107 protein-coding genes and 1 pseudogene (2 of these 108 only partly in view) are annotated in these 113117 nt (G+C 59.4%); 61 read left to right on the top strand and 47 right to left on the bottom strand.

The window, feature by feature from the left end; translation table 11 throughout:
• The 9 genes from BLJAPNOD_RS31645 to BLJAPNOD_RS31605 form a co-directional block, all read left to right on the top strand.
• On the top strand, nucleotides 1-1739 hold the 3' portion of the coding sequence (locus tag BLJAPNOD_RS31645) for a glycosyltransferase (protein ID WP_115422699.1). The gene continues 1501 nt to the left of window position 1, outside the view; 1739 of the gene's 3240 nt are visible here — the last part of the coding sequence; its start codon lies off the left edge, out of view; its stop codon occupies nucleotides 1737-1739.
• A gap of 310 nt (nucleotides 1740-2049) precedes the next feature.
• A complete protein-coding gene (locus BLJAPNOD_RS31640) occupies nucleotides 2050-2895 on the top strand; it encodes a class I SAM-dependent methyltransferase (RefSeq protein WP_115422698.1) in 846 nt (281 codons plus the stop codon).
• Nucleotides 2840-3952, top strand: a complete 1113-nt coding sequence (locus BLJAPNOD_RS31635) for a hypothetical protein (protein ID WP_244611166.1) — start codon at nucleotides 2840-2842, stop codon at nucleotides 3950-3952. Before BLJAPNOD_RS31640 ends, BLJAPNOD_RS31635 begins: the two co-directional genes overlap by 56 nt.
• Nucleotides 3953-4034: 82 nt before the next feature.
• Nucleotides 4035-5252, top strand: a complete 1218-nt coding sequence (locus BLJAPNOD_RS31630; RefSeq protein ID WP_147294618.1) for a capsule biosynthesis protein — start codon at nucleotides 4035-4037, stop codon at nucleotides 5250-5252.
• An 11-nt stretch (nucleotides 5253-5263) separates the two neighbouring features.
• Nucleotides 5264-5917 (top strand): ABC transporter ATP-binding protein, encoded by a 654-nt coding sequence (locus tag BLJAPNOD_RS31625; protein ID WP_115422763.1) that lies wholly within the window; start codon nucleotides 5264-5266, stop codon nucleotides 5915-5917.
• Nucleotides 5918-5958: 41 nt separating this feature from the next.
• A complete protein-coding gene (locus BLJAPNOD_RS31620; RefSeq protein WP_115422696.1) occupies nucleotides 5959-7221 on the top strand; it encodes a capsule biosynthesis protein in 1263 nt (420 codons plus the stop codon).
• Nucleotides 7218-8342, top strand: coding sequence for a hypothetical protein (locus BLJAPNOD_RS31615; RefSeq protein ID WP_115422695.1), 1125 nt, complete (start codon nucleotides 7218-7220; stop codon nucleotides 8340-8342). The genes BLJAPNOD_RS31620 and BLJAPNOD_RS31615 overlap by 4 nt, the downstream gene beginning before the upstream one ends.
• Nucleotides 8339-9160 carry a capsular biosynthesis protein gene (locus tag BLJAPNOD_RS31610; protein WP_244611165.1) on the top strand — a complete coding sequence of 274 codons (822 nt, stop codon included), beginning with the start codon at nucleotides 8339-8341 and terminating at the stop codon, nucleotides 9158-9160. The genes BLJAPNOD_RS31615 and BLJAPNOD_RS31610 overlap by 4 nt, the downstream gene beginning before the upstream one ends.
• Before the next feature lie 5 nt (nucleotides 9161-9165).
• Complete coding sequence (locus BLJAPNOD_RS31605) at nucleotides 9166-11343, top strand: glycosyltransferase family 2 protein (RefSeq protein WP_115422693.1); 2178 nt, start codon at nucleotides 9166-9168, stop codon at nucleotides 11341-11343.
• 72 nt (nucleotides 11344-11415) lie between these two features.
• On the opposite strand, the gene rfbA is transcribed toward BLJAPNOD_RS31605, so the two are convergent.
• From rfbA to rfbC, 4 genes are read right to left on the bottom strand one after another with little or no spacing between them, the layout of a single operon-like run.
• Nucleotides 11416-12282: a glucose-1-phosphate thymidylyltransferase RfbA gene (gene rfbA, locus BLJAPNOD_RS31600; RefSeq protein WP_115422692.1), complete on the bottom strand. Its 867-nt coding sequence runs from the start codon at nucleotides 12280-12282 to the stop codon at nucleotides 11416-11418.
• Between the two features lie 24 nt (nucleotides 12283-12306).
• A complete protein-coding gene (rfbD, locus tag BLJAPNOD_RS31595) occupies nucleotides 12307-13200 on the bottom strand; it encodes a dTDP-4-dehydrorhamnose reductase (RefSeq protein WP_115422691.1) in 894 nt (297 codons plus the stop codon).
• Entirely contained in the window at nucleotides 13197-14258 is a 1062-nt protein-coding gene (rfbB, locus tag BLJAPNOD_RS31590; RefSeq protein WP_115422690.1) for a dTDP-glucose 4,6-dehydratase, read from the bottom strand. Before rfbB ends, rfbD begins: the two co-directional genes overlap by 4 nt.
• A gap of 58 nt (nucleotides 14259-14316) precedes the next feature.
• Nucleotides 14317-14880, bottom strand: coding sequence for a dTDP-4-dehydrorhamnose 3,5-epimerase (gene rfbC, locus BLJAPNOD_RS31585; RefSeq protein ID WP_115422689.1), 564 nt, complete (start codon nucleotides 14878-14880; stop codon nucleotides 14317-14319).
• A 1831-nt stretch (nucleotides 14881-16711) separates the two neighbouring features.
• On the opposite strand from rfbC, the gene BLJAPNOD_RS36270 reads away from it, so the two are divergent.
• Both BLJAPNOD_RS36270 and BLJAPNOD_RS31565 read left to right on the top strand, forming a co-directional pair.
• Complete coding sequence (locus tag BLJAPNOD_RS36270; protein WP_244611178.1) at nucleotides 16712-16810, top strand: hypothetical protein; 99 nt, start codon at nucleotides 16712-16714, stop codon at nucleotides 16808-16810.
• On the top strand, nucleotides 16807-17178 hold the full coding sequence (locus BLJAPNOD_RS31565) for a hypothetical protein (RefSeq protein WP_115422687.1): 372 nt from the start codon (nucleotides 16807-16809) through the stop codon (nucleotides 17176-17178). The genes BLJAPNOD_RS36270 and BLJAPNOD_RS31565 overlap by 4 nt, the downstream gene beginning before the upstream one ends.
• A gap of 307 nt (nucleotides 17179-17485) precedes the next feature.
• Here BLJAPNOD_RS31565 and BLJAPNOD_RS31560 read toward each other — a convergent pair whose 3' ends face one another.
• The 9 genes from BLJAPNOD_RS31560 to BLJAPNOD_RS31520 form a co-directional block, all read right to left on the bottom strand.
• The gene (locus tag BLJAPNOD_RS31560) at nucleotides 17486-18511 is read right to left on the bottom strand and encodes a sulfate/molybdate ABC transporter ATP-binding protein (protein ID WP_115422686.1); all 1026 of its coding nucleotides are present in this window, start codon (nucleotides 18509-18511) and stop codon (nucleotides 17486-17488) included.
• Nucleotides 18508-19401, bottom strand: coding sequence for a sulfate ABC transporter permease subunit CysW (gene cysW / locus BLJAPNOD_RS31555; RefSeq protein ID WP_199566078.1), 894 nt, complete (start codon nucleotides 19399-19401; stop codon nucleotides 18508-18510). Before cysW ends, BLJAPNOD_RS31560 begins: the two co-directional genes overlap by 4 nt.
• Entirely contained in the window at nucleotides 19398-20219 is an 822-nt protein-coding gene (gene cysT / locus BLJAPNOD_RS31550) for a sulfate ABC transporter permease subunit CysT (protein WP_115422684.1), read from the bottom strand. The genes cysW and cysT overlap by 4 nt, the downstream gene beginning before the upstream one ends.
• Before the next feature lie 91 nt (nucleotides 20220-20310).
• Nucleotides 20311-21297 (bottom strand): sulfate ABC transporter substrate-binding protein, encoded by a 987-nt coding sequence (locus tag BLJAPNOD_RS31545; RefSeq protein WP_115422683.1) that lies wholly within the window; start codon nucleotides 21295-21297, stop codon nucleotides 20311-20313.
• Between the two features lie 159 nt (nucleotides 21298-21456).
• Nucleotides 21457-22275, bottom strand: coding sequence for a sterol desaturase family protein (locus BLJAPNOD_RS31540; RefSeq protein ID WP_077505065.1), 819 nt, complete (start codon nucleotides 22273-22275; stop codon nucleotides 21457-21459).
• A gap of 85 nt (nucleotides 22276-22360) precedes the next feature.
• The gene (locus BLJAPNOD_RS31535; RefSeq protein ID WP_115422682.1) at nucleotides 22361-23158 is read right to left on the bottom strand and encodes a 3-methyl-2-oxobutanoate hydroxymethyltransferase; all 798 of its coding nucleotides are present in this window, start codon (nucleotides 23156-23158) and stop codon (nucleotides 22361-22363) included.
• 52 nt (nucleotides 23159-23210) lie between these two features.
• On the bottom strand, nucleotides 23211-24437 hold the full coding sequence (locus BLJAPNOD_RS31530) for an FAD-dependent oxidoreductase (protein ID WP_115422761.1): 1227 nt from the start codon (nucleotides 24435-24437) through the stop codon (nucleotides 23211-23213).
• 69 nt (nucleotides 24438-24506) lie between these two features.
• The gene (locus BLJAPNOD_RS31525; RefSeq protein ID WP_077505063.1) at nucleotides 24507-24824 is read right to left on the bottom strand and encodes a MocE family 2Fe-2S type ferredoxin; all 318 of its coding nucleotides are present in this window, start codon (nucleotides 24822-24824) and stop codon (nucleotides 24507-24509) included.
• A gap of 36 nt (nucleotides 24825-24860) precedes the next feature.
• Nucleotides 24861-25952 (bottom strand): fatty acid desaturase family protein, encoded by a 1092-nt coding sequence (locus BLJAPNOD_RS31520; protein WP_115422681.1) that lies wholly within the window; start codon nucleotides 25950-25952, stop codon nucleotides 24861-24863.
• 161 nt (nucleotides 25953-26113) lie between these two features.
• Between BLJAPNOD_RS31520 and BLJAPNOD_RS31515 the strand changes: the two genes are divergently transcribed.
• Both BLJAPNOD_RS31515 and BLJAPNOD_RS31510 read left to right on the top strand, forming a co-directional pair.
• Entirely contained in the window at nucleotides 26114-27145 is a 1032-nt protein-coding gene (locus BLJAPNOD_RS31515; RefSeq protein ID WP_115422680.1) for a LacI family DNA-binding transcriptional regulator, read from the top strand.
• Between the two features lie 369 nt (nucleotides 27146-27514).
• Nucleotides 27515-28804 (top strand): ATP-binding protein, encoded by a 1290-nt coding sequence (locus BLJAPNOD_RS31510; RefSeq protein WP_115422679.1) that lies wholly within the window; start codon nucleotides 27515-27517, stop codon nucleotides 28802-28804.
• Between the two features lie 149 nt (nucleotides 28805-28953).
• On the opposite strand, the gene BLJAPNOD_RS31505 is transcribed toward BLJAPNOD_RS31510, so the two are convergent.
• Complete coding sequence (locus BLJAPNOD_RS31505) at nucleotides 28954-30003, bottom strand: capsular biosynthesis protein (RefSeq protein WP_115422678.1); 1050 nt, start codon at nucleotides 30001-30003, stop codon at nucleotides 28954-28956.
• 346 nt (nucleotides 30004-30349) lie between these two features.
• Here BLJAPNOD_RS31505 and BLJAPNOD_RS31500 point away from each other — a divergent pair, with 346 nt between their 5' ends.
• The 4 genes from BLJAPNOD_RS31500 (at nucleotide 30350) to BLJAPNOD_RS31485 (ending at nucleotide 35097) form a co-directional block, all read left to right on the top strand.
• Nucleotides 30350-31162 carry a TIM barrel protein gene (locus tag BLJAPNOD_RS31500; protein WP_115422677.1) on the top strand — a complete coding sequence of 271 codons (813 nt, stop codon included), beginning with the start codon at nucleotides 30350-30352 and terminating at the stop codon, nucleotides 31160-31162.
• Between the two features lie 237 nt (nucleotides 31163-31399).
• Nucleotides 31400-32329: a sugar ABC transporter substrate-binding protein gene (locus tag BLJAPNOD_RS31495; protein ID WP_077505057.1), complete on the top strand. Its 930-nt coding sequence runs from the start codon at nucleotides 31400-31402 to the stop codon at nucleotides 32327-32329.
• A 166-nt stretch (nucleotides 32330-32495) separates the two neighbouring features.
• On the top strand, nucleotides 32496-34037 hold the full coding sequence (locus tag BLJAPNOD_RS31490; protein WP_115422676.1) for a sugar ABC transporter ATP-binding protein: 1542 nt from the start codon (nucleotides 32496-32498) through the stop codon (nucleotides 34035-34037).
• A gap of 34 nt (nucleotides 34038-34071) precedes the next feature.
• Entirely contained in the window at nucleotides 34072-35097 is a 1026-nt protein-coding gene (locus BLJAPNOD_RS31485) for an ABC transporter permease (RefSeq protein ID WP_115422675.1), read from the top strand.
• A 645-nt stretch (nucleotides 35098-35742) separates the two neighbouring features.
• Here BLJAPNOD_RS31485 and BLJAPNOD_RS31475 read toward each other — a convergent pair.
• The 4 genes from BLJAPNOD_RS31475 to BLJAPNOD_RS31460 all read right to left on the bottom strand — a co-directional run bounded on the left by BLJAPNOD_RS31475 (nucleotide 35743) and on the right by BLJAPNOD_RS31460 (nucleotide 39616).
• A complete protein-coding gene (locus tag BLJAPNOD_RS31475) occupies nucleotides 35743-36384 on the bottom strand; it encodes a phosphoribosyltransferase (RefSeq protein ID WP_115422673.1) in 642 nt (213 codons plus the stop codon).
• A gap of 276 nt (nucleotides 36385-36660) precedes the next feature.
• A complete protein-coding gene (locus BLJAPNOD_RS31470) occupies nucleotides 36661-37644 on the bottom strand; it encodes a zinc-dependent alcohol dehydrogenase family protein (protein ID WP_115422672.1) in 984 nt (327 codons plus the stop codon).
• Nucleotides 37645-37748: 104 nt separating this feature from the next.
• Nucleotides 37749-38090, bottom strand: coding sequence for a DUF5335 family protein (locus BLJAPNOD_RS31465; RefSeq protein ID WP_115422671.1), 342 nt, complete (start codon nucleotides 38088-38090; stop codon nucleotides 37749-37751).
• Nucleotides 38091-38896: 806 nt separating this feature from the next.
• Nucleotides 38897-39616, bottom strand: coding sequence for a CBS domain-containing protein (locus BLJAPNOD_RS31460; RefSeq protein ID WP_343215835.1), 720 nt, complete (start codon nucleotides 39614-39616; stop codon nucleotides 38897-38899).
• Between the two features lie 220 nt (nucleotides 39617-39836).
• Between BLJAPNOD_RS31460 and BLJAPNOD_RS31455 the strand changes: the two genes are divergently transcribed.
• From BLJAPNOD_RS31455 to BLJAPNOD_RS31440, 4 genes are all read left to right on the top strand, one after another.
• Nucleotides 39837-40235, top strand: a complete 399-nt coding sequence (locus BLJAPNOD_RS31455) for a hypothetical protein (protein WP_147294617.1) — start codon at nucleotides 39837-39839, stop codon at nucleotides 40233-40235.
• Nucleotides 40236-40253: 18 nt separating this feature from the next.
• A complete protein-coding gene (locus BLJAPNOD_RS31450; protein ID WP_244611164.1) occupies nucleotides 40254-40598 on the top strand; it encodes a cytochrome c in 345 nt (114 codons plus the stop codon).
• Between the two features lie 261 nt (nucleotides 40599-40859).
• On the top strand, nucleotides 40860-41441 hold the full coding sequence (locus BLJAPNOD_RS31445; protein ID WP_244611163.1) for a universal stress protein: 582 nt from the start codon (nucleotides 40860-40862) through the stop codon (nucleotides 41439-41441).
• A gap of 338 nt (nucleotides 41442-41779) precedes the next feature.
• On the top strand, nucleotides 41780-42370 hold the full coding sequence (locus tag BLJAPNOD_RS31440) for a CYTH domain-containing protein (RefSeq protein ID WP_115422667.1): 591 nt from the start codon (nucleotides 41780-41782) through the stop codon (nucleotides 42368-42370).
• A 16-nt stretch (nucleotides 42371-42386) separates the two neighbouring features.
• Here the strand turns inward: BLJAPNOD_RS31440 and BLJAPNOD_RS31435 are convergent, their stop codons facing one another.
• Complete coding sequence (locus BLJAPNOD_RS31435) at nucleotides 42387-43838, bottom strand: DUF6880 family protein (protein WP_115422666.1); 1452 nt, start codon at nucleotides 43836-43838, stop codon at nucleotides 42387-42389.
• Nucleotides 43839-43978: 140 nt separating this feature from the next.
• Nucleotides 43979-44506, bottom strand: a complete 528-nt coding sequence (locus tag BLJAPNOD_RS31430; RefSeq protein ID WP_115422665.1) for a hypothetical protein — start codon at nucleotides 44504-44506, stop codon at nucleotides 43979-43981.
• Between BLJAPNOD_RS31430 and BLJAPNOD_RS31425 the strand changes: the two genes are divergently transcribed.
• From BLJAPNOD_RS31425 to BLJAPNOD_RS31405, 5 genes are all read left to right on the top strand, one after another.
• Complete coding sequence (locus tag BLJAPNOD_RS31425) at nucleotides 44505-45029, top strand: Hsp20/alpha crystallin family protein (RefSeq protein ID WP_115422664.1); 525 nt, start codon at nucleotides 44505-44507, stop codon at nucleotides 45027-45029. The genes BLJAPNOD_RS31430 and BLJAPNOD_RS31425 overlap by 2 nt on opposite strands.
• 68 nt (nucleotides 45030-45097) lie before the next feature.
• The gene (locus BLJAPNOD_RS31420; RefSeq protein WP_115422760.1) at nucleotides 45098-45928 is read left to right on the top strand and encodes a universal stress protein; all 831 of its coding nucleotides are present in this window, start codon (nucleotides 45098-45100) and stop codon (nucleotides 45926-45928) included.
• Nucleotides 45929-46467: 539 nt separating this feature from the next.
• Nucleotides 46468-47187, top strand: a complete 720-nt coding sequence (locus BLJAPNOD_RS31415) for an ABC transporter ATP-binding protein (RefSeq protein ID WP_199566070.1) — start codon at nucleotides 46468-46470, stop codon at nucleotides 47185-47187.
• Nucleotides 47188-47238: 51 nt separating this feature from the next.
• Nucleotides 47239-49560, top strand: coding sequence for an ABC transporter permease (locus tag BLJAPNOD_RS31410; RefSeq protein ID WP_244611162.1), 2322 nt, complete (start codon nucleotides 47239-47241; stop codon nucleotides 49558-49560).
• Nucleotides 49561-49563: 3 nt separating this feature from the next.
• The gene (locus BLJAPNOD_RS31405) at nucleotides 49564-50763 is read left to right on the top strand and encodes an HlyD family efflux transporter periplasmic adaptor subunit (RefSeq protein ID WP_115422662.1); all 1200 of its coding nucleotides are present in this window, start codon (nucleotides 49564-49566) and stop codon (nucleotides 50761-50763) included.
• A 17-nt stretch (nucleotides 50764-50780) separates the two neighbouring features.
• Here BLJAPNOD_RS31405 and BLJAPNOD_RS31400 read toward each other — a convergent pair whose 3' ends face one another.
• On the bottom strand, nucleotides 50781-51896 hold the full coding sequence (locus BLJAPNOD_RS31400; RefSeq protein WP_115422661.1) for a site-2 protease family protein: 1116 nt from the start codon (nucleotides 51894-51896) through the stop codon (nucleotides 50781-50783).
• A gap of 51 nt (nucleotides 51897-51947) precedes the next feature.
• Nucleotides 51948-53339: a trypsin-like peptidase domain-containing protein gene (locus BLJAPNOD_RS31395; RefSeq protein ID WP_244611161.1), complete on the bottom strand. Its 1392-nt coding sequence runs from the start codon at nucleotides 53337-53339 to the stop codon at nucleotides 51948-51950.
• Nucleotides 53340-53923: 584 nt separating this feature from the next.
• Here BLJAPNOD_RS31395 and BLJAPNOD_RS31390 point away from each other — a divergent pair.
• Nucleotides 53924-54304, top strand: coding sequence for a hypothetical protein (locus BLJAPNOD_RS31390; RefSeq protein WP_199566079.1), 381 nt, complete (start codon nucleotides 53924-53926; stop codon nucleotides 54302-54304).
• Here the strand turns inward: BLJAPNOD_RS31390 and BLJAPNOD_RS35750 are convergent.
• Together BLJAPNOD_RS35750 and BLJAPNOD_RS35745 are read right to left on the bottom strand one after the other, a co-directional pair.
• A pseudogene (locus BLJAPNOD_RS35750) lies at nucleotides 54277-54507 on the bottom strand (hypothetical protein); the annotation flags it as partial. The gene BLJAPNOD_RS31390 and the pseudogene BLJAPNOD_RS35750 sit on opposite strands and share 28 nt — an antisense overlap.
• Before the next feature lie 177 nt (nucleotides 54508-54684).
• Nucleotides 54685-54834 (bottom strand): hypothetical protein, encoded by a 150-nt coding sequence (locus BLJAPNOD_RS35745; protein WP_199566069.1) that lies wholly within the window; start codon nucleotides 54832-54834, stop codon nucleotides 54685-54687.
• Nucleotides 54835-55177: 343 nt separating this feature from the next.
• Between BLJAPNOD_RS35745 and BLJAPNOD_RS31380 the strand changes: the two genes are divergently transcribed.
• Both BLJAPNOD_RS31380 and BLJAPNOD_RS31375 read left to right on the top strand, forming a co-directional pair.
• Nucleotides 55178-55651, top strand: coding sequence for an Rrf2 family transcriptional regulator (locus BLJAPNOD_RS31380; protein ID WP_115422660.1), 474 nt, complete (start codon nucleotides 55178-55180; stop codon nucleotides 55649-55651).
• Between the two features lie 154 nt (nucleotides 55652-55805).
• On the top strand, nucleotides 55806-56270 hold the full coding sequence (locus tag BLJAPNOD_RS31375) for a group III truncated hemoglobin (RefSeq protein ID WP_115422659.1): 465 nt from the start codon (nucleotides 55806-55808) through the stop codon (nucleotides 56268-56270).
• A gap of 733 nt (nucleotides 56271-57003) precedes the next feature.
• Here BLJAPNOD_RS31375 and BLJAPNOD_RS31370 read toward each other — a convergent pair.
• Both BLJAPNOD_RS31370 and BLJAPNOD_RS31365 read right to left on the bottom strand, forming a co-directional pair.
• Entirely contained in the window at nucleotides 57004-58383 is a 1380-nt protein-coding gene (locus BLJAPNOD_RS31370) for a sensor histidine kinase (RefSeq protein ID WP_115422658.1), read from the bottom strand.
• The gene (locus BLJAPNOD_RS31365; RefSeq protein ID WP_115422657.1) at nucleotides 58380-59057 is read right to left on the bottom strand and encodes a response regulator transcription factor; all 678 of its coding nucleotides are present in this window, start codon (nucleotides 59055-59057) and stop codon (nucleotides 58380-58382) included. The genes BLJAPNOD_RS31370 and BLJAPNOD_RS31365 overlap by 4 nt, the downstream gene beginning before the upstream one ends.
• A 77-nt stretch (nucleotides 59058-59134) precedes the next feature.
• On the opposite strand from BLJAPNOD_RS31365, the gene BLJAPNOD_RS31360 reads away from it, so the two are divergent.
• A complete protein-coding gene (locus BLJAPNOD_RS31360) occupies nucleotides 59135-60202 on the top strand; it encodes an ABC transporter substrate-binding protein (RefSeq protein WP_115422656.1) in 1068 nt (355 codons plus the stop codon).
• Between the two features lie 66 nt (nucleotides 60203-60268).
• On the opposite strand, the gene BLJAPNOD_RS31355 is transcribed toward BLJAPNOD_RS31360, so the two are convergent.
• Nucleotides 60269-61183, bottom strand: a complete 915-nt coding sequence (locus BLJAPNOD_RS31355) for a LysR family transcriptional regulator (protein WP_115422655.1) — start codon at nucleotides 61181-61183, stop codon at nucleotides 60269-60271.
• Nucleotides 61184-61277: 94 nt separating this feature from the next.
• Between BLJAPNOD_RS31355 and BLJAPNOD_RS31350 the strand changes: the two genes are divergently transcribed.
• Nucleotides 61278-62075 carry an NAD(P)H-dependent oxidoreductase gene (locus BLJAPNOD_RS31350; protein WP_115422654.1) on the top strand — a complete coding sequence of 266 codons (798 nt, stop codon included), beginning with the start codon at nucleotides 61278-61280 and terminating at the stop codon, nucleotides 62073-62075.
• Nucleotides 62076-62317: 242 nt separating this feature from the next.
• On the opposite strand, the gene BLJAPNOD_RS31345 is transcribed toward BLJAPNOD_RS31350, so the two are convergent.
• Together BLJAPNOD_RS31345 and BLJAPNOD_RS31340 are read right to left on the bottom strand one after the other, a co-directional pair.
• The gene (locus tag BLJAPNOD_RS31345) at nucleotides 62318-62755 is read right to left on the bottom strand and encodes a type II toxin-antitoxin system VapC family toxin (RefSeq protein ID WP_115422653.1); all 438 of its coding nucleotides are present in this window, start codon (nucleotides 62753-62755) and stop codon (nucleotides 62318-62320) included.
• Nucleotides 62755-63000: a type II toxin-antitoxin system VapB family antitoxin gene (locus BLJAPNOD_RS31340; RefSeq protein ID WP_115422652.1), complete on the bottom strand. Its 246-nt coding sequence runs from the start codon at nucleotides 62998-63000 to the stop codon at nucleotides 62755-62757. The genes BLJAPNOD_RS31345 and BLJAPNOD_RS31340 overlap by 1 nt, the downstream gene beginning before the upstream one ends.
• A gap of 488 nt (nucleotides 63001-63488) precedes the next feature.
• On the opposite strand from BLJAPNOD_RS31340, the gene BLJAPNOD_RS31335 reads away from it, so the two are divergent.
• From BLJAPNOD_RS31335 to BLJAPNOD_RS31320, 4 genes are all read left to right on the top strand, one after another.
• On the top strand, nucleotides 63489-64433 hold the full coding sequence (locus BLJAPNOD_RS31335; RefSeq protein ID WP_077499119.1) for a tripartite tricarboxylate transporter substrate binding protein: 945 nt from the start codon (nucleotides 63489-63491) through the stop codon (nucleotides 64431-64433).
• The gene (locus BLJAPNOD_RS31330; RefSeq protein ID WP_077499121.1) at nucleotides 64430-64921 is read left to right on the top strand and encodes a tripartite tricarboxylate transporter TctB family protein; all 492 of its coding nucleotides are present in this window, start codon (nucleotides 64430-64432) and stop codon (nucleotides 64919-64921) included. The genes BLJAPNOD_RS31335 and BLJAPNOD_RS31330 overlap by 4 nt, the downstream gene beginning before the upstream one ends.
• 14 nt (nucleotides 64922-64935) lie before the next feature.
• Entirely contained in the window at nucleotides 64936-66453 is a 1518-nt protein-coding gene (locus BLJAPNOD_RS31325; RefSeq protein ID WP_077499123.1) for a tripartite tricarboxylate transporter permease, read from the top strand.
• 255 nt (nucleotides 66454-66708) lie between these two features.
• Nucleotides 66709-66876 carry a hypothetical protein gene (locus BLJAPNOD_RS31320; RefSeq protein WP_115422651.1) on the top strand — a complete coding sequence of 56 codons (168 nt, stop codon included), beginning with the start codon at nucleotides 66709-66711 and terminating at the stop codon, nucleotides 66874-66876.
• 508 nt (nucleotides 66877-67384) lie between these two features.
• Here BLJAPNOD_RS31320 and BLJAPNOD_RS31310 read toward each other — a convergent pair.
• Nucleotides 67385-68488: a DUF475 domain-containing protein gene (locus BLJAPNOD_RS31310; RefSeq protein WP_077499127.1), complete on the bottom strand. Its 1104-nt coding sequence runs from the start codon at nucleotides 68486-68488 to the stop codon at nucleotides 67385-67387.
• A 448-nt stretch (nucleotides 68489-68936) separates the two neighbouring features.
• On the opposite strand from BLJAPNOD_RS31310, the gene BLJAPNOD_RS31305 reads away from it, so the two are divergent.
• The 3 genes from BLJAPNOD_RS31305 to BLJAPNOD_RS31295 all read left to right on the top strand — a co-directional run bounded on the left by BLJAPNOD_RS31305 (nucleotide 68937) and on the right by BLJAPNOD_RS31295 (nucleotide 71237).
• Entirely contained in the window at nucleotides 68937-69845 is a 909-nt protein-coding gene (locus BLJAPNOD_RS31305; protein WP_077499129.1) for a DMT family transporter, read from the top strand.
• 90 nt (nucleotides 69846-69935) lie between these two features.
• A complete protein-coding gene (locus BLJAPNOD_RS31300) occupies nucleotides 69936-70331 on the top strand; it encodes a VOC family protein (protein ID WP_077499131.1) in 396 nt (131 codons plus the stop codon).
• 129 nt (nucleotides 70332-70460) lie between these two features.
• On the top strand, nucleotides 70461-71237 hold the full coding sequence (locus BLJAPNOD_RS31295) for an ABC transporter substrate-binding protein (protein ID WP_077499133.1): 777 nt from the start codon (nucleotides 70461-70463) through the stop codon (nucleotides 71235-71237).
• Between the two features lie 41 nt (nucleotides 71238-71278).
• Here the strand turns inward: BLJAPNOD_RS31295 and BLJAPNOD_RS31290 are convergent, their stop codons facing one another.
• The gene (locus tag BLJAPNOD_RS31290) at nucleotides 71279-71737 is read right to left on the bottom strand and encodes a GNAT family N-acetyltransferase (protein ID WP_115422649.1); all 459 of its coding nucleotides are present in this window, start codon (nucleotides 71735-71737) and stop codon (nucleotides 71279-71281) included.
• A 1246-nt stretch (nucleotides 71738-72983) separates the two neighbouring features.
• On the opposite strand from BLJAPNOD_RS31290, the gene BLJAPNOD_RS31280 reads away from it, so the two are divergent.
• Together BLJAPNOD_RS31280 and BLJAPNOD_RS31275 are read left to right on the top strand one after the other, a co-directional pair.
• Complete coding sequence (locus tag BLJAPNOD_RS31280) at nucleotides 72984-73736, top strand: hypothetical protein (protein WP_115422647.1); 753 nt, start codon at nucleotides 72984-72986, stop codon at nucleotides 73734-73736.
• Nucleotides 73723-74607 (top strand): DapH/DapD/GlmU-related protein, encoded by an 885-nt coding sequence (locus BLJAPNOD_RS31275; protein ID WP_115422646.1) that lies wholly within the window; start codon nucleotides 73723-73725, stop codon nucleotides 74605-74607. The genes BLJAPNOD_RS31280 and BLJAPNOD_RS31275 overlap by 14 nt, the downstream gene beginning before the upstream one ends.
• Before the next feature lie 130 nt (nucleotides 74608-74737).
• Here the strand turns inward: BLJAPNOD_RS31275 and BLJAPNOD_RS31270 are convergent, their stop codons facing one another.
• Nucleotides 74738-75250 (bottom strand): acyltransferase, encoded by a 513-nt coding sequence (locus BLJAPNOD_RS31270; protein WP_244611160.1) that lies wholly within the window; start codon nucleotides 75248-75250, stop codon nucleotides 74738-74740.
• Nucleotides 75251-75407: 157 nt separating this feature from the next.
• Between BLJAPNOD_RS31270 and BLJAPNOD_RS31265 the strand changes: the two genes are divergently transcribed.
• From BLJAPNOD_RS31265 to BLJAPNOD_RS31235, 7 genes are all read left to right on the top strand, one after another.
• Complete coding sequence (locus BLJAPNOD_RS31265; RefSeq protein WP_115422644.1) at nucleotides 75408-76448, top strand: Gfo/Idh/MocA family oxidoreductase; 1041 nt, start codon at nucleotides 75408-75410, stop codon at nucleotides 76446-76448.
• Between the two features lie 40 nt (nucleotides 76449-76488).
• The gene (locus tag BLJAPNOD_RS31260) at nucleotides 76489-77466 is read left to right on the top strand and encodes an NAD-dependent epimerase/dehydratase family protein (protein ID WP_199566077.1); all 978 of its coding nucleotides are present in this window, start codon (nucleotides 76489-76491) and stop codon (nucleotides 77464-77466) included.
• Complete coding sequence (locus tag BLJAPNOD_RS31255; RefSeq protein WP_115422642.1) at nucleotides 77463-78611, top strand: DegT/DnrJ/EryC1/StrS family aminotransferase; 1149 nt, start codon at nucleotides 77463-77465, stop codon at nucleotides 78609-78611. Before BLJAPNOD_RS31260 ends, BLJAPNOD_RS31255 begins: the two co-directional genes overlap by 4 nt.
• Nucleotides 78611-79102: an acyltransferase gene (locus BLJAPNOD_RS31250; protein WP_077499142.1), complete on the top strand. Its 492-nt coding sequence runs from the start codon at nucleotides 78611-78613 to the stop codon at nucleotides 79100-79102. Before BLJAPNOD_RS31255 ends, BLJAPNOD_RS31250 begins: the two co-directional genes overlap by 1 nt.
• Nucleotides 79099-80214, top strand: coding sequence for a DegT/DnrJ/EryC1/StrS family aminotransferase (locus BLJAPNOD_RS31245; RefSeq protein WP_115422641.1), 1116 nt, complete (start codon nucleotides 79099-79101; stop codon nucleotides 80212-80214). Before BLJAPNOD_RS31250 ends, BLJAPNOD_RS31245 begins: the two co-directional genes overlap by 4 nt.
• Before the next feature lie 3 nt (nucleotides 80215-80217).
• Nucleotides 80218-81849, top strand: coding sequence for a glycosyltransferase (locus tag BLJAPNOD_RS31240; protein ID WP_115422640.1), 1632 nt, complete (start codon nucleotides 80218-80220; stop codon nucleotides 81847-81849).
• Nucleotides 81850-81964: 115 nt separating this feature from the next.
• On the top strand, nucleotides 81965-82714 hold the full coding sequence (locus BLJAPNOD_RS31235; RefSeq protein WP_115422639.1) for an SDR family oxidoreductase: 750 nt from the start codon (nucleotides 81965-81967) through the stop codon (nucleotides 82712-82714).
• Here the strand turns inward: BLJAPNOD_RS31235 and BLJAPNOD_RS31230 are convergent.
• Complete coding sequence (locus BLJAPNOD_RS31230; RefSeq protein ID WP_115422638.1) at nucleotides 82705-83601, bottom strand: LysR substrate-binding domain-containing protein; 897 nt, start codon at nucleotides 83599-83601, stop codon at nucleotides 82705-82707. The two genes, BLJAPNOD_RS31235 and BLJAPNOD_RS31230, sit on opposite strands and share 10 nt — an antisense overlap.
• 105 nt (nucleotides 83602-83706) lie before the next feature.
• Between BLJAPNOD_RS31230 and BLJAPNOD_RS31225 the strand changes: the two genes are divergently transcribed.
• The gene (locus tag BLJAPNOD_RS31225; RefSeq protein ID WP_115422637.1) at nucleotides 83707-84117 is read left to right on the top strand and encodes a 4-oxalocrotonate tautomerase family protein; all 411 of its coding nucleotides are present in this window, start codon (nucleotides 83707-83709) and stop codon (nucleotides 84115-84117) included.
• 71 nt (nucleotides 84118-84188) lie between these two features.
• Here BLJAPNOD_RS31225 and mmsB read toward each other — a convergent pair whose 3' ends face one another.
• The 4 genes from mmsB to BLJAPNOD_RS31205 all read right to left on the bottom strand — a co-directional run bounded on the left by mmsB (nucleotide 84189) and on the right by BLJAPNOD_RS31205 (nucleotide 89005).
• The gene (gene mmsB / locus BLJAPNOD_RS31220) at nucleotides 84189-85085 is read right to left on the bottom strand and encodes a 3-hydroxyisobutyrate dehydrogenase (protein WP_115422636.1); all 897 of its coding nucleotides are present in this window, start codon (nucleotides 85083-85085) and stop codon (nucleotides 84189-84191) included.
• Nucleotides 85086-85140: 55 nt separating this feature from the next.
• Nucleotides 85141-86205 carry an enoyl-CoA hydratase/isomerase family protein gene (locus BLJAPNOD_RS31215; RefSeq protein ID WP_115422635.1) on the bottom strand — a complete coding sequence of 355 codons (1065 nt, stop codon included), beginning with the start codon at nucleotides 86203-86205 and terminating at the stop codon, nucleotides 85141-85143.
• Between the two features lie 15 nt (nucleotides 86206-86220).
• Nucleotides 86221-87363: an isobutyryl-CoA dehydrogenase gene (locus tag BLJAPNOD_RS31210; protein ID WP_199566068.1), complete on the bottom strand. Its 1143-nt coding sequence runs from the start codon at nucleotides 87361-87363 to the stop codon at nucleotides 86221-86223.
• Between the two features lie 223 nt (nucleotides 87364-87586).
• Nucleotides 87587-89005: an XRE family transcriptional regulator gene (locus BLJAPNOD_RS31205; protein ID WP_115422633.1), complete on the bottom strand. Its 1419-nt coding sequence runs from the start codon at nucleotides 89003-89005 to the stop codon at nucleotides 87587-87589.
• A 141-nt stretch (nucleotides 89006-89146) separates the two neighbouring features.
• Between BLJAPNOD_RS31205 and BLJAPNOD_RS31200 the strand changes: the two genes are divergently transcribed.
• From BLJAPNOD_RS31200 to scpA, 4 genes are all read left to right on the top strand, one after another.
• The gene (locus BLJAPNOD_RS31200) at nucleotides 89147-90679 is read left to right on the top strand and encodes an acyl-CoA carboxylase subunit beta (RefSeq protein WP_115422632.1); all 1533 of its coding nucleotides are present in this window, start codon (nucleotides 89147-89149) and stop codon (nucleotides 90677-90679) included.
• An 11-nt stretch (nucleotides 90680-90690) separates the two neighbouring features.
• Nucleotides 90691-90981, top strand: coding sequence for a hypothetical protein (locus tag BLJAPNOD_RS31195; protein ID WP_077499163.1), 291 nt, complete (start codon nucleotides 90691-90693; stop codon nucleotides 90979-90981).
• Nucleotides 90982-91011: 30 nt separating this feature from the next.
• Entirely contained in the window at nucleotides 91012-93012 is a 2001-nt protein-coding gene (locus BLJAPNOD_RS31190) for an acetyl/propionyl/methylcrotonyl-CoA carboxylase subunit alpha (protein WP_077499165.1), read from the top strand.
• A gap of 178 nt (nucleotides 93013-93190) precedes the next feature.
• Nucleotides 93191-95329, top strand: a complete 2139-nt coding sequence (gene scpA / locus BLJAPNOD_RS31185) for a methylmalonyl-CoA mutase (protein WP_115422757.1) — start codon at nucleotides 93191-93193, stop codon at nucleotides 95327-95329.
• A 40-nt stretch (nucleotides 95330-95369) separates the two neighbouring features.
• Here the strand turns inward: scpA and BLJAPNOD_RS31180 are convergent, their stop codons facing one another.
• The 3 genes from BLJAPNOD_RS31180 to phnF form a co-directional block, all read right to left on the bottom strand.
• Nucleotides 95370-95996, bottom strand: a complete 627-nt coding sequence (locus BLJAPNOD_RS31180; protein ID WP_115422631.1) for a hypothetical protein — start codon at nucleotides 95994-95996, stop codon at nucleotides 95370-95372.
• Nucleotides 95997-96029: 33 nt separating this feature from the next.
• Nucleotides 96030-97424: a selenium-binding family protein gene (locus BLJAPNOD_RS31175; RefSeq protein ID WP_115422630.1), complete on the bottom strand. Its 1395-nt coding sequence runs from the start codon at nucleotides 97422-97424 to the stop codon at nucleotides 96030-96032.
• Nucleotides 97425-97677: 253 nt separating this feature from the next.
• Nucleotides 97678-98409: a phosphonate metabolism transcriptional regulator PhnF gene (gene phnF / locus BLJAPNOD_RS31170; RefSeq protein WP_115422629.1), complete on the bottom strand. Its 732-nt coding sequence runs from the start codon at nucleotides 98407-98409 to the stop codon at nucleotides 97678-97680.
• 122 nt (nucleotides 98410-98531) lie between these two features.
• Here phnF and phnG point away from each other — a divergent pair, with 122 nt between their 5' ends.
• The 8 genes from phnG to BLJAPNOD_RS31130 all read left to right on the top strand — a co-directional run bounded on the left by phnG (nucleotide 98532) and on the right by BLJAPNOD_RS31130 (nucleotide 104747).
• The gene (gene phnG, locus BLJAPNOD_RS31165; RefSeq protein WP_115422628.1) at nucleotides 98532-98999 is read left to right on the top strand and encodes a phosphonate C-P lyase system protein PhnG; all 468 of its coding nucleotides are present in this window, start codon (nucleotides 98532-98534) and stop codon (nucleotides 98997-98999) included.
• Nucleotides 98999-99607, top strand: a complete 609-nt coding sequence (gene phnH / locus BLJAPNOD_RS31160) for a phosphonate C-P lyase system protein PhnH (protein WP_115422627.1) — start codon at nucleotides 98999-99001, stop codon at nucleotides 99605-99607. The genes phnG and phnH overlap by 1 nt, the downstream gene beginning before the upstream one ends.
• A 3-nt stretch (nucleotides 99608-99610) precedes the next feature.
• Nucleotides 99611-100717: a carbon-phosphorus lyase complex subunit PhnI gene (locus tag BLJAPNOD_RS31155; RefSeq protein ID WP_115422626.1), complete on the top strand. Its 1107-nt coding sequence runs from the start codon at nucleotides 99611-99613 to the stop codon at nucleotides 100715-100717.
• Nucleotides 100714-101592 carry an alpha-D-ribose 1-methylphosphonate 5-phosphate C-P-lyase PhnJ gene (locus tag BLJAPNOD_RS31150; protein ID WP_077499181.1) on the top strand — a complete coding sequence of 293 codons (879 nt, stop codon included), beginning with the start codon at nucleotides 100714-100716 and terminating at the stop codon, nucleotides 101590-101592. The genes BLJAPNOD_RS31155 and BLJAPNOD_RS31150 overlap by 4 nt, the downstream gene beginning before the upstream one ends.
• Nucleotides 101589-102365 (top strand): phosphonate C-P lyase system protein PhnK, encoded by a 777-nt coding sequence (gene phnK / locus BLJAPNOD_RS31145; RefSeq protein WP_077499183.1) that lies wholly within the window; start codon nucleotides 101589-101591, stop codon nucleotides 102363-102365. The genes BLJAPNOD_RS31150 and phnK overlap by 4 nt, the downstream gene beginning before the upstream one ends.
• A 65-nt stretch (nucleotides 102366-102430) precedes the next feature.
• Nucleotides 102431-103138, top strand: coding sequence for a phosphonate C-P lyase system protein PhnL (gene phnL, locus BLJAPNOD_RS31140; RefSeq protein WP_115422625.1), 708 nt, complete (start codon nucleotides 102431-102433; stop codon nucleotides 103136-103138).
• Nucleotides 103135-103749 (top strand): DapH/DapD/GlmU-related protein, encoded by a 615-nt coding sequence (locus tag BLJAPNOD_RS31135; RefSeq protein ID WP_115422624.1) that lies wholly within the window; start codon nucleotides 103135-103137, stop codon nucleotides 103747-103749. Before phnL ends, BLJAPNOD_RS31135 begins: the two co-directional genes overlap by 4 nt.
• A gap of 314 nt (nucleotides 103750-104063) precedes the next feature.
• Entirely contained in the window at nucleotides 104064-104747 is a 684-nt protein-coding gene (locus BLJAPNOD_RS31130) for an SH3 domain-containing protein (protein ID WP_115422623.1), read from the top strand.
• A gap of 217 nt (nucleotides 104748-104964) precedes the next feature.
• On the opposite strand, the gene BLJAPNOD_RS31125 is transcribed toward BLJAPNOD_RS31130, so the two are convergent.
• The 6 genes from BLJAPNOD_RS31125 to BLJAPNOD_RS31100 form a co-directional block, all read right to left on the bottom strand.
• Nucleotides 104965-106683: a dihydroxyacetone kinase family protein gene (locus tag BLJAPNOD_RS31125; RefSeq protein WP_115422622.1), complete on the bottom strand. Its 1719-nt coding sequence runs from the start codon at nucleotides 106681-106683 to the stop codon at nucleotides 104965-104967.
• A gap of 14 nt (nucleotides 106684-106697) precedes the next feature.
• The gene (locus tag BLJAPNOD_RS31120; RefSeq protein ID WP_115422621.1) at nucleotides 106698-107636 is read right to left on the bottom strand and encodes a sugar phosphate isomerase/epimerase family protein; all 939 of its coding nucleotides are present in this window, start codon (nucleotides 107634-107636) and stop codon (nucleotides 106698-106700) included.
• A 43-nt stretch (nucleotides 107637-107679) separates the two neighbouring features.
• Nucleotides 107680-109233, bottom strand: coding sequence for a tripartite tricarboxylate transporter permease (locus tag BLJAPNOD_RS31115; protein WP_077499195.1), 1554 nt, complete (start codon nucleotides 109231-109233; stop codon nucleotides 107680-107682).
• Between the two features lie 36 nt (nucleotides 109234-109269).
• On the bottom strand, nucleotides 109270-109770 hold the full coding sequence (locus tag BLJAPNOD_RS31110) for a tripartite tricarboxylate transporter TctB family protein (RefSeq protein ID WP_115422620.1): 501 nt from the start codon (nucleotides 109768-109770) through the stop codon (nucleotides 109270-109272).
• A gap of 105 nt (nucleotides 109771-109875) precedes the next feature.
• On the bottom strand, nucleotides 109876-110862 hold the full coding sequence (locus BLJAPNOD_RS31105; RefSeq protein ID WP_115422619.1) for a tripartite tricarboxylate transporter substrate binding protein: 987 nt from the start codon (nucleotides 110860-110862) through the stop codon (nucleotides 109876-109878).
• A 74-nt stretch (nucleotides 110863-110936) separates the two neighbouring features.
• Complete coding sequence (locus tag BLJAPNOD_RS31100) at nucleotides 110937-111980, bottom strand: 4-hydroxythreonine-4-phosphate dehydrogenase PdxA (protein WP_115422618.1); 1044 nt, start codon at nucleotides 111978-111980, stop codon at nucleotides 110937-110939.
• Between the two features lie 205 nt (nucleotides 111981-112185).
• Between BLJAPNOD_RS31100 and BLJAPNOD_RS31095 the strand changes: the two genes are divergently transcribed.
• On the top strand, nucleotides 112186-112872 hold the full coding sequence (locus BLJAPNOD_RS31095; RefSeq protein WP_115422756.1) for a GntR family transcriptional regulator: 687 nt from the start codon (nucleotides 112186-112188) through the stop codon (nucleotides 112870-112872).
• Between the two features lie 175 nt (nucleotides 112873-113047).
• On the opposite strand, the gene BLJAPNOD_RS31090 is transcribed toward BLJAPNOD_RS31095, so the two are convergent.
• On the bottom strand, nucleotides 113048-113117 hold the 3' end of the coding sequence (locus tag BLJAPNOD_RS31090) for an ABC transporter ATP-binding protein (protein WP_115422617.1). The gene runs 647 nt beyond the window's last position; 70 of the gene's 717 nt are visible here — the last part of the coding sequence; its start codon lies off the right edge, out of view — the gene reads right to left on this strand; the stop codon is at nucleotides 113048-113050.

Here is a 113117-nt window from a genome sequence, read left to right as displayed (position 1 = left end):
GCTGCCTTGAGTCCGTCAAACTGTGGACGTCAACTGAAATAGCAGATGTACTGGTTATTAACGACGGAAGCTCCGATCCTGCTATTTCGCCCTTGCTCTTCTCATTTGAAGAGACTGGTCGAATACGAATTGTAGAAAATGAAAAGAATCTTGGGTACACGAGTACTATCAATAGAGCAATCAAGCTTTGTGCACCCAACGACGTTATACTTCTGAATAGTGACACACTTGCAACCCCGCGGTGGGTCGAGGGGCTTCATGAAACAGTTTATGGCGCAAACGATGTCGGCACAGCTACGGCGATGGGTGACAATTCTGGTGCCTTTTCCTTTCCTACAGCCAACCGACCTAACCCTAAACCGGAGCATGCGTCACATGCGCTCTGGGCAGCAACGCTCGTTCGTGCAGCAGAAAAATGTCCGCCAGTCGAAGTTCCAACTGGGAACGGCTTCTGCATTTACATCCGCCGGAAATTATTTGATCAAATTGGCTTGTTCGATGAAACTCTCTTTCCGAGAGGCTATGGCGAAGAGAATGACTTCTGTATGCGGGCGAAAGATGCTGGCTGGCGCAACTTAATCTCACCAAGGAGCTATATCTTTCACGAGCGCACGGTCAGTTTTGGGGCAGAAAAGACAAAACTTATCGAGCATGCCAATGACGTTCTGAGAAAGCACCATCCGAGCTATTTTGGTGAAGTAAAGACGGCGTTTTCGTCCGATGGCATGGAAAGCCTTCGAAAAGCCGTCGGTCGCATTGCTCACCTTGCGACGACAGCCTCTTGTGATCGCGGGCAGTCAGGATCCGTCACGTCTAAACTCTTGTGCTTAAACGAACAACTCATCAATTGGGGTGAACTGATCCACGCAGCACCTCACCGCAATAGCGAACTGGTATCGATCGTTGTATGCGTTTATAATAATCCTGAACTAACAGAAAAGTGCGTTCGCTCGTTAATGACTCATACGGTCTCAAATCAAATTGAGATCATACTGGTCGACAACGGCAGCACCTCCGAAACGATCTCTGTTCTCAATGATTTGGAACAAGAATTCTCGGAAGTACGAGCGATTTTCAATTATGAGAACCTAAATTTTTCGCTTGGAAACAATATTGGATTTGCATCGTCCAGCGGTTCGAAGGTCGTTTTCCTGAACAACGACACTCAGGTAACCTCGAATTGGTTGGGTCCATTATTGGAGCCGCTCGAACACGATTCGATAAAGGGTGCTCAGCCGCGGCTTCTGTACCCGGACGGAACGATTCAATGCGTGGGAGTCGTCTTCTCGGGCCGTAGCCCTCTCGGCTATCCCATTTACAGCGGCAAACCAAATTTGGATAAGTATGCTGGAAAGAAACGTACCTTCAAGGCGGTCACCGCTGCCTGCCTTGCGATGCGAGCTTCGGACTTCGCGAATGCGCGGGGGTTCGATCCTAACTTCCTAAATGGTCAGGAAGATATCGATCTCTGTCTCCGCCTCGGCCAGGGGGCCGCGTCCTTTGTTTATGTACCGAACTCAGTTGTCTATCACTTCGAAGGAAAGAGCCAAGGACGAGGACGGCACATCCTACACAACCGCACCGAGCTTCTTGCTAGGTGGAACAAACGTGTCGCGGGCGATGACACTAACTACTATCAAGAAGACGGCTTCAGGCCCGATGAGTATGAAGCAGACATTCCGCAGTTTGTGGAACAAGGCATCGCTTGTTGGAGACCAAAGGCCTTGATTGAGGTCTGAAGTTTAACGAACACCCAAGAGCGCTTGGCTGTGCTTTAAGAGAAGGCATTCGCAATCTGCAAATGATGATACCGTGCCATCGATGGAGCGACTTATCTCAGCTGCGATCGCCTGAAGGAGTCTAGTGCCTAGGGAGTTCACAGGCTTCAAGCACCATGTTCGATATATAAGAGGGTGAGCGCGAGGCGTCGCCTTCGTGTCCGAGCAGGGTTCCTGCCTCATTGAAACCCGTCGGGTTGCCTTTGAAGATGGGCCTGACTATAAGATGTCCCCGTCGATTGGCGGTAGAACGCATTAGAGGAATGGGCCCATGTTCGGGTTGAGAAAACTTACTCGCCGCAATCAAAATATTGCAAAACGTACAACGGAACAAGTATTCGACCAATATAACCGTGAGTTTCCGCGCCATCAAAATGCGGTAGACGCGCTATCTGGATGGAATTCTGCCTTTCCACCTGAAGTGGGTTTGAAGGCGGGGACTCATCCACTTTTTGCCGATGGACGAATAACGTGGGCCATCGATCAAGCCGGCTCGCTGGTGAACATGAATGTCATCGAGATCGGACCGCTTGAGGGCATGCACACCTACATGCTCAACAAACATAAACCAAGGTCTATCGACGCAATTGAGGCAAACAAGGGGTGTTTTCTGCGTTGCCTTGTTACCAAGGAAGTCCTCGGTATAGATCGAGCGAATTTTTACCTCGGTGACGCTCTCAGATGGTTACAAGAGACGAAGACTCACTACGACTTGGCGATCGCTTCCGGTGTGCTCTACCACATGCCTGACCCCGGACAATTCTTATGTGAGATCACTCGCCGCTGCGACAAGCTCTTCATTTGGACGCACTACTTTGATGATCTCGCAATGCCAACGTCTGACAGTCGAAGACAAGCATTTAGCGGGAATGTGGAGACGCGAACTTTCTCTGGAGTATCGGTGCGATACTATGAGCGTGGCTATTTTAACGCGAATGCGAATGAGAACTTCTGCGGAGGTATGAAGGACCGACACTATTGGATGCATCGAGATGACATCATATCCCTTCTGAATGCGCTTGGGTTCGGAGATATCTGCATCGGCCAAGAGGATTTAGCTCATGGAGGGGGGCCATGCTTTTCGCTTTTCGCGCGGCGAAGCGAGCCAGCACGGTAGGCCAGAATTGCTATTCAATGTTCAACGCGACACCGGCCACCTTGTTGAAGGCTATCTAATTCCCGACGGCTTTTCGGATGCACCAAAGGTCCTCGTCTCCGATAACGATGGCAAAATTGCCGAGATTCCGTGCGACCAGTTGCACAAGTCCGTACTTGCGGCAGGCCGCCACGAGACGGGTTTGGTTGGATTTAAGCTCACAGAGGAAAATATCCCGCAGCTTGCGCGCCGTTCCACGCTTTGCATTCGCGATAGTAAATCGGAGCTTCTTATCTATCGTAGACCGTTTCAAACCAAACAGATCGATATGAAAATCGTGCGGTTTGAAACGCAACTGCTCCCACACGTCGCTATTGATCGCCAAATGTATAACCTCTTTCAGTACGCGCTGCCGTCACTTGAGCGCTTCGGAAACGAAACAACACTTCAAGCATTTCATTTAGACAATATGACTTCGATGTACTTGAGTGGACGACTGCAAGTTCGTAATTATCAAGAGTTCCTTGATAAAGGTTTTAAAGCCATCGCTTTACTTACTGACCCATACTACGAAATGGCCTTACGGATAGCTATGCTCAAGCGACTTGCGTCCATCAAGCCTGCCTTCCTGGGCGACCGCGACCAAATGACGTTGTCACCTGCTATTGAATATTTCGGGGACGTGGATATCAAAGATACGAGCGCGATCGGCAAGGCCCTAAAGAAGGCGCCACCGAAAGTTCGCATGGCCCTCCTTTCGCCAACGACGCGACAGTTTGCCTGCTCGGATGCGGATCAACCGTCCACGCGACGAGACATCGCTGCTGCTATGGACGTGATTTCTCGATTTGAGGTGATCGGGCATATTAATGACACACTCGCATTTACTTCTTCACTGAGCGAACTGTTAAACGTCGACATGGGCGTCATTCCGATCGTACAACGCAATCAGACAATTGATGGCATTGCGTCTGAACTGCGGACGCTCGCCGTGGCGGAAACATACCTCGAGGATGATCTTATTCTAGATTACTACATACGCCAGGCGATGGAGATAAGTTCGTCGCATGAACTCTGACCCGACAAATCGGAAGAATGTCCCGACTTCCGGCCTAAGAGAGCCTTTGTCCGAAACTTTGGTGAGAGCAAAGTCGTCACTCGTGAGCAAGCTCCGCAATACCGGAGCACTCCGCGTTCGAGAGTCCGGGTCGAAGCTAATCGAAGTCGAACCGGAACTTCCTGCGCCGGCCGGAGGCGGTCATCCGAGTCCGCGAACTCAGACGAGCGGCAAACTACCATTCTCCGTCGTGAGTTTTATTGGCTTTGTGATTGTACCGTTCTTAGCCAGCATCGTATATTTTGCGTTTATTGCATCAGATCAATATATCGCCGAGGCGCGTTTTGCGGTTCGATCTCTTGCAGAGGATCAGGCGAAGGACGGCGTCGACACCAATATATTGTCGATGTCTACCATGTCTCAAGATGGTTACGTTGTCACCAGCTTCATACACTCGACAGAAATTTTAAAGAGGCTTGGCAAAAGCATCGACTATCGTCAGATGTTCTCGCTCGACAGTGCTGATTTCCTTTCGCGCATCGACAAAAGTGAATCAACTGAAGAGTTTTTGAAATACTGGGAAAAGCAGGTTTCAACTTATGTGGACGGCCCCTCCGGGATTATTACACTGAAAACTCGCACATTTTCGCCGGAGGACTCGAGACAGCTAGCGTCTATGATCATTCGCGAAAGCGAGAGCCTAATCAACGAACTATCTGTACGAGCGCAGCGCGACATGACGGCGCGCTTCGCAGACGAGGTGCAGCGGTCGACTGAAAACTATCGCCAAGCGCTAGCCGCGCTCAACGAGTTTCAGAATACGATCGGATTTCTTACACCAGAAGCGCGCGCCACAGAGACTGGTTCACTATTGGTCGGACTACTAGCGCGTAAGCTCGATCTCGACACACGGCTGTTTGTTCTCAAAGAGTCAAAAGCGGAGTCGTCACCAGCGCGTCAACAATTGGTGCTGGCGAGCAAGAACCTTGAGGATCAAATCGTAAAGCTTCGGAAGGAGCTGGCCGGGGGGACCCGAAACGACGAAAATATTGCAGGGGCAATCAAAACTTTCGCACATCTTGAGACCGATCGCCGCGTTGCAGAGAGCCTTTACGAGGCGTCACAAAAGAACCTGGAGATGGCCCAAGCGGAGGCAACGCGCAAAGCTCTTTATGTCGTTGTATTTGTGCCACCAACCGTACCGGAGGAATCTCTATATCCTCACCGATGGTCGTCTCCGCTTCTTATTTTGCTTGCGCTCTCGGTCGCATGGGTGACGCTGGCCCTCATATGGGCATCGGTCGAAGATCATCGTCTGTGATTGAGGGCGCGATGATAAAACTCAGGAACGTCTCAAAGTATTTCAAAACCGAAGGCCACAAGAAAGTGATCTTAGATCGCGTCAGCATGGAGTTCCTGTCTGGCTACTCGTACGGAATGCTTGGAGTAAATGGAGCGGGCAAATCTACGACGATGAAGATGATTGCTGGGTCAGCCCTCCCAAATTCGGGCAGGATCATCAAAGATCTTCGGGTTTCCTGGCCACTAGGATTCGCAGGTGGCTTCCACCCACAAATGACTGGCAGGGACAATCTCGCCTTCGTTGCCCGTGCATACGGGGAAGACGTGCGGCGTGTTTCGGATTTCGTTGAGGATTTCGCAGAATTGGGCGACTATATATTTGCCCCTGTGCGCACATATTCCTCAGGTATGATGGCTAGACTTGCGTTTGGTTTGTCTATGGCTATCGAATTTGACTGTTACCTAGTGGACGAAATCACGGCAGTCGGAGACGCGCGGTTTCAGGCCCGCTGCCGCACTGCCTTCGAGAACCGTCGCAAGGATTCTGACATAATTATGATTTCTCACAGTATGTCGACGATCAGCGCGTATTGCGACAAGGGGATTGTTCTCGTCGATGGGCAGATGCTCTTGTTTGACAAGGTTACGGACGCGATTGAGACTTACTACCGACTAAATCGGTGAGAAGAACGGCCTCCAAACTACGAGACGAAAATTCGCCAAAGATGACAAACCTGAAACAGGATATTCAGAGGTCAACGGCCCTACAGAAGAGCCGTTCCGCGACAAAGGCGTTGTCCGCAACCGCTCGAAAGCTGCGCTTTTCTACCTCTAATCGAAGCAAGCTTTACGAGGCCGCGGGGCTTCGACCACGGCTGACGGACAGAGTATTTCGATTGGCGACGATATGCGTCACCTTTTGTTTTCTTATACTTCCAATTGCTTGCGCGATAATGTATTACGGCTTGATTGCCTCTGATCAATACCAGTCTGAGGCTCGCTTCGTCGTCCGGACTTCAGCTCCTGCAATAGGCAAGGATCAGTTGGGCAAGATTACGGGTTTGCCGTCAGCGAAGATCGTTCAAGACACTCAGATTGTCACAAACTTCGTACACAGCCGCGCGATCCTTGAGGCACTCGAACAGCAGATTGGCGTTCGGGAGCGTTTCATGGTGAAGGATGCGGATTTCTTCGCGCGGTTGAAATCGGATGCCACATACGAAGAGTTCTTGGAATACTGGGATAGCATGGTGAAGACGTCCGTAAGCCCGTCGAGTGGCATTATCACAGTGACGACCCGCGCATTTTCGGCCGCGGACGCGCGGGATATTTTGACCGCGATCATCGCCGCATCGGAGCGGACGATCAACCAACTAAGCGACCGGATCTGGAAAGACGTCATCGCAACGGCAAAAGCCAATCTAGATCGAGCATCCGAGAAACTCCGCGACGTCCGGGAGCGCGTAGCTACTCAGCAAAACAAAACGGGGGTACTTACCATCGAGGGGTCTTCCTCAATGCTATCAAATCTGATCACGACTTTGCAGAAGGAGAAGATTGAGCTTGAGCAATCCTACACCGTGAAACTCGAAAGTGTCTCGAAGGAAGCGCCGCAGATGCGCGTGCTTGCAAGAGAGATCCAGAGCAAACAGGCACAGATCGATGGCCTTCAGCGGCAGATAGCAGGTCCCAACCAGTCTTCGGAGCAGAATCTAGCAAACGTGTCAGCTGAACTCTCTAGCCTCCAGTTCGAACTGCAACTCGCAGAACAGCAATTTACCGCAAGTGTCAGATCATTCGAGCAGGTCCAGTTCATCAGTAAGCAGCAATTGATGTATCTCGATAGTTTCCTCGAGCCGAGCTTACCTGACGAGGCACTTTACCCAAGACGAGCGTTTTGGGTGTTAATAGTGGCGATTAGTTCTCTGGTCGCCTGGGTATCGTCCATCGGCGCGCTTGCACTTACACGAAACAAATTAGCCGGATGACTTGGCTCGAAGACCAATTCCACAACACTGTCGGAGCTGCTATATGCGGAAAAATCTCTGCATTTCTGCCGCAGCCTAGAACACGCAAGAGCACTTTTACCGAGGCTGTCCCGCGCTCAATCGTCGTCTTTCGCCAAGGAGAGAATCCCAGTTTCAGCTATTTTCTGGAAGAGCGTTTGCACTTCTATAATGCACACATCCCGGTAAATGTGCGTTGCCTCGACCACGATATTGCAGATATCAATCCCGAGGGTTGTTTTGTAATTATTTGCCGGTATCTAGGTTGGCGGCAACTGAACTGGATTGAGAGACATGCGGCCAAGCTAGCTGGCGTTGGCATGTTTATCGATGACGACGTTTCGGCTATTGTGTTGGATCCGGACACGCCCTTGCCGTACCGCGTAAAGCTAGCTCGCTTGCATCTGTGGCCACTGCGTCGGCTCAATGCACATCTCGACATTGTATGGGCACCTACACCCGCACTAGTTGGTGTTCTGGAGTCGAATGCTGCTGTCGTTCGGCTGCTACCTCCGTTGCCCACCCGTGCCGACGTGCTCCCCGCCAAGCGAACTGGGTGCGATCATAGTTTGATTATCGGATACCACGCAACAGGCATCCATCGCGGCGAACATGCCTTCTTAAAACCTATTATCGATGAAATTCTATCCTGTCACGAGAACGTAATATTTGAAGTGACGGCCGATGGACGCAACGCCAGCATGTGGCAGGATAAAAAGTCTACTGAATCAAGGTTGCGGATACTACCTCCCCTTCCCTGGAAGGAGTTCGCACTGCGAAGCCGCCATTCTCCGGCCGACATTGCGTTGGTGCCGCTTTTGGAAGGGCGCATTAACAGTGCCCGTGCCGACACAAAGCGGATTGACGTCAGCCGTATGGGGGCCGCGGCTATTTACTCTAACTCGGAAGCCTACAGTCGAAACCAGAGCGCAGGTGAGATGTTAGTAGAAAATAACCACGCTGCATGGATCGCCGCAATACAAGCGCTCTTGAACTCAGAATCTGCCCGCGACATTGCGCGGTCGGCAACCTTTAGGGCGGTTGAAAGAATGCGCGCCGCGCAACCAACCATTCCGGGTCTTCTTCAGGTGGGATCGAAATGACGAAAGGCGTCGCTTATGAAGTGGGCAAAGACCCGCGATCGATCAGCTATGCCCTTAGGCAAAAGGCAAACGTTATGCGCGCGGTCATCTTGCGCGACATGCGAACACGTTTCTTCAATCACGGTCTAGGATTTCTGCTGGTATCCGTTTGGCCCCTAACGCACATGTTTGTGCTCCTCCTGATCTATGCGTTTGCTGGGAGAAGGACACCGTTTGGGGACAGCATGAGGCTATTCTTCGCGACGGGGCTACTTCCCTGCCTGACGTTCATGTACGTATCACGGTTCATGGCGCTGTCGATTGTCATGAACCGCCCAATGCTTGCGATACCGGCCGTGAAAGTTCTCGACATTCTTTTCGCAAGAGCTTTTCTCGAAACGATCGCAGCCTGTTTCACAGTCTTTTTGACGTTTATGATTCTGCTATCTTTGGGTGACAAGCCATTTCCATATGATTGGTCTGAAGCGGCCAAAGCGTTCTTGTCCACAATTTTACTGGCTGTTGGTGTTGGCGTCGTCACGGGTGTAATCACCGCGTTATTCACATTTTTCGCAACAGTTTACGCGCTATGTCTAATCGTTATCTACATATCGTCTGGCACGCTGTTCGTCGTGTCAGCGCTGCCGACACAAATCGCTTATGCCCTGTCCTGGAATCCGGTAGTCCATGCAGTCGAATGGATGCGTTCTGCGTTCTATCCGACTTACAACAGCCAAGTTCTTGACAAACCGTATCTTTTGTCGTTCGGCCTTGGTGCTCTGTGCATCGGTCTTCTGCTGGAGCGGATCGTTCGCCGGATTACTCTGGAAGGGAAATAGGTGACATGCTCAATGTCATTGCTCAGAATGAACTCGTTGCCGACGCTGACGGGCGCGGTCTTTGGCTGGCGGAGGGTGACGACCCCTATTTCTTGATACGCTTTGCTCCACTCCGTGAACGCTACGTCGTCATCAAGCTGGCTTCTCGCACGGGAGAAATTCAACCTAAGCTTTACATCAACCGCGGTCAGGGATTCCGTGAGGAAGAAGCGTTGACGGCCGGGTCAGGGAGAGAGTTTCTGATCGTCGCGGATGTAGGCTCCTTCGGTACAATCTGCACTCTCAGACTGGACCCCTCCAGCGAGCCATGCCAACTGTCTCTAGAAGTCGGAGCAATTCGATCAGCCATTGCTTTGGAGCATTTCATCTCGAATCAGCAACGTCAGAACAGTGAATTGATAATCGCCCGATTTTCACGACTCCCACGGTTCTGGAAGAAGCTGCCAACGATCAGGCTTGGAAGACGAAAAACCGTTGCGGCGCGTTATGTGGAGCAGGCCCGCATACTTGCTTATAAGCTTTTGCCGGGTCAACCAGGCCGCACAGATCCGTGGCTCAGCATCGTTGTTCCTGTTTACAATGCTCCAGTTCGCTACTTGAATGAATTGGTCTCTTCGTTTGAACAACAAGACATCGAAGGCGTCGAACTTGTTCTCTCGGACGATGGTTCTGATTCAACAGACACGCTGGGCTGGTTCACTTCGCAACCAGCGAAACCGGACATTGTAATCGTCCGCAACGCTATCAACAAAGGTATAGCTTTGACGACCAATTCTGGCATCGATGCTGCGCGGGGTGAATGGGTCGCGCTGCTCGACCATGATGACGTCATCGCGCCCAACGGCTTGACTGTCCTCCGGAACGCCATTGCTACGCATCCGAATGCGGAATTCTTCTATACGGATGAAGTGGTTGTCAATGACGCGTTAGAACCGATCGGTCTTATGCTCAAGCCGGCCTATGATCCGGTGCTTTTGACCGGTGTGAACTATATAAATCACTTCTCCGTCTATCGCCGGGGGCGGCTGAATGAAATCGGGAAGCTTCGTAGCGGCTTCGAAGGCTCTCAAGACTACGACCTGCTACTTCGTTATCTCGAAGGACTAGACGACGCGAAGATCATCCACGTGCCATATCCGGCGTATTGGTGGCGGCGGACTGGAACAACCTACTCTCGCAAATTTATTGATCGAGCGACGGACAACGCACGCGCAGCCCTTAAGGAAAAATTCGCGCGCGCGGGAAAAGCAACCGAGGTCACGGAGGCTCTGACAACCACGCTTCACCGTATCCGGTTCGGAACAGCCGCTACAAACCGCCCGAAGATATCCATAATCATTCCGAACAAAGACTCTTACGTGCTGATGGCAACGTTGTTAAGGGGAATCTATGAACAAACCGCGTATGACAATTTCGAAGTCATCGTAGTCGACAACGGTTCCACAGAGTCCGCAACGCTGGCCCTATACAAAGAGTATGAGCGGCGGTTCTCCTCTTTTTCGTTCTACGTCAAGGAAGCCACTTTCAACTTCTCTAGGGCCATCAATGAGGGCATCGCACGCGCTCGCGGAGAACACTTCCTCCTGCTCAACAATGATGTCGAGATAATCGAGGGCGAGTGGCTTGGCGAGCTTGTCGATTGCCTAGCCTATGATCACGTCGGCATTGTGGGTGCCAAGCTCCTTTATCCGGATCGGCGACTTCAACACGCTGGCGTCATTAGCGGCTTCGGTGGCCTTGCCGGCCACTGGTATTTGAACAAGCCTGAAAATTTCGGTGGGCCAATGAATCGCCTGCATGTACGGAATTCGATGACATGCGTAACTGGTGCGGTAATGCTGATTTCTGGCGAATGCGCGCGGCAGATAGGACAGTGGGACGAGGAGAACTTTGCTGTCGCTTACAATGACGTTGATTACTGTCTTAGGGCTCACAAGGCGGGCTTCCGCATTGTCTGGACGCCATTTGCGTGCCTCATACACCACGAATCCGTTTCTCGTGGATCCGACCGGGGTGGCGAAAACCGCAAGCGGTTTGAGCGGGAGAAGGAGAACCTGAAGCGCCTACATCAAACGCACCAGTTCGATGACCCTGCGAGCAATCCCGGTTACAGCAAGGATCGTTCGGACCCAAAGATTACACCGTTTGTTTCTCTCCCCTCGCCGCGACGTTGGTTCACTTAGGAACCACTCGCCGGCGAAATTTGCTGCCGGCGCGCGCAAACTGCTGCGCGTCGGCCATTCCCGCTACAGAAGCTAACTTCCAAGGACACTTGTCAGGTAGCGGCCATAGGCGCTCTTGCCGTATTGGCCTGCAAGTGACTGTAGTTGATTGGCATCAATAAAGCCGAGACGATACGCAACTTCTTCAGGGCATGCAATTTTGAAACCCTGCCTGCGCTCCAGAGTGGCAACAAACTCTGACGCTTCCAAGAGACTGTCGGGAGTTCCGGTGTCAAGCCACGCATATCCTCGCCCCATTTTCTCGACATGCAGCTTACCACGCTCAAGATATGTGCGATTAACGTCTGTGATCTCATACTCACCGCGAGCAGAGGGCTTGAGGTTGGCGGCGATATCGACGACATCCTGGTCGTAGAAATACAACCCCGTGACAGCCCAATGGGAACGAGGCCTCTCGGGTTTCTCCTCAATCGTCAGCGCCCGCATGGCCGGGTCGAATTCGACCACTCCATAGCGTTCGGGATCGTTTACATGGTAGGCGAAAACTGTCGCGCCATCCGTACGTTCCATAGCGCTTTTAAAGAGCTCGGTAATTCCATGGCCGAAGAAGATATTGTCACCGAGAATCAAGCACGATGGACTGTTCCCTACGAAGGAAGCACCAATGACGTAGGCTTGAGCAAGACCATTTGGCGACGCCTGCTCGGCATACGACAGCGAAAGCCCCCATTTGGAGCCATCCCCCAGCAAGGCCTGAAAATCAGGCAGGTCCCTCGGCGTCGAGATAATCAATATTTCTCGAACCCCCGCCAACATCAATGTTGACAATGGATAGTAGATCATTGGCTTGTCGTAGACGGGAATTAATTGTTTCGAACTGACCAATGTCATAGGATGCAGACGAGTGCCACTGCCGCCGGCAAGTATTATGCCCTTCATTCAATAAACTCCGATTTAAACCTATTATCGTGTTAGACGGCCGACAACATCACCAGTAGAAATCTTCCAGTTGGGCAGGACTACCCCGTGATGTTCGGCGATGCGCTCGCAGCTAAGCTGTGAATTAGCAGGACGTTGTGCCGGCGTCGGATATTCGCGCGTGGAAATGCGGTTTATCTTGGCAAACGGCCCACCCAACGTTTTGGAAACTCTAAATATTTCCTCGGCGAACTCGGCCCAAGTTGCGGCACCTCGTCCAGTTAGATGGAAGATCCCGCGCAGGGCAAGATCGTTCGAACCCAAGAGGTTTCGTCCAACCGTCAAGATTGCATCCGCAATATCGAGCGCCGAGGTCGGATTGCCGACTTGATCGTCAACAACGCTCAATTCCGGCCGCGTCTCGGCTGCACGAAGCATTGTCCGTAAGAAATTCTTGCCAAATGGGCTGTAGACCCAGGCGGTGCGGAGAATTGCGTGGTTCTCTTGCGAAGACGCTACCAGTTGCTCGCCCAACAACTTGCTTCTCCCATAAACGCCCAACGGAGCCACTGGGTCGCTCTCGACATAGGGTCCAGCTTTGCTGCCGTCGAACACATAATCGGTCGACAAATGAACAACCGGAACATCAAGTGTTTTTGCGACCCGTGCAACCACAGCTGGCCCTTCGGCATTGACTGCAAAGGCATCGCCTTCGTTGCTTTCGGCCTGGTCGACAGCCGTATAGGCAGCGGCCGACACGATCAGGTCGGGCCGCGCCGTTTTGATAGAACGCGCTATCGTTTCAGCATTCGCCAAATCAAAGTCTGGGCGCCCGATCGCAACAATCTGCACATCCTCACACTGCGAACTGCGCACTGCGAGTGACTGAACAACTTGCCCAGTCAGCCCGGTCACAACAAAGCGCCAGGGGCGGCTCATTGTGCGGTACCGGTCTTCAGCAACCCAAGACGCGTACCTTCGTAGCCTTCACGAAGAGGCGCCCACCACCAGACATTGTCGAGGTACCAGCGCACTGTCTTTTCGATGCCGGTATCAAAAGTCTCTTGCGCCCTCCAACCAAGTTCATTCTCCAATTTGGTCGCATCAATTGCGTAGCGGACGTCATGGCCTGGCCGGTCCGTCACAAACTGGATCAAGTCCTCGTGAGGCCTACTCGAAGGGTTGAACTCATTCATCAGCGCGCAAATGCGCTTGACCACATCAATGTTGCGGCGCTCATTGCGCCCGCCAACATTGTAAGTTTCGCCGATTCTGCCCTTGGCTGCGATCACATCGAGAGCGCGGGCGTGATCATCAACAAACAGCCAATCTCGAATGTTGGCGCCGTTGCCATAGACTGGAAGGGGCTTTCCCTCGAGCGCATTCAGAATAACCAACGGGATCAGTTTTTCAGGGAAGTGGTAGGGACCATAGTTATTCGAACAATTCGATACTAAGATCGGCATGCCGTAGGTATGCGCCCAAGCCTTTGCGAGATGATCAGATGCAGCTTTGGACGCCGAATAAGGAGAACTTGGGTCATAGGCTGTCGTCTCGGAAAACAACCCATCTTCGCCAAGCGAGCCGTAAACCTCATCTGTCGAAACATGCAGAAAGCGAAACCGGCTTTGCAACTCCCGCGTTAGCCCCGCCCAATAACTACGCGCGCATTCGAGCATATTGAAGGTACCGAGTACATTGGTCTCCACAAATGCCCTTGAGCCGGTAATAGAACGATCCACGTGGCTCTCGGCCGCCAAGTGCATTACACGGTCAGGCTTGAATGTCGAAAACGCCTCCGAGATCGCGCTTGCATCACAAATATCCGCCTTGAGGAAGCGGTATGAAGACGCGGACTCCACTTGCTTCAGCGATGAAAGCGTCGCGGCGTAGGTGAGCTTGTCGACGTTCAGTACCTCGTAGCCTTTATCAAGAACGAGATGACGAACGAGAGCCGATCCTATGAAACCCGCCCCACCTGTGATCAGAACGCGCATGTTTCGATGTACTCCGATAATTTGATTGAATTGGCGTCAAACCGCCGGTCCTTGCCGGTTAGGAGGCGAAGACAAAGTTGGTTTGAAGATCTGCCAACACTGGTTGCCTCTGATCTTTGTCGGAAAGAATGGCGGCATCCGTCGTCACCGGCCACTCGATCGCAATATCTGGATCGTTCCATAGCAGTCCGCGGTCATGCTCAGGAGAGTAGTAGTCTGTTACCTTGTAGCTGATCACAGTATTCGGCTCTAGTGTGCAAAATCCGTGTGCAAAGCCAGGCGGAACCCACAGCTGACGAGCATTACTTGCAGTCAGTTCGGCCGTCACGAACTGCCCATAAGTTGGCGATCCGTTTCGAATATCTACGGCTACATCAAGCAGCGCACCCGCTGCGCAGGACACAAGCTTTCCTTGAGCACGGGGGTTGAGCTGAAAATGCAGCCCTCGAACGGTTCCCGTTTCGGCAGAAAATGAACGATTATCCTGAACAAAGGAGAAGGCTCCGACCTCCGCCTCGAACTGATCTACCCGAAACGTTTCCATGAAATAGCCGCGAGAATCGCCGAACTTCTTAGGCGTAATTATTACAACATCCTGAATAGCCGTCCGTTCGAAAAGCATTTAGTCCCCATCGACAATGAATCCAGTGGGTGCGTTTCAACCACACCAAAGACCCAAGCGCAACATGGATGTTAATGAGATGTCGTGAGGGGCCTGCAACTCTGATGTGCACATAGTGCCTATATCCACTGCACCCACGAATTCGCACCATGGCCCGACGCCAAGAAATACAACCCTGAGTAAGCCTCTTACCCCCCCCGTAGAAAGTGCAAGACTAAGCATTGAGCTTCACCAGGATGGGCCGCAACAGCCGCATGACTTCAACCTGAAAAACGTGTGAAGAATTTCAAGGTTTGGCTATTTGGGTGGGGGAACCCAGCACGAAATACCATCATAGGCTTTTGAGTATCTGCTGGCCGAGGGGGAGTTGAACTTTCGATCGGAAGCATCGGCGAGAGCTAGGACGGTGATTTCGCGGAAACGAGCAACGGACTCAACGAGACCTATGTCATTCCCCGAGGCGCCGAGGTGCGCGTCTGCTTCGATCGGGCCTCAATGTCCGTCAGCTGTTTCCTACAAACCTTGCTAATCTCCGGCGTCGGCGGTGGTGGTTAGAGGCGCTTGGCGGCCGGCAAGGGCCGCCAGTTGCGGATTGGCTCATGGTGGTGGACTTCTGGGGTGGTTACATCGGGCGAGCGCCCCCCGCCGAAGAGGTTGCGATCAGGGTGTGCTAGGAATTAAAAGGCCCCATCTCCTACAAGTAGCAGATGAGGCCACGTCTGAGCGTTCGAATTCACAGACAACATGATTCTGCCTCTTTTCGAGCGTCGCTGCAACACGGTTTATACGAGAGCTTCAAATTTGTGGTGGAAGAGAGCAGAAATATCTATATCCACAGACGGACGCCCGCACCAATAAGCACGACGGGAATTCTGGGTCCCAGTGCTCCAGGAGGCCATATGGCACAATCCCCTCGGGCGGAACGCCCATGCATATCTGTGTACTCCGAAGCATCAACAATCAGTCCTGCGACCGCGAAGATCAAGCGAAAGGCTTCTTTGCTGAACGGAAGAATTCGCTCGAGTGTCTGTGGACCGGGAAGCATCACTGGACGTCAAGTCAGCTCAAGTTTGGCCGTATCGCGCGCGGATCACGAAACTTAAAATGGGCCGCAAGCGTCGGGTCTCGATCGACCAAATCGCGCCATTCGTTTTCGGTGATGAGGCCTAGTCGATACTGCTTGACCATAAACTTTCGCTCGTGATCGAGAGGAGGCAGTTCGGACGACTCAGTCGATCCGAACATGAAGACGTCTATAATTGTACGCAGGAGGTGCCGCATCGCGCTACTATGGTCTGGACGAGCGTTTTCAGCAATCCTCGAAACCTGATTACCCGCCGACTGTCACGCGGCTTGGAACAAACTCGGCCGGCGGACTGGCAGGAGAGACGCAAAGCACATTCCGCGTGATTGAGTCTTAACCAGTGAGCGGAAGAGGTGCTGGAAGAAGCCGCCGACCACTTTGCCGAAGCACGCCTATCAGCGTCGTGATCGTTGCGTATTCGACAAATTGGCCTTCCCACCAATGAGGCGATCTTTCCAAGCACACAATGTAGACGCCCGTAAGATCTGCGCGTGCAGGAAGGCTCGCGACAAACGGCTGGCCTCCCCCCCTGCCAACTTCATTCCACGTTGGCATTTTAGCCAACATGGATGCGCAATAAATCACCGAGCACAAAGACGTTGAAGCAGAGGGCAGCATCATCCAGTTTGTCATCTGGAAGGTGCCGGAACCCGTTCCCCCGACCACGCACGGTTTCAAGTATTGCATGGTCTATATTCGAAACCGCGCGTCGTCGGTTTCGATAACGAGCGCGGCAAGGGTGATCATATGCATTTGGACGGCAAGGAGTACCCTTACCAGTTCACGTCGCTTGAGCAACTCATTGAGGACTTCATGTCCGAGATCGAAAAACGGAGGCAGTCATGAGGACATTGACCATCACGACGAACACCGATTGGAAATCGGCCCTGCGCGCCGCCGGAGAGAAGGCCAAGGCGGGTCTTGCCACCGGGACCTATCAGGGCGAGACGCTGAATTTTGCTACTCCCGGAGCCTTTTTCTCCCACCTTACCGAACGTCGATGGGAGATGCTGAACGAGCTTCTCAGGAGTGAAACGATCGGAGTCCGTGAACTTGCGCGCCGGCTAGGGCGAGATGTCAAGCGCGTGCATGAAGACGCTGCGGTGCTTGTCAATTTAGGACTAATCGAGCGTGATGAACGTGGTGCACTTACATGCCCCTTCGCAAACATTCACGTTGACATGGTAATGACGTCCGCAAAATCGGCGGCGTAGGTGTCCTCCCCAAAAAGGGATGCTGAGAAGACCTAAGGCCGTTGTCCTGATCTTACCGCGCAGGCGCTTTAAGTAAGGACAACCGGCCGGATTTCCACTCACCGCCGCGCGCCGATTCTCGTTGCGTTACCGCCGGCTCCGCTGATCGCCAAAACGCCGTGATCTTCTCTTCTCGATCTCACTGCGATGTTCTGTTGGAGACGTGTCTCTCCCCACTTTCATGGAGATCGATTCAGAATGATACCTGCGCCAGGCCTCCGACGCCGGTTAATTCGCCGCTTTTTGAGGTCTTGCATGCGCACCCGATTCAAACAGCTCTCGGGAAAACCTGCGCGTTCCTAAGGCTAATCCCAGCCCCCCGAGACAGATCGGGTTCAGCTTTTTCAAAGATTTCAAACTCCACGCGAACACCATCTTTGGTCGTACCAACGACGCTCAACCCATCGGGCCGATGGAGGAAACGTTCGATATCCACCGGAATTCCTCCCCCATTCTTCTGCCAAACCACATCACGTGGCCTCACCAAGACGTCGACCGGACCATCTTCGGTAGATGCGACACCTGTTGCTGTCTCGCCGACAAAAACGAAACCGTCCCGCGCCACGCCTGGAAATTTGTTCACGTCCCCGAGAAACTGCATGACAAATGCCGAGCCCGGATGTCGACAAACGTCCGCAGGCGTGCCCTCCTGGACGATCTTGCCTTCGTTGAGGATGACCACTTGGTCGGCGAGATCTAGCGCCTCTTCCTGGTCATGCGTCACGAACAAGGTCGTAATGCCCAGTTCATCGTGAATCTCGCGAAGCCAGCGGCGGAGATCACGGCGAACATTGGCGTCAAGCGCGCCGAAAGGCTCATCGAGAAGCAGCACCTTCGGATCGACAGCAAGTGCGCGGGCAAGGGCCACACGCTGACGCTGGCCGCCGGAGATCTGCCCGGGGAAGCGGTCGCCAAGTCCTTCGAGCTTTACCAGCCGCAGGAGTTCCAGAACACGCGTGGCGATCTCGGGCTTGCTGCGCTTGGTTTTGGATACCTTCATGCCGAAGGCGATGTTCTCCGCGACGGTCATATGCGGGAACAGCGCGTAGTGCTGAAACACGAAGCCGACGCCGCGGTCGCGCACCGGGATGTCGGTCGCGTCCTGGTCGCCGAAATAGATGTGGCCGCCATCGGCATATTCGAGCCCGGCCACCATGCGCAGGATCGTCGTCTTGCCGGAGCCGGAGGGACCAAGGAGGGCCACCAGCTGTCCGCTCTCGATCTCGAGCGAGACGCCGTGCACGGCGCGGAACGTGTCGAAGGTCTTTACGACCTGATCGAGACGGATCTTCATGGGCGGTTTCCTGCTTTGGGTTCGTTGGTCGCTGCGGCAAGCGCCGGCCGGCGACCGGCACCGCGGCGCTCGAGCGCGACCTTGGCGATGATGGTGACGACGGCAAGCGTCGCGAGAATCGAAGCGGCAGCGAAAGCGCCGGCCGCCTGGTAGTCGTGATAGAGCAACTCGATATGAAGCGGCAGCGTGTTGGTCTGGCCGCGAATATTGCCGGAGACGACCGAGACCGCGCCGAACTCGCCCATGACACGGGCGTTACAGAGAACGACGCCGTAAAGCAGCGCCCATTTCACGTTGGGAAGCGTGACGGAGAAGAATGTGCGCCAGCCGGATGCGCCGAGCGAAGTTGCTGCCTCTTCGAGGTCCCTACCCTGCGCCTGCATCAATGGAATGAGTTCGCGCGCGACGAACGGCGCCGTCACGAACATCGAGGCGAGCACAATGCCCGGCAGAGCGAAGAGGATCTTGATATCGGCCGCCTCGAGCATCGGCCCGAACAGGCCCTGCAGGCCGTAGACGAAGAGATAGGCGACGCCGGCAACGATCGGCGAGATCGAGAACGGGATTTCGATTACGACCAGAAGCGCGCGCCGCCCCCAGAAATCGAACTTGGTGATCGCCCAGGCGGCAGCGAGGCCGAAGGCGGTATTGATGGGAACGGCGATCAGCGCGGTCGCGACCGTCATAAAAATCGCGTGGCGCGTGTCCGGATGCGCGATGGTGGCGCCGTAGGCTTTCAACCCCTGACTGAAAGCTTCGACCGCAATCACGATTAGTGGCGCCAGCACCAGAATGGCGCCGAATAGCAGGGTCGTGCCGATGAGCACGCGGCGGATGATCGGTCCGTCGCCGACGCGCGGCGGCTTGCGTCTGGTCGGGGTCATCGTCAGGACCTCGCGGTGTAGCGCAAGGCACGCGCCTGCAGGAGATTGGTGGCGGCTAGCATCAGGAAGGCAGTAATCAACAGCACCGAGGCGATCGCGGCCGCCGCCTGATAGTCGTATTCCTCAAGCCGGATGAAGGCGAGCAAGGCGGTGATTTCGGTTTCCATCGGCTGGTTTCCGGCGATGAAGATGATTGCCCCGAACTCGCCGAGCGACCGGGCGAAAGACAATGAGAGGCCCGCAAGCAGCGCCGGCATCAGTAACGGCAGGATGACACGCACGAAAATCGCGCTATCCGATCCGCCGAGCGATTGGGCAGCCTCCTCCAATGCGGGGTCGAGATCTTCAAGCACCGGCTGCACCGTGCGGACGATGAAAGGCAGGCTCGTAAAGCACATCGCCACCATGATGCCGAGCGGCGTGTAGGCCACCTTGATACCGAACGGTGCGAGAAGCGCGCCAAACCAGCCGTTCGAGGCAAAGAGCGTCGTCAAGGCGATGCCGGCGACAGCCGTCGGCAGGGCGAAAGGCAGATCGACGATCGCGTCGACAATGCGTCGTCCCGGAAAGCGATAGCGAACAAGCACCCAGGCAAGCGCCAGGCCGAAGACGAGGTTGAATGCGGTGGCAACAAGCGCTGAGAGCACGGTGACGCGGTAGCTGGCGACAGCGCGCGGCGAAGAGACGATCGCCCAGTATTCTGCTGGGCCCAGGCTCGCCGCCTTGAAGACGAGTGCCGCCAAAGGCAGCACGACGATCAGCCCGACATAAAAGAGGGTGATGCCCAGCGACAAGGGAAGACCGGGCAGGACATTGCGTTTCAAGGGATCGCCTCCACGGCGGCATGGCTTTCGTTCATGGCAGAACCCGGCGAGCAGAGCTCGCCGGGCAAAAGGTTCGGTCTGCTATCGCTCGTTAGCGATTACCATAGATCTGGTCGAGAGCGGCACCGGCGGCAAAGTGTTCGTCCTTGATCTTGCCCCAACCACCGAAGACATCTTCGACCTTGACCAGGCGGATCTGCGGAAACTGGTCCTTGAACTCTGCCGCGACTTTCTCGTTGTGGACACGGTGGCCGTATTCAGCGGCGATCTTCTGGCCCTCCTCGGTATAGAGGAAATCGAGATAGGACTTTGCCAATTCGCGCGAACCGCGCTTGTCTGCCACCTTGTCAACGACGGCGACAGGGAATTCTGCCAGCAGGCTGACCGAAGGCACGACGCTTTCGAACTTGTCGGTCCCATATTGTTTGGCGATCGATCGGGTTTCCGCCTCGAAGGTGATGATCACATCGCCGATTTCGCGCTCGACGAAAGTCGTCGTTGCCGCACGGCCTCCTGTGTCAAAGACCGGAACGTTGTCGAAGATCTTCTTGACGAACTCGGTGACCTTGGCCGGATCGTCCTTGAAAGCTTCCTTGGCATAGGCCGTGGCCGCCAGATAGGTGTAGCGGGCATTGCCTGATGTCTTCGGGTTCGGGAAGATCACCTTCACGTCGTCACGGGCGAGATCACCCCAATCCTTGATGCCTTTCGGGTTGCCGGCGCGCACCAGGAAGGACGGGAAGGAGTAGAAGGGCGACGCGTTGTTGGGAAATTCCTTCTGCCATCCCTCGGCGACGAAACCGTTCTTTGCCAGGAAGTCGATGTCGGTCACCTGATTGAAGGTGACGACGTCAGCCTCAAGACCTTCGACGATGGCACGCGCCTGCTTCGAGGTGCCGGCATGCGACTGGTCGACCGTGACGCCCGGATGCGCCTTGATGAAGGCTTCGTTCTCGGCCGCAAAGATTTCCCGGGCGATATCGTAGGAAGCATTGAGAAGGGTGGTCGGCGCATCGGCAAAAGCCGGGCCGCTCAGCAGCGCGACAAAGGCAGCGCTCGCAATCAGCAGTTTCTTCATGGGTATCTCCGGTGGAATAGAGGCGGTAGGTTGCATGAAACCTAGCGGCCGCTACGGGAGACGACGAGGCACGGTGATCTGAGGTTGTTTCCCGAACGGGAAAAATCACCTAACGATCTCGGATATCAGAGAAAATGGCTTTGCAGTGAGGGTCGCGGATTACCGATCGGAGGTAGCCGTTGCTTCCTGCGCAGCGGCAGATTGCGACGGTCGCTTGAGGTTGATGGCCGGCGCCTCACCCTCAAACGTCTCCACCCGACGGTCGTAGACCGGCGAGATCGTGCCGAGCACGCGGTCCCAGAAGGAGAAATAATTCGCGAAATTGTATTTGAACTCTTCGTGGTGCTGGTCGTGATAGGTGGTGCAGAGCAGCGGCGACGGGTAGCGCGCCGTCGATGAGGCGAAATACTCAAAGCCCGCGTGCCCGAACGTGCCATTGATCTGGTCGAACAACCGGTGCGCCAGCAGAATCAGCGGCGGAAACGGCACCACAAACGTGATGACGGCATAATAACCCTGCGACAGGGCTGTATCGACCAGGCCGATCGAATCGTTGCTCCACACCGTCGGTGCGACGCTGCGGTGATGCAGAAGATGATATTTGTAGAACAGCTTGGTGTGCAGCAGCCGGTGCGCAAAATAGAACCACGCGTCGAACAGCACCATGCAAAGCAGGAAGAGCGGCACGGCCGTCCACCAGCTGAAGTCCCACGGTGAAAACAGGGTCCATCCCTGATACTGGACGAAGAGGCCGATCGCAACGGACGTGCAGGTCACAAGGATAGACGCCATGCTCTGGCGGATCTCGATCGCCTTGCGTTTCTCGCCTCGCCGCCCCTTTTGGATGCGCCGCTCCGGATTACGATCATTGAGCCAGGTGATGCCGTAACCGAGCGCAAAATAGACGAGCACCGTGGCGGCGTAGATGACCGCGAGAATGGTGAGAAAAGTCAGGGTACCCTCGACGAACGCGCTCAAGTGGAGATCCGGTGCTACAGCGTGGGAGATGGACAGACAGGCTGAATACACCAACCGGACCGCGCAAGGCAAGGCAAGCCCCGGTTTACATACGCTCCAGATCCGACAAGAACGCGTTCAACTCGGATGTGTCGATCCCGACGAGATGGCTCTTCTGCGGATAGGCCCCGGACCGCACGTCGTCGGCAAACTCCGAGTAAGCGGCAATGCGTTCGCGTTGCAACCGCTCATGTTCGGCGGCAAAGTTGCGGTAAATCTTGGCGTGGCGAGGAACATGGCCACGGTTGGCGCCAAGCACATCATCACTGAAGAGGTATTGCGCGTCGCAGCCCGTACCCGCGCCCATAGACAGCATCAGCATCGACGTCTTGGCGCTGATCGCTGCCGCAACCTCGCCCGGCACCACTTCGATCTCGGCGGCAAAGGCGCCCGCCTCGTCCAGCGCCTTGACCTGCCGCCAGATTTCGAGCGCACTGGCCGCTGTCTTGCCCACCGCGCGAAACCCACCGGTCCAGGTGGCCTTGGACGGAATGAGGCCGACATGGCCGCAGACCGGAATGCCCTCGTCGCGCATGCGGCGGACGGTCGAAAGGCTTGCTGCACAATAGACTGCATCCCCTCCCGCCTTGAGCGCCTTGAATGCGGCGCGGATATACTCGTCGGCCGTGACAAGGTCGCCGTATTCGAGACCCGGAAACGCAAAACACGTCGGGGCAACTTCGCGAAATTCCGGACCGAGCAGGGCCGGCGGCACGGAGACGAGGTCGATACCGGCCGCTTCGGCCGCCTCGGCCTCCTCAAGCGTTTCCACCCGCAACATCGTCAACTGTCTCTTGCCTTTGGTCGACAGGAGGTCGGCAACGGTGGGGCGGCGGTTTCGCATCGGGAACTCCGGATATCGGTTGTTGTTATAGAAACGGGGAATGCATCCCGCCTCAGGCGGCAAGCAGCGCCTTCAGCTTGGTTTCGGTCGAGCCAAGCGCCTGCGGACTTGGCCGCTTGCCGGCAGCAATGAGCATCTCGGCAAGGCGGATATCGCGCGCAACGGCGTTTCCCTTACCGATGCCGCTGGCACTGATCAGCCTGCCGCTTGCGTCAAGATGGAAGAGAATGAAGGCACCATCGCCAAGGTCGCGCCGCACTGTCGTCACAGCCCCTTCGGCGAGGCCTGCAATCTGCAGGGTGAGGTCGTATTGATCCGACCAGAACCACGGCACGCTGGCGATCGGTTCGGCTGCCCCCATAAGGTTGGCGGCAGCGAGCGTTCCCTGATCCTGCGCGTTGCGCCAGGCCTCAAGCCGTATGCGCCGGCCGCCATAGTGTCCGAGCGGAAAGGAGCAGCAATCGCCCGCCGCAAATATGTTGGGGTCAGAGGTGCAAAGCGTCTCGTCGACGGCAATGCCATTGTCGACGACAAGGCCTGAAGCCTCGGCCAAGGCCGTATTCGGCACGGCGCCAATGCCGACAACGACCAGGTCGGCGACAAGGCTGTCGCCATCGCCAAGCTGAATATGCGCCCTCTTCTCGCGCGCCTCGATGCCAACGATCCTGGCGTTGCAGCGGATATCGACGCCTTCCAGCCTATGTCTTTCGGCAACGACGGCGGCGATTTCTTCCGGCACGCCGCGGGAAAGCACGCGTGGCAGGCCCTCGAGGAGAACGACCTCCGCGCCAAGCTTGCGGGCGGTCGCCGCAAGTTCCAGGCCGATAAACCCACCACCGATGATGGCAAGTGTGCTGCCAGGCGCGAGCTTCGCGCGGATGGCTTCGGCGTCGGCATGCGTCCGCAGCGTCAGGAAAAGCGGTGTTGTCTGCGGTTGTCCGGGAAAATGCCTGGGGCTTGCACCGGTCGCAAGCAGCAGCCGGTCATAGGAAAGTTCCCGCCCATCGGCCATTCTAACCGTCTTGGCGCCACGATCGATACCCTCGACGGCTGCGTCGGTGAGCACCTCTATCCCGGCGGACCGATAGCGGTCGGCATCGGCAACATGTTTCGGACCCCGCTGCTCGGCCATACCTTCCTTTGAGAGCGGTGGCCGCTCGTACGGCAGATGCGGCTCGGCGCCAATGAGCGTGATCTCGCCCTGGTAGCCCTTTTCCCGAAGGCCGAACGCCGCCCTTGCGCCACACTCGCCCGCGCCGACGATGACAATTTTGTTCATGGGCCCATTCATGTGCGGCCTGTTCATGTGCCTCTCCCAATTTTCGTGTCGGCCGCCATCAGCGCCCGCTCAAGCGACAGCGATGAAAACGCTGCCCGCCTCGACCTTGACCGGATAGGTCTTCAGGTTGACGCAGACGGGCGCGCCCTTGGCCTGGCCGGTCTTGTAGTTGAAGCGACCGTTGTGTTTCGGACATTCGATGATGTCATCCATCACCAGGCCGTCTGCGAGGTGAATATGCTCGTGGGTGCAGAGACCATCGGTCGCGAAATATTCGTCGTCCGGACTGCGGTAGACCGCAAAGGTCCGTCCCTCATGGTCGAAGCGGATGACGTCCTCCTCGTCGATCTCATTGGCCGCGCAGACTTCGATCCAGTTGGCGCTCATGGTTTTCCTCCCAATGTTGGTTGTTTGCTGGTCTACCTATTCGGCGGCGTGCACCAGGACATCGCTGTGAAACTCTTCGCGATAGGGTTTTGCAGTCGGCGGCAGTTCACGCTTCAGGAAATAGTCCTCATTCCTTAGTTGCCGCAGGAAGGCCGGAATCATCTCGCGATAGCCGTGAAACATGGATGGGTTCGGTTCTGGCAGATCGTGCCTGATCATCGCGTGAAGGCGCGGCAGCGCGTGATAGGGCACCATCGGGAACATGTGATGTTCGACGTGGTAGTTCATGTTCCAATAGATGAAGCGGCTGATCGGGTTCATGTAGACCGTGCGGCTGTTCAGCCGGTGGTCGGTGACGTTGTCGGCAAGCCCACCATGCTGCAGCAGGCCTGTCAGCACGTGGTGCCAGGCGCCGTAGAGGCGCGGCAGGCCGATCAGCATCAGCGGCAGGATCGAGCCGAGGTAGAAGGACAGGCCGATCGTGACGAGATAGACCGCAAGCCAGATGCGGGCGACGCGGATTGCCTTCGACTGCTCCATTTCGGGGATGAAAGTCTTCTCGGCAGCACTGACGACGCCGAAGGCATTGCGCACCATGTCGACGACTGCATGCCATACGTCGAGAATGCCGAAGAAATTCAGCACCAGCCGTAGCAGATCGGGTGGCCGCATGACGGCGATTTCCGGGTCCCGGCCGACGATGACAGTATCGGTGTGGTGCCGGGTATGGCTCCAGCGCCAGGTCACCGGATTGCGCATGATCATGAAACAGGCGACCTGATAGACGACGTCGTTCATCCACATCGTCTTGAACGCCGTACCGTGACCGCATTCGTGCCAGCGGCTGTCGGAAGCCGAGCCATAAAGAACGCCGTAAGCGAGAAAGAAGGGCACGGCCCACCAGGTCCCCCAGAAGTAGACACCGAGGCCGCCGAAAAGGATGAGGCTGCCGAACCAGATAGCGGTGTCGCGAATGGCAGGGCCATCCTCGCGCTTCATCAGTTCCTTCATCTGCTTGCGCGGAATGTCGGTGTGGTACCACTCGGCTGCTGACAGCCCGTTTGCAACGGCTGCCTGGGCATCCCGTCCGAGCAGGCTGTAGTCACGCTTTGTCGGAACCACCGTCATCACTCTCTCCTCGCCGTTCGACCGCATCAGGGCCGCTCCTTGTCTCTTGGCATTGACGATAGGTTGACTTTTGCAAGCCTTCAATGCAGTGATGATATATTCTATCAAATGCCATCAGATCTTGCATTTCATGAATGATGGAATCATTTCAGGTGCTACCCATGAGCAACAGACCGACGATCGCCGATCTCGCCCGCGCTGCAGGGGTGAGCGTTGCCACCGTGGACCGCGTTCTCAACGGCCGTCATCCGGTGCGCGAAGAGACGGCGCGCCGGGTCTATGACGCCGCCAAGGGCATCGGCTATCACGCGGTCGGCCTGCTGCGGCAGCGCGTCTTCGAGGATCTGCCGCAATATCGTGTTGGCTTCCTGCTGCAGAAACCGCAGCAGGCCTTTTATCAGATTGTCGCCAAGGAGATGGAAAACGCAGCCCTTGCGCTTTCAACCGTCCGCGCCCTGCCCCAGGTCGAATTCGTCGCCAACTCAACGCCAACAGGTATCACCGAGAAGCTGCGAGCAATGGCCTCCCGCAATCAGGCGATTGCGCTTGTGGCGCCGGATTATCCTGCGGTGACAGCCGTAGTCGAAGAGTTGAAGGAGCGCGGGATCCCGGTTTTCTCGCTGCTTTCCGATTTTGCCGCAGGCGTGCGTGAAGGCTATGTCGGCCTCAACAATCACAAGGTCGGCAGGACCGCCGCCTGGATGATTGCCAAGGCCGCAAAAAAGCCGGGAAAGGTCGCAGCCTTCGTCGGCAGCCATCGCTTTCTCGGCCATGAACTGCGCGAGATCGGCTTCCGGTCCTATTTCCGCGAGCACGCCCCGGATTTCGAAGTGCTCGACACCATGGTCAATCTCGATACCGCCGAGATCACCCACGAAGCGACGCTCAATCTGTTGCAACGCCACCCGGATCTGACCGGCTTCTATGTCTGCGGCGGCGGCATGGAGGGAGCAATCTCGGCGATCCGCGAGGAAAAGCTCGAAGGCAAGCTGATTGTCGTCGTCAACGAACTGACCCCGGAATCGCGTGCGGCACTTGCCGACGACGTCGTGACACTCGCGATCTCGACGCCGACCGCAGCCTTGGCGCGAGAGACGATCAACCTGATGATACAGGCGATCGACAAAGGGCCGACAGGTGCGCCCGGACAGACCTTCCTGCCGTTTGATCTTTTTACGCCTGAGAACATCTGACGAAGTATGTCGGTGGCCACATCAAACCGGAGTACAAGAAGGTGGACCGCATCGACCGCCGCCGCAAGGAGAACCAGAACGGCAAGCGGTGCTTTCCCTGTGCGAACACAATCCCGATCGCCGAACCGCACGATCACCCGTGTCGTCAAGGGCGGCGAAACGCATCGTAGACAAGGTGTGCACGGCGGAAATGACGGTCGGGAAACAGCACCACCTGAGGTGAACGATTTTGGCTTCGTCACTTCCCCAAGGCCTATTTACATTTTCACCACGACTCTATTGACACTTTCCCCGGCTTTCTATTGACACTTTCCCCGCAGGTCTATTACAACTTTCCCCGCATAGCTTTTTGCCGAGAAATGAAGTGACATGGACGACAGTCTCTTACCGCGTCATCTGCAATCCCAACTGAAGGCTGCTCTTACATCAGCGCGAGTGGTTAACATCATCGGGCCACGGCAGGTCGGGAAGACGACGCTTGTACGCGATCTATTGAGCGTCGGAAAATTCATTACACTAGATGACGAGGGTGTGCTTGCAGCTATCGAGGCTGATCCAAAAGGACAGCTGGACGCTCTGCTGGCTGAGACGAAAGTAGGCCCGCTCATTATCGACGAAGCCCAGCGATCAACGAAATTGGCCTTGGCATTGAAGAGGATTGTGGACGAAAATCGAGCAATGGGCCAGTTCGTCCTGACAGGTTCGTCCAACGTCTTCATTTCCGCGCACGTGGCGGACTCGTTGGCAGGTAGAGTCCATACAATGACGATGCTTCCAATGAGCGTCGCCGAGACAAAGCGCATGGGCGCTGCAAAAATTCTCGACTGGGCGTCGATGGATGCCCGTCCCGATCCGCTAGACCTGCCTAAAGCAGAAACCTTGTCCCGAGCACAATACATCGACTTGATAGTAGCAGGCGGTTTTCCCGAGATACGAACTCTGGAAGAGCACTGGAGACAAAATCGATACACAGACTACGTTGACAGTGTCGTGGAACGCGACGTTGCGTACATCTTAAAAATAAGAAAATCGGACGCCATGAGGCGAATGATCGATCAACTAGCTACGCGCGTCGGAAACGAGCTGAACATAGACGAACTCTGCTCGAACATCAGCTTACAAAGGAATACCACCGAGACCTACCTCGATATTCTAACCAAACTTTCTCTTTTGCAACGATTGCCTGCGTGGACATCGGGAGAGTCCGGGCGCGACATCCGCCAACCAAAAATCCATCTTGTGGATACCGGGATCGTCGCCGCCTTGAGGAGTATGTACGCCCAGAGCTTCAATATTGGCGCGAATCCCACAGCGCTTGGCGGCGTTTTCGAAAATTTTGTTCACAACGAATTGTGGAAATCCCTCCCCCACCAGAGGCGTCGGTGGCGACTTTATCATTGGAGGCATCAACGAGGACGCGAGATAGACATAATTGCTGAATCAGACAGAACGATAGTTGGCTTCGAGATGAAGACATCCACTGCGGTTGAAGCAAAGGACTTTCAGCATCTGCGATGGTTTCGAGATGAAGGCCCAGGTAAAAACCGTCCCTTCGTCGGCATCGTCGTCTATATGGGAGAGCGCGTACTCAGTTTCGGCGAAAACATGGTCGCGCTCCCTCTGTCGACATTTTGGTCGTTCAAGGAAAGTTCCGTCTGAATGGGCGATTGGACAGCCCCTTTCAGGAAAAAGAACGGAACGTGAGGCGGAACCGTGCAACTTTTAACAGAGCAAAAGAATCGGAATGGCGCACAATCAATGACTTGAGCCGTGGATTCGCTGATCAAGAAATCGAGGTGATCAACAAATCAGGAATTCCGTCTCGTTGCTGCGATTTCTTCGAGTAGATAGTCAATCGCCTGGAGCGGCTCCAGCACCGCCCACGTCTTTGGATGTCGATAGACGGGGTAGAGGCTGAAAGCTGCGAAGGTTAGCTGATCGACTGTGGGGCGCGCGGTTGCCCGCCTCGCATGCGCCGCTTGCGCCCGATCCTCCACGCGGTCTTCAGTCTGCCCCCAACCCGCATAAAACGGAGTTGCATAACAACGGACGGGAAGCCCCCGCAAAAGCGCGTCGAAGCCCATTTGGCTGGAGACGGTCCACACTTCGTCGACGACGGCGAGGATTGCGGCCGCAGAGACCTTGTCGGCCATAAGGGTCACGCCTGGCAATTTCGATGCCCGCTCGGTCATATAGCCCTTGCGGTGCCCGGCGATCACGTCTGGATGCGTTCGAACGATGACCTGGGCACCGCTTCCAATCGCATCGTCCAACATTCTGTCAAAGGCGGAAGCCGTACCCAGCGCCTTTGCGACGGAAACATCGCCAAAAACCTGATCGACCAGCAGGAGCCTGCGCCGTGTCGAGCGATCGAGCCGGGGCTCGGTGTGAGGGAGATTGTTGTACTTCGACAGCTTATGCTCAACCAGCGCCTCACGGATTGGCGCACCGACATCATGCGCAAAGCCGCCAGCCGCATCGTGGACCAGCAATTCCAATCGCGAGGCGCGACCAGCATCGACAGGCAGCGCCTTGTCATCGACGACAATCGAGATCGGAATACTTCCATCCTTGCCGAGACCGACGGAGCGCAGGAAACCATCCTCGAGATGCCAATGCGGTAGCCTGCGCAATCGCGCAATTCGCATTGCAGTCTTTGCCGGCAACCGGCCACCCCATGAGACGATACCGTCGAGCCCAGGCGCAAGCGTCGAACGAAGCGGCGCCTCTCCGAAATACTGGCCCAGCCAGGGAAAAGCCTTGTGCACGAAGTAAGTCGCTCCGAGCCTTGCTCCCCATTTCGGGTGCCAAGGGCGGGCTTGCATCACGGCAAGCGTTGAATTGTCGAGCACGTCCATTTTTTCACTCGGCCATCGCGGTGGATTGCGCCAAGAACCACCTTGCAAAGGCAAATGCAAACCGAACTTTCAACGTGATCGCCGTTTGACGGGAGCTTTGTTGCTCCGAAGGGCGATGGGCGCAAGACCAAGCCTGATTGATCGCGAACACGGGATGCCGGCGCAACTGCTATGAAGTTGATTGAATCCCATCATTGACGAGCGACAATCTTGCAGCGATGCAAGTGCTTTGACGGCGCGTTTGCTCGCCACCTCCTAGCCATTGGCATTTTGTAACGCTAGCAATAAATGGAATGAACGTTCCATTTATTGCTAGTAACAAACCGGACTTGGAGGAGACATTCCCGTGACCACCCTACCCTTCGCACTCAACCACATGACCACGCCCGCTCTGCCGCTCGACGCCTTTTTTGCCCTTGCGCGCTCGCTCGGCATGACGTCCGTCGAAATCCGCAACGATCTGACCGGCAACGCCATTCTCGACGGACCGCCCGCAGCAGACGTGGCTGCACTTGCGCGACGTCACGGCGTAACGATCATCTCAATCAACGCCCTGCAGCGCTTCAACGAATGGAACGAAACCCGTGCGGCCGAAGCCGCCCACCTGATCTCCTATGTCAAGGATTGCGGCGCAAAGGCGCTCGTTCTGGTGCCTGTCAATGACGGTAGCGGCCAGGCGGACGGCGAGCGCCAATCCAACTTTAAGCAAGCGCTTGTCGCACTGAAGCCGATGCTCGATGCCGCCGGCATCATTGGCCTTGTCGAGCCTCTCGGCTTCGCGATCTGCTCGCTTCGCTCCAAAACAGAAGCTGTTGACGGTATAAAGGCAATCGGTGGCGACGCTACGTTCCGCGTCGTGCACGATACCTTCCACCACCATCTCGCTGGCGAACCGGCAATCTACCCTGAGATGACCGGCCTCGTGCATATCTCCGGCGTTACCGACCGCGATGCGGCGATCGTAGATCTTCGCGACTCGCATCGCGTTCTGGTCGACGAAAACGACACCCTCGACAATGTCGGACAGCTCCGTCGGCTGCGGGCTGCGGGCTACGCCGGCCCGTTCTCGTTCGAGCCCTTTGCCGATGAAGTCCAGGCACTTGTCGATCCAGCCGCACACCTCAAGGCCAGCATGGATTACATAGAAGCAGGGCTCTGACCATCGACAGCGATCGGTCACTGGAAAACGAAGCGAGGCGCCGAAAGACACCCTTGACGGCGCCTGCATAAAATGGAATACATATTCCGTAATTGCAAATCACTGGTTCTTTTATTCCGTTTTGATTGGAGCGTGGCGGGAGTACCGCTTCCGATCAGGGATGGGCGCAACCCGATGTGGTCAGCGTTTCCGGCTGGAGAAGGTGTAGCCGGGCACCGAATGTGGAGGAGAAAGACAATGAAAAAGTTCCTGCTGGGTACAGCCATGGCCGTGATGATGTCGACGGCGGCACATGCCGAGACCATCGGCGTCTCCATGGCGCAATTCGACGACAACTTCCTGACGGTTCTGCGCAACGGCATGTCCGACTACGCAAAAACGCTCAGTGGCGTCGACCTGCAGATCGAAGACGCACAGAACGACGTTTCGAAGCAGCAGAGCCAGATCCAGAACTTCATCGCAGCCGGCGTCACCGCAATCATCGTCAACCCGGTTGATACCGATGCGACCGCTGCAATGTCGAAGATCGCCGCCGACGCTGGTATTCCGCTCGTTTACGTCAACCGCGAACCTGTCAACGTCGACACCCTGCCGGAAAAGCAGGCCTTCGTCGCGTCGAACGAACAGGAATCCGGCACGCTGCAGACCCAGGAAATCTGCAAGATGCTCGGCGGCAAGGGCAAGGCCGTGGTCATGATGGGCGAGCTTTCCAACCAGGCTGCCCGCATGCGCACCAAGGACATCCATGATGTGCTGGCGACCGAAGCCTGCAAAGGCATCGAGATCGTCGAAGAACAGACCGCCAACTGGTCGCGCACGCAGGGCTCTGACCTTGTGACCAACTGGCTTTCCGCCGGCCTCGAGTTTGACGCCGTGATTTCCAACAACGACGAGATGGCGATCGGCGCGATCCAGGCGCTCAAAGCTGCTGGCCGCTCGATGGACAGCGTCGTCATCGGTGGCATCGATGCGACCCAGGACGCGCTTGCTGCCATGGCTGCCGGCGACCTCGACGTGACCGTGTTCCAGAATGCCGCCGGCCAGGGCAAGGGCTCGGTTGACGCAGCCCTCAAGCTCGCCAAGGGCGAAGCCATCGAGAAGAAAGTCTACATCCCCTTCGAGCTCGTCACCAAGGACAACATGGCCAGCTATCAGGCGAAGAACTGATCCGTTGCATCGAGAGCGCGGGATATCCCCGCGCTCTCATTCAAAAACAGTCCCGCGGCAGTTGCGCTGATCCTGTAGACTGGCGCCTGCGAGGAATATGGCTGGTTGACCCACCAGCTGCGAGGACTTTTCCGCGAAAGCCGGAATTGACGGGGAGGCAATGACAATGACGCTCAGTCCGACAACGATGGCCGCCGTGCGCGCCAGCGGCGCGGTACCCAACGCCGAATACCTTCTCAATGTCGAAGGCATTCGCAAGGAATTTCCAGGTGTCGTCGCACTCGACGACGTGTCCTTCCGGCTGAAGCGCGGCACTGTCCATGCGCTGATGGGCGAAAATGGCGCCGGCAAATCGACGCTGATGAAGATCCTTGCCGGCATCTATACGCCCGACAAGGGCGAGGTGCAGTTGAAGGGTGTCGACATCCGACTGAAGTCGCCGCTCGACGCGCTGGAAAACGGTATCGCCATGATCCATCAGGAACTGAACCTGATGCCGTTCATGACGGTTGCCGAGAATATCTGGATCCGGCGCGAGCCGAAGAACCGCTTCGGCTTCGTCGATCATGGCGAAATGCGCCGCATCACTGCCCGGCTGTTCGATCGTCTGAACATCAAGCTCGATCCCGAGATCGAAGTCCGCCACCTCTCGGTTGCCAACCGCCAGATGGTCGAGATCGCCAAGGCGGTCTCCTACGAATCCGATGTGCTGATCATGGACGAGCCGACCTCGGCCTTGACGGAGCGCGAAGTCGCGCACCTGTTCGAGATCATCCGCGATCTGCGCTCGCAGGGCATCGGCATTGTCTACATCACCCACAAGATGAATGAACTCTTCGAGATTGCCGACGAATTCTCGGTCTTCCGTGACGGCAAGTACATCGGCACCCACGCCTCGAGCGACGTCACCCGCGACGATATCATCCGCATGATGGTCGGCCGCGAAATCACCCAGATGTTCCCGAAGGAAGAGGTGCCAATCGGCGACGTCATACTTTCGGTCAAGAACCTGACGCTCGACGGCGTCTTCCGCGACGTCTCCTTCGACGTGCGAGCCGGTGAGATCCTGGGCATTGCCGGCCTGGTCGGCTCCGGCCGCTCGAATGTCGCCGAGACGCTGTTCGGCGTCACCCCGACAAGTTCGGGCACGATTGCCATCGACGGCAAGACGGTTTCGATCGACAGTCCCAACACCGCCATCCGCAACCGCATGGCCTTCTTGACGGAAGACCGCAAGGATACCGGCTGTCTGCTGATCCTCGACGTGCTCGAAAACATGCAGATCGCCGTGTTGCAGGACCGCTTCGTCAAGGGCGGCTTCGTGGCGGAGAAGGACATCACCGCTGCCTGCGAAGAGATGAGCCGCAAACTTCGGGTCAAGACGCCCAATCTGCAGGAGCGGATTGAGAACCTCTCCGGCGGCAATCAGCAGAAGGTGCTGATCGGTCGCTGGCTGCTCACCAACCCGCGCATTCTCATTCTCGACGAGCCGACGCGCGGCATCGATGTCGGGGCCAAAGCCGAGATCCACCGCCTCGTCACCGAACTCGCTCGAAACGGTGTCGCCGTCATCATGATTTCTTCGGAAATGCCGGAGGTGCTCGGCATGAGCGATCGCATCATGGTCATGCATGAAGGCCGCGTCACCGGCATCCTCGACCGTGCCGAGGCAACCCAGATCAAGGTCATGGAACTCGCCGCCAGCTAGCGCGAACCGAACGGACCACAGGGAGGAACGAACAATGGAAACCAACGTCGCCGCACAAGGCACCGGCTCGGCCATTCCGGCTGCCAAGCGCCGGATGCCGCCCGAATTCAGCATCTTCCTGGTGCTGATCGGCATCGCGCTCGTCTATGAAATCCTGGGCTGGATCTTCGTCGGACAGAGCTTCCTGTTGAACCCGCAGCGCCTGACGATCATGATCCTGCAGGTCGCCGTGATCGGCATCATCGCCGTCGGCGTGACCCAGGTCATCATCACCGGCGGCATCGATCTCTCATCCGGCTCCGTCGTCGGCATGACCGCCATGTTTTCGGCAAGTGTAGCGCAGGCCTCCACCTGGCCACGTGCGCTCTATCCGTCGCTGACGGACCTGCCCGCGATCGTCCCGATCGGGCTTGGCATCGGTGTCGGTCTGATTGCCGGCCTCATCAACGGCCAGCTGATCGCCAGAACCAAGATCCCGCCCTTCATCGCCACGCTCGGCATGATGGTTTCGGCGCGCGGCATCTCCAAGTGGTACACCAAGGGCCAGCCGGTTTCAGGCCTCACCGAGCAGTTCAATTTCATCGGCACCGGCATCTGGCCCGTGATCGTGTTCCTGGTCGTGGCGATCATCTTCCACATTGCGCTGCGCTACACCCGCTACGGCAAGTTCACCTATGCAATCGGCGCCAACGTTCAGGCGGCCCGCGTCTCGGGCATCAATGTCGAGGCGCATCTGATCAAGGTCTACGCCATTGCCGGCATGCTGGCGGGCCTTGCCGGCGTCGTCACCGCGGCCCGTGCCCAGACCGCACAGGCCGGCATGGGCGTCATGTACGAACTCGACGCGATCGCTGCGACCGTCATCGGCGGCACGTCGCTGACCGGTGGCGTCGGCCGCATCACCGGCACGGTCATCGGCACGATCATCCTCGGCGTCATGACATCAGGTTTCACTTTCCTCAGGGTGGACGCCTACTATCAGGAAATCGTCAAGGGCCTGATCATCGTCGCCGCCGTCGTCATCGACGTCTATCGACAGAAGAACCGCAAGAAAGCCTGATCCTCCAAAGAAGACCTCTCCTCCCAGTGAGCCAACTGGCCGGGATGATGAAAATCATCCCGGCTTTTTTTGCACCTACGATGGTACCAGTTGACGGTCAGCCAGCAGCAAGCCGAGCTCTTGGCCCCTCACAAGAATTGCGTCCCCAATCCGATTGCAATACGCTCACATGATCCTGAGTGTTGATCGAATGAGCGCTCGGTCCCGTTCGAGGCGGGCTGACGGCGCTGCGATGTCGTGTCCAGCCGAGTGGTGTTGTTCGGCGCCAGCACAGCCACTCGCGAGCGCGCGCCCAATCGCGCTGTCGCGAGTGAGGGGCTGTGCGGGCGGCCTCGACCAGCAACGGCTTGTGCGGGAAACAACCTTCCCGACACCCCTGCTTTCCCGGATCCCAATGAGGTTGGCAATCTCTACGCCTTGCTCCAGCAAGTCACTGAGCCTGACGCAATCGATGAAACGTCTGTCCAGCGCCGGGCCCCTGCGACCCGCACGTAGACTCCCTGACTCAATCAATCGACCGATCTTTGGTGAAGACGTGTACCTGAACGGCATGCTGCTCCACGTCGACGACGTCCACAATCGACTGGACGGGAACGACACCAAGTGATCGGCCGCCGAAGAGGCGAAAAGGAGCGCCGGCGATTTTCACTTCTGGAACGCGGCGAGCAAACGAACAACGTCGTCGTCGCTCACTTGAGCAAACTCGTCGTAGTAGTAGCCGACCGCGCCCATTGCCGGCGGCATATAGAGGCAAACGACCTCGTCAACCTCGGCTTGCAGGTTCGAAATCGCCTGTGGTGAAGCGACCGGCACAGCAACGACGATCTTCAATGGCTGACGTTGTCTGATGCCGTGGACAGCCGCCCGCATGCTGGAACCGGTTGCGATCCCATCATCGACGACGATAGCGATACGTCCTGCAATCGGAAGGGGAACGCACCCGGAAAAATAGCGCCGACGGCGACGCTCGATCTCGACGAGTTCCCGTTGGCAAAGCGTTTCGAATGCAGCCTCGGAAATACCAGCCAGTCCGGCGACTGCCTCGTCACGCACGACAATCGGCCTGGCACCGTCGACGACGGCGCCCATTGCCACTTCCGGCTGCCAGGGGACGCCGATCTTGCGCACCAAAAGCACCTCGAGCGGCGCATCGAGAGCGTTTGCGACTTCTGCACCGACAGGAACACCGCCACGTGCGAGAGCGAGTACGACCACGTTCAGTTCGCGGTAGTGTTTAAGGGCTATCGCCAGCTGTTTGCCTGCCTCCGACCGGTTGGAGAATCGCATGGTAGGTCCATCCTATTGATCTGCGCGGCGCCTGGTACACGCCGGAAGCCCGTCAAACCGCTATCGCGCATCCAGCTCGGCGCATTTGCCGAAATGCCAGCCTTTTTATTCTCTGTCCGGGTCCGTCATATCGGTCGCGACAGATCGCACGCGGCTCCGGCCCAAAGCCTGTCGCGCAAAAGTGTGGAGCGTGCAGCGGAATTGCGATGGCAGCATGTGCAAAAACAAGATGTTAAAACGCTTAAAACGGACCCCTGGAGCTCGCGGCGCGACACTTTACGGGACAAGAACGGCTGCACCGTTCAACCGGCCGCAGCGCAGATCGTCCAGGGCCTGGTTCGCCTTCTCCAAGGGGTAGATCACTGTATGCGTCTTGACGCCGACCTCTCTTGCAAGCGGGAAGAACTCCCACGCATCCGCGCGTGTCAAGTTTGCAACTGATACAATCTCACGCTCCTGCCATAGGATCGAATAGGGCATTGAAGGAATGTCGCTCATGTGGATGCCCCCACACACCACGCGCCCGCCCTTTCGCACCGCCCGCAATGCTGTCGGAATCAACTCGCCAGCCGGCGCGAAGATGATGGCTGCGTCCAGAAAGTCGGCTGGCGCCTGGTTCGAGCCTCCTGCCCATGCCGCACCGAGACTGATTGCAAAGTGCTGAGCTCGAAGGTCATCCGGCCGAGTGAATGCGTAAACCTCACGCCCCTGCCAGACACAGATCTGTGCGATGATGTGGGCTGCTGCGCCGAAGCCATAGAGGCCGATACGCTTTCCGGCTCCAGCCTTTTTCAAGGCCCGCCACCCAATGAGGCCGGCACAAAGTAGTGGCGCCATCGCCACGGGATCGGCTGCATGATCGAGGTCGAAGGAAAAACGTTCGTCGGCGATAACATGAGTGGCAAACCCGCCATCGCGCGTGAAGCCCGTAAAGAGCGGTGCATCGCAGAGGTTTTCCGAACCGGAACGACAATAGCAGCAAGCCCCGCAGGTGTAACCGAGCCAAGGAACTCCGACACGGCACCCAAGCCGAGACTGTGCCACGCCAGGACCAACAGCCTCAACAATCCCCACAATCTCGTGGCCGGGGACAAGCGGAAGTTTGGGACGATCCAGCTCGCCGTCAATCACGTGCAAGTCGGTGCGGCACACGGCACATGCCTCGACGCGCAACCGGATCTCGCAAGGGCCAGGTTGTGGATCGGCAAGTTCCTTCAAAACCAATGGCGTTCCGGGTTTTTCAAGCACCATCGCCTTCATCGAACACCTCAACGGACACAACGAGCACTGAGGGGAGACCAAAGAACACGCGCACGAGGGCTACGGCGGTGACCAGCGTGTGAACCGCTGCTCTTTTGCTCCTGCTACGCTCCTGGCGGCGGTAGACGGACCGGGCTCATCAATGTGACGATCTGTCGGTTCTGATCGGCATCCACAATCTCCAATACGCTGAGCCCATCGGGACCCTCGAGAACCGCAATGCTTGTCGGCTTGTGAATGAGATGATCAAGACCTTCCATGGCGATTTCAAGCAGATCATCCTTGTGGTCAAAAGTTATGCCAAGCAGTGGGACTGATTTTGCCTGGATCTGGTCACCGAGATGAATCCCCGTCACTTCGACGTCGGCGCGCTTGCCTTGGAGCGCTTTCGCCACCCGTTCGAAGAAGGAATGCCATTCCGACCTGGCCAATACACGACTAGTCATGGTTCATGCTCCTCTTGCTGATCTGTAGGATGGCCGGCCACCTATTTCGACGGGCCAGCCATTTCTTGCCGAACTTCGTTTAGCGACGTTTCGCTGCCGCACAGGCGCTCCGGCACTACGCTTCTTTGCGGCGCCGATCGCCAAGGCGAGAAACAAGAGCGCGACCGAAACTCACGCGGTATTTTGCCTGTCCGCTCTTAGGTGAGGAACCTCTTGGTGACGCCGGCAGGCCCACATTGCCAGCGTCGCCCATCGGCTTTACCCACCCGACTTCAGACGCGAGGTTCCGACACAGGACGTCTACGCTCGCTTCTTATATCCGCATGTCGGCACCGCGAACGTTCCTGCGGAGATCTGGTGCAATGACGCTGTGCGTAGGGACGGGGCAGTGGTTCATCGGCAATACGCATTCTCGTTCTCGTAGAATTAACATAGTAACTCTCGAAGGAGCCGACGGCTTTGTCGCAGGTCAATAATCCGGCCGGCAATTGGCTCCCGGGGAGCAAACCGCCCCAACAGCCTGCCAGGACGGCTCCCACCTGCACAGTTCGTCGTCCGTCGCCGTTGCGACCGCTGCGGCGACGGCAAGCCGGAATGGCGGTACGGCTACCGCGCCTCTCGCCACCGGCAAGACTGATCAATTTGGGCCTGCCACCGCGCTTTGCGATTGCGCTTGCGATGTTGCCCCCTGCACTCCGACGTTGCCGAGCATGACGAATGGGGATCTTGCTCGTCGAGGAAATGCGCGCCGCCTGGCCGGAAATGTCGCCGATTGGGTTGAGCGCGATCGCAAGCACGCGCATCGCTCACGGCTTCGGCTTGGGCGACGCACGCTCAGTTTCATGGGCAACCCGAAGCTCATTTCTCACGCATCCGACGCCATCGACGGCCTCCGCTGCCACGCGTGCAGCCAAGCGCTTCACCCCGCTTTCGACCGTGCCACACAAGGTAACGACACCGCGATCGACCCTCACCTCGATGACGTTCCGATCAAGCCCCAAATCAGATGCAAGACGCGCCAGCACGGCGCACTTGATCGCCTCGTCACCAGCGGCGAATCTTTCGGGTTCAGCCGCAGCAATCAGTTCGAGAATGTCACGACGGCTGACGATACCGACGATCCGGCCATCACGAATGACGGGAACTCGCTTTATGGCTCTTTTTGCCATCAACTCAGCGATCTGGCCTACTGGCGCATCGGTCCCGACAGTCAGGGAGCCTCGTGTCATCACGTCGTCGACGCGCCAGCCATGCCCTTTGATGTATGCCTCGGCGACTTGCGTTGGCGAGCTTGTTTCCTTTTTTCCAAGTGCCGCCGATCCCAACTCGGCACGTCGCAGCAAGTCGCCCTCGGACAGCATGCCCACCAGCACCCCTTCATCGTCGCAAACCGGCAATCCACTGATATGGTTGTCGAGCATCAGCTGTGCGGCATGTCTTACACTGTGGTCGGGGCTGATGGTTATGACCGTTCTGGTCATGATGTCCGCGGCGCGCATATGGGCCTCCTCGGTTCTGAATGACAAGTACTATATCCCCAGGAGCGGTAGTTCAGATTGATACCCGTCAAATATTGGACGCAGGATTCTTAATCGCGCCGAGTGGCGGCACATTGATCGGCATCAAAGATGCGGATGCCGGACCTCGATAGGATAGTTGCAATCTGCCGGTACCGCTCAAGCGGGTACCGATGCAGCAAACGTGTGTGCGCCAAATCGATCAACTTCGGCGAGAAGGAGCTAGACCATGCAAGCAGCACCCATTCCCCAAACGAAGCCGTCCTTCTGGCCGAACCCGTCATCCGAATTTGCTTTGGCCGACATTGCGAGTGCGCAATTGCCAGTCGCACGCGCTCAAATGGCGGCGATCGAGGCGACCCTGCGCTATCAGATCGAGGGGTTGAAGTTTCTTGGGAAACGCCTCGATAGCCACTTGCGCCTCCTCGAAAACAGCCAACAGCCCGATCACATCAACGACCTGTTCGATGTTTGGTGCAGCTTTTACCAGAACGCCTTTATTGATTATGCCCAAGAGGGAGCCCGGATCGCCGAGATCGGCGCATCGCTCGCCAAGAAAACCGCAAATCGTCTTCATCAAGATGAGAAGCACCTGGTCGAAAATTTGGCCGTACAGACTGCCATCTAGCGAGGCAAGATCGTGCCAATGATCCGGGCGGAAAGTCTTAAGAAGGCAGTCGTCATCGCCTTCTTCCTGCTGTGCTTCAAGGAGGGTGCCGCGGCCGACCTCGTCCGTGGCCACAGCATCGCCGTTCGATGGTGCAGCGAATGCCACGTGGTCGCCCCCGGGCAGGGTCACGGCTCCGATGCCGTTCCGACATTCGCGGAGATGAAGGCTTCAGATCGGCTCGACGAAGCCCAGCTGAAGGCCTTCCTGGCAGCTCCCGAACATTCGCGCATGCCCAATCTGTCGCTGACGCGCTCCGAAATTTCCGACCTCGTCGCCTATATCAGGGCGCAGCGTAAGGACGGCCAGAACTCAGGAGACTAGATGCATCAAAGGCAAGGCGACGCGTCTATCGGCATTCAGCGCCGAACCGTCACGTCACCTTTAGCCGTCATAGACAGGCAACGGATCGACCAGCGCTGCGAAGGAGAGACCGACCGCGGAACAGGCGATCGTTGATGTTGTCACCGTCATCGCCGTTCACCCCTTTGAGCCGGCGCTACGACATCACGTCTGACGGCCCGCCGCCTTGACGCTATCCAACCGGTCAATGGGTCTTTCACATGGTCAATCGAGGGCGTTGTTTTGACCACGGTCAATGCCATCCAGCTGAAGTCGGGCAGACTTGCAAAAGGGAAAATGGCCATGATCAGACACATACTTGTCGCAACCGACGGCTCAGAAAAGGCGCAAGAAGCTGTAGTCCTTGCCGCAAACTTCGCGAGGGCTGTCGAGGCTCGCGTTACGATTCTGCACGTCATCCTGCACGGAGTGAGGGCAGACGAGATGAACCGGCTGGCTCGATCCGAGAATTTGGTACGGAGCGTGTCGGGCGTTGTATTGCCTGGCCAGGAGCAACGCTTCATCTCGATGCATGATTTGTTTCAAAGTGCGCAGGTCGACATCGGCGAGACGGTAACGGCGCTTGGAGAGCGCATCGCAGAAGATGCAGCGGAAGAAGTCCGAGCTATCGGCGTCAAGGACGTGAGCCAGCGGGTCGAACCGGGCGACTATGCCGATACCGTTCTGGCGGTGAGCCAGGAGATTGGTGCAGACCTGATCGTCGTCGGCAGTCGCGGCCTCGGACGACTGTCCGGCATGGTGCTTGGGAGTGTTTCGCAAAAGATCGTCCAGCGCGCCCTTTGCTCCGTCATGCTCGTGCGCTGAAACGGCAGCGCGCTGATGGCTGTCCCTCCGCGCGCGGCTTCGGATCCATCAGGATCATTTTTAACCGGATACAACTGCCCAGAGCTGACCCGGGAAACCTTGGCGGAACAGAAATCCAAGACGCAATCGATCGGGTTGACAGCAGTCAATGCGTTGCAGTGAACAGACGTGTTCAAATGCTGGCTTGGCGCTTACTGCCCGACCGGGTTCGATGCGAACCAAGCCCTGCCGAACTCCAGATCGGCGGCAAGCCGATCCAGCCAACCCATGCCGCTGCATGATGGCAAACGCCAAACTGAGTAGAGACTTCAGCACATGGTTTAACTGGTGAGGCAAAGATGGCGGCGGAAATAGAAAGGAAATTTCTGATCCTTGACGATCGCTGGCGGCAGCATGCTTGCGGAGGTTCCGTGTTGCGACAGGCGTACCTCGTTTCGACGAAGGCACAGATTGTTCGGGTAAGAACAATTGATGCACGGCGCGCGACGCTCTCTGTGAAGATCCGAACCAGCCGGACCAGACGCGAGGAATTTGAATATGACATCCCTTATGCGGACACGTGTGAGATGTTTCAACATGCTCGGGGGATCGTCGAAAAGACACGCTACGAAGTGAACCATCAAGGTTTCGTCTGGGAGGTTGACGTCTATTCCGGCCAAAACCGTGGCCTCATTGTTGCTGAAATCGAACTCGATAGCTGCAGCGACAATCCCCCGCTGCCCGAATGGCTTGGCCCCGAGGTTACTGGAAACCCGCACTTTTCAAATCGCGCCCTGGCAAAAAGGCGTCACATCCCTGCGATCACGACCGCCCGTTTCGGCCTGTCGCTCCCGCTTCCGGCGAGCAACACCAATCCACACATATCAGCGCCAACGGAGGCGCTGGCTGGCATTTCTGGATCGGGCCGGCGTGAGGACGAAGAGGTTTGAGGCGAATGCAGTGTCTTCAGATGCCATGCTGCAACACCAAGCTCCAGAAGCCATACTTCTTGTCGTGTCGAAGTCTCAGATCGGCAATATAGGCGTCGTGAGATGCAATGCCGCCGAAATCAACTATGTTTCGGGCGAGCGACGTACATTCTGCAAGGTGGCGCGCCGCATGCTTGTAGCGGCTCGAGCGAGCGGTATCGAGGGTGAAGTCGATCATGGCGCGCAACACGATCGTTGCAGCGACCGGGTGCTTTTGCGCGAGTGCCTCCGCTGCCGGCGTCATAAGTTCGTAAAGGTCGCCGTCAAGTTCGATCCCTCGCCGACAGACAAGCTTGGCAGCCTCCGCAGGTGACGGCCACCGCAGGAAGAAGACGAGCGCCAGGTGGACATTGGGGAAACCCTGGGCATAGCTGAATGCCTTTTCCTCCGCTTCGAGATCATCGAAGTCCGGCAAACGCCGCAAATAGCTACGCAGGTGTTCATCGTTGAGCGACTGTTCAAAGCACTTCCAGCGAAATGCCTGTGCCTCCTCGCCACGCTCAAGAGCCTCCAGCGCCTCGGCGCGGGCAAGCTGCCATTCGAAGGGGACTTCGGAGCGACCTTTCGTGTCGACCTTGTCCAACGCCTTTAGCGCCTCGTCAGGTCGCCCCGCAGACAGCAGGCGATTGGCGATGTCCACCGCGACCATGGGCGCCCTGCGCGTCGTTTCCGGCTGCTGCGCGATGTAGGCATCGACGTCACCCTGCACGTCGGCGATCTCCTGAATTGCAATGCGCACTGTCAGATCCCGATGGCTGCCGTAGACCTCGTCTTCAAACATAGGCCCCTGGCTGCCCCAGCCGATGACCTTGCGCTCATCTCCCACTGGCTTCTTCTCGTTCGCCTCCTTTCCCCACCGCACGAACCCAGTCTTGAGGCGTTCAAGGCCATCGTTTCCCAGCGCCGGCGCCATCGCAGTGATTAGCGGGTCAAACTGACCGTAGCCGTTATTCTGCACGGCAGCGCAGACCTTGTCGGCCAGGCCATCAGTATCCACTTTGGCCGCCTTGGCGATGAGGCCGGCATCTCTGCATGCTTGGTGGAAGCTCTGGATGAGCGCGCCGCTGCCATCGTCGGATCGCTCGAAGATCGGCTCGGCGAGCGCGAGGAATTGCCAGATCAACCCGAACGCTTCTTTCGGATCGTCGGGGGCGATGACTTCCACGATCATTTTGCGCTGCGCCTCCAGATCGGTCTTGAGCGCCTTGACCTTTCGCCAGTCGACAAACGTCCGGGCGCGGGCAATACTTGCCAGACGTTTGCGAACCTCGCGGGCGGCCTCCGCACCACCGTGACTACCGGCAAGCTCGTTGCGCAACCGACGTTTTGTCGCGGCACTACCGGTGCTGATCTCCATCACCAATTCAGCCAGTCTCTTGGCGCCCAGAGTTTCTAGGTTCTTGGCGTTCAACGTCGTCTTCGGTGCCATCTATTTTTCCAGGTTTTTGATCGAGGAGAGGATATAAACCGCCAGCATCGGGGGCGACAACTGGGTGAGCTTTCGCGATCGGTAACGTCGTTGCGAAACAAGGCTGTGCCAGTTCGGTCTTGGCGCACCGCCGGGCCATCCTACGCGTGATCTTGGAACAGCGGTCCCGTGACTGCTACCTTGACGAACAACAGCCCGACCTGGAATACGAGCCGGCGGTCGAACGGGCTTTCTTTGCCCTTCGCGAACTTGAATTTACTATCCAATTCGACGCTCTCTTGCCTATCTTTGAACAGTGCGCCCTTGATTATTAGCACGCTGAAAAGCGAAGCAATCATCAGAATAGTCATGACCAGCAGCAGCCTGTTTAACAGGGCCGTTCTTATCATGTGAAATATCCGACGCCTGGACATCTTGGCTTCCCAGAATGCTGGTTCGCGTTTCCAACAACGACACATCCAGCGACGCTCTGCATTGCTCTTCGTCAAAGCGATGCCGACCCACCTTTGACGGCCATCAATGCGCGTCGCTTCCAAACGCGCTCTAATTGCCATGTCCGGTGCTGACACGGCGCAAAGAGCAAGGCGAAGTCCGTCAAATCGAACTGCCCATTTGCTCACCTCTGTCGCAACCCGCACCCGTATTAGTTCGAAGGAGATAGCAATCATGGCTGAGACTTCAACCAAACTTCCAATTAAGCAAGAAAAGGAAACCCCGGCTCGCACGGAATCGTGGATGCCCTTTGACAGCCTTCGGGCCGAAATCGACCGCCTGTTCGATGACTTTACCCCGAGCTTCTGGCGCCGCTCGTTTGAGCCTAACCCTGCTCGTCGGGCACCTCTTTTGCCGAGCTGGGCCATCGCACCGGCCGTCGACCTGGTGGAAAAGGAGGCAAGCTACGAGATCACCGCCGAGCTGCCGGGTATCGAGGAGAAGGATATCGAGGTGAAGGTTTCAAACGGCAACCTGTCGATCCGCGGCGAAAAGCAGGAGGATCGAGAAGAAAAGGACAAGGAATATGTGTTGTCGGAACGGCGCTACGGCTCGTTCCAACGAACCTTCAAGCTGCCCGAGGGCATCAAAGCTGACGACATCACAGCGACCTTCTCCAAGGGGGTGCTGACGGTGACGCTGCCGAAGAGCAAGGAGGCTCTCCAGAACGATCGCAAGATTCAGGTGAAAGCAGCTTGAGAACCCGACGTCCGGCTCCACAAGGGACACGCTTCGTTTGTGGAGCTGCGCGTAAGATGGAGGAAGACATGCCCTTCAAGACAATTCTAAATGTGCTCGGCGAGCACGGTGCAGCCGAGGATCTTCAGATCGCGATGAAACTCGCAGGCGAGGTAAGTGCACATTTAACCGCCCTGGTGGTTGCTATGGCGCCTGTACCGAGCGGGCGCTATCAGACGCTATCGCCGAGCTGGTTGGAAGTGCGCGAACGCAACCTGCAGAAGCTTGCCGGAAGCCTCACGACTATCCGCGAGCGGATCGCAGCGAGCGATTTGTCGTTTGACGTCGACAGTGTCTACGCGGAAGTCGCCGGACCAGCCTATGACATCGGTGAGAGGGCGCTCTACGCCGACTTGCTTTTGGCCGGACCCGCCGCCTTCATGAGCGAGGACCTGAAGCCACAGATCATAAGCGGCGGGCTCTTTCAGGCGGGACGCCCCGTCCTGTTCGTTCCACCCGATGTCGACGTGACCCTGCGGCCAAAGACTATCCTGCTCGCGTGGGATTCGCGCCCGAGTGCAGCACATGCGGCAACGGATGCGCTCGAAATGATGAAGATGGCCCAGTCCGTACACGTCACCATGGTCGACCCAGTTGCCGCTTCGAGAGTGAGTGGTGACGAACCGGGTGCGGACATCGCGACCTATCTCGCGCGCCACGGCATCAATGTCTCGGTCGATACACTGCCGAGCTCGGGCCGGTTGGTAGTGGAGACCCTGCACAGACACGCAATTGACATCAACGCCGACATGATCGTCATGGGTGCCTATGGGCATTCCAAACTGCTGCAGCTGATCCTCGGCGGCGTCACGAAATCGATGATTAATGAGGCCAAGTTTCCCATTTTAATGGCGCATTGAAGGCCAGGTGGGAGGCGCCTGCAGATGATGGGTCAGGCATGAAGCCGGGAACTCCCCGCAATTGTCGGGTTTTGGCATTTGACGTCCAGGGCCCTTGTCGTGCGGAACGCAAGGATTGCTGAATTCCTCGACCTCGCCGCGATGGATTCCGTGATAAACCTTGAACCATAGGCACAAATGCTTGGAAGCGGTCGCGAAAACACAGCGTATCAAGCAGGGGCCGCGCGGGTAGCCAGGTGGCTCAGCCCCACTGGCAAGTGCAAGCGGAAGTGAGGTTGGTCGCCAGCCTTGCCATAGGACTGCCGGGCCTCGCACGCGATGAGGACATCAAGAACTTCGCGCTTGTTGCGCCCGTGCGCGTGCTTGGCCGGTCGCGGGGCAAATCGCCCGCCGCGCGCCGTGCGTGGTCAGCGCAGAACCGGTAAAAAGAGCTTTCAAGTTTGAGATATCGCATATCGAAGAGTATGTCTCCAGCTGATGCGTGGAGGCTGTGACAACAGTCGGCATATCCAAACCTCACGCATCACAGAGGGTGACCGGTGGAAACAGACACGGCAGCCGTCGCGCTGGCAGCGCGCAATCTCACGAAGATCTATCGAATGGGGGCCATCGACGTCCCTGCCCTTCAGGGTATCGATGTCGATCTTCACAAGGGAGAACTGCTTGTCCTTCTTGGACCATCCGGAAGCGGCAAGTCCACCCTGCTCAACATCCTCGGCGGCCTCGACAGGCCGACCAGCGGTGAAGTCCGGTTTGGCAACCAGTTGCTCGAGATGGACAGCGAACGCGCGCTCAATCGCTACAGACGCAACCATGTCGGGTTCGTCTTTCAATTCTACAATCTTATACCGAGTTTGACCGCACGCGAAAATGTCGCCCTTGTTACGGAGATCGCCAGGGATCCCATGCCGCCAGTCGACGCACTGACCCTTGTTGGGCTGCGCGACCGGCTCGATCATTTCCCGGCACAGCTCTCGGGCGGAGAACAGCAACGGGTAGCAATTGCCCGCGCGATCGCCAAGCGGCCCGACTTGCTGCTTTGCGATGAGCCGACGGGCGCGCTCGACAGCAAGACCGGAATTCTCGTGCTTGAGGCCATCCTCAAGATCAATCGAGAGTTCCAAACGACGACCGCGCTCATCACCCACAATGCTGTGATTGCCGAAATTGCAAATCGCGTCCTATATTTTGCGGACGGGCGCATCGTTGAAACGCGATGCAACGAAGTGCAACGTGCGCCCGGCGAGCTGACCTGGTGAGTAGCCGCGATGACGAGCCTCGACCGAAAGCTACTGCGACAGCTCTGGAGAATGAGGGCTCAGCTGCTGGCAATCGCACTGGTGATCGCGTCAGGCACGGCACTTTTGACCATGTCGTTGACCACGATCGAAGCACTTGAAGAAACGACTGCCGCTTATTATGAGCGCACCCGCTTTGCCGATATCTTCGCTTCCGCCAAACGCGTACCCGATTACCGCAGCCGCGACATAGCGGAGATTCCCGGCGTCAGGCTGGTCGAAACACGGCTCGACGAGCGTGCCATCCTCAACGTCTCCGGGTTTCTCGACCCAGTCGTTGCGCGCGTAATCTCCCTGCCCGAACGGGGCCCACAACTCTTGAATGCACTTGTGATCCGATCTGGACGTTTGATCGACCCCACTCGACCGGACGAGGTTGTGGTCAGCGAGCCTTTTGCGCAAGCGCATCGGTTGAAGCCCGGCGACAGCTTCGATGCCATCTTGCGAGGTCGCAAGCGCACATTGCAGATCGTGGGAACCGCGCTTAGCCCGGAATTCGTATATGCGATCGCTCCGGGGGGATTGATGCCGGATGACGAGCGCTTCGGCATTCTTTGGATGGGGCGGGACGCCTTGGCGGCCGCTTTCGACCTCAAGGCTTCCTTCAACAGCGTCTCGCTGAGCCTATTGCCAGGAGCTGACGTCAACGACGTCATTCGTCGGCTCGATGACATTCTCGTAAAACACGGTGGCATTGGGGCCTATGGCCGAGCAGACCAAACTTCAAACTGGTTCCTGGAAAGCGAAATAGCGCAACAGAAAAACCTCTCTCGCGTCATGCCCGCGATATTTCTGGCGGTGGCCATCTTTCTCACGAACCTGGTGATGGCACGTCTCGTCGATACCGAGCGACGGGAAATCGGCCTGTTGAAGGCTCTCGGCTATGCCAACTGGACGATCGGATGGCATTACTCCAAGCTGGTGTTCGCGATAGCAGCCACGGGCATCATGATAGGATCGCTCATCGGCGCATGGCTTGGTCATTGGAACACCGAACTCTACACCAATTTCTACCGCTTTCCGTTCCTGCTCTATCGTCCCGGCCCTGACGGCTTCGTCTTTGCCGGTACGATTAGTCTAGCCGCGGCACTGGCCGGCAGCCTTATGGCAGCCTACCGTGCCGTTCGGCTGCCGCCGGCCGAGGCAATGAAACCGCCCTCGCCGCCCGCCTATCAGCGGACTTGGGCGTCGCAGACCGCACTCACCGGTGCGCTCGACGAACCAACACGCATGATCTTGCGACGGATCATCAGGTGGCCTGTGCGCGCATTGTTGACAAGTCTCGGGCTGGCGATGTCAACCGCGGTCATGATCATGGCCTTTCAATGGGTCGATGCCGTCGACACTCTGGCCGAAACTGTCTTCGAACGCGGCCAGCACCAGGACGCGACGATCGCTTTCAACGAACTCCGCCCGCTCAAAACCGTTGGAGACTTCGAGAACCTGGATGGCGTGCTTTCGGCCGAGCCCTATCGTTACGTGTTCGCTCGCATCAGCCACGGGCATCTTGGCGAGCGCCAAGGCATCATCGGCGTGCCGGATGGCGCTGTCCTCAGCCCGGTGTTCGATGTTTCGCACGGACGGATCGACGTCCCTCGTGACGGGTTGGTCATCTCCAGCAAGCTTGCCGATTTGCTCCGCCTCGAGATCGGCGATACTGTCCTGATCAAGCTCTTGGAGGGGCGCCAACCCCTCGTCAGCATGCCCGTCGTTCGAGTGTTCGAGACCTTTATCGGCAAGCCGGCCTATATGAACATGGGCGCGCTCAATCGCCTTGCCGGAGACGGTCGTGTTGCAAGCGGTCTGCACATCCGCGTTGACGCGGCTGACCGTTCCGCCCTCATGACAAAGCTCAAGGGCTTGCCGGGCATCTCTTCCATTCAGTTTCGTCAGGCCGCCATCGACACCTTCTATAGAACGATGGGCGAGACGATCTTCATCTTCATCGGCTTTTTTGTCGCGTTCTCGATGACCCTATCGGTCGCGGTGACCTACAACTCCATCCGCATCGCCCTTTCGGAGCGAACGCACGAGCTTGCAACGTTGCGCGTCCTCGGTTTCACGCGCTGGGAGATCTCCTACATTCTCCTGGGAGAAGTCGGCCTGCTCACATGGCTAGCCGTTCCTCTCGGGGCCGCAATTGGCTTTTGGCTTGCGTGGTGGATGACGAGTGCTTTCGAAACCGAACTCTACCGCGTGCCATTGGTGCTTCGCGATGCAACTTACGCCAAGGCAACCATCATCATGCTTGTCTCGGCAGTGGTTTGCGCCGCGGTCGCGCGCCGGAGGCTCGATAAATTGGACCTGATCGCGGCGCTGAAGACAAGGGAGTAGCAGGTGCGCACGGCACGAAAGCGACTGGCAATCTGGGGAAGTCTGGCAGCATTGCTGGCAATCGGACTTGCCTATGCATTGCGCCCGCAGCCGATCCAGGTGGACCTTGCGACGGCGCAGACCGGACTTCTACGCGTTACGGTCGACGAAGAAGGGGAAACCCGCGTGCGTGAAGTGTACACACTTCATGCTCCCCTTCGTGGCCAGTTGCAGCGCGTAACGGCCGAAGCCGGCGATCCGGTCAAGGCAGGAGAAACCCTGCTTGCTCAGATTGAACCAGCAGCTCCAGCCTTCCTGGATGTGAGAACAGAGGCAGAGCAGCGGGCAGCGGTAGAGGCTGCAGGGGCAACCTATAACCTTGCGGCCGCCGAACTCAACAAAGCAAAGGCGGACCTGGCCTTTGCCGAGGGCGAACGCGCGCGTGCGCGTCTGCTGATAGAGCGAAATACCATCTCGAAACGGGCACTTGACGATGCGGAGCGCATCTACAACGTCGCTCAAGCCAACCTCGCTACGGCCGAGGCGGCACTCAATGTCAGGCGGCATGAACTTTGCCAAGCACGCTCCCGGCTTTTGTCACGCCAGGAGATCAGGGACCGCAGTGGACCTTGCGAGTGCGTTCCATTGACTGCACCCGTCAATGGCGTCGTCCTAAGGGTCATGCGCCGCAGCGAAGGTGTGGTTGAAGCAGGTACCCCACTGCTGGAGATCGGCGATCCAGATGACAAGGAGATCGTCGTCAATCTTCTCTCAGAGGACGCCGTAAAGATCAAACCGGGTCTAAGGGCTATCGTGGGCGGCTGGGGCGGCGATGACCTGAATGCCGTTGTGCGCCGGATCGAGCCGTTCGGCCAAACCGAAGTGTCGGCGCTCGGCATAGAAGAACAGAGAGTGGACGTCATCCTCGATTTTGCCGACGCACCGGATCGTTGGCGCCCGCTCGGGCACGGATATCACGCGGACGTCGAAATCATCCTGTTCGAGGACATGGTCCTGAAGCTGCCGCTTGGAGCATTGTTTCGCCAAGACGACAGCTGGGCCGTCTTTGTTGCGGGCGAAGGTCGCGCACGATTGACGCCCGTCACCCTTGGCCAGCGCAACAGCCTGGAGGTAGAGATCAAAAACGGGGTGACGGCGGGCGAAAGGGTCGTCCTCTACCCGAGCAACCGTTTAGCGGACGGGACTGCCATCGTTGAGCGATAGGCACTCAGCGGCGTAAGCTATTGGCGCGGTTGGCGATTACGGTGGCCTGGCTGAAACTGCTCATCTGCCTCGCGAAGCATCAGCAATTCCCGAACGGTCTCGTAATTCATGAGGCCGACGACGCGCTGACTGCGATCGACGACCGCTACGGCGGGCGCACTGGCTTCCTGCATCAGCCGGAGACTGACGTCGATATGCGAGCGCACGTCGACCGTGGGGATGTCGCGCCGCATGATACCTAGAACTGGTGCGTTCGTCCCTCTTTCTCTCATCGCCTGAACGATGCCCTCGCGCGTCATTAGCCCCTCGAACCGGCCCGCCTTGTCTACAACGGGAAACTCACTTTGGCTGGTGGCGAGCAAAAGCTCAACTGCATCTCCGACACGGGCCTGCGGGTCCAACGTTGCGAAGCGGGTAATCATCACGTCAGCAATGCTCGTGCCGTCGGAGATCGCCTGCAGCTCGTTTCCTTGTGCTTCCGTTTCCGCAGCGAAATAGACGAAGATGGCAATCAGGATAAGAAGCGGATTGACGAATACGCCAAAGATACCCATTGCCAAGGCGATCGCCTGCCCGACCCTAGCTGCAAGCTTGGTGGCACGCGTCCATGACAAGCGCCAGGCAAAAATGGCCCTCAAGACGCGACCACCATCCATAGGAAAGGCAGGTATCATGTTGAACAAAAACAGGAAAATATTGACGCCGGCAAGCCTGGCGAGAAAGTTGATACGAGGATCCTGGGGTGCCACTATTTGTTCCCAACCGAGCGTGCCTCCGATTAACGCAACAAGAAGTGTGGCAATCACGATATTGACCAGCGGCCCTGCAACAGCAGTCACAAACTCTTCGAATGGCTTGGTTGGGCTGCGTTCCAACCTTGCAACACCCCCGATCGGCAGCAGGGTAATATCCGGTGTCTTGATGCCAAAGCAGCGGGCAGCGGCGATATGCCCAAACTCATGGAGCAGCACACACAGGAAGACACTGATGATGAAGGCAACTCCCTCCCAGGCGGCAGGCAAGCCTCCGATCCGGTAGTGCATGACCCAGATCCAGATGAGCAACAGGGCGAATGTCACGTGCACGCGGATCTCTGTTCCCGCGACAGTTCCAAGTTTGATGGACCATTGCATAGCGTTCCCGTTCCTGCGTTTCCTGGCTTGCAGCGAACTTGCGAGCGATCGCTACTCGGCCTCTATGCGATAGGCAGTGCCGGCGCGCAGGATATCGATTGCGATCTTTCCGTCGTTCGTTTCCAAAAGCTCCTGAATCTGAGCGCCGGAGAGAGCGGGATCGCCGTTGATGGCTGTGAGATAGTCCCCGGTCCGCAGGCCAGCCGCATATGCGGCGCTATCGGAGGGAACCGCCAAAAGCACCGGTCCGGAAGGCATGCACGCGCGCGAAGTGGGCGATACAGGCAAGCCAAAGACCACCGCGTGAAGCACTGGATGCATCGGCACAGTTTGGATAAAGTCGGGATTTGAGAGCGTCAGTGCCAATGTCTGCGTGGCACCTCCACGGCGAATGTCCAGGCTGATGCTTGCGTCGGGGGGAAGAAGGCTGACTGAATTGTTGAAGGCGGCCTCTGTCGAAAGTGTGCGACCATTGAGGGCTGTGATTATATCCCCGAGCCTTACACCTTGACGTTCTGCTGCCGAATTGCAGGCAATTTGGTCAACGACCAGGCCACTGGCGTTGCCTTCGTCGGTGCGGGCGAGTGTGACGGAAACCCCGAGCCACCCTCGTTTGATCTCACCATCCTTTATGAGAGCTTGGACGACCTGTGCCGCGATGTCGGAGGGTATCGCAAAGGCGATGCCCTGGCTTGCTTCATTGGGTATGGGCACGCCGCGCATCACGCCCAAAAGCTTGCCAGCCGCGTTCACGAGCGCGCCGCCCGAACTGCCGGGATTAACGGCTGCATCTGTCTGGATATAGTCTTCGTAGTCGTCGACACCGAGGCCGGAACGCCCCAGTCCACTCACGATCCCGAAAGTGGCGGTCTGCTCCAGACCGAGTGGACTACCCACTGCAGCCACGAAGTCCCCCACTTTCAAGTCGGATGATCGGCCCCAGTCAAGGGCGACGAGGGGCAAGGCGCCAATTTTGATCACGCCTAGATCCGTCGTCGCGTCGCTTCCAACGATTTCCGCCGGCAAGACCCGGCCGTCCTGAAGTGTAACGACAACGTCATCGGCATCGGCTATCACGTGTCGGCTGGTGACGATGTAGCCTTGATCGCCATCAATGATCACACCGGAACCGGTTGTCGTTGCGTTGGTCTCGACGATAAAAGCGCCCTCAGGCAGCCCCAAAATTCTGCGGATCTTCTCGTCATCGAGCAGTTCGTTCGTCAGTACGCGATTGGCGGTAGTGCTGATGCCGACGATGGCCGGCCTTACGCGATCGAGCGTGCCGGAGAAACTCAGGTCGAACCCGCTTGCTGAGGCAAAGGTGACTGCGGCCATGTGGATCACGAAGACCAGCAGCAAACCCGGGACATTCGGCATCTTTCGCGCTCCTTGCAATAGCGTCAGCATCTCAGCTTCGCGTACCAGCGCATTGACGCGCGTCAATCCGACCCTCTCTCCGCGGATGAAGGTTCCCGATTGCGACGATTTTCTTGCAGATGAGCGACAACAACATGTTGTCCGCCAGGGGCATCGATGATGGAAGCGGCAGGCGATCCTCCCCGGAAATGGCAATTTCGTTTAATTGATGACCTTCCGTTCGGAAGCCCTCTGTGCTCCATACGAGGATCTTCGTCTTGCCGCGCTTTACGAAAGGCTTGACGTAGGCTGACGGCATGAGGCTCACCTTAAGGCTGAGCTTCGTGACCTCGCGTGCCCATCAGTGCGCCGCGCTGCTTCCTCCACGCCGATCGGACGGCACTGTCCGGTTGGCACGACCGCAATATCGGTCTGAACTGTGCCCTTCGGCGGTGAGCGTCAGAAAGGGTTGCCAAGGCGAGTACAAAGTAGAGGGGTCTACCTGCATCAGCCCGGCAGTTCTAGCGCGCGGTTGAGCCCGCCGAAATTCAGCCAAACGCCGTGCAACTCGCCCCTCTCACGCAATCGGTTCTATCGCGCTACTATGCGATAGCGTTCCTGCAGCGACCTTGCTGTGGGATGCCAATCGTTCTTGCGGAGGGATTGTGTTGATGGGGCTATTTCAGCTCAATGCATTTCGGCCCGCGATACGCCCGTCGGACCTGACGAGCACGTCAGTCGACACGGTATTCTGGGAATCGGAGCATGAAGCAGAATATACGATCGGGTGGGTCCGGATTACGCTTGGTCTTGCCTTGTTTGCGAGTGGTTTCCTGGTTTCCTCCGAAACGGCCGACCTCGCTCAAGAGTACAATCTGAACCAGCTTCGCCTCACGGCGCTGATGACAGTCGCCGCCTTTCTGGCCCTCGGCATCGTGTCTTTCCTGCTCGTTGTCAGCCGCCGGTTCAGGCCCTGGATGGCGTTTGCCCTGGTTACAGGAGACGCAGCGATCCTTGGGACCAGCGAAACGACATTGCTGAAGGTCTCATGATCGCCAAGCACCTGCAGGACGTCCTGGTGACGGAAGAGAGACCATCCCAGATAGTCGCTGTGGGCGACCGGACATTCTTCGCGCATTTGGTCGTAGGCCCGGATCTGGTTCTGCTGGACCTGCGGGCTGCGCGGATCCCAATCGTGCGCAGGACCAGGGCTTGGCCAGGCCGTTTGGTAGGGCTTCCGATTATTCGTCGCCATTTGTCGCGTCCATGTTGTGCTGGCGACAACCAACACACGAGACGGGCGCGAAACTCTTTGTCCTTACTCAAAGAAATCTGCGCCGGGCCTTTTGATCCGTCAAAAATCGGGACGATCCCGTCAGCGCATACTCGACACTGGAAACCGGGATACCGAACCGAACTCGGTTGCCTCCCGCTAAACGAAGACCATGATCGCGGTATAACCTATCGCAATCAATATGAGCCCAGCGATAAGCATCGGCATCAAGCTGCTGCCGCCCAGATCTCTTCCGCTCACGTGTTCGCCGGAGAACACCAAAGGTTTGCGTGTTTCATTCGTGTCCATATTGCCCTCGCTTATTGTGGTAAGTGATATACCACTTTATGGGTTATGTGACATGACAAATTATCGCAGCACCCAACACCGCATCGAGGGGGCATTCGCCCGCTTTTTGGGCACACCTCGGATGGCCTGATCGTGTTGGGACGCGGCATACTTGCATCGAGGCTCCACCGGTGTCCGGGTTACCATATAGGCGATCCTAAACTTCGCGGGTCACCGCAGTTTAGACTGCGCCCCGGCAGGCATGAAATGAGGCTGCGACGCTAATGCACTTTCGGCCGCTCGAGACTTTCGATAAAAGTGGTATTTGAAATGCAGCTTAATGAGCCTGCCGGGAGACGACTGAATGCGCATGACGCTTCATACGGACTACGCTTTGCGCATGCTGATCTACGTGGCCACACGACCCGACAGAATGTGTACCGTTAACGAAGTTGCCTCAGCTTATGACCTTTCGCGCAATCACCTGCTCAAGGTGGCACAGACGCTGCGAGATCTCGGCCTCGTGGAGACGACGCGCGGGCGCTCCGGCGGGATCCGCCTCGCCAAGGTGCCGGAAGAAATCGCAGTCGGCGCCTTGGTACGGGCAACAGAGGAGGAATTCTCGCTCGCCGAATGCATGCAGGCTGGAGGTCGCGCCTGCGCGATCTCGCCGGCGTGCCGGCTCAAGAGCATGCTTCACGAGGCGCTCGGCGCTTTCCTTGCGGTTCTCGACAAATACACGCTTGCCGACATTGTCGTGAACCGGGCCGCGCTCGGCCCGCTGCTCGGGATCGACACAACGACGGCACACCAAGCCAAGGGAGAACAGGCCAAGTGAGTGCGGGAATGTTATCGGAATTGACCGCTGCGGACCCACTGGCCATGCTTTTTCCGGCCCCCGCCGCACGCAGCGTCGCGACCGAATTGCTCGGGCCCATGGTCGTCTTCCTCCCGCTCGCTCACGACACCTCATACAACGATAGGACAATCCGATGAAAGGCAGAACCGCCCCGGAACGCACCATTGTCATCGATGGCAAGCCCCTGCCGGAGGTGCTTGATGAAGCGATGGTCCACGCCGTCGTGCACGGCTTCTACGGCGAGGTCCGCAAGGACGACCTTCTCGGACCAATCTTCAACGGGCATATCGCGCCGCAAGACTGGCCGGCGCATCTGGCCACGATGTGCGACTTCTGGTCTGCAACGCTTTTGCGCACCGATCGCTACGCGGGCCGCCCGCTACCACCTCATCTTGCCATACCGGGACTCCAGGAACAGCATTTCCGTCGCTGGCTAACGCACTTCCGCACCGCCGTTGAGCAAACCTGCCCAGCGGATGTGTCCGACCTCTTCCTGGACCGGGCGTTGCGCATCGCCCATTCCTTCCGCCTCGCCATTGCCTTCAACCGCGGCGAAGATTCCACGGCAATAACGCCGATCTGGAAAGAGGCGCTATGAGGTGCAATCAGGTAGCAAAGACCACCGAAAACGGCTTAAACATATGAATTGCCATAGGAATTTTCGTCGAAACTTCCGCTATGAGATAGTGCCACTAATCAATGCGCCCAACGCTTGGTTTGCGGAAGCAAATTTGACCTCACCATGTTGGCAAGACGGTAGCGAACGTCATCGACGAATTCCTTTGAGACCATTCCATCGTCAATCCTATGCGGATCATTCGACATTGGGCGTAAGTGGTCTCCGGGCCATTGGTATTTGCCAGTCACGTCTTGCAGAATTAGCAAGCGATCCCTTCACGTCGACGAGGCAGGCCTTTCTTTTGCACTGTGGCCATCGAGCGCGCTTCCAACATGCGAATGCTCCCGCCAAGCGTCGATAGGATCTGCCAGCCAAGTCCAAATTCGATCCGTCACGCAAGCTACGTAGAGTCCAAACGAACATATGCTCGCCGCGCAAGGCTGCCACGACACTACTGCTCTGGTAATTGAGCCCGGGATCGACTATACGTCCGCCATCCAAAACTATCGGAGATTTATCATGTTGTCGCAGCGCAAGCTTGCGAGCCAGTTCCAGCCGCGTTTCGTTCTTCAGCTTTGGAACGCGATGCTTCGGGTTCAGACCCGCGAAACAGCTTCCCTCTTCGGCCAGCGCAGCCGCTAAAGCGCTTACTGCAGTCCTTGTCCGGCCTGCCCTATCTGTGGCGCTGGATGAGGACTGACCGGCTCCTTGCTCATCCGGCCGGAAACAGGATGGCAACTTTAAGCCCTCGACCACCCGCCCCATCGCCAAGGCTCGTTCGTGCGCCATAAAGTGCTGCAATTTCCTCGACGATCGGCAGGCCCAGCCCCGTTCCCGGAGCCTCGCTGGCGCCGCGCTGAAACCGTCTGAGCACGCTCTCGCGCTGTTCCGGCCTGATCCCAGGCCCGTTGTCTTCGACCTCCAGGGAGACGAAACCTTCGTTTTCGCTGACGCGCGTCGTCACCTCGGCACCGCGCCCGGCATAAAGCAGCGCATTGCCGATGAGGTTCTTCAGCATCTCGCCGACCAGCAGGGGCTCGCCACGAACGAAGGCTTCGCCCTCGCCGTCGAACCCGAGATCGATGCCGGCGTCGCCGGCGGCCGGCACATGCTCGGCGGTGATGCCGCGCGTTAGCTCGACCAGGTCTATTCGCTCGAGCTTCCGCGCCTCGTCCTTGCCGGCAGCATCAATCTTTGCCATCAGCAGCAATTGCGCCAGAATGCGCTCGGCGTTCGCCACGGCCTCATCGGCCTTCTTCACCGCTACCTTTATGTCTTCAATCGACCCTGCGCGCAGCGCGAGAGCCAGTTGCGTGCGGATGATCGCGAGCGGTGTGCGCAGCTGGTGACTAGCGTTGCCGGTAAAATTGCGCAGCGCATCGAGCGCCGACTGTAAGCGCCCCATGAACGAGTTGACCGTATCCACCAGTCCCTGGACTTCGTTCGGCACCCGCTCGCCGATTGGATGCAGATCGTCCGGGCTGCGCTCGGCGATCGCATCGCCCAGGCGATAGAGAGGCCTCAGCGAGAAGGTAACCGCAATCCAGACGATGACCGCTGCACCGGCGATCATCAGGCCAAGGCGCAAAGCGGAGCGAACGAGGATCGTCTGCGCCAATTGCCGGCGCGCGATCGTCGTTTCGGCAACGGTCACGACGAAGGGCACCGAGTTGATGCCGGTCGAGGCCGAACGGCGAAGGGCCGCGATGCGGATCGGCTCGCCGCGGAAGGACGCGTCGGCGAAGCTCGTCGAGCTACCCGGAACCTCGTCAATCGAAGGAAGCGTCTGGTAGCCGGTGATGAATTGCCCCGGCGGGCCGTCGACCCGGTAGAAAACCCGGTCCTGCGCAGCCGATGTCAGCATTTCCAGCGCCACATAGGGAATGTCGACCTCGAGCGATCCATCCTCGGCGACGACCACGCGCTCGGCGATCGCGAGAGCCGAACCGGCAAGAACACGGTCCGAGACGACGTTGGCCGTCGCGACAGCCTCGCGATAGGTATCCATCAACGCGATGACGCCGATGACGGCAGTGGAAATCAACAGCCAGCCAAGCAGCCTTCGGCGTAGGGAGTAGACCGCCGACCTCATTCGGGGTCGGCCGTCTTGTCGAGATAGTAGCCGATACCGCGCGCCGTTCTGACCGTCAGACCATGGGGCGCGAGCCGCTTCCTCAGACGGCTGACATATTGCTCGATCGCGTTCGGGCTCAGGTCGTCGTCGAAACCGGTCAGCGACTGCATGATCGCCTCCTTGGCGACGACCTTGCCGGCCCGCATGAACAGGACTTCGAGCAGCCCCAGCTCACGCGCCGGGATTTCGATCGGCACACCGCCGGACGAAAAGCTGCGCGCATTGAGATCGAGCGACACATTGCCGTAGCTGACCGTCGATGCCCGCAAACCCGCCTGTCGGCGCAGCAGCACGCGCACGCGCGCTTCGAACTCGCCGATATCGAACGGCTTGATCATGTAATCGTCGGCGCCGAGATCGAGGCCCTTCACCCGCTCCTCCGGCGTGCCTCGTGCCGTCAGGATCAACACGGCAGCGCTGTTCTGCCGGGCACGCATCGCCCTCAAGACATCGAGCCCGTCCATCTCGGGAAGGTTCAGGTCAAGGATCACCAGATCAAATGTCTCGGCGGCGGCAACCGCGTGGGCCGATGCGCCATCGCTGACGACATCGACGGCATAGCCGCTACCGCGCAGGATGGCTGACAGGCCCTCGGCCAGGACCTGATTGTCTTCAACAAGCAATATACGCAATTGTCTTTACTCCCCGCTCCACTCTATCCGCCGTCGGCTTGCTTGTGAACGGTGGCGCGCTGAGGCATTGTGGATTTATGCGGTACTTGATTTCTTTTCTCTTTTTCGTTCTCTGTCCCCAGTTGCTTCTGGCGGCACCGGTCATTTTCCCGGCGCTCTCCGGCGCCTCAGATGCCCGTACGCTGGTCGTCTATTCCTCGCTCGACGAGCCACTCGCCAAACCCATGATCCTCGGCTTTCAACAAGCCAACCCGGATGTTGCCGTGCGCTATGAGGACATGCTGACGGGTGAGATCTACGACCGTATCGTCAAGGAAACCGACGCGGGACTGAAGACTGCGGACTTCGCCTTCTCGTCCGCAATGGATCTGCAAGTCAAGCTCAGCAACGACGGCTACGCCCAGCGCAGCGACATGCCGATGAGCGGTCGCTGGCCGGCCTGGGCAAACTGGCGCAACACGGCCTATGCGCTCACCTTCGAGCCGGCTGTCTTCGTCTACCACAAGCCGAGCTTTACCAGGGAAGCACCGCCTTCGACCCGCGCCGAATTCGTCGAATACCTGAAGCGCCAGGGCGCCGATGTCTTCGGCCGGATCGGCACCTATGACATCGAGCGTTCGGGCGTCGGCTTTCTCTTCATGTCGCGCGACCAGGAACAGTTCGGCGACATCTGGGATGTCATCCAGGCAATGGGAGCCGCCGGCGTCAAACTCTATTCGACCAGCCAGGCCATTCTGGAGCGTGTCGCCGACGGGCGGTTCGTGCTCGGCTACAACATCCTCGGCTCCTATGCTGCCGATTGGGCAAAACGGCACCCGGATGTCGGCATCGTGCTGCCCAAGGACTATACCGTCGTAATGTCGCGCATCGGTCTCGTGCCGCAGGCCTCCGCCTCCCCCGACCTCGGTCGCCGCTATCTGGAATTCTTCATGTCGAAGGAAGGCCAGACCATCATGGCACGTCAATTGCAGATCCCTGCCGTCAGCCCCGATGTCGCGGGCGAGAATACTGCCAACACCATGCAGGAAATGCTTGGCGCGCAATTGCGCCCCGTTCCCGTAAGCCCAGGTTTGATGGTCTATCTCGATCAGGTGAAGCGGTCGCGGCTGATTGCTCGCTGGAACGAGGTTCTGCGGCTCCACTAGCTTGAGCCTTCTTCACCCGCGAAATGTGCTTGTTGGTCTGGTCGGCATGGGCCGTTCAGTGCCAGGCTACTCCAGACCCGGAATGTCGTCGATCCGCTCGGCCAAATAGTCGACAAGCAACCGCACGCGGGCAATGCCCGCACGCTCCGGTGCGATCAGCATGCTCAACGGCACGGCCGGCAGAAGATAATCAGTAAGGATGGGCACCAACCGGCCGGCGGCGAGCAGGTCGTCGACGAGCCAACGGTGTGCCGGGGCGATACCGCGGCCAGCAACAAGCGCCTCGCGGGCTGCCAGTCCATGATCAACCCGCAGACGGCCATGGAAAGGCACTCTATGCCGTTCGCCGCTCTTGCCGTGAAGCTCCAGCAGGTCGCTGCCCGTCACATTCGACATGCGAATGCCCTCGTGCTCCGATAGATCGCGGGGAACGATCGGCGTTCCTCGCTTGGTGAGATACTCCGGCGCGGCGACCAAAAGACGCTGGCTTTCTCCCAGTGCCCGCAACTTCATGGAGCTGTCTGTCAGCGGCCCCAGTCGCATCGCGATGTCGATCCCCTCCCGCACAAGATCGATGCGCTCGTCCGTAAGGTTGAGATCGACGCCGATATCCGGGTACTGCTCCTGAAAGGCAAAGATCAATCGCGTGGCGTGCAGCACGCCGAAAGCCGCAGTACAGGAAACCCGGATCGTCCCGGCCGATGCGCCACGGCTTCCGCGGGCCTCATCGCCGGCCTGCTCCACCAGGCGCAGGATCTGGACGCTGTTGGCATAGTATTGGCTGCCCTCGTCCGTCATCGTTACGCGCCGGGTCGTGCGGCTGATGAGTGGGACGCCCAGCGCCTCCTCCAGTTCACGCAACTGTCGCGTCACGGTCGACTGCCCAAGCCCGAGCTCCCGCGCGACGGCCGACAGGCTGCCGCGCTCGGCGACGCGCACAAAGGTCCTGATACGTTCGAGCGTGATATCGGATTTATCCATTTTTCGGCACAATCATATGCATTCCTGAGACATAATAGGGCGATACGCGGCTGTCTATATCCAAGGTCGGTTTCTCATCACAGGAATGCTGATCATGAAAGTCTTGCTTGTTTTCGCCCACCCGGAGCCGCGCTCACTCAACGGTTCCCTTCGCGACGTCGCCGTCCGTGAGTTGGAGGCCCAGGGGCACGAAGTCAGGGTATCCGACCTTTACGCCGACAAGTGGAAATCAGAAATCGATCGCCCCGACTTCCCGTCTCTGGGCCACGATACGCCGTTCCAACCAAGCCGCGCCTCGAAAGCCGCCTTTGCAGCTGGCCAACTGACCGGGGATGTGAAGGCTGAACACGAGAAGCTGTTATGGGCCGATACGCTCATCCTGCAGTTTCCGCTCTGGTGGTACACGATGCCGGCGATCCTGAAGGGTTGGGTGGATCGGGTATACGCCTATGGATTTGCCTACGGTGTGGGTGAGCACAGCGACGCGCATTGGGGCGACCGGTTTGGCGAGGGCACGTTCAAGGGCAAGCGGGCCATGCTGATCGTCACCACCGGCGGCTGGCAGGAGCATTACTCGGCCCGCGGGGTCAACGGACCGATCGACGACCTCTTGTTCCCCATCAACCACGGCATCCTCTACTATCCGGGATATGATGTCCTGCCGCCTTTCGTCGCCTACCGGCTCGATCGCATCGACGAAGCCGGCTTCGACGATATTGCTGAAAGCCTGCGCGAGAGGATGCGAACCCTTTCGACCACACCGCCCATCCCTTACCGGCGCCAGAACGGAGGCGACTATCTGATCCCGAGCCTCGAGCTGCGTCCAGACCTCGCCAACCCGAGTGATCGAGGCTTCGCCCTCCACATCGATCGGCGAGATGCAGCTGAGTAACCGTGCAGCATTGCGGACGAAATTTCCCGACGGATTTACCAGCTCTTGCGCATCGCCAGCCATCCGTTTCGCGGTCTCTAATCGGAGGAGGCCGGACGTAACTCCGACCTCCCTTTTGGGCGCCGAGTGCCGACACGCCACGTTGCATTCCAGCGACGGTGCCGGGTTCAGGACGTTGGCTGCTACTCAAGACAAGGAATTCGTCGACTGTCTACAGCTTGACTTCGTCCCAAGCGGCGATCTCAGGCAGCATCGATATCTGTCCTGGAAAAGTCATCGCCTTTGAACAGAAGCGGAATATTTTGGGACTTCGCACACGCATAAGCAAAACAATCACCGAAATTCAGCCTAGCCGGATGACCAACAAAGCGACCATAGTTGCGTGCCGCCTCAATTGCGGCGCGATGCAGGGATCCGCTAATAGGCATTTCATGGCCATCGATTGCTTCAAGGAATTGCGCAACGCTCTCCTGCGCCAGTTCGATGATCTCCGGAGGCGTTGGGACCTGGTCACCGTTGTGCGAGATGGCAATGATACGTGCCAGGCTGATCACCGCTTCGAACACAGCAAGTGACGAGTAAAAGATTGGCGTCTTTGACATTTCGATTTTGGCGAGATGGTAGCCAGCATCCTCCTCGCCGGCCAACACCGCCACGATCACAGAGGCGTCCAGAAACATCAGAGTTCCCACATCTCGTCGGTGAAGCGCTTCATGTCGAAGCTGGGCTTCCTCGAACCCATACGCGCTCGGAAATTCTCTTGAATTTTCGCGACGCGCTCGCGTAGCGGCACTTCTTGCCGTATGCGATCGAGTTCATGCTGCAAAGCACGCCGAACGGCCTCTGTCTTGTTAGGAGCCTTGGACAGCTTCTGAAGTTCGGAAGCGAGATCGTCGACTGTGTCGTCACGAATATAGAGTGCCATGGCTTTTCTTCGAATATGCAACAGGGAATATTGGAATATTCTATTCTGAATATTCAAACATCACAAGACTGACAGTTTTACAATGCGCCATAAAACGAAGATTTGAGCCCGACCTACCTCCCCGCGGCGGCTCGCCCATTCGTAAGCAAATGGGGCGAGAACATTCACGATTCGCGCACTAACCGGAAAAGGAAGGGACGCCTGCCCCATAGCGAGCCAATTCGCGCCGCGAGCGGTAAGTAAAGCCCTGAGATTTCGTAAACACTGCGCTTCATTTGCGCATTGAGGGCTTGATGTCAGCTTAATGTCAGCTTTCTATGATGGCTTAGCAGTCACCGGCGCCCCGTGGAGGCGGGCCCGCCGGTTGCGCACTGGGAGGAAGCCACCAATCCGGTCAGCGACAAGGGTCCTCGGGCACCGTCGCGTCTTCCCGTTCGCACGCAGAAACAACGTGCGCGTGGAAAATCGCGCCTCATGGAGGACTGACCTTGAAACACTTTTTCCTGGCATCCATTCTCGCCGGCGCTATGGCATTGCCGGCCTATGCGGCTGACTACACCATCATCGCTCCGGCAAATCCGGGCGGCGGCTGGGACCAGACCGCTCGCTCGCTCCAGACCGTCATGCAGCAGGAAGGCATTTCCGGCAACGTTCAGGTTCAGAACGTACCGGGCGCCGGCGGCACCATCGGTCTCGCCCAGTTCGCAAGCCAGCAGAAGGGCAACCCGAACGCGCTCATCGTCGGCGGTTACGTCATGGTCGGTGCAATCCTGACCAACAAGTCGCCGGTTACCCTGAAGGACGTCACACCGATTGCGCGCCTCACCGGCGAGTATGAAGCGATCGTCGTTCCGGCCGCTTCCGAGATCAAGACGATGGCCGACCTCGTCGAAGCCCTCAAGAAAGATCCGGGCGCCGTTTCCTGGGCTGGCGGCTCTGCCGGCGGTACCGACCACATCGCCGTTGGCCTGATCGCCAAGGCAGCTGGTGTCGACCCGACCAAGATCAACTACATCGCCTATTCCGGCGGCGGCGAAGCCCTTGCAGCCATCCTCGGCAGCCAGGTCACGGCCGGCATCTCCGGTTACGGCGAGTTCGAAGCCCAGGTCAAGGCGGGCACGCTGCGCCTGATCGCAGTTTCGAGCGGCGAGCGCCTGCCCGGCATCGACGCGCCGACGCTGAAGGAATCCGGCCTCGATGTCGTCGTTGAAAACTGGCGCATGGTTGCAGCCGCTCCGGGCCTGACCGACGAGCAGAAGGCAGCCGTTTCGGCTGACGTCGAAAAGCTCGCCAAGTCGGCCGGCTGGCAGGAAGTCCTAAAGACCAAGGGCTGGCAGGACAGCTACCTCTCTGGCGACGCTTTCGCCGCCCAGCTCGACAAGGACGTTGCGGCAACCGAAGGCGTCCTCAAGGACATTGGACTGGTGAAATGACCAAGGGGCTCAACCCTTCAACCACAACGCGTCGCCCGGATCGGGCGGCGCTCTTCATCGCGGCCGTGCTCGCCGCCATCGCTGGCCTCATCTTCTGGGACGTGTCACGCCTTTCGGGCGCTGCCGGTTACTCCCAGGTCGGACCGACGACAGTCCCCTATGCCATCGCCTGCTGTCTCGCGGGCCTTGCCGTCTGGACCGTCTTTGCGGCATTCCGCAACGATTTCCCCGAGCGCGAGCGCCAGGAAATCTCGCCGGTCATCTGGATCGTCGCCGGGCTTGCAGCGCAGATGCTGCTCTTGAACGTCGCAGGCTTTTCGATCGCCACCGGCATTCTCTTTGCGCTCACCGCACGCGGCTTCGGCAAGCGCAAGCTCTGGTTCTCCTTGCCAGTCGGCATCGCGCTCTGTTTTGCCGTCTGGGTGATTTTCGCCAAGCTCCTGCAGTTGTCGCTGCCCGCAGGGCCGCTTGAACGCCTGTTCTTCTAAGAGGGCCGTCGACCATGGCTACTTTTGATTTCCTGCTGCAGGGACTGTGGGTTGCTGCCCAACCGATGAACCTGCTCTACGCGCTGATCGGCGTGACGCTCGGGACCGCCGTCGGCGTTCTCCCTGGCATCGGCCCGGCTTTGACCGTGGCCCTTCTTCTGCCCGTCACCTACCAGCTCGATCCGGCCGGTTCTCTGATCATGTTTGCCGGTATCTATTACGGCGGCATGTATGGCGGCTCGACCACGTCGATCCTGCTCAATACACCGGGCGAAAGTGCCTCGATCGTCACCGCCCTCGAAGGCAACAAGATGGCGCGCGCCGGACGGGGCGGACCCGCCCTTGCCACCGCCGCCATCGGCTCCTTCGTTGCCGGCCTGATCGCCACACTCGGCCTTGCCTTCATCGCGCCCTATATCGTCAAGCTGGCGCTGGTCTTCGGTCCACGCGAATATTTCGCGCTGATGGTCCTCGCCTTCGTCACCGTGTCTTCGGCGTTCGGCGATTCGACCCTTCGCGGGTTGACCGCCCTCTTCGTCGGCCTGGCGCTTTCCGTCGTCGGCATCGACCAGCTGACCGGCCAGGCGCGCCTCTCCTTCGGCGTCCCGGAACTGCTCGACGGCATCGAGGTCACCACGCTCGCCGTGGCGATGTTCGCGATCGGCGAGACCCTGTTCATCGCCGCCCAGGGCGAAAAGGGTCCTGACAAGGTCGAGGCCGTGCGCGGCTCGATCTGGATGAGCAAGCTCGATTGGGCGCGCTCGTGGAAGCCCTGGCTTCGCGGCACGTTCATCGGCTTCCCGATCGGCGCGATGCCGGCCGGCGGCGCCGAGATCGGCACCTTCCTGTCCTATGCGGCGGAAAAGCGCCTGGCAAAACATCCAGAAGAATTCGGCCATGGCGCCATCGAAGGCGTCGCTGGACCGGAAGCCGCCAACAACGCATCGGCTGCCGGTACGCTCGTTCCGCTCCTGACGCTCGGCCTGCCGACGACGGCGACCGCCGCAATCATGCTTGCCGGCTTCCAGCAGTATGGCTTGCAGCCAGGCCCGCTGTTGTTTGCGACCAACCCGCAGCTCGTCTGGGGTCTGATCGCCAGCCTTCTGATTGCCAACTTCATGCTGCTGGTCCTGAACCTGCCGCTGATCGGCCTCTGGGTGAAACTGCTGACCATTCCCAAGCCCTGGCTTTATGCCGGCATTCTGATGTTTGCGACGCTCGGCACCATCGGCGCCAACCCGTCGGTCTACGAACTCGGCATGCTGCTCGCCTTCGGTCTGCTCGGCTATGCCATGCGTGTGTTCGGTTACCCGATTGCGCCTGTCGTCGTCGGCCTGATCCTCGGGCCACTCGCCGAGCAGCAGCTCCGCCGGGCGCTGGCCATCAGCCAGGGTGACGTCAGCGTGCTCTTCACTTCGCCGATCGCCGCCGTGCTGCTGGTCATTGCTGCCGCAGCCCTGATCATCCCGCTGATCCTCAGGGCCCGCGGACGTGGCGAAGTGCTGGCGCAGCTCGCGGCCAACGAAGACTAAACAGCCCTGCTGCGTCGCGCCTGTTCAGGGCCGGCGCGGCAACGCTCCGACCTTCTGCATGATCTTCCTTAAATCGTTTCCGGTTTGGGGGAATTCTGCAGGAGCCTCCCAAGGCTCAAACAGCAGGCCCGGTCGATGGACAGTCGACCGGGCCTGCTTCCGTTGCATGGCTGGAGTGTCCAATTGTGCATTGCAAAAAGACCCGGCAAACCCCATCTTTTGCTCATCAGAGAGAAAACGAAAGCGAGCAAAGAGATGGCTACCACAACTTACCGCAAGGGTTTCATCGGCCGCGCATTCGCAGTTCTCGGCGCCGCTAGCGCCGCTGCCGCTGCTGTCGAGGGCCACCGCCGCCCGAAGGCAAGCGACCTTCGCACCCTGGGCATCGATCCGGCCAACTTCCCGGGTGCAGAGCGCAACTAACAGAGATTTCCAGCGCCCGTCATCGCGACAGGGCGCTTTATCCTCCCAAGGATGAGACGGCTCGACATCGCGAGATGACGGGCCGTCATTTTTTTGCATTTGGGCTTGCTAGCGCCCTGTGGCCGCGCGGACAAAGTCGCGCATGCGCTGCCGCAGAATGCGCCCCCATGGCACCTCCGCATCAATTGCCCGGTATCCGGCCTGCGTCAGTGAAAAGCGAACGCTACCGTCAATCTCTCGTCTTGTGATGTATTGCATGTTCAAGGCGCGAAAGACGGCCGCGTGAAGCTCCTGCGGCCAATCGATATCGTCGGCCGGCACCCGGTGGGCGCCCGCTCGGTATACCTCTTCCAAGACCCGCGTCAGATCACTTGAAATCATCAAACGGTTATCTCCGGATAGCGACTGTTTGGCAATCTCAGCAAGTGCGGTTGCGGTAGCGCAAAGCAAAGGGCCCCGGCGCGCTTTGCACCGGGGCCCTTTTTGAGAGCGCTAGTGTCGAAGCAGCTTACGCCTCGACGCGCGCCTGACCATGGCTGACTTCGCCGTTGAGCTCGGCCTGACGCTCCCGCTTGTTGTAGCGGATCGACGACCATAGCGAGATACCGATCAGGGCAGCGCCGCCAAGGCCGGTGATCACTTCGGGGATGTGCACCAGCGTCTGGAAGTACATCACCACCGAGAGGATCAGGATCGCGTAGAACGCGCCGTGCTCCAGGTAGCGGTACTCGCTGAGTGTACCCTTCTCCACCAGCATGATCGTCATCGAGCGCACGTACATCGCGCCGATGCCAAGGCCGATGGCGATGACGAAGAGGTTCTGCGTCAGGGCGAAGGCGCCGATGACGCCGTCGAACGAGAAGCTCGCATCAAGAACTTCGAGGTAAAGGAAGGCACCGAAGCCGCCCTTTGCCGCCGCGTCCAGCGTCTGCTGCGACGCGTCGAGCAGTCCGCCGATCACCTCGACGGCGAGGAAGGTCAGCAGGCCGTAAATGCCCGAATAGACGAAGGTGTGCGCCTCGGCGGGATCGAGCAGCCTGGAGAAGCCAAGGATGAGCGCGAGCACGAAGGCAATTTCGATGCCCTTGATCGTGGCGAAGCGCGCCATCTTGCTTTCGACCCAGGCGATCCAGTGCACATCCTTCTCATGGTCGAAGAAGTAGGTGAGGCCGACCATCATCAGGAAGGTGCCGCCGAAGGCTGCGATTGGCAGATGCGCATCGTTCATGATGCGGGCATATTCCTCAGGCTTGGTCGCTGCCAGCATGATCGCGTCGATCGGGCCGATGCTTGCCGCGATAACGACGATGAGCAGCGGGAAGACGATGCGCATGCCGAAGACGGCGATGATGATGCCCCAGGTCAGGAAGCGGTGCTGCCATTCCGGGGTCATGTCCTTCAGCTTGTTTGCATTGACGATCGCATTGTCGAATGACAACGAGATTTCGAGAACCGCCAACACGGTGCAGATGAAAAAGACGGTCGCCATGCCGCCGATTGTACCGGTCGACTGCCAGCCGAGCCAGGCGCCGAGCACCAGGCCGACCACGGTGACGATGAAGGCCCACTTGAAATAGCCGAGCGAGCTTGCGTGCGTGTGAGGCTGCGTCATCGACGGGCCTCCTTCGAGCGCACGACGCCCGGTTCGGAGAAGAAGTGGGGTTTGGAAACGAAAACACGCACGGCCGAAAGGGCACATGCGTTAGGCATGAGATCAGTTTTCATGGTAGCTAATCCGCCGGCTCATTTGCTGGCGGTACCGACATCACGAGAGCGCCGTAAAAACTCTCGCCAGAGGGGCCCGGCACCAGTGTTCATCCCGCGGTCCGATGTCTGGACGGCGAGATTGTCTCTTAACTAGCAGCGCCGCACGTTACGTCAAGAGGCAACGCTGTCTCTGCCGTGCCGATCTGGCACTCCCCGATCGAAATCCCGATAGCAGATCGCGGCGGCTCGGCCCGTAATCATTCGCAAAACTTATGGTCCCATACGCAGAGCGCGATGGATCGGCGCGCTGGAATGTGCAAAAGGCACGGGGAACACGTTTGAAAGCCACTCCCATGACCATCATAGCCACCTCCGCCACCGCGCCGAACGCCGCTCGGACGGGTGTCATCATCATGCTTCTCGGCATGCTGATGTTTTCGCTCAACGACGTCATGGGCAAATGGCTGGTGGCAACCTATTCCGTCAGCCAGTTGATGGTCATCCGCAGCATCGCAGCATTGCTCGTACTTTCGCCGTTCATCCTCAAGCGCGGCCTGCGCTCTATGTTGCAGGTCGAGCGGCCGTGGCTCCAGGCGCTGCGCTCGCTGCTTTTTGCCGTGGACGCATCGGCCTTCTATTTCGCCGTCGCCTACATGCCGCTTGCCGACACGATGACCTATTGGCTGGCAGCGCCGATCTACGTTGCCGCCGCCTCGCCGTTCCTGCTCGGTGAGAAGGTTGGCTGGAGGCGCTGGACGGCGATCCTCATCGGCTTTGCCGGCGTCGTCATTGCGCTCGAGCCGTCGAAGGACACGTTCAGCCTGCCGGCGCTGATTGCCCTTGTCGGCAGTGCGGCATTTGCATTCGCGCTGATGCTTGGCCGCACCTTGCGCTCGACCCCCGATACGACGCTGGTCTTCTGGCAGGTGATCGGTGCGCTTGTCTTTTCGCTCGTCGGCGTTGCCGCCAACCCGGCCGGATGGGCTCCCGTTGACGGCGAGGCCATCCTTCAGCTTGGCATGCTTGGCATCGTTGCGATGCTCGCGCACATCCTGGTCAACCGCGCTCTGAAGCTTGCCGATGCGGCCACAGTGGTGCCGCTGCAATACACGCTGCTGCTCTGGGCCGTCGTCTTCGGCTGGTTCTTCTTCGGCGATATGCCGCGCCCGACCGTCATCATCGGTGCCGGATTGATCGTTGCCTCGGGCCTCTTTATCTTCTTCCGCGAGCAGCAGTTGAAGAGGCAGAGCCGAAACATCTAGCCGGCGGACGATCGGAAAATCTTAGGAAGGGTTCCAACCTCCTTCGTACTCTGATACCTCGTCGCCGTCTCAACGCTGAAGGGGGCTCACTTGGCCAAGGCAATCCATTCGATGATCCGGGTGCTCGACGAACAGAAGTCGCTCGACTTCTACAGAGTGGCATTCGGGCTTTCCATTGCCGAACGGCTCGACTTCGATACCTTCACCCTGGTCTATCTCAGCAACGAAGACAGCGAATTCGAGCTCGAGTTGACAATCAACAAGGATCGCACTGAGCCCTATCAGCTCGGCGACGGCTACGGCCACCTCGCCTTGTCGGTGAGCGATCTCGACGACGAACACAAGCGGATGACCGAGGCTGGCCTTGGCCCCAACAAGATCGTCGAGTTCAATCGCGACGGTGCGCTTCTGGCGCGGTTCTTCTTCATCACCGATCCTGATGGCTACAAGATCGAAGTGCTGCAGCGCCACGGACGCTACAAGTGATCGCGTGACAGCGATCACGATCAATCGAAACAATACCGATTATCGCGCCTATCTATTTCGCTTATAGCCAGAGCGGACGTAGTGTTCTCCGGAAGCATCAAGAAAGATGCGCCAACAAGGGGAACGACGATGAAAAAACAGATTGCAGCGATCGTGCTGGCTGTTATGGCAACGGCAAGTTCGGCGAGTGCGGCCGACAAGATCAAGATCGGCACAGAAGGCGCCTATCCACCTTTCAACTTCATCGATTCGGCCGGCAAGATCGGCGGCTTCGACGTCGACATCGGGCTGGCCCTTTGCGAACGCATGAAAGCGGAGTGCGAGGTTGTCGCGCAGGATTGGGACGGCATCATCCCCGGTCTTCTCGCCAAGAAATACGACCTCATCATCGCCTCGATGTTCATCACCGAGGATCGCAAGAAGCAGGTCGCCTTCACCAATCCCTACTATCTCGCGGCGATGACGCATGTTGCGCCAAAGGGCGCTGGGATCACCACGTTCACCAACGAGGCCCTCAAAGGCAAGGTGATCGGCGCGCAGTCGGGCACCACGCAGGCCGACTTCATCGCCGCTGCCTACCCGGACGCGGACATCAAGCTCTACCCGACGCAAGACGAAGCCAATCTCGATATGGTCAACGGTCGCCTCGATCTTCAGGTCGGCGACATGCTGCCGCTTCTGGATTGGGTGACGAAGAACGACGACGGCAAGGCCTGCTGCGAAATCATCGGCGAGCCGATCACTGACAAGAAGTTCGTCGGCGACGGCGTCGGCATCGCCGTGCGCCAGGACGATAACGCGCTGCGCGAAAAGCTCAACAAGGCGCTCGACGAAATTCGCGCAGACGGCACCTACAAGAAGATCAACGACAAGTACTTCACGGTCGACGTCTACACGATGAAATAACTCAGACCCGCTGCGACCGGCCGCCGTCACGGCGGCCGGCGCTAACCTTTGGGACGCCAGATCAACAGGCAAAACTCGTCATCGTCCTGTTTCGCCGCCTCGACAAAGTCGCACCTTTGGAAACAGGCAAGGCTTGCGACATTGTCGATCTCGATGTGGGCATGAAGCTCGGCGAAGCCGCTGCCCAGCCCGCGCAAGAAGGCGAGCAGGATCCGTTTGCCGTAGCCGTTTCTCCGCAAATCCGGCCGCACAGCCAATTCGATATGGCCGACGCCGTCTTCATCGCGGTCGACATGGATTTCGGCAAGCGTTGCTCCTCCGGGGGGAGCCGCAATCAAGCACTGCGCGTTGTCGCTCCCTGTTACATGCGCGAACCAATCGTTGCTCGGGTACGAAAGGAAGCGGGCGATTTCAGCGTCGGCGAACCGGGAGCGATAGGCTTCAAGGTCCCCATTCGTAGAACGCCGAAACGCAATCTCTGACGTCGATATAGCCGTCATCTTGCTGCCTGCCGCTCCCTTTTTCGCCTTGAAAATGGCCGTGCCCCTTCGGAGCGCGGCCGGTTATGCCATCAATCAGCCCGCGCTTGCCGCTGGCGCGCAACAAGCGACTGAAACTGCGGATCATCGATCAACGATGCCACGGCCCAGTAGCCTTCAAGCCAGTCGGCTTCGCTTTCCCAACCGCCCTCCACCAGTTGCCTGATATTGTCGAGTGCGCGGCCACGTTCCCCGATCGGCGCCCAGGCACCGGCAGCATGGAAGCGATACCAGGTGATATGGTTGCTGGCGCTTTCAAGATGAAGCGCCCAGTCCTTGCAGGTTGCAGGGTCGAGATCACCGACGTTTTCCGCCGGCAGGTTTTGCCGCTATAGGCGAAGTGCCGATCGTTCTCGACCAGACCGATGGCCTTTGCGATCGCAATCGAGCCCCTGTTGGAAGCGTGCGAATGCCATTCGATGCCGACAATGCCTCTATCAATACATTCGGACAAACTTGCCGCGGCCGCGGACTTCGCCAAGCCAAGACGCCGAAGACCGGGTTCGACAATGCGTTTAGAATCGGCTGAGCGACCGAATAGGCCTTTGGCTCGAGTTTGTACATGAGAATGCAATCCCGTAGCGGCAGCGATCGTGTGCGCTGCCGACAGTTGAGAGAGTGAGGACGACAGCGTCGTTCCTTTTTGACCCCGCTTCTGATCGCCGGAACTCGGCGTTGGAAACAAACATCTTGTTACCTCTCTCTTCCCAGGCACCCGCAAAAGGACGCGATTTCAACTGACGCGAATAGGCACCATGGTGGGCAAACACAAGCAGCATCGCAAGGCTTGCACTCGCTTCCAGCGCGCGATGCCTCGGCGCTACGAACATTTCCGCTCACTCGCGGAACGCCGACATCGGTTAGTCAGCGATCGTCAAGAATAAGTGCGGTTTGACCTGTAAACGACGAGCCAAAGCTCGAACACGCTCGGCCGGAAACAACACACACAACGCCGACGGATTCATTCCTGTGCAGATCGCCACCAGCCCCTCGTCGGCATGTGCAGAATCGGTGTGAATGGGCTTTCTACTGCATGTTTCATTAAATCGCGTCCGGTTTAAGGATAAAAACATGCAGCAATTCAAAGTGCTACAGCGACCTTTGCGCGTCTGACAAGGCGCGTGGCGTTGCAGGAGGCTTCGCCTTGTCGATCTGCGACTGGCGCAGTCTGCGATTGAGCCAAAGCGATGATGAGAGCGAACGATCGATGGAACAAGAGCAACCGCAGCGTTTCGTTTTAACCGGCGATGTCGATTGGGCGTCGGAGTACTGCATCGAAAGCTACGTCGATACGGCGAATGCCCATGGCATCGTCCCGACACTTTTCGTCACCCATCGCTCGCAGGCCTTGGAGCGCTTCGCCGAGAAGGGCAAGGTCGAACTCGGCATACATCCGAACTTCCTCGCGGGAACGACACACGGCAAAACGATCGACGAGATTTTCGATCATGTGTTGGCTCTCGTACCCGATGCCGTCGCCCTTCGCTGCCATGCGTTCTTCGACAACAGCCACGTGGCAATGGCAGCTTCGCGCCGCGGTATCCGCCTCGACAGCAACATCTGCTGCCACCTGCAGGAGAACATCCCCGTTCTCAGGCACTGGAACGGCGTCGACCGATTGCCGGTTTTCTTCGAGGAAGACGTTCATTGGCTGCTCGGGCTGGACTGGGACTTTGCCGCCCATCGGAAGGCCTTCGAGAGCTCCGGCCTGAAGATCCTGAACTTCCATCCGTTCATGTGGACGCTGAACATACCCGATAGCGACTACTATCTGCGCCACAAACAGCACATTACGACCTTGACCAAAGAACAGGCCGACGCGTTGCGGCATCCAGGCTCCGGCAGCGCATCATTCTTGGCGCAGGCGATCGAATGGGTGCAAAAGAGCGGCGGACGCTTCGTCAGCTTGTCCGAACTTCATTCCACGCTCAAGCAAGGATCGAGCCATGAAACTGTCTGAGATGCTCAATGGTGGCTCGGTATCGATCGTTCGAGACGCTGAAGTTTTTGGCTTGGCACCGCTCTCGCTGGGGCGAGAAGGTTCACTGCACTACTACTCCGACATCCGCTTCGCGCATCAACTCGCGTCTCTGACCGGACCACGCAGCATCCTGACGACGCCTGAATTTCGGGACGCGATACCCGAAGTCTACGGCCTTGCCGTCTGCGATAACCCTCGTGAGGCCTTTCTGCGCGCCTATCTGGCCCAGGGCCAGACATTTGAACTTCGAGAGCCGTTCGCGAGCAGGATCTCGCCCACCGCCAAGATTCATCCCCGCGCTTACGTCTCAGAGACCTCCGTGGTCATCGGCGACGATGTCGTTGTCGGCGCAAACGCGGTGATCCATGAGCGTGTGGAGATCGAAGACGGCGTGCGGATCGGCGCAGGAGCGGTGATAGGCGGCGACGGCTTCGAGGTCGGCACCATCGACGGCCGCCAGATCACCCTACCCCATCATGGCCGCGTGATCATACGCCGCGAGGCCGTCATCCAGAGCAACACGTGCGTCGACTGGGGCATGTACGGCTGCGACACGGAAATTGGCGCCAACACCGTGATCGACAATTTGGTGCAAGTCGCCCACAACGTCCGCATAGGCGAGGGATGCCAGATTACCGCTTGCTGCCTTCTCGCCGGCTCGACCACCATCGGGGACGGCGCTCGGATCGGACCGAACGCGACGATTTCGAATGGCCTGCGGATCGGGCGACACGCGAGGGTGACGTTGGGAGCGGTCGTCACGCGCGACGTGCCCGATGGCGGGCACGTGACCGGCAATTTCGCGGTCTCACATGAGCGCTTCGTTGAGCAACTCCGGCAGTCGCGCTGACCCGCGCATCGGCTACTTCACAACTCCTTAGATCAGATCCGATTTAAGGAGTTGTAAAGTAAATTCAAAGCGTCACAGCGTCCTTTGCGCGCCATATTGACGCGCGGCGCTGTAAACGCGTTCCGTATCGTCACTCGGTTACGACGTCTCCAGCAATGCGCGCCGGCGCTCCCCACGCTTTCTTTCCGGCGGGGATGTCGCTGTTGACGAAGGACATTGCACCGATGACAGCGCCATCGCCGATCGTCACGCCCTTGGCAATGATGGCATTCGGACCAATGTATACGCCCTGGCCGATGCGCGTCGGCGCATAATCGATCGGATCCCGGCCAAGTGTAACGCTCCTTTGAACGGTGTCGTGCGAGTAGATCTGGACACCGGCCGAGATGGAACAATGGTCGCCGATAACAAGGCCGCCGGAACCGTCGAGAATGGTGTTCGGGCCGATCCAGCTGTGTGCGCCAACCTTGACGTCACCGAGGATCAGAACATTGTCGTAACAGGATGCGCCTTCGCCGAAGCCGTATTCGCGCGCGTTCTCCCAGCGATCGGTAAGAAGATCCCCGAGAGAAACGCGCCGCTTGAACTTTTCGAGCTTCTCCTTCTGCAAGGCAACTTGCAGCACTCTTAGAGCATTGAACACCGGGCTTCCCCTCAGCAATCCGCAATTCGTGCACCCTAATTTTTCTCTGATGGAATCAACAGATGAGATTGCGCGCCTGTGAGGGTTATACCCACGTCAGGCCCAAGCAAGCTTTCCTCGCAATATGAACCTACGCGGTTGCTTGAGAGGAATCAGCATGATCAGGGTCGCATTGTGCGGGATGGGGTATTGGGGACGAAATCTTTTTCGGGTGCTATCGAGCAACCCCGGCATTGAACTCGCCGCCGTCGTCGATCTGAAACCGGACCTCGCAGAAAAACTGCGCCAGTCGCACCCGCAGATCGTGGTACACGCCGACGCTAGCGCCGTCATGGCCGATCCGACGATCGACGCCGTCGTCATCGCGACACCGGTATCGTCGCACTACGACCTGGCGCGCGCAGCCCTTGAGGCTCGCAAGCACGTCATGGTCGAGAAGCCGATGTGCGCGTCCAGCGCCGAGGCGAGCGACCTCGTAGCACGGGCCGAGGCTTACGGGCTGACCCTGATGGTCGACCACACCTTCCTGTTTCACCCGGCCGTGCTGAAGCTGGCGGATCTCGTCCACTCCGGCGCGCTCGGCCACGTTTCCTATTTCGACTCGCAGCGCATCAATCTTGGGCTCTTCCAGCCAGATGTGAATGTTCTCTGGGATCTGGCCCCGCACGATCTGTCGATCCTCGACTTCCTCTTCGGCATCGAACCTGTCGATGTCGAGGCCAGCGGGTATTGCCACGTCAATGAGGGTTCGCCTGACATCAGTTATCTGACGCTGCACTATCCCAATTCGATGGTGGCTCATCTCAATCTGAGCTGGATGTCGCCGGTAAAGCTTCGCCGGGTGGCTATCGGCGGCAGCGAACAGATGGTCGTCTGGGACGATCTTAACCGCGACGAACCGCTGAAAATCTACGATTCCGGCATCACCTTCCATTCGAAGCAGGAACGGGATCTCATCCTGCCGAATTACCGGATAGGATCCGTTTCTTCGCCCCGACTTGCAACGTCCGAGCCGCTTGTCGATGTCGTCGAGCACTTCCGGCAATCCATTACGAAACAAGTCACCTGCAAGACAGATGGGCGCCTTGGCCTTCGCGTCGTGCGGACCCTGGAGCGCGCGCAAGCCGCGCTTGATCTCAGCCTTCGTCGCGTCCGCGGGTTCATGCCCGCCTCCATCAACGCAGTAGCCGCGGAATAATCCAATGCAAAACACATCATCGTCCGAGACCGTCAACGCCCTGAAGGGCAAGCGCATCCTGGTCACTGGAGGTGCCGGCTTCGTTGGCTCGCATATCGTCGAACAGTTGATGCAGCAGGACGTCGCAAAGGTCGTCGTTATCGACAACATGGTGCGCGGTAGGCTCGCCAATCTTGCATCCGTTGCCCACCCTGATCGCCTTGACGTGATCAACGCAGACATTCGCGATCGTGACCTGCTCGACGGCTTGATCGGCAACAGCGACGTCGTTTTCCATCAGGCGGCACTGCGCATCACCCATTGCGCTGCCGAACCGCGCCATGCCTTCGAAGTGATGGGGCAATCGACATTTGATCTTATCGAATCCTGCGTAAAGCACCGCGTCGAAAAGCTCATCGCCGCTTCTTCGGCCTCGATCTACGGGCTTGCACCGGAGTTTCCGACAACCGAAGCCGCTGCGCCCTATGCCGACCGGACGCTCTACGGCGGGCTCAAGTTGCTCAACGAAAGCCTACTTCGCTCGTTCAACGACATGTTTGGCCTCAACTACTGCGCCCTACGCTATTTCAACGTCTACGGCACGCGCATGGATATCCATGGTCGCTACACCGAGGTGCTGATCCGCTGGATGGAGCGTATCGCCGCCGGGCAGGCACCGATCATCTTCGGCGACGGTCTGCAGACGATGGACTTCATCGATGTCCGCGACATTGCCCGCGCCAATATCGCAGCGGCGATCTCGCCTGCATCCGATGAGGTCTACAACGTTGCCTCGGGCGAGGAAGTGTCTCTCAAGCAACTTGCCGATGCGCTGCTGAAGACGATGGGGCGGCCGGACCTTTCGATCGAATACATGCCGGCGCGAAGCGTCAATCCGGTCGAGCGGCGCCTCGCCGATCCGACCAAGGCAAAAGAACACCTGGGTTTCGAGGCGACGATCAGCCTCGAGCAGGGGCTTTCCGATCTGGTCGTCTGGTGGCAGCAGGAACGCGCGCTCTCGATGGAGGCAGCGCAATGATCCCCTTGATGCGCCCTCTTGTCGGCCAGGCTGAAGCCGACGCCGTTGCCGCGGTCATCGCCTCCGGTTGGTTGACGCAGGGTCCGCAGGTTCTTGCCTTCGAAGGCGAATTTGCGGCGATGACCGGTGCGTCCCATGCCTGCGCCGTATCGAACTGCACGACAGCCCTGCATCTGGCGTTGCTCGCAGTTGGTGTCGGACCCGGAGACGAAGTCATCACGGTCAGCCATAGCTTCATTGCCACGGCCAACTCCATTCACATGTGTGGTGCGACGCCGGTGTTTGCCGATATCGGCCCTGATGGTTTCAACATCGATCCGAACGCAATCGCCGCTCTCATCACCCCGCGTACCAAAGCGGTCCTGTGCGTCGATCAGATCGGCATGCCCTGCGACCTTCCGGCAATATGCGAAGTTGCCCGAGCCCACGGCCTGCGGGTGGTTGAAGATGCAGCCTGCGCAAGCGGGGCGGAAATCCAGGCCAATGGCACCTGGACCAAGCTCGGCGGTACGTTCTCCGATGTCGCCTGCTTCTCGTTCCATCCGCGCAAGATCCTAACCACGGGCGAAGGCGGGATGATCACGACGAACGACCCGGAAATCGACGCACGCTGCCGGCTGCTCCGCCAGCACGGCATGAGTGTTTCGGATCTGACACGCCACAAGTCCAACCGCGTCGTGACCGAAACCTACGACGAATCCGGCTTCAACTACCGGATGACCGACATGCAGGCGGCGGTCGGGCGCGAGCAACTGAAACGACTGGACAGCATTGTGGCCGAACGTCGTGCACTGGCACGAGGCTACGCAGAGAAAATGAGCGAAATTGACGGCGTTGCCGTGCCGGCCGAACCCAGCTGGGCACGTTCAAACTGGCAGAGCTACTGTGTCGGCCTGCCTGAGGCCGCGGATCGGGACGGCGTCATGCAATCCATGCTGGACAAGGGCATCGCCACTCGCCGCGCCATCATGTCGAGCCATCTTGAAAAGCCTTGGAAAAATGCCCGGAACGGCGGATTGGAACGGTCGGAGAAGGTTAGCCGCACCCATCTCATTCTTCCGCTGTTCAACGGCATGACAGAAGACGAGCAGACGACCGTCGTCGAAGGTCTGAAGACGTCGCTTTCGGCACAAGGATTAAATTGATGCCGATCGCCGACACTGTTGTCCTGGGTGAGAACGTCATCATCTATCATCCGGATCTTGCCAATCTCTACGGCTGCACGATCGGTGATGGCACACGTATCGGCACTTTCGTCGAGATCCAATCGGACGTCGAGATCGGCGCGAACTGCAAGATCCAGTCGCATTGCTTTATTTGCTCTGGCGTCACGATCGAAGACGGCGTCTTCGTCGGGCACGGCGTAATGTTCACCAACGACCGATACCCGCGAGCAATCAATGAAGACGGCAGCCTGCAATCGGCAGCCGATTGGACATGCCTGCCGACGCGTGTTTCCAAAGGTGCCTCGATCGGCAGCAACGCAACGATCCTGCCGGATCTCGTCATCGGTCAACACGCATTGGTAGCCGCTGGTGCCGTCGTGACCCGCAGCGTGCCCGATCACGCTATCGTCGCCGGCAACCCCGCCCGCATCGTCGGTTCAACTTCTCCTTCGCAACGGACACCCGCATGAACGCGCACGCCACAGTACCTTTCGTCGATCTCTCGATCCAGTGGAACCAGATCCGTGCCGACGTCATGCCCGACGTCGAGCGGCTGTTCGAGGCAAATGCCTTTTGCCTGGGGCCATGGGCCACGGAATTCGAAAAACGCATTGCCGACTATCTGGGTGCACGACATGCCGTGGCCGTCAGCAGCGGTAGTGCAGCCCTGCACCTGGCCGTCATTGCCGCCGGAATTCGCCGCGGAGACAAGGTGCTCGTGCCTGCACACACCTTCATCGGCACGGTATGGGGTCTTCTCTACGAAGGTGCGATCCCGATCTTCTGCGATGTGGAAGCGGCTACCGGCACCATCGATCTGGCCGATGCCGAACGCCGGCTCGACGATGGCGTCAAAGCCATCATCCCGGTGCATCTCTACGGGCAGCCTGCCGATATGTCAGCGACCATGGAGTTTGCCCGTCGTCACAGCTTGACGGTCATCGAGGATGTCGCCCAGGCGATCGGCGGACGCCACGGCGGCCGCAGCCTCGGAACGATCGGCGACCTCGGTTGTTTCAGCTTCTATCCGGGTAAAAACCTCGGTGGCGCTGGCGAAGGCGGCCTTATCGTCACCAATGACGACGAGCACGCCAAGGCGCTGCGGGCACTCCGGGATCACGGCCAATCACAGCGTTACCTGCACGAACGCATTGGCTACAACTACCGTATGGATGGCATCCAGGCGCTTGTCCTTGGCCACAAGCTTGGACACCTCGACGACTGGACGGATCAACGGCGCGCTATCGCGACACGTTACAAGAGCGCTTTGGCGGCAACGTCGTTGCAACTGCCCGAGATCGTTCACGGCGACCACGTCTATCACCTTTATGTGGTGCGTACGGAACGCCGCGACGAACTGAAGGCCTATCTCGACGGACACGGCATCCAGACGGGTTTGCATTACCCAATCCCACTCCACCGGCAGCCGTGCCTGCTCGAGATCGCTGCTGGGCAGTCAAACTTCCCGGTCGCCGAAGCGTTTGCATCGCAGGGTCTGTCGCTACCGATGTTCGCCGGCATGAGTGTCGACCAGCAACAACGCGTCATTGACGCTGTTCTTGCATTTTTTGACGGAGAGTGAGCCATGACTGAGACAGCGCCGCGCCGCAAGGTCCTCTGCGTCCGACCACGACCGAACCCGGACTCCGCAGCTGTCCTGACGACGGTCATCGATGAGTGGGTGCATACGCTTGCGTTGCATTGCGACGTCAGTGTCATCGAGCAGGACTTCGACTTTGCAGAGGTCTACGCGCAACTGAAACCCGATTTCCTTATCTTCGATTCCGTCCATTGGGGGCGACCTCACCGGTTGAATATCGCGAACGCAAAAGCGCATCCTCAGGTACCGCGTGCGCTTTATCTCAATTGCGACCCGCACGACCCGATGCGGCCGCTGATCTTGCAGATGCTCGATAGCTACGGCATCGACACGATTTTCTGCCCTGGCAATGAACAAATCCAGCAGATGCCTGAACTGTCGAAGATCGCCTCGTTCATACTGCCGAAATTCATCGATCCGACGGTATTCCAGGACTATAAACTCGATAAGATCATCCCTGTCACGGTTTTCAGCGGGCATCTTTTCCCGACCTTCTACCCCTGGCGGGCACGAGTGACCGAAGAGATCCAACGCCTGTTCCCGACACTGGTCTATACGCATCCGGGCTATGACAAGAACTACCAATCCCCCTTCGAGGTTCGTGACGAGAAATACTCGAAACTGATTTCGCAAAGCTATTTCTCTATCGCCGATACCACGCGGATGGACTACGTCGTTCGCAAACATCTGGAGATTCCGGCATCCGGCGCCATCCTCGTCGCGCCGGAATCGGAGCCCTTGAAGGAATACGGTTTCGTCGATCTTGAGAATTGTGTGCTCGGCTCCGGCCGCGAGCTCTTTATCAAGATAAATGCGATCTCCCGCAGTCCCGATCTCTACTCCTATATCTGCAAGCAGGGCCACGACCTCGTCCACAGCCGCTACACGCGACAATCGTGGACGCATATGCTCGACTGGTTCGAATGCCGCCTCAGCCTGCAACCAGGCGAAGTTGTGCAGCAGCAAGGCAAATTCGGGCCGTTCGAAAACGTCCGGGCGACCACCGGTACGCCGTCGATTGCCGACGCTGTCCTCTTCGACAGCCCGATGTCCGCCGTGCTGCGGTCGGCGCGCGACGCGATCCTTTCGGGTGGTGACCTTACGGCATCCAAGGCGGCCCTCAACGACCTGACGACCTGGATCGGCCATGTTGCGGAGCCCTGGCTCCTGCTGGGTGTCATTTCGCTTCTCGAGGGTGATCTGGCACAGGCGGCAATCTGGCTCAGCCGCAGAGGCAATGCGCAGGGTCAGTCCGACCCGGAACTTGGTCGCCTCGATCCGGTCGAAATCGCCTGGCTGCTGATGCTTGCCGAACTGCTCGACGACGAGGGTCTGCGCGATCTGATGCTGGAGCGGGCGATCGACGCTCCTCATCTGAGCATACGGCGCATGCAATGGCTATGGCGCGCCGATACGGATGAATGCGACGGCGAACCGGCCGGCCTGGACGAGTTCGAACGCGGCGACTGCCTGTCGATCCACTGGCTTGGCCAGGAGGATCTGAAGACCTGGATTTCCCTCGCCGAACGCGTGCTCACCGCCAATGGCAGGGACGACAGAATTCGCTACAGTGCTATTCTCGACGGCCAGTCAAAAATCATGCTCGGGACGAGCTGAATAGGCGTTAGGCCGTCGTTATCGACGGCCCCATCGCTGCCGCGAGCCCTGTAGAGGCATGTCGCCTCTTTCCCATCCGGCCAAAATCCTGCACACAGGCGTGATGAGGCGATCAATGTTCGATCTAACGGGAAGAACCGCACTGGTTACCGGCGGCGGCCGTGGACTTGGCCTGGAGATGGCAAAGGCACTCGCCAAGGCCGGTGCGTCGGTGGCGATCAACGGCCGCGACCGGTCGGCGCTGGAGGCAGCCCGCGACCAGCTCGGGAGCGAAGGCATCACGCTCGAGGTGGCGCCGGGCGATGTCGTCACCGATGCAGCCGCGATCCTGTCCGCGGCGACACGCAGCACCGGGAGGCTTGATATTCTCATCCACGCCGTTGGCGAGCGCGACCGGCGCGGTACCGACGACATGGATGCCGCCGGCTTTGCCGCCCTCATCAACACCGATCTCACGGCCGCGTACGGAATGGCTAAGGCAGCGCTGCCCTATCTGCGACGATCAAACGCCGGGCGGCTGATCTTCGTCACCTCGATCGCTGCCTTCGCAGCTCGCGCCGGCGATCCGGCCTATACCGCGGCCAAAGGCGGGCTTGGCGCATTGACCCGATCGCTTGCGGTCGAACTCGGCTCCGATAGCCTGACGGTCAATGCCATCGCTCCAGGCTGGTTCGCAACGGAAACCAACGCGGCACTTGCGGCTGATCCGGTGGTGCAGCAATTCGTCGATTTCCGCATCCCGCTGAAGCGCTGGGGGCGGCCGGAAGAGATAGCTCCTGCTGCCGTCTTCCTTGCCTCGCCGGCCTCAAGCTTCGTCAACGGCATCACCTTGACGGTCGATGGCGGCATGACCGTTCAGATGTAGGCCGTAGCGCTTGCACTGGCGATCACGTCAGAGCGACCGTTTTTTGAAAGCCCATCGGCAAGCAAGTCCGCGAGTGTGGTCGCGGCCCGTTCCGCATTCCGTTTGAGGCGCAGGCTGAACTCGGCTTCGGGCAAGGCCGGAAGCGCCAACCTTTCAGGCGCGACCGCCACACCATCCCCGACAAAGCGCTCGGTTCTCGCCGTCATCGCGATCCCGGCACGGACCGCGGCTCGAAGCCCCGAGAGGCTCGGGCTTGTCGCCGCTATCCTGTATGGCCGACGACTAGCCTCAAGCGCGTCGATGGACGCTGAACGGAAACCGCATGGCGGATCGAGGACGGCCAGCGGCAAATGTTCATCGACGGGCATCACATTCGGCGATGCACACAGCCAGAGCATGGGCTCGCGCAACACGGCGACTTCGTCAACCGTCGCGCTCTGCCGCATGACGATCATCACGTCCACCGCACCCTGATCGTACTGGCTCACGAGTTCTTTCGAGCGGCCCACGCGCAGGTCCAGCCGCACGCGCGGATGGTTGCGCGCAAATTGCTGCAACAACGTCGGCAGCGTGCTGTCGGCAAAATCCTGAGTGCAGCCGAGCGAAACGCGGCCGTCGGTGCGCGCGCCCTTAAGGCTGAGCCAAGCGTCGCGATGCGCATCGAGGATCTTGCGTGCCTGCACAACGACATCCTCGCCGGTGGGTGTCAGCACGCGGCCGCGACCGGAAGGGGAAAGCAACGCTTCCCCGATAACGGCTTCCAGCCGCTGCATCTGGGCCGTGACCGCAGAGGGCGTGCGTCCGACCACCGTCGCCGCATGGGCAAGCGAGCCGCTTTCAGCAAAGGCCAGGAACGTGCGCAAAAGGTCAGGATCGAGCGTCTGCATAACTTCATAATATTCGAATTATAAATGCAAAACAATTCGATTTTTGTTGATCAATAACGATGCGACATTGGCGTCAACACCAACCCGCACCTCACGGAGCCCATCATGCCCATCATCAACGTCACCGTCACCGGCAAGTCCGACGCCGCCCTGTCGCAACGCATCGCTGCCACCGTGAGCGAATTGACCGCCAAGCATCTGCACAAGGACCCAACGATTACCGCCATCGTCGTCAACTACGCCGATCCGGCACACTGGTTCGCAGGTGGCCGTTCACTGGCAGACCAGGGCGCGAGCAGCTTCTGGCTCGATATCAAGGTGGTGGATGGCACCAACACCAAGCAGGAGATGGCAAGCTATCTCGAGGCCGTCTTTGCCGGCTTCCAACAGTTGCTCGGCAACGTGCATTCGGAAAGCTACATCCTCGTGCATGAAGTCTCCGCCGCCGCCTACGGTTACGAAGGCAAGACGCAGGAGTTTCGCTACATCAGCAACAAGCTCAAGGCGACGGTTTAAACGCCAACGCTAATGATTGAGAAGACTTACGGCGTCGGTTCTGATCGACGCCGTAAGTCTGTAAAGCCTGATCAGCAGGCCTTTGCCTCGTCGTTGCCGCGCAGCAGATGAATGAGCGCGGAAAAATCCTCCCCGCCGTGGCCGAGCTTTTCAAACATGGAGTAAAGCTGCGCCGCCTGGGCGCCCATGGGCGTCGAGGCACCGCTGGTGCTGGCCGCCTGTTGCGACAGCTTCAGGTCCTTCAACATCAGGCTGGCGGCGAACCCCGGCTTGTAGTCGTTGTTGGCCGGCGATGTCGGCACCGGTCCCGGCACCGGGCAATAGGTCGTCAGCGACCAGCATTGACCAGACGAGGTCGAGGCCACGTCGAACAACGCCTGGTGCGACAGACCGAGGCGCTCGGCCAAAACAAAGGCTTCGCAGACACCGGCCATGGAAATACCGAGGATCATGTTGTTGCAAATCTTTGCCGCCTGGCCCGCACCGACGTCGCCGCAATGAACGATCTTCTTGCCCATGGCGTCGAGCAGCGGCTTGCCGCGGGCAAAGGCATCGTCTGCACCGCCAACCATGAAGGTCAGCGTGCCGGCGGCAGCGCCGCCTGTGCCGCCCGAGACGGGCGCATCCAGTGAACGGCAGTCGGCCTTTTCGGCCAACGCATGCGCCTTGCGGGCGCTATCGACATCAATTGTCGAGCTGTCGATCAGCAAGGTGCCGGGGTCGACGAATCCAAGCAGTTCATCCCAGACATAGAGCACGTGAGCGCCGGCCGGCAGCATGGTGATGACGCATTCCGCCTCGCGCGCAGCATGCGCGATCGAGCCTGCAACCGAAACACCCGTCTTGGCTGCGGCGTTGCGCGATGCCTCCGACAGGTCGAAGCCGGTCACCGCGTGGCCGGCTTTCACCAGATTGGCTGCCATCGGGCCGCCCATGTTGCCGAGCCCGATAAAGGCGATCTTCGTCATCTTCACTCCTCCTGAAATGCAGTTCGACCGACGCCGATCGGGGCGGCTTGCTCCCTCAGGCGACAAACAGTGGCAGGTGATCCCGGTTGGCAAAGCGCGCGCGCATCTCGTCGGTCACATCAGACAGCCCCACAGACCATTTCGGGTTGCGGTCCTTGTCGATGACGGCGGCACGCACGCCCTCATAGAAATCCGGATTGGCAAGCATGCCGAGTGTCGCCGAATACTCGCGCTCGAGGCATTCGTTGAGCGAGGCGCTTTTGCGACCGGCGCGCAGGAGATCGAGCGTCAGCTTCATGCTCAAGGCCGAGCGCGAGCGAAGCAGCGCCAGTGTCTCCCAACCGAAGTCACTGTCTTCCGCCTCCAGAGCCGCAAGGATTTCCTCGACAGTGTCGAAGGCAAAGCAACGATCGATTGCCTTGAGATGGGGCGCCAGCGATGAGGCCGACGCCTCCTCGGCAACGCTTCGAATTGCATTATCGACGTCCGCTGCGCCGGCTGGGGCCGGCAGTCCACCGAGGATCGAGAACAGTTCATCGAGCTTGCCGGCCGGCACATAGTGATCGGCAAGCCGCGCATGGATCGCATCGGCGGCAGCGATATCGCGGCCGGTCAGGCCGAGATAGGTGCCGAACTCGCCGGGCGCCTGCGGCAAAAGCCAGGTGGCGCCGACATCCGGGAAATAGCCGATGCCGGTTTCCGGCATGGCGAGCCGGGTGCGCTCGGTGACGATCCGGTGGCTGCCATGCGCCGAGATGCCGACGCCGCCACCCATGACGATGCCGTCCATGATGGCGATATAGGGCTTGGGATAAGCCGAGATCCGGCTGTTGACGATAAACTCCTCGCGCCAGAACTGCGCGCCTTCGGAGGGTCGCTCGCGTCCGCTTTCATAGATCATGCGGATATCACCGCCGGCGCAAAGCCCGCGTTCGCCTTCGCCCGTCACCATCACGGCAGCAACCGAAGGATCGCTCTCAAACTCGGTCAGCGCCTCGGCGATCAGCCGGATCATCGGAACGTTGAGGCTGTTCAGCGCTCTGGTGCGATTGAGCCGGAGGCGCCCGATGGCGCCCTGCCGCTCGACGATGACCTCAGGTGCTGCCGCCTGCATTTCCATGAAAAACCCTTCCGATTATTTCCGGCCGATGAGCGCGCGCGCCACGATCAGCCGCATGATCTCGTTTGTGCCCTCAAGTATCTGGTGCACCCTCAGGTCCCTGACAATCTTCTCGACGCCGTAGTCGGCGAGATAGCCGTAACCGCCATGGAGTTGCAGCGCGTCGTTGGCGATGGCGAAGCAGCGATCGGTGACAAAGCGTTTGGCCATGGCGCAGAGCTTCGTGGCTTCCGGGTCGCCGGCATCGAGCGCCGAAGCGGCGCGCCAGAGGAAGGTCCGGGCGATCTCGAGATCGGTCGCCATGTCGGCGAGACGAAACTGCAGCGCCTGGAATTCGCCGATCGCCTTGCCGAAGGCGCGACGCTCCTGGACATAGGCAAGCGCCTTATCGAAGGCAGCCTGCGCACCGCCCAGCGATGCAGCGGCGATGTTCAACCGCCCACCGTCCAGCCCGCCCATGGCGATCTTGAAGCCGTCGCCCTCACCGCCAAGGCGATTTTCAGCGGAAACCCGCACGCCATCGAGCATCACCGCGCGGGTCGGCTGCACGTGCCAACCCATCTTCTTCTCGTTGGCTCCGAAGGTGAGGCCGGGCGCGTCCTTTTCGACCACGAAGGTCGAAATGCCCTTCGGGCCATCTTCGCCGGTTCGTGCCATGATCACATAGAGGCCGGAGACGCCGGCGCCGGAGATGAACTGCTTCTGGCCAGTCAGCACATAGCTGTCGCCGTCCTTGATCGCCTTTGTCTTGAGCGCTGCCGCATCCGAACCGGATCCGGGCTCCGTCAGGCAATAGCTCGCCAGCGTCTCCATAGTCAGCAGCTTCGGCAGCAGCCGATGGCGCTGCTCGTCTGTGCCGTAGCGGTCGATCATGCCGGAGCACATGTTGTGAATGGAAACGAAGGAGGCGACCGCCGGGCAGCCGGTAGCTAAGGCCTCGATGATGATCGCGGCGTCGAGCCGTGTCAGGCCCGTGCCGCCGACATCGTCGCGGATATAGATGCCGGCCATGCCGAGCGCCGCTGCTGCCTGGAGCTTGTCGACAGGAAAGTGTTTTTCCTGGTCCCACTCGATGGCATTCGGCGCCAGTTCGTCGCGCGCAAAATCGAGCGCCATCTGGCGGATGGCTTCCTGTTCCTCTGACAGGCGAAAATCCATATGCATGTCCTCCCTGACCGCATACCCGCTGCATGTTTCCTTTAATCGTAGCCGATTAAAGGAGAAAAACATGCAGCAACTCAAAGTGCTACAGCGACCTTTGCGCGCCTTAGATGCGCGGCGCTGTAGCCGATTGGGGCTAGTTACACCAAATTCCGTACAGGCACAGGTGCAACTTCTCACAGGTTCTGTTCAAAAACGAACAGAACCCTGCCAAAGTCCATCAGCTCTCGCTCAGACGATACGGCAGAGCGCCGCGCAAGTCATGGTCAACGATCAGCTTCCGCTTCAAGGGAGGCACGGCCCGGCTGGCGCATTTCGTCCGCTCGCAGATCCGGCAGGAAATGCCGATCGGATCGAACGCCGCGCGGTTGCCGAGATCGAGATCGTCGGCGTAAACGAAGGCGTCGGCGTAGGAAATTTCGCAGCCGAGCGCCAAGGCATAACGCGGCTGTGCTGCGCGGAAACCGCCGCCGCCCTTGGTGATCTGCGTCGCAAGGCAGAGATAGCGCACGCCGTCCGGCGTCTCGGCAAGCTGGCGAATGATGCGGCCGGGCGTCTCGAAGGCCTGATGCACGTTCCAGAGCGGACAGGCGGCACCGAAGCGGGCAAATTGCAGCTTCGCCGCACTATGGCGCTTGGTGATGTTGCCGGCCCGATCGATGCGGGCAAAGAAGATCGGAACACCCTTCTGTCCCGGGCGTTGCAGCGTCGACAGGCGGTGGCAGACCTGCTCGAGCGACGAGCCGAAACGCGCCGCCAGCAGTTCGATGTCGTGCCGGAGTTCCCGCGCCGCCTTGTGAAAGGCCTGGTAGGGCAAGATCAGCGCCCCGGCGAAATAGTTCTGCAGCCCGATGCGACAGATCTCGTAGGCCTCCTCTGTGCGAAAACCGGCACCGCCGGCTACGCGATCGATCTCCTCCCGGGCATAGAGCTGGGCGATCTGAAGCGCGACCTGGAAGTCGCGGGTCGCCGCCGGTGCGTAAGGGTTGAGCGTCAACAGGCGCGCGCGCGGATCGTAGCGCCGGATCGCTTCGTCGCCGGCAGCACCTCGTACGACGCGCACACCGTGGCGCTGTTCGAGATAAGCGACAAGGGCGGCATGGTTGTCGCCTTCGCCAAGCCCGAGCTCGCCGGCCAAGCGCTCGGCGAGAACATCGATGTCATGGATGTAGTTGTCGACGAAATGAAAGAAGTCGCGGACCTCCTCATAGGGCGTCGTCTCCACCGAAGGCCCGCCACGGCCGATGGTATCGTCGATGCTGGCGAGCTGCTCGCTGTTGCGACGATAGGCCTGATGACAGCTGATCAGCGCATGCGCCAGCCCCGGCGCATTCTGGGTGATCAGCTTCAGTTCCTGCAGGCTCGGCGAATAGGTCTCAAACAGCGGGTCGCTGAGCGCCTCCGACAGGGCCGACAACAGCCTGTCACCCTCGCCCGTCGACAATTCGGCGATGTCGATTTGGAACTTTTCGGCGAGCGCCAGCAGCACCGAAGCCGACACTGGCCGTTGGTTGTTCTCGATCTGGTTAAGGTAGCTGGTGGAGATGCCGATGCGCTCGGCAAACTGCCCCTGCGTCGCTTTGTTCGCATCCCTGACTTCCCGGACCTTGCGGCCGATATAGAGTTTGCCGATCGCCATGTTCGCAACTTTGCAATTTACATTTCGCAATATTCTCTATTTCACATTTGCACATGAACGGGCGTTTTACCATCCGCCCTTCGAGGCTATTGCGAAGCGACAAACGCCTCTGCACAATCACGGAAAAACCGGGAGGGAATTATGCGCGCCATACTCGAACAGGTCGAAGCTCGCCGGGCAGAGGCAAGGGCCGGCGGCGGCCAGCGCCGCATCGATGCCCAGCACGGCAAAGGCAAGCTGACGGCGCGCGAGCGCATCGAGGTTCTGCTCGATGACGATTCCTTCGAAGAATACGACATGTATGTCACGCATCGCTGCGTCGACTTCGGCATGGACAGCCAGAAGGTCGCCGGCGACGGCGTCGTCACCGGCTGGGGCACGATCAACGGTCGGCAGGTCTATGTGTTTTCCCAGGACTTCACCGTGCTCGGTGGCTCGCTGTCGGAAACCCACGCGCAGAAGATCTGCAAGATCATGGACATGGCGGTCAGGAACGGCGCGCCGGTGATCGGCCTCAACGATTCAGGCGGCGCCCGCATCCAGGAAGGCGTCGCTTCGCTTGCCGGTTACGCCGAAGTCTTTCGCCGCAATGCCGAGGCATCCGGCGTCATCCCGCAGATCTCGGTGATCATGGGACCCTGTGCCGGCGGCGCCGTCTATTCGCCAGCCATGACCGACTTCATCTTCATGGTGCGCGACAGTTCCTACATGTTCGTCACCGGCCCCGATGTGGTGAAGACCGTCACCAACGAGATCGTCACCGCCGAAGAGCTCGGCGGCGCAGGCACGCACACGAAAAAGTCTTCCGTCGCCGATGCGGCCTATGAAAACGACATCGAGACGCTGGAGCATGTGCGCCTGCTGTTCGATTTCCTGCCGCTCAACAACCGCGAAAAGCCGCCGGTCCGGCCATTTCACGATGATCCCTCGCGCTTGGAACGTCGCCTGGACAGCCTGATCCCCGACAGCGCGGCAAAACCCTACGACATGAAAGAGCTGATCCTCGCGCTTGCCGACGAGGGCGACTTCTTCGAGCTGCAGCAGAGCTTCGCGCGCAACATCATCACCGGCTTCATCCGCATGGAAGGCCAGACCGTCGGCGTCGTCGCCAACCAGCCGATGGTGCTTGCCGGCTGCCTCGATATCGACAGTTCGCGCAAGGCCGCCCGCTTCGTACGCTTCTGCGATGCCTTCTCGATCCCGATCCTGACGCTTGTCGACGTGCCCGGCTTCCTGCCCGGAACGGCCCAGGAATATGGAGGCGTCATCAAGCACGGCGCCAAGCTGCTTTTCGCCTATAGCCAGGCAACCGTACCGATGGTGACGCTGATCACGCGAAAGGCCTATGGCGGCGCCTATGACGTCATGGCCTCCAAGCATATCGGCGCCGACGTCAACTACGCCTGGCCAACCGCAGAAATCGCCGTCATGGGCGCCAAGGGCGCGACCGAGATCCTCTATCGCTCCGAACTCGGCGATGCCGACAAGATCGCGGCGCGCACTAGGGAATACGAGGAGCGTTTCGCCAATCCGTTTGTCGCCGCCGAACGCGGCTTCATCGACGAAGTGATCATGCCGCATTCGTCGCGCCGCCGCATCGCCCGCGCGTTTGCCTCGCTTCGCAACAAGCAGGTCAATCTGCGCTGGCGCAAGCACGACACGATCCCCTTATGATGGAGGCAAGCATGGAGCCGGAACGCGAACGCATCATGACGCCGGAGGAGGCCCGCCGCGACCATCGGGAGATGCTGCGCTACATGGGCGTCAACGCGCTCTACGGCATGGCGACAGGGGCAACCGTCGCAGGTGTCCTGATCTGGCTCAACATCGGCGCGGTCGGCACCCACATCGCCCGCTCCACCAGCCCCATCCTCGCCACGGCCATGGTCGTCGTACCCTTCGCGCTGCTCTTCGGCGGCGCCGTTGCGGCATCGTCCATCGCGCTCCTGCCCTATCGGCGCAAATTCAAACGCTGACGCGACACCCAGGATTTGAAAGAGATACGCATGTTCAAGAAGATCCTCATCGCCAACCGTGGCGAAATCGCCTGCCGCGTCATCAAGACAGCGAAGAAGCTCGGCATTGCCACCGTCGCCGTCTATTCCGACGCCGATCGCGATGCCATGCATGTGCGCATGGCCGACGAAGCGGTTCATATCGGCCCCTCGCCCTCGGCGCAGTCCTATATCGTCATCGACAGGATCATCGAGGCGATCCGCAAGACCGGTGCCGATGCGGTCCATCCCGGCTACGGCTTCCTGTCGGAGAATGCAGCCTTCGCGCAAGCGCTGGAGAAGGAAGGCGTTGCCTTCATCGGTCCGCCTGTTGGCGCCATCCAGGCGATGGGCGACAAGATCACCTCGAAGAAGCTTGCAGCCGAAGCCGGCGTCTCCACCGTGCCCGGCCACATGGACCTGATCGCCGATGCCGACGAAGCCGTCAAAATTTCAGGATCGATCGGCTATCCCGTGATGATCAAGGCGTCTGCCGGCGGCGGCGGCAAGGGCATGCGCATCGCCTGGAACGACCAGGAGGCGCGCGAGGGCTTCCAGTCCTCCAAGAACGAGGCCAAGAACTCGTTCGGCGACGACCGGATCTTCATCGAAAAATTCGTGACCGAACCGCGCCACATCGAAATCCAGGTGCTTGGCGACAAACACGGCAACACCCTCTATCTCGGCGAGCGCGAATGCTCGATCCAGCGCCGCAACCAGAAGGTCATCGAGGAAGCCCCCTCGCCGTTCCTGGATGCCGCCACCCGCAAGGCCATGGGCGAACAGGCCGTGGCACTGTCGAAGGCCGTCGGCTATCACTCGGCCGGCACCGTCGAGTTCATCGTCGATGGCAACCGCAACTTCTATTTCCTGGAAATGAACACCCGCCTGCAGGTGGAACACCCGGTCACCGAGCTCGTAACCGGCCTTGACCTCGTCGAGCAGATGATCCGTGTTGCCGCCGGCGAAAGGCTCTCCTTCGGCCAGGCGGACATCAAACTTAATGGCTGGGCGATCGAGAGCCGCCTTTATGCCGAAGATCCCTATCGCAACTTCCTGCCGTCGATCGGCCGGCTGACCCGCTATCGGCCGCCGGCGGAAGGTGCAAACGACGGCACGGTCACGCGTAACGACACCGGTGTCTTCGAGGGCGGCGAAATCTCGATGTACTACGATCCGATGATCGCCAAGCTCTGCACCTGGGGTCCTGACCGCCTGACGGCCGTGGAGGCCATGGCAGAGGCACTCGACCGGTTCGAGGTCGAAGGCATCGGCCATAACCTGCCGTTCCTGTCTGCCGTGATGCAGCAGCAGCGTTTTCGCGATGGCCGGCTGACGACCGCCTATATCGCCGAGGAATTTGCCGACGGCTTTCATGGCGTCACGCCTGATGATGCGTCGGCGCGCAAACTGGCGGCGATCGCCGTCTCCATCAACCAGGTACAGCAGGAACGCGCCAGCCAGATTTCCGGCACCATCGGCAATCACCGCCGGATCGTCGGCAACGACTGGGTGGTCAATCTTGCCGACATGGACTTTCCGCTGACCTCGGGTGCTTCGGCCGACGGCGCCTATGTCCGCTTCGAGGATGGCACGTCCGCCTCGATCGCCGGCGACTGGACGCCGGGCCGCACGCTCGCCACCTTCAACATCGACAATCAGCCAATGAGCGTGAAAGTGGACCTGACGGGAACCGCGATCCGACTGCGCTGGCGCGGCATCGACGTGATCGCCCGAGTGAGGAGCCCGCGCGTCGCCGAGCTTGCCAAGCTGATGCCGAAGAAGCTGCCGCCGGATACATCGAAGATGCTGCTTTGCCCGATGCCCGGCGTCATCACCTCGGTCTCGGTCAAGGCCGGGGACACGGTGGAGGCGGGCCAGTCGCTGGCGATCGTCGAGGCGATGAAGATGGAAAACATTCTACGCGCGGAAAAACGCGCGACCGTCAAGCGTGTCGCCGTTGCCGCCGGCGCAAGCCTTGCTGTCGACGAACTGATCATGGAATTCGAATGATGGCTGCCGACGGCGCTGTCGCAGCATGGCCCCTCACACTAACCCTCTCCCCGCTCGCGGGGAGAGGGAAGACGAACGCCAGGCGAGCCACACCCCTCTTCTCCCCGTTTCAACGGGGAGAAGGTCCCGGCAGGGGGATGAGGGGCTGGCCAAATCAAACTGCATGTGGAGCGACGCGATGACCGAGAAGACCATCAAGGACTGGGAAAACCTCGCCGAGCGTGAGCTCAAGGCGTCGCCGGAAAGCCTCACATGGCAGACGCCTGAAGGCATCGCCGTCAAGCCGCTCTACACCGCTGACGATCTCGACGGCATTGGCCATGTCGGCTCCCTGCCGGGTTTTGCCCCATTTCTGCGCGGACCGCGCGCGACGATGTACGCCGGCCGCCCCTGGACGATCCGGCAATATGCCGGATTCTCGACGGCAGAAGCCTCCAACGCCTTTTATCGCAAGAACCTCGCTGCCGGTCAGAAGGGCCTTTCGGTCGCCTTCGACCTTGCCACCCACCGCGGCTACGACAGCGATCATCCCCGCGTCGAGGGCGACGTCGGCAAGGCCGGTGTGGCGATCGACAGCGTCGAGGACATGAAGATCCTGTTCGACGGCATTCCGCTTGAAGACATGTCGGTGTCGATGACCATGAACGGCGCTGTTATCCCGATCCTCGCCTCCTTCATCGTCGCGGGCGAAGAACAGGGCGTTTCGCGCGACAAGCTGTCCGGGACCATCCAGAACGACATCCTCAAGGAGTTCATGGTCCGCAACACCTATATCTACCCGCCGGAACCCTCGATGCGCCTCGTCGCCGATATCATCGAGTACACGGCCAAGGAGATGCCGAAGTTCAACTCGATCTCGATCTCCGGCTACCACATGCAGGAGGCCGGTGCGACGCTGGTACAGGAGCTCGCCTTCACGCTGGCCGACGGCCGCGAATATGTGCGCGCAGCACTTGCCAAAGGGCTTGATGTCGACGAGTTCGCCGGTCGCCTCTCCTTCTTCTTCGCAATCGGCATGAACTTCTTCATGGAAGCCGCCAAGCTTCGCGCAGCCCGGCTGCTGTGGACGCGGATCATGACGGAGTTCGAGCCGAAGAAGCCGTCGTCGCTGATGCTGCGCACCCATTGCCAGACTTCGGGCGTCTCGCTGCAGGAGCAGGATCCCTACAACAACATCATCCGGACCGCCTTCGAGGCGATGTCGGCGGCGCTTGGCGGCACCCAGTCGCTGCACACCAACTCGTTCGACGAGGCGATCGCGCTGCCGACCGAGTTTTCGGCGCGCATCGCCCGCAACACCCAGCTGATTCTCCAGCATGAGACGGGCGTGACCAAGGTTGTCGATCCCCTGGCCGGTTCCTATTATGTCGAGAGCCTCACCAATGAGCTGGCCGAAAAAGCTTGGGCGCTGATCGAGGAAATCGAGGCGATGGGCGGCATGACCGAGGCGGTCAATGCCGGACTGCCCAAGCGTCTGATCGAAGAGGCGGCCACCCGGCGCCAGGCGGCCGTCGACAAGGGCGAGGAAGTGATCGTCGGCGTCAACAAGTACCGCCTCGACAACGAGGAGCCGATCGACATCCTGGAGATCGACAACACCGCTGTGCGTGCAGCCCAGATCCGCCGGATCGAAGAGACCAAGCGGCGGCGCAACTCGCAGGATGTGGCAAAGGCGCTGGCGACGATTACGGAACTTGCGCGTAGCGGCGAAGGCAACCTGCTGGCGGCAGCAGTAGAAGCAGCCCGGGCCCGGGCGACCGTCGGCGAGATTTCCGACGCGATGCGCGAAGCCTTCGGCGACCATGCGGCAACGCCCAAGGTGGTGAGCAAGATCTATGGCAAGGCCTATGAGGGCGAGCCGGAATTGGCTGTGCTCACCGAACGGCTCGGCGAAGTCTCGGACAAGCTCGGCCGCAAGCCGAAGATCATGGTGGCGAAGCTCGGCCAGGATGGTCACGACCGCGGCGCCAAGGTGATCGCCTCGGCCTTCGGCGATATCGGCTTCGACGTTCTGGCCGGCCCCCTGTTCCAGACACCTGAAGAGGCGGCCGACATGGCGGTGGCCAGCAAAGTCAACGTCATCGGCGTATCGTCGCTCGCCGCCGGCCACAAGACGCTGATGCCGCAACTTGCCGAGGCGCTGAAAAAGCGCGGCGGTGAGGATGTCATCGTCATTTGCGGCGGCGTCATCCCACGGCAGGACTATGAGTACCTGATGGACAACGGCGTTTCGGCCGTCTTCGGTCCCGGCACCAACGTGCTCGACGCCGCGCGCGCCGTGCTCGACCTGATCGAGGGCAAGCGGCGCAACATTTGATCTCCTCATTCCGCTCCAACCGAAGAGTGGGATGGGTTGCTTATTGAACGAGAAGCGCGATGCCGGTCGCGCCGAGCGCCAGTGTCCAGATGCGATCGAAATTGATCCACGCCGAGCGCAGAGCCGCAAGGCCAAGCCACTCGAAGACAGCGAGCGCCACTGCCGCGATGACCGCGAGCATGACGCCGCTATGAACCGCAAGGGCGGCGAGCGAGAGTGACAACGAACTGGCGATCGCGAGTTCGCCCCCGCGATCCGCCAGGCAGAGGCTGAGGACCGCGGGCACCAGCATCAGCCCCGCCCCGTGGCTCGTCGCCATAAGGAATGACCAGAGCGCAAGGCCGGCCATACCGGTTTGCATGCCGATCCGGACCCTGTGGCGGTGCCCATAAAGCGCGCTGTAGCCGGCAACACCGAGAATAAGCACGCCCGCGGCAACCCTGAAGCTGTTCGGATCCAGAGCGGTGCCGAAAGCGACGAAGATGGCAAGGACAGTCGCGATGGAAATGGCATGGCCGATGGCAATGGGAACGAGAGACAGCCAGACGGCGCGCCTGCTCTGTCGGTGAAGCCCGAGCGCCACGGCGAAGAGCCAGCCCATTGCCGGATTGACGCCGTGAAAGGCGCCAAGGCCCACAAGCGAAAGCCAAGGCCAGAAGGTCGTCATTCGCCCAGGTAGGGCTGCACGGCCGCACCCTCCTTAAGGATAGCAGTAGGAATCGGACGAGCAGTCCCCGCCTTCGAGACGAACCTGATGCGGGCGATGGCCTTTGGGCCAGTCGACAAAAAAATTCTCGTCGAATGCTATCCCACCGCCGTCAGCAACATCGAGCTTGACCATCCAGCCGTCGATGCCTTCGGGGTAAAACTGCGGATCGATCGCGCCGTAGAGCGAGTTGGTGAAATAGACGCGCTTGCCGTCCCGGCTGATCTCCACCATCTGCGGGCCGCCGTTCAACGCGCCGTTCGTGGCCTTCGGATGGGTTCCACGCGAAACGATGCCACCGATCCGCACCCGCCCCGTCTCCTTCGGGCTAAAGGGATCGGAAACATCATACTGGATCATGTCACCGGTGCCCCAACAGGAGACGTATAGGAACCGATCATCCATCGACAGGTCGATGTCCGTGACTAGTGGCGCGACCGCGCCGAAGCCCTTAAGCACGGGCGGCAGCAGATCCGGATCGGCGGGCTCCGCCGGGATCTCGATCACCTTCTTGACCGCCCATTGGTCTTTGTCGCGATACCAGGTCCAGATCGAAGCGGAGAGATCCTTGAGGCTGATGACGCAGCCGACGAAGCCGTAGGCCTTGGTCGGATCGTGGGCGGGGCGGAGTTCAAAGACGAGCTGGTGCTCCTCCCCAAAATCAATCTCCTGCAGGTGCTTGCGCTTGTGCAGGTCCCAGAAATGCAGTCGGCGACCGTATTTCGAACCGAGCAGAACCTCGGGAACCAGTCCGTTCTCGAAGGTATCCGGCGTTCCCCATTCGCTCGTGATCATCGTGTCGTGGCCGAGATGCCACCAGAAATCATAGGCAAGTTTTTGCGGTCCGCGATCCATTTCCCATTGGCCGAGCACGTCGAAACTCTGGTGATCGAGAAGGAAGATACCGCCCGGTGCATTGCCGTCACGGTCCGCGAGCGCGTTGACGTAAATGCCCTCCGGGCCGCAATGCGTGGTGTGAAGCCGCGAGTAGTTCGCCCTTTCGGCAATTTCCTCAGGCTCGATCACCCGCACGATCTTCGGATTGCGGGGATCGGGCTTCGTATCGATGATGTGGAGCCGCGACGATCTCAAACCGGGCACGATCAGATAGCGACGCTCGACATGCGGGTGTGGGGCGTTGGGACAAAGACAGGAGGAGCAGGCATTCCAGCCGAAATGGTGCAGCTCATCACCGACATTCGGCATGTCGACCTGCCCGACGATTTGCGAGTAGTGCGGAGACGTCGGGTCGACATCGACGACGGCGATGGCATCGGGCCTCGCTCGCTCGGGATCGAACGCTGCGACATAGGCTAAGGTCTCCTTTGGAGCCTTGGCCGCCATGCGTGGTGATGGATAGAAGGAAGGATCGGGTCGCCACGTCGCCATTTCCATTCTCCCTGGAGAATTCCCAATGCGCGGTTCCTGATGCAAGCTTAGGTGATGCGTCAAAAACGCGCCGGAAATGCGGCGTCGCGCCTTATTTCCTCAGAAGTGGCAATGCCTTCCTGTAGCGGATTGCGTCGACCATCTCCTGAGCTTACGGCCCGACCTCTCGTGCAATCGCATGTCTGGATCGTTAACTCCATAACCTCGGCGGCAAAGCGCCCCGGAGAGTTCGGCCGCTGTTGCCGCGAGCGGCCTACGTTTCGATCTTGAGCTTCATCCGGTCCGCGGCAAAACAGCTGCGGGAATACTCGACCGGCTTGCCATCGAGATCCGCGTTGATCGAGTGCGTTTCAAGCACGATCGCGCCCGCCGAGAGTTTCAACTTCGAAAGCTCGTCTCCGTCGGCATGGCGGGCGACGATTTCGGTCGATACGCGCACATAATCGTCGAGCCCATGCGCGGCAAACGCCTTGGTCACCGAATGCAGTTGCTCGAACTCTTGCGCCATCCGCGGAAACCGCGCGGCGGGATAATAGCTTGACGAAACCGACAACGGCCTGCCGTCGCCGCTGCTGACGGTGCGCAGTTCGATAACCGGGTCTCCGGGCGCGATGCCCAACGACGTGGCGATCTCGCCGAATGCCTTCAGTTCGGCATGACCGAGCAGGCGGGTGCCGATCTCCTTTACCTGCCGTCCGAGCCCTTGCGAGAAGCGGGTGCGGCGGGAGATCGGATAGCTCACCCGCTCCTTTCGCTCGATCATCGTGCCGCGTCCCTGGACGGGACGCACCAAGCCCTCATCGGCAAGCGCTGCGAGCGCGCTTCTGACCGTGTGCCTGTTGACGCCGAACTCGCCGGCAAGCACCGTTTCGGGCGGCACCATGCCGGCGGCATCGTAATCGCCATTGCTGATCGCCAGCCGGATCCTGTCTGCGATCTGCCGCCAGAGCGCGACGCCTGTCTGTCGTTCAACCACTTTCCGCATTGCCCTCTTCTCGAATTGCGCACGCTTCGAAGTGCCATGTCACAAGCCTGTCATTTGCGGCCGCTAAGGAAAGGTATAAGATGTACACTTGTCTAGATCAATAGACATTTGAGGTGAAAGTGATGGATGCGAAGCTGAAACAGGAAAGTCCGCCGGACATGGCGCGCAGGGAAGGCATGCGGCTCCTCGCCCGCGCGTCTTTTGAAGAACTCAACGCAGCCTGGGCAGCCCTTGCCGAAAAGCCGGATGTTTCGCCCGTTCGCGGACCGGAGACGGGCCTCGTCATGGTGCGCGGCCGCATCGGCGGCGGCGGCGATGCCTTCAATCTCGGCGAGGCAACCGTTTCGCGCGCGACGATCCGGCTTTCGACCGGCGAAATCGGCCATGGGCAACTGCTTGGCACCGACAAGCAGCGCGCCCGCCTCGCGGCGATCTTCGATGCCCTCTTCCAGCGGGATGCCGACCGCTCGGCTGTCGAGGCGCTTCATCGGACGATCGCTTCGCGCATCGAGGCGGAGGACCGCCGTACGGCCGAGGAGACCGCAGCCACGCGCGTCGACTTTTTCACCATGGTTCGCGGAGACGACTGATGGCCAGCCAATCGCAAATCTTCGCCGGCGCCTTCGCCGATCCGGTATTTTCCGCCCAGTCGATCTTCAAGAGCCTGATGGATGGCTTTGCCCGTCCGGGGCAGATCATCCGTCTTGAGGCATCGAGCGTGCCGCCCGCACCGATGGGGGCTGCCGCCGGCGCCGTGGCGCTGACGCTCTGCGATCACGACACGCCCGTCTGGCTGACGCCGGCTCTTGCCAAATCCGCAGTTCCGCAGTGGATCGCGTTTCATACCGGTGCACCGGTCACAAACAGCAAGACGGATGCCCGCTTTGCCTTTGTCGAGAAGGGCGCACCGGTGCCCGGCTTCGACCAGTTTTCGCTCGGCACTCAGGAATATCCGGACCGTTCGACGACGCTCGTCATCGAGATCGAAGCGCTCTCCGGTGGAGAACCCCTCAACGCTCGCGGACCGGGCATCAAGGACGACATCACCATCGCCGTGCGTGGCCTGCCTGAAGTCTTCCTCGATTTCTGGAGCGCCAACCGCGCGATTTTCCCGCGCGGCATCGACCTCGTGTTGACGGCGGGCGACAGCGTTCTCTGCCTGCCGCGCACCACCCGACTTGTCCGACAGGAGGCTTAATCCATGTATGTTGCAGTAAAGGGCGGCGAGGCCGCCATTGCCAACGCCCACCGCCTCCTTGCTGATCGCCGTCGCGGCGACCGCACGTTGCCGTCGATCACCATCCAGCAGGTGGTCGAACAGCTTGGCCTTGCCGTCGATCGCGTCATGGCCGAGGCCTCGCTCTACGACAGGGAACTCGCGGCGCTTGCCGTGCGCCAGGCGCGCGGCGACATGATCGAGGCGATCTTCATCCTGCGTGCCTACCGCACGACCCTGCCGCGCTTCGGCTATTCGGAACCGGTCGATACCGCGACCATGAAGGTCGAGCGCCGCGTCTCGGCCACCTACAAGGACCTGCCGGGCGGCCAATTGCTTGGCCCGACCTTCGACTATACCCATCGCCTGCTCGACCCCTCCTTGATCGAAGACTCCGCGGTCGAGGAGCCGGCCCTCAAGGAACCGGGCGAGCATGTGATGCGCGTCTCCGACATCCTCGATGGCGAGGGCTTGATCGAAGGCGACGGCCGCATGCCCGAGGGCCACGTCATGGGCGACCTCACCCGCGAGCCGATGGAATTTCCGATGGCCCGCGATCTGCGCCTGCAGGCGCTGGCGCGCGGCGATGAAGGTTTTTTGCTGGCGCTCGCCTATTCGACCCAGCGCGGCTATGGCCGCACCCACCCCTTCGTTGGGGAAGTGCGCATCGGTGAAGTCGAAGTCGAACTGGATCTGCCCGAGCTTGGCTTTGCCGTCTCCCTCGGCGTCGTCCGCGTCACCGAGTGCCAGATGGTCAACCAGTTCATGGGCTCGGCCAAGCAGCCGCCGCAGTTCACCCGCGGCTACGGCCTCGTCTTCGGCCAGAGCGAGCGCAAGGCGATGTCGATGTCGCTCGTCGATCGCGCGCTGCGCACCGACGAATTCAGCGAAGACATCGTCGCGCCGGCACAGGATCAGGAATTCGTGATCTCGCACGCGGACAACGTGCAGGCGACGGGCTTCGTCGAGCATCTGAAGCTGCCCCACTATGTTGACTTCCAGGCTGAACTCGATCTCGTCCGGCGCATGCGCCGTGACTATGACGCTGCCCGCGCCGGCAGCCAGGACGGCATGAAGGAGGCCGCCGAATGACCGACCTCGCCACCTACAACTTTGCCTATCTGGATGAGCAGACCAAGCGGATGATCCGCCGCGCCATCCTGAAGGCGATCGCCATTCCCGGCTACCAGGTCCCCTTTGCCTCGCGCGAAATGCCGATGCCCTATGGCTGGGGCACCGGTGGCGTCCAGGTCACGGCCTCGATCCTCGGGCCGAAGGACGTGCTGAAGGTCATCGACCAGGGTGCCGACGACACCACCAATGCCGTGTCGATCCGCGCCTTCTTCCAGAAGGTCGCCGATGTCGCGGTGACCACCAAGACCAAGGAAGCGACCATCATCCAGACGCGCCACCGCATTCCCGAGGAAGGCCTGCGCGAAGGCCAGACGCTGGTCTACCAGGTACCGATCCCGGAACCCCTACGTTTCCTCGAACCGCGCGAGACCGAGACCCGCAAGATGCATGCGCTCGAGGAATACGGGTTGATGCATGTAAAGCTCTACGAAGATATCGCCCGCAACGGCCATATCGCCACCACCTATGCCTATCCGGTCAAGGTCGAGGGGCGTTACGTTATGGATCCGTCGCCGACGCCGAAGTTCGACAATCCGAAAATGCACATGTCGGAAGCGCTGCAGCTTTTCGGCGCCGGCCGTGAAAAGCGCATCTATGCGGTTCCGCCCTATACCGAGGTCGTCAGCCTCGACTTCGAGGATCACCCTTTCGAAGTTCAGAAGTTCGACAAGCCCTGCGCGCTCTGCGGCGCCGAGAATGTCTATCTCGACGAAGTGGTGCTCGACGACAAGGGCGGGCGCATGTTCGTCTGCTCGGACACCGACCATTGCGAAGACCGCCGCGACTGCGGCCATGCCGGACACATGCTCGCCCGAAAGGAAGCTGCAGAATGAGTGCCGTACCGCTTCTGAAAGTCAACGACGTCTCGAAATTCTACGGCAGCCGCATCGGATGCCGGAATGTCTCTTTCGACCTTTTCCCTGGCGAAGTGCTGGCGATCGTCGGCGAATCCGGCTCGGGCAAGACGACGCTTCTGTCCTGCCTTTCGACCCGGCTGATGCCGACATCGGGCATCGTCGAATATCATATGCGCGACGGCCAGTACCGCGATCTCGCCCGCATGGGCGAGGCCGAGCGGCGCTTCCTGATGCGCACCGACTGGGGCTTCGTCCACCAGAACCCGGCCGATGGTCTCCGAATGACCGTTTCGGCCGGCGCCAATGTCGGCGAGCGGCTGATGGCGGTCGGCGACCGGCATTACGGCAACATCCGTGCGGCCGCCAGCGACTGGCTTGAGCGGGTCGAGATCGGCATCGACCGCATCGACGACCAGCCCCGTGCCTTCTCCGGCGGCATGCGCCAGCGCCTGCAGATCGCCCGCAATCTCGTCACCAACCCTCGCCTCGTCTTCATGGACGAACCGACGGGCGGCCTCGACGTTTCGGTCCAGGCGCGCCTGCTCGATCTGGTGCGCGGTCTGGTGCACGATCTCGGACTTGCCGCCATCATCGTGACACACGACCTCGCTGTCGCACGACTGCTGTCGCACCGCATGATGGTGATGAAGGATGGCGCAGTCATAGAACAGGGCCTGACGGACCGCGTGCTCGACGACCCGCGCGAGCCTTATACCCAGCTCCTCGTCTCCTCCATCCTGCAGGTCTGACGCATGATCCCGAAAAGTGAAAATCGGCTTTCGGTCAAGATCATGCGGAAGGGAAAGTAAGAACCATGGCCACACGCCTTGTAGTTTCTGAAGTCGCAAAGAGCTTCACCATGCACCTGCGCGACGGTATCCGTCTGCCCGTTGTCGCCAACGTCACCTTCTCGGTAAAAGCCGGCGAATGCGTCGTGCTCGGCGGCCCCTCGGGTGTCGGCAAGAGCTCGATCCTGAAAATGCTCTACGGCAATTACGGCGTCGACGAAGGCCAGATCCTGATGGAACACGACGGCAAGCTGGTAAACCTTGCCACCGCCGAACCGCGCACCGTGCTTGAAGTCCGCCGCGCAACGCTCGGCTATGTCAGCCAGTTCCTGCGCGTCGTACCGCGTGTCTCGGCACTCGACATCGTTGCCGAGCCGCTTCAGGCGCGCGGCGTCGCAATCGAAGATGCCCGCGCCCGCGCTGCCGAGCTTCTGACGAAGCTCAACCTGCCCACGGCGCTGTGGTCGCTGCCGCCGGCAACTTTCTCCGGCGGCGAGCAGCAGCGCGTCAACATCGCCCGCGGCTTCATCACCGACCACAGGATCCTGCTCCTCGACGAGCCGACGGCGTCCCTCGACGCGAAAAACCGTGCTGTCGTCGTCGAAATGATCGCCGAAAAGAAGGCGAAGGGCACGGCGCTGATCGGCATCTTCCACGATGAAGAGGTGCGTGACGCAGTTGCCGACCGCATTCTCGACGTGTCGGCCTTCTCACCCAGAAAGGCTGCCGCATGAGCCAGAAACTGGGGCTCGAGCCCTTCGTCCACCCGACGGCCAGCGTCAACAACTCAACGCTCGGCCGCTACACCGAAATCCAGGAGCGCTCGCGCCTGGAAGAGGTCGAGTTCGGCGACTATTCCTACATCATGCAGGACGGTTCGATCTGGTGCGCGACCATCGGCAAATTCGTCAATATCGCCGCCGCCGTGCGCATCAACGCCACCAACCATCCGACCTGGCGCGCGACGCTGCACCACTTCACCTATCGCGCACCGAACTATTGGGACGATACCGCAGTCGATCACGATCTGTTTGCCTGGCGCCGGTCGAACCGCGTCACCATCGGCCATGATGTCTGGATCGGTCACGGCGCAACGCTGCTGCCCGGCGTCAATGTCGGCAACGGTGCGGTGATCGGTGCGGGCGCCGTCGTCTCCAAGGACGTAGCGCCCTACACGATCGTCGGAGGCGTCCCGGCCAGGCTCATCCGCGATCGCTTCAACGCCGGCATCGGCGAGCGCATGGATAGCCTTGCCTGGTGGGATTGGGACCATCTGCGCCTACGCAAGGCCCTCGATGATTTCCGCGAGCTGACCGCTGAGGAATTTCTGGTGCGCTACACCTGAACAGAGCCGCTGCACCACCCCCAAATTGCCTGCCAGCCGTGATCTGTGATCGCCATCCATCGATGAGCGACAGGGGGTGGACCGTCGTTGGCTGGATGAGGTCAAAACGCAGATCGTTTAGGAGAGCTTGGCACCTGTGGCGCATAGTGAACGAGGTCACCGAACGCTATGACTTAAGGGCAAACCACGTGTAGAGCTTGCGCAGGACGGCACCCCAATCGCGTTGCACGCGCTCAATTTACTAAGTACAACTCAAGGCACGAACGGCAGTGTCTGTCAGGTCTTAGATCTCTAGTCACGGGCAAGGAGTGACCATGCGTCTGGTTCTAACTGCTTTTGTTTCTCTCGTGATGTCAGTGGTATTTTCGGTCGCGCTGGCTCAGGATATCCGAACGGAAACGATCCGCTTCCTGCGTGGAGCCTCCTCGGCGAGCATCAAAGGCTCGATCACGGGGCGTGAATCCGTCCGATACGTTATCGATGTGAAACGTGGGCAGCGCGTCAGCATACAGCTCGATACCAGCAATCGGAGCAACTACTTCAACGTTATCGCACCCGGTGCAGATTCAGCGCTGTTCAACGGGTCGGTTTCCGGTGGGAGCACGAGCTTTGTCGCGCAGGTATCGGGCAAACACGTGATTGACGTCTACTTGATGCGCAACGCGGCACGCCGCAACGAACTCGCCCGATACACGTTGACGGTGTCGGCCGAAGCTACCGGTCAGGCAGCCGCTACACCCCCGGATTTTGCCGACGGTCTGGCAGGCGGCCCCGATACCTGGCGCGTCAGCGAGGTTCCGGCTGGCGACGTGCTGAACCTGCGCGCCGCGCCATCGGCGCGCGATCGCATCCTGGATACGGCCCGCAACGGCGAGATCCTGCGCAATCGAGGCTGCGCTATCAACGGCGGCACAAGGTGGTGTCAGGTCGAAAACCGCAGAGGCGTCAAGGGATGGGTCGCTGGCCGCTATCTTCGCGAAGCGGATGGTTCTTGGTAAGCCAGTTTTTCGTCTCCCGCGCCCAATCATGGTGAACACCATTCTGGTCGGCAGCTACAGGCATCACCACCCGCCATTGATGATCAAATCTCAGTCAAGGTTCTGCCGGCACATCGCTTGTGTCTGAGCTGCCTGCGTAGCAGCGCGCAAGACAACAAAAAGGGCGCGGTTGGGAGGACCCGCGCCCTATTTGCGAGGAATGGACCGGACGGCTTCTTCAGGCGTCAACGGCTTCCTTCAGAAAGCCGGCGGCGACACGGGCGGTCAGCGCCAGTGAAACGGCGCCCGCATCCGGATGGCCGATGCTCTTTTCCGCAAGCGGCCGTGCCCGGCCGAGTTTCGGCGTCAGGCCGGAGGTGGCATCGGCCGCATCAGTGGCAGCTTTGGCCGCAATCTCCCAAGCCGCGTTCAGTGACTTGTGAATTGCGAATTCCCGCTCCAGCGTGTCGACGAACGGAACGAGCGCATCGACCAGCGTCTTGTCGCCGACGCGAGCGCGTCCGAGACGGGTGACGCCTTCGAGCGCAAGGCGCGCACCTTCGACGATCGCCGCATCCGACGGCTTGTCATCATCGGAAAACGCATTGCTCCAGGAGCGAAGAAGCAGGCCCCAGATCGCACCGGATGTGCCGCCCGCGCGATCGGCCCATGCATCGCCCGCAGCCGCCAACACGCTGGCCGCGCCGGCGCCGCCTGCGACAGCCACGTTTGCAGCTTCCTCAGCCGCCGCCGAACCGCGGCGCATGCCCTGGCCGTGGTCGCCGTCGCCGGCAAAGGCGTCGATACGGCCGAGTTCGTCTTCGGCCTCCTTCAGGGCATCGGCGACCTTGCCGATCAGCCGGGCAATGCACTTGCCGCTTTCCTTCGACGCCTGCGATGCAGGCCCGAAGGTCGCCGGGCCGTCCTCGTCGGAAATGACGTCGGTCGCCGGCTCGGCGTTGATGATCGTGCCCTTGCGCAGCACCGGAGCATCGCAAGGCGCGCGCCAGTAGATTTCCAGCTCTTCGTCGAGCCAGAGCAACGACAGCGAGCACCCCTGCATGTCGAGACTGGTGACGAACTCGCCGCATTCCGGATCGACGATCTCGAGGCCAGCGGCCTTCAATTCCTTTTCGACGGCGACCCAGAGAACGAACAGCTCTTCGTACTTGGTCGAGCCCAGGCCGTTCAGCACTGGCGCCACCTTCCTGGTCCCGGCCGGGCGTTCTGCGAGCAGCTTGCCGACAAGCAGGTTCGCAAGCTCGGTCGCAGAGACGATCTTTTCTTCGCTGATACCCGGTTCGCCGTGGATGCCGAGACCAAGCGCCATTTCGCCTTTCGGCACGGTGAAGAGTGGATGGTTCGCGCCCGGCAGCGTGCAGCCGCCGAAAGCGACACCGAACGAGACGGTGCGATCATTAGCAAGACGGCTGATGCGCTCGACCTCGTCAAGCGACAGCCCGGCTTCGGCGGCAGCGCCTGCGATCTTGAAGACCACGAGATCACCGGCAATGCCGCGGCGCTTGGCGGCGATGTCAACAGCAGCGCTGGCAACGTCATCGGTCACCGGCACGATGCGCACGTCGATGCCTTCGGCGCGAAGTCGTTCCGCGGCAACGCCGAAATTCAGCACGTCACCGGCGTAATTACCGAAACCGAGCAGCACGCCGCCACCCTGGTCGGCAAGGCGGCAGACGCGCGCTACGGCAGCGGTCGACGGCGAAGCAAAGACGTCGCCGGCAACGGCGGCATCCGCCAAACCCGGGCCGACATAGCCGGCAAAGGCCGGATAGTGGCCGGAGCCGCCACCGATGACGACCGCGACCTTGCCCTTCGGCACCTTGGTCGAGCGAACGACGCCGCCCTTCACCAGGCGGACATTGCGGGCATAGATGGAGCTGAAGCCGGCGAGCGCGGTTACGGCGAAATCTTCCGGTGCGTCAAAGATCGTGGTCATCGCTACTTATTCCCTTAGTCGCGAGGCAGAATACGCCTCAGATAATCCCGGTTGGTAGCGCTGACGGAGAGGCCATCGCCACCATAATGCTCGCAGAGGAACGGGCTTTGGAACCCGTGTGAAAGCGCCAAACGAATGGCGGTCCGGTAGTTGATCACGCCGAACTCCAGCGGGGCCGGATGGGTCACGATCAGTCCCGACGTTTCGTCCTCGGTGCGGTTGTAATTCTTGACGTGCCAGTATTTGGCAAAGGGTGCAACCTTCGCCATCATCTCCTGCCAGTGCTCGACCGGACGATGCAGGCGGATCAGGTTGCCGAGGTCGGCATTGATGCCGACATTCCCAAGGCCGACGTCAGTGACGAAGCGCACGGCGCTGTCGGCCGAACCGATATAGGTGTCCTCGTACATTTCCAGCGCCAGCTCGATGCCGAGTTCCTCTGCGTGGCGGCCAAGCTCGCGGATACGCGACACGCCCTTCTGCCAGATAGCGGCATCATCGGGATTCTTGACGCCATCGACGGTCCAGAACCACAGCGCCTTCTTTTGCGCATCGGTCAACGGACCGAAGAAGCCGAAGGAAACGGAGCCCGCTCCGATCGCCGCCGCCGTATCGATCACCCGGTGGCCGTAGGCCAGATAGTCGTCGCCATGAACGGGATCGATGACACTGCGGCGCGCGGTGGAGATGCCCGGCATCGTCAGGCCGCGATCGCGCGTCAGCTTGACGAAGCTTTCGAGCCTTGCCGCCGACAGATCCGCAAGTCGGATCCAGCTATCGGTCGGGTCGAGCTCGGTAAAGCCGGCATCGACGACGTCATCGAGCGTCAGCGCCCATTCCTCGACCGACTGGTCCTGGACCGAGCGACCATCCGCAAGGATGTTCGGATACTGGATCATGGCAGCCGCGATCGGCCAGGTGTCACGGTTCCATTTGCGTGGCGCATTTGCCATGGCGTTTCCCCCCGAGTCTTTGAAGTTTGGTGCGGCGGCTCCGTCAAGCCGCCGCGCTACCGCCGCCCTGCGATGTCTCATCGCCACGCGATGCATCATCGCCCTTGCGCTTGCGAACCAGGCCGATCAGTCCGAAGACGACAGGCGACAGCAGCATTGCCAGGCCAAGCGCCATCAGAGACGAAACCAGCGCGTTCGACCAGAAGATGTTGAGCGAGCCGCTCGACAGAAGCATCGACTGGCGGAACGCGTCCTCGGCCTTGTCGCCGAGCACCATGGCCAGAACCAGCGGCGCCAGCGGGTAATCGAGCTTCTTGAAGACGTAACCGAGCACACCGAAGCCGATGACCATGAAGATGTCGGAGACCGAATTTGCCACCTGATAGGCGCCGGAAAAGATGACGGCGACGATAATCGGGCCGATGATCGAGAACGGCACGCGCAGGATCGAGGCGTAGAGCGGCACGGTGGCAAGCACCAGGATGACGGCAACTACATTGCCGAGATACATCGAGGCGATCAGGCCCCAGACGAAGTCCGGCCGGTCGGTGAACAGCATCGGGCCGGGAGTGAGGCCCCAGATCATCAGGCCGCCCATCATCACGGCAGCCGTCGCCGAGCCGGGAACGCCGAGCGCCAGCATCGGCAGCAGTGCGGAGGTGCCGGCCGAGTGGTCGGCGGTCTCGGGCGCGACGATGCCACGCGGATCACCCTTGCCGAATTTCGACTTGTCGCGGGCCGAACGGCGGGCAACGCCGTAGCTCATGAAGGAGGCCGCCGTCGGGCCGGCAGGCGTGATGCCCATCCAGATCCCGATGATGGTCGAACGCGCGATCGTCAGCCAGTAGCGCGGGATCTCGACCAGGGTGCGGCCGATTTCGGCGAGCCTGACGCGCGCCTTGATGCCTTCGAAACGCAGCCCCTCTTCCGTCGTCAACAGGAGTTCGCCGATGCCGAAGAGACCCATGACCGCGATCAGGAAGCTGACGCCCTTGATCAGCGTGGGGATATCGAAGGTCAGGCGCAGATCGCCGGAGATCGTATCCATGCCGACGGATGCGAGCGCAAAACCAACCATCATCGACACGAGCGTCTTGAATGGGGATTGCGCGCCCATCGAAATGAAGCTTGCAAAGGCGAGGAAGTAGACCGCGAAATACTCAGGCGACGAGAAGCGCAGCGCGAAGTTCGCGACCCAACCCGACAACAGCGTGATCATGACGACGCCGGCAAGAGCGCCGATGCCGGCCGAGACGAAGGCCAGCGTCAAGGCGCGGCTCGCCTGGCCAGCTTTCGCCATCGGATAGCCGTCGAAGGTGGTTGCCACCGACGAGGGTTCGCCTGGGATATTGAACAGGATGGACGTCGTCGAACCGCCGAACAGCGCGCCCCAATACATGCAGGAGAGCAGGATGATCGCGGAGATCGGATCCATGGAGAAGGTCAGCGGCAACAGGAGCGAGACGCCGTTGGGCGCACCGAGGCCCGGCAGAACGCCGACGAGAATGCCGAGCGTGACGCCGACCATCATCAGCAGGATGTGATTCCAGCTGAGGATGTGGCCGAAGCCATCGATCAGGAGACCGATATTTTCCATGTCATTCCTCCCGGGGAAACTTTTAAGGGTTCGGGATCAGTAGATCCCGAACCAGGCCTCGATCGGTCCCTTCAACAGCGGAACCTTGAAGCCCATCTCGAATACGATGAAGAAGAAGAGCGAAACGCCAACGCCCGCCGGCAGCGCGATCCACCACCTGTAGCGCCCCTGGAAGAGCATCGCGCCGGCGATGTAGAGCGCCGTGCCGACATAGAGGCCAAGCCAGGCGGAGACGCCGGCAAAGGCGACGAGCGGCAGGAAGAACGAGGCAACGACGCGCGCGCGGGTACCGTCGATAAAGATATCGCCCGTGCCGCGATGCTTCACGAACGCGCCGATCGCGTTGGCGACGCTTCCCAGGATGATCAGAACGCCGATGTAGAAGGGAAAATAGCCGGCCTCCGGGCCGAAATCGCTCCATCCGGCGCCGACATCGGAGGCGCCATAGCAGACGGCTGCGCCGAAGATACCCGTCAACGCGGCAACGCCAAGCTCCATCGCGAAGCGGGAGAGCCCATTCGCACTGTTCTCACTCATGATCGTGACCTTTCAAACCGGTTGACGGGCGCTTTCAAGCGTCCTCCAAGCGTCAGACTCGACGCACGGCGCTGCAGAAGCGCCCGTCCCGATACATCGCCAGTTTTAGTTGGCGAGCCAGCCTTCGCGCTTCAGAACTTCGCCGACTGCGGCGCCGTCCATCTCGATGGCGGCCTTGAAGTCGTCGCCAGCGATGTAAGCGGGAGACTGCGAAGTATCGGCAAGATACTTCGCCCATTCCGGGGTTTCGGAAACCTTGCGCATCAGGTCCGCGTAGAACTTGACGGCATCCGGCTCAACGCCAGCCGGCAGCCAGACGGTGCGCGGCATGGAGTAGTTGTCGATGGCAATGCCCGTTTCCTTGCAGGTCGGGATATCGCTCCAGCCCTTGTCGCCGGCGACCTTGGCTTCGTTCGTCAGCTTGACGCTCTTGAAGACGCAAAGCGGCTTGACCATGCCGGCCTGCCACTGGCCGAGGTTTTCGCTCGGGTTGTTGACGTTGGCATCAAGGTGCTCGCCGGCGAGCTGGACAGCCGCTTCGCCGCCGCTCTTGAACGGGATGTAGTTGATGGTCGCGCCAGTCGCTTCGTTGATCATCGAGGTGAGGATCTGGTCGACGTCCTTCGACTGGCTTCCGCCGATCTTCAAGCCGCCTTCCTTGGCCTTGGCAGCAAAGTCGGCAGCCGATGCGTAAGATGCCTTGCCGTTGACCCAGAGAATGAATTCGTCGGAAGCAAGCGCTGCAACCGGCGTCAGGTCCTCGGCCTTGTAAGGCACCTTGGCGCGGACCGGCAGCAGGTAGGCATTGTTCGTGCCGAATGCGAGCTTGTAGGCGTCGCCCTTGTTGGTCGCCGTATAGACGAAACCTTCGGCGCCGCCGGCGCTGCCCTTGTTGGTGACGACAACAGGCGCCTTCATCAGCTCGTACTTGCCGATGATCGCCTGGATCGTGCGGGCGAAGATGTCCGTGCCGCCGCCCGGGCCAGCCGTGACGACGAATTCAACCGGACGGTCGGGCTCGAAGGCCGATGCCGGAGCGGCAACGCCGAATGCGGCTGCCATGATGCATGCGAGTGAAACGGATTTCTTCATGTCTAATCCTCCCGTTGAGTGAGATGCGGCGCAAGACCTCCTCCTGCGCCGGTAGTGCTTGAAAGCGCGCGAATTCAGGCCGCAGCCGAAAGGGCAGCCTTTTTCTTCGCCATGCGAACTGCGAGCAAAACCGCCTCGCGGCTGGCACCGACATCTGCGATGCCCTTGCCGGCGATGTCGTAAGCGGTGCCGTGTGCGGGGGTGCAGAGCGCGAAAGGCAGGCCGCCCATCATCGTGACGCCCTTGTCGAAGCCCATGAGCTTCATCGCGATCTGGCCCTGGTCGTGGTACATGGTCAGAACGGCATTGTAGCCCTCCTTGAGCGCACGACCAAAAACGGTGTCTGCCGGGAACGGCCCATCGACATTGAAGCCGAGCGCCTTGGCCTTCTCGACTGCCGGCTCGATGATGTCGATCTCTTCCATGCCGAAGCTGCCGCCATCGCCGGCATGCGGGTTAAGCCCGGCAACCGCAATCTTTGCCTCTTCGTAACCAGCCTCCTTGAGGCAAGCCCGGGTCAATTCGAGTTCGGCGATGATGCCCTCAATCGAAAGGTTGGCGGCAACTTCCTTGAGCGGGATGTGCGAGGTGACGCGCGCATTCCAGACCTTCTCGAGGACGTTGAACTCGCGAACCTTGCCCGTGAAGCCGAGCACGTCTGCGACGAAGCGGATTTCGTCGTCGTAGCCCGGATAGGCAAAGCGCATGGCCTTCTTGTTGAAGGGCGTGAAGCAGACCGCTTCAGCCTTGCCGGCATGGGCAAGCTCCAGCGCCGTGCGGAAGTTGCGCGTGGCGAACGTGCCACCGGCAAGCGTCGCCTCGCCGCGATCGACATCTGCGGGATCAAGATGACCGAGATCGACGAAGACGTGACGATCAGTTCCGGCCTTGTCGAGATCCGCAAGCGTCGAGGGCTCGAGATCGAGCGTCAAGCCGGCAGCCTTGGCACCCTCATCCAGAATGCGGCGATCGCCGATCGTGATGATGTGTGCGGCCTCTTTGATTTCGGGAAGGGCCAGCAGCCGTGCGGTCAGCTCGGGGCTGATGCCGGCGGGATCGCCCATGGCAAGCGCGATGACAGGACGCGCGCCGTTAGCGGCAGCACCATTGGTCGTCATGTGAGATGTCCTCCACTTCATGCTTTTCGTTTTCTGTCATACGTTATTCAAAATTCTGCATCAAGTCTTTTGTATTCTGTATGCAGCATTTTCTGTTGACGGCGACAGGCCCTGCCTCCATGCTTCAATCAGACAGTGCTGATTCAATCGGCACGCACGGGGAACGGACGGCCGACACGCGGCCGCCAAGCGCAGAAGCGAAATGATGAACGAAATCACACCACTGGAGCGACGCGCCGACGGCGGCCCCGGCCCGATCAGGCGAACGGCTCTGCACGACACGCTTGTCAGCCACCTGCGCGACATGATCATCGAAGGTGACCTGTCGCCAGGCACACGGCTGCATGAAGGCCAACTCGGCGAGCAGCTCGGCGTCTCACGCACGCCCCTTCGCGAGGCGATCAAGTACCTGGCGAGCGAGGGCCTCGTCGAGCTCGTGCCCAGCCGTGGCGCCGTCGTGAAGCGCTTCAGCGCCAAGGACGTGCATGACATGCTGACCGTGCTGCAGACGCTGGAGGAGCTTGCGGGTAAGCTCGCCTGCGAAGCGGCAAGCGATGTCGCCATTGCCGAAATCCGCGCTCTGCATGACGAAATGGTCCGCCGCTACAAGGTTGGCGACCGGCTGCAATACTACAAGCTAAACCAGCAGATTCATTCGGCGATCGTCCAGCTCGCCGAAAATGCGGCGCTCGCCGACATGCACGGCGTCCTGCAGACAAGGCTGAAGCGGATCCGCTTCATCGGCCATGAGGGCCCGGAAAAATGGGCGGCTGCCGTTGCCGAACACGACGAAATGATCGTCGCGCTCGAAGCGCGCGACAAGGCCAAGCTTTCCGAAGTGCTGGGGCGGCACCTGATGAACGCCTGGGAGCGCGTGCGGGCGTCGGTTTAGCGGCAACAGCGCACCGTTGCCGATCTATCCTGACCTGAGCGCCGCATCGCGCGAACGCCTATGGCGGGTGCGCCGATGCGGTCGACGCATGGCAGGATCTTCTACGCCTTCATAACGCCCCGTCCCGCCGTTCTGGCGCGGGTCCGATCCTGACGACAGATTTGGCGCTGCTGGCTCAGTGAAGCCCGCCGACACCGAGCAATCGCTCGACTGCATCGCGGTCACCTGAAAGCGCCTGTGGCGTG

The sequence above is a fragment of the Ensifer sp. M14 genome (genome assembly GCF_003355565.1).
Classification (GTDB): Bacteria; Pseudomonadota; Alphaproteobacteria; order Rhizobiales; family Rhizobiaceae; genus Ensifer.
This window is presented reverse-complemented; position numbering and strand designations above follow the sequence as displayed.

Excerpts from the sequence above, each read along its gene's own strand:
- BLJAPNOD_RS31640 (WP_115422698.1), top strand. The coding sequence starts at position 2,050 with ATGTTCGGGTTGAGAAAACTTACTCGCCGCAATCAAAATATTGCAAAA.
- BLJAPNOD_RS31635 (WP_244611166.1), top strand. The coding sequence starts at position 2,840 with ATGGAGGGGGGCCATGCTTTTCGCTTTTCGCGCGGCGAAGCGAGCCAG.
- BLJAPNOD_RS31625 (WP_115422763.1), top strand. The coding sequence starts at position 5,264 with ATGATAAAACTCAGGAACGTCTCAAAGTATTTCAAAACCGAAGGCCAC.
- BLJAPNOD_RS31620 (WP_115422696.1), top strand. The coding sequence starts at position 5,959 with ATGACAAACCTGAAACAGGATATTCAGAGGTCAACGGCCCTACAGAAG.
- BLJAPNOD_RS31615 (WP_115422695.1), top strand. The coding sequence starts at position 7,218 with ATGACTTGGCTCGAAGACCAATTCCACAACACTGTCGGAGCTGCTATA.
- BLJAPNOD_RS31610 (WP_244611165.1), top strand. The coding sequence starts at position 8,339 with ATGACGAAAGGCGTCGCTTATGAAGTGGGCAAAGACCCGCGATCGATC.
- BLJAPNOD_RS31605 (WP_115422693.1), top strand. The coding sequence starts at position 9,166 with ATGCTCAATGTCATTGCTCAGAATGAACTCGTTGCCGACGCTGACGGG.
- rfbA (WP_115422692.1), bottom strand. The coding sequence starts at position 12,282 with ATGAAGGGCATAATACTTGCCGGCGGCAGTGGCACTCGTCTGCATCCT.
- rfbD (WP_115422691.1), bottom strand. The coding sequence starts at position 13,200 with ATGAGCCGCCCCTGGCGCTTTGTTGTGACCGGGCTGACTGGGCAAGTT.
- rfbB (WP_115422690.1), bottom strand. The coding sequence starts at position 14,258 with ATGCGCGTTCTGATCACAGGTGGGGCGGGTTTCATAGGATCGGCTCTC.
- rfbC (WP_115422689.1), bottom strand. The coding sequence starts at position 14,880 with ATGCTTTTCGAACGGACGGCTATTCAGGATGTTGTAATAATTACGCCT.
- BLJAPNOD_RS36270 (WP_244611178.1), top strand. The coding sequence starts at position 16,712 with ATGCATTTGGACGGCAAGGAGTACCCTTACCAGTTCACGTCGCTTGAG.
- BLJAPNOD_RS31565 (WP_115422687.1), top strand. The coding sequence starts at position 16,807 with ATGAGGACATTGACCATCACGACGAACACCGATTGGAAATCGGCCCTG.
- BLJAPNOD_RS31560 (WP_115422686.1), bottom strand. The coding sequence starts at position 18,511 with ATGAAGATCCGTCTCGATCAGGTCGTAAAGACCTTCGACACGTTCCGC.
- BLJAPNOD_RS31545 (WP_115422683.1), bottom strand. The coding sequence starts at position 21,297 with ATGAAGAAACTGCTGATTGCGAGCGCTGCCTTTGTCGCGCTGCTGAGC.
- BLJAPNOD_RS31535 (WP_115422682.1), bottom strand. The coding sequence starts at position 23,158 with ATGCGAAACCGCCGCCCCACCGTTGCCGACCTCCTGTCGACCAAAGGC.
- BLJAPNOD_RS31530 (WP_115422761.1), bottom strand. The coding sequence starts at position 24,437 with ATGAACAAAATTGTCATCGTCGGCGCGGGCGAGTGTGGCGCAAGGGCG.
- BLJAPNOD_RS31525 (WP_077505063.1), bottom strand. The coding sequence starts at position 24,824 with ATGAGCGCCAACTGGATCGAAGTCTGCGCGGCCAATGAGATCGACGAG.
- BLJAPNOD_RS31520 (WP_115422681.1), bottom strand. The coding sequence starts at position 25,952 with ATGACGGTGGTTCCGACAAAGCGTGACTACAGCCTGCTCGGACGGGAT.
- BLJAPNOD_RS31515 (WP_115422680.1), top strand. The coding sequence starts at position 26,114 with ATGAGCAACAGACCGACGATCGCCGATCTCGCCCGCGCTGCAGGGGTG.
- BLJAPNOD_RS31510 (WP_115422679.1), top strand. The coding sequence starts at position 27,515 with ATGGACGACAGTCTCTTACCGCGTCATCTGCAATCCCAACTGAAGGCT.
- BLJAPNOD_RS31505 (WP_115422678.1), bottom strand. The coding sequence starts at position 30,003 with ATGGACGTGCTCGACAATTCAACGCTTGCCGTGATGCAAGCCCGCCCT.
- BLJAPNOD_RS31495 (WP_077505057.1), top strand. The coding sequence starts at position 31,400 with ATGAAAAAGTTCCTGCTGGGTACAGCCATGGCCGTGATGATGTCGACG.
- BLJAPNOD_RS31490 (WP_115422676.1), top strand. The coding sequence starts at position 32,496 with ATGACGCTCAGTCCGACAACGATGGCCGCCGTGCGCGCCAGCGGCGCG.
- BLJAPNOD_RS31485 (WP_115422675.1), top strand. The coding sequence starts at position 34,072 with ATGGAAACCAACGTCGCCGCACAAGGCACCGGCTCGGCCATTCCGGCT.
- BLJAPNOD_RS31475 (WP_115422673.1), bottom strand. The coding sequence starts at position 36,384 with ATGCGATTCTCCAACCGGTCGGAGGCAGGCAAACAGCTGGCGATAGCC.
- BLJAPNOD_RS31470 (WP_115422672.1), bottom strand. The coding sequence starts at position 37,644 with ATGAAGGCGATGGTGCTTGAAAAACCCGGAACGCCATTGGTTTTGAAG.
- BLJAPNOD_RS31465 (WP_115422671.1), bottom strand. The coding sequence starts at position 38,090 with ATGACTAGTCGTGTATTGGCCAGGTCGGAATGGCATTCCTTCTTCGAA.
- BLJAPNOD_RS31455 (WP_147294617.1), top strand. The coding sequence starts at position 39,837 with ATGCAAGCAGCACCCATTCCCCAAACGAAGCCGTCCTTCTGGCCGAAC.
- BLJAPNOD_RS31450 (WP_244611164.1), top strand. The coding sequence starts at position 40,254 with ATGATCCGGGCGGAAAGTCTTAAGAAGGCAGTCGTCATCGCCTTCTTC.
- BLJAPNOD_RS31440 (WP_115422667.1), top strand. The coding sequence starts at position 41,780 with ATGGCGGCGGAAATAGAAAGGAAATTTCTGATCCTTGACGATCGCTGG.
- BLJAPNOD_RS31435 (WP_115422666.1), bottom strand. The coding sequence starts at position 43,838 with ATGGCACCGAAGACGACGTTGAACGCCAAGAACCTAGAAACTCTGGGC.
- BLJAPNOD_RS31425 (WP_115422664.1), top strand. The coding sequence starts at position 44,505 with ATGGCTGAGACTTCAACCAAACTTCCAATTAAGCAAGAAAAGGAAACC.
- BLJAPNOD_RS31430 (WP_115422665.1), bottom strand. The coding sequence starts at position 44,506 with ATGATTGCTATCTCCTTCGAACTAATACGGGTGCGGGTTGCGACAGAG.
- BLJAPNOD_RS31420 (WP_115422760.1), top strand. The coding sequence starts at position 45,098 with ATGCCCTTCAAGACAATTCTAAATGTGCTCGGCGAGCACGGTGCAGCC.
- BLJAPNOD_RS31410 (WP_244611162.1), top strand. The coding sequence starts at position 47,239 with ATGAGGGCTCAGCTGCTGGCAATCGCACTGGTGATCGCGTCAGGCACG.
- BLJAPNOD_RS31400 (WP_115422661.1), bottom strand. The coding sequence starts at position 51,896 with ATGCAATGGTCCATCAAACTTGGAACTGTCGCGGGAACAGAGATCCGC.
- BLJAPNOD_RS31390 (WP_199566079.1), top strand. The coding sequence starts at position 53,924 with ATGGGGCTATTTCAGCTCAATGCATTTCGGCCCGCGATACGCCCGTCG.
- BLJAPNOD_RS35745 (WP_199566069.1), bottom strand. The coding sequence starts at position 54,834 with ATGGACACGAATGAAACACGCAAACCTTTGGTGTTCTCCGGCGAACAC.
- BLJAPNOD_RS31380 (WP_115422660.1), top strand. The coding sequence starts at position 55,178 with ATGCGCATGACGCTTCATACGGACTACGCTTTGCGCATGCTGATCTAC.
- BLJAPNOD_RS31375 (WP_115422659.1), top strand. The coding sequence starts at position 55,806 with ATGAAAGGCAGAACCGCCCCGGAACGCACCATTGTCATCGATGGCAAG.
- BLJAPNOD_RS31370 (WP_115422658.1), bottom strand. The coding sequence starts at position 58,383 with ATGAGGTCGGCGGTCTACTCCCTACGCCGAAGGCTGCTTGGCTGGCTG.
- BLJAPNOD_RS31360 (WP_115422656.1), top strand. The coding sequence starts at position 59,135 with ATGCGGTACTTGATTTCTTTTCTCTTTTTCGTTCTCTGTCCCCAGTTG.
- BLJAPNOD_RS31355 (WP_115422655.1), bottom strand. The coding sequence starts at position 61,183 with ATGGATAAATCCGATATCACGCTCGAACGTATCAGGACCTTTGTGCGC.
- BLJAPNOD_RS31350 (WP_115422654.1), top strand. The coding sequence starts at position 61,278 with ATGAAAGTCTTGCTTGTTTTCGCCCACCCGGAGCCGCGCTCACTCAAC.
- BLJAPNOD_RS31345 (WP_115422653.1), bottom strand. The coding sequence starts at position 62,755 with ATGTTTCTGGACGCCTCTGTGATCGTGGCGGTGTTGGCCGGCGAGGAG.
- BLJAPNOD_RS31340 (WP_115422652.1), bottom strand. The coding sequence starts at position 63,000 with ATGGCACTCTATATTCGTGACGACACAGTCGACGATCTCGCTTCCGAA.
- BLJAPNOD_RS31330 (WP_077499121.1), top strand. The coding sequence starts at position 64,430 with ATGACCAAGGGGCTCAACCCTTCAACCACAACGCGTCGCCCGGATCGG.
- BLJAPNOD_RS31325 (WP_077499123.1), top strand. The coding sequence starts at position 64,936 with ATGGCTACTTTTGATTTCCTGCTGCAGGGACTGTGGGTTGCTGCCCAA.
- BLJAPNOD_RS31320 (WP_115422651.1), top strand. The coding sequence starts at position 66,709 with ATGGCTACCACAACTTACCGCAAGGGTTTCATCGGCCGCGCATTCGCA.
- BLJAPNOD_RS31310 (WP_077499127.1), bottom strand. The coding sequence starts at position 68,488 with ATGACGCAGCCTCACACGCACGCAAGCTCGCTCGGCTATTTCAAGTGG.
- BLJAPNOD_RS31305 (WP_077499129.1), top strand. The coding sequence starts at position 68,937 with ATGACCATCATAGCCACCTCCGCCACCGCGCCGAACGCCGCTCGGACG.
- BLJAPNOD_RS31295 (WP_077499133.1), top strand. The coding sequence starts at position 70,461 with ATGAAAAAACAGATTGCAGCGATCGTGCTGGCTGTTATGGCAACGGCA.
- BLJAPNOD_RS31290 (WP_115422649.1), bottom strand. The coding sequence starts at position 71,737 with ATGACGGCTATATCGACGTCAGAGATTGCGTTTCGGCGTTCTACGAAT.
- BLJAPNOD_RS31280 (WP_115422647.1), top strand. The coding sequence starts at position 72,984 with ATGGAACAAGAGCAACCGCAGCGTTTCGTTTTAACCGGCGATGTCGAT.
- BLJAPNOD_RS31275 (WP_115422646.1), top strand. The coding sequence starts at position 73,723 with ATGAAACTGTCTGAGATGCTCAATGGTGGCTCGGTATCGATCGTTCGA.
- BLJAPNOD_RS31265 (WP_115422644.1), top strand. The coding sequence starts at position 75,408 with ATGATCAGGGTCGCATTGTGCGGGATGGGGTATTGGGGACGAAATCTT.
- BLJAPNOD_RS31255 (WP_115422642.1), top strand. The coding sequence starts at position 77,463 with ATGATCCCCTTGATGCGCCCTCTTGTCGGCCAGGCTGAAGCCGACGCC.
- BLJAPNOD_RS31250 (WP_077499142.1), top strand. The coding sequence starts at position 78,611 with ATGCCGATCGCCGACACTGTTGTCCTGGGTGAGAACGTCATCATCTAT.
- BLJAPNOD_RS31245 (WP_115422641.1), top strand. The coding sequence starts at position 79,099 with ATGAACGCGCACGCCACAGTACCTTTCGTCGATCTCTCGATCCAGTGG.
- BLJAPNOD_RS31240 (WP_115422640.1), top strand. The coding sequence starts at position 80,218 with ATGACTGAGACAGCGCCGCGCCGCAAGGTCCTCTGCGTCCGACCACGA.
- BLJAPNOD_RS31235 (WP_115422639.1), top strand. The coding sequence starts at position 81,965 with ATGTTCGATCTAACGGGAAGAACCGCACTGGTTACCGGCGGCGGCCGT.
- BLJAPNOD_RS31230 (WP_115422638.1), bottom strand. The coding sequence starts at position 83,601 with ATGCAGACGCTCGATCCTGACCTTTTGCGCACGTTCCTGGCCTTTGCT.
- BLJAPNOD_RS31225 (WP_115422637.1), top strand. The coding sequence starts at position 83,707 with ATGCCCATCATCAACGTCACCGTCACCGGCAAGTCCGACGCCGCCCTG.
- mmsB (WP_115422636.1), bottom strand. The coding sequence starts at position 85,085 with ATGACGAAGATCGCCTTTATCGGGCTCGGCAACATGGGCGGCCCGATG.
- BLJAPNOD_RS31215 (WP_115422635.1), bottom strand. The coding sequence starts at position 86,205 with ATGGAAATGCAGGCGGCAGCACCTGAGGTCATCGTCGAGCGGCAGGGC.
- BLJAPNOD_RS31210 (WP_199566068.1), bottom strand. The coding sequence starts at position 87,363 with ATGGATTTTCGCCTGTCAGAGGAACAGGAAGCCATCCGCCAGATGGCG.
- BLJAPNOD_RS31205 (WP_115422633.1), bottom strand. The coding sequence starts at position 89,005 with ATGGCGATCGGCAAACTCTATATCGGCCGCAAGGTCCGGGAAGTCAGG.
- BLJAPNOD_RS31200 (WP_115422632.1), top strand. The coding sequence starts at position 89,147 with ATGCGCGCCATACTCGAACAGGTCGAAGCTCGCCGGGCAGAGGCAAGG.
- BLJAPNOD_RS31195 (WP_077499163.1), top strand. The coding sequence starts at position 90,691 with ATGGAGCCGGAACGCGAACGCATCATGACGCCGGAGGAGGCCCGCCGC.
- BLJAPNOD_RS31190 (WP_077499165.1), top strand. The coding sequence starts at position 91,012 with ATGTTCAAGAAGATCCTCATCGCCAACCGTGGCGAAATCGCCTGCCGC.
- scpA (WP_115422757.1), top strand. The coding sequence starts at position 93,191 with ATGACCGAGAAGACCATCAAGGACTGGGAAAACCTCGCCGAGCGTGAG.
- BLJAPNOD_RS31180 (WP_115422631.1), bottom strand. The coding sequence starts at position 95,996 with ATGACGACCTTCTGGCCTTGGCTTTCGCTTGTGGGCCTTGGCGCCTTT.
- BLJAPNOD_RS31175 (WP_115422630.1), bottom strand. The coding sequence starts at position 97,424 with ATGGCGACGTGGCGACCCGATCCTTCCTTCTATCCATCACCACGCATG.
- phnF (WP_115422629.1), bottom strand. The coding sequence starts at position 98,409 with ATGCGGAAAGTGGTTGAACGACAGACAGGCGTCGCGCTCTGGCGGCAG.
- phnG (WP_115422628.1), top strand. The coding sequence starts at position 98,532 with ATGGATGCGAAGCTGAAACAGGAAAGTCCGCCGGACATGGCGCGCAGG.
- phnH (WP_115422627.1), top strand. The coding sequence starts at position 98,999 with ATGGCCAGCCAATCGCAAATCTTCGCCGGCGCCTTCGCCGATCCGGTA.
- BLJAPNOD_RS31155 (WP_115422626.1), top strand. The coding sequence starts at position 99,611 with ATGTATGTTGCAGTAAAGGGCGGCGAGGCCGCCATTGCCAACGCCCAC.
- BLJAPNOD_RS31150 (WP_077499181.1), top strand. The coding sequence starts at position 100,714 with ATGACCGACCTCGCCACCTACAACTTTGCCTATCTGGATGAGCAGACC.
- phnK (WP_077499183.1), top strand. The coding sequence starts at position 101,589 with ATGAGTGCCGTACCGCTTCTGAAAGTCAACGACGTCTCGAAATTCTAC.
- phnL (WP_115422625.1), top strand. The coding sequence starts at position 102,431 with ATGGCCACACGCCTTGTAGTTTCTGAAGTCGCAAAGAGCTTCACCATG.
- BLJAPNOD_RS31135 (WP_115422624.1), top strand. The coding sequence starts at position 103,135 with ATGAGCCAGAAACTGGGGCTCGAGCCCTTCGTCCACCCGACGGCCAGC.
- BLJAPNOD_RS31130 (WP_115422623.1), top strand. The coding sequence starts at position 104,064 with ATGCGTCTGGTTCTAACTGCTTTTGTTTCTCTCGTGATGTCAGTGGTA.
- BLJAPNOD_RS31125 (WP_115422622.1), bottom strand. The coding sequence starts at position 106,683 with ATGACCACGATCTTTGACGCACCGGAAGATTTCGCCGTAACCGCGCTC.
- BLJAPNOD_RS31120 (WP_115422621.1), bottom strand. The coding sequence starts at position 107,636 with ATGGCAAATGCGCCACGCAAATGGAACCGTGACACCTGGCCGATCGCG.
- BLJAPNOD_RS31115 (WP_077499195.1), bottom strand. The coding sequence starts at position 109,233 with ATGGAAAATATCGGTCTCCTGATCGATGGCTTCGGCCACATCCTCAGC.
- BLJAPNOD_RS31110 (WP_115422620.1), bottom strand. The coding sequence starts at position 109,770 with ATGAGTGAGAACAGTGCGAATGGGCTCTCCCGCTTCGCGATGGAGCTT.
- BLJAPNOD_RS31105 (WP_115422619.1), bottom strand. The coding sequence starts at position 110,862 with ATGAAGAAATCCGTTTCACTCGCATGCATCATGGCAGCCGCATTCGGC.
- BLJAPNOD_RS31100 (WP_115422618.1), bottom strand. The coding sequence starts at position 111,980 with ATGACGACCAATGGTGCTGCCGCTAACGGCGCGCGTCCTGTCATCGCG.
- BLJAPNOD_RS31095 (WP_115422756.1), top strand. The coding sequence starts at position 112,186 with ATGAACGAAATCACACCACTGGAGCGACGCGCCGACGGCGGCCCCGGC.